The 115343-nt window shown below is 35.6% G+C and carries 62 protein-coding genes (2 of these 62 cut by a window edge); 60 read left to right on the forward strand and 2 right to left on the reverse strand.

The genetic code is table 11. The features are described 5' to 3' along the window. The 29 genes from H6X70_RS04725 to H6X70_RS17000 all read left to right on the forward strand — a co-directional run. On the forward strand, positions 1–535 hold the 3' portion of the coding sequence (locus H6X70_RS04725; RefSeq protein WP_194766520.1) for a conjugal transfer protein TraK. The gene continues 80 nt to the left of window position 1, outside the view; 535 of the gene's 615 nt are visible here — the last part of the coding sequence; the start codon falls outside the window, past its left edge; its stop codon occupies positions 533–535. After that, the gene (gene traM, locus H6X70_RS04730; protein WP_194766521.1) at positions 525–1448 is read left to right on the forward strand and encodes a conjugative transposon protein TraM; all 924 of its coding nucleotides are present in this window, start codon (positions 525–527) and stop codon (positions 1446–1448) included. The genes H6X70_RS04725 and traM overlap by 11 nt, the downstream gene beginning before the upstream one ends. Positions 1449–1451: 3 nt before the next feature. Continuing rightward, positions 1452–2258, forward strand: a complete 807-nt coding sequence (locus H6X70_RS04735; RefSeq protein ID WP_194766522.1) for a DUF4138 domain-containing protein — start codon at positions 1452–1454, stop codon at positions 2256–2258. Between the two features lie 371 nt (positions 2259–2629). Beyond that, a complete protein-coding gene (locus H6X70_RS04740; RefSeq protein WP_194766523.1) occupies positions 2630–3676 on the forward strand; it encodes a GntR family transcriptional regulator in 1047 nt (348 codons plus the stop codon). A 127-nt stretch (positions 3677–3803) separates the two neighbouring features. Beyond that, on the forward strand, positions 3804–7853 hold the full coding sequence (locus tag H6X70_RS04745) for a two-component regulator propeller domain-containing protein (RefSeq protein ID WP_194766524.1): 4050 nt from the start codon (positions 3804–3806) through the stop codon (positions 7851–7853). 508 nt (positions 7854–8361) lie between these two features. After that, entirely contained in the window at positions 8362–11553 is a 3192-nt protein-coding gene (locus tag H6X70_RS04750) for a SusC/RagA family TonB-linked outer membrane protein (RefSeq protein ID WP_194766525.1), read from the forward strand. Positions 11554–11563: 10 nt separating this feature from the next. After that, positions 11564–13120, forward strand: a complete 1557-nt coding sequence (locus H6X70_RS04755) for a RagB/SusD family nutrient uptake outer membrane protein (RefSeq protein WP_194766526.1) — start codon at positions 11564–11566, stop codon at positions 13118–13120. Next, positions 13111–13932, forward strand: coding sequence for a hypothetical protein (locus H6X70_RS04760; protein ID WP_194766527.1), 822 nt, complete (start codon positions 13111–13113; stop codon positions 13930–13932). Before H6X70_RS04755 ends, H6X70_RS04760 begins: the two co-directional genes overlap by 10 nt. A gap of 51 nt (positions 13933–13983) precedes the next feature. Continuing rightward, a complete protein-coding gene (locus tag H6X70_RS04765; protein WP_194766528.1) occupies positions 13984–15042 on the forward strand; it encodes a fasciclin domain-containing protein in 1059 nt (352 codons plus the stop codon). A gap of 451 nt (positions 15043–15493) precedes the next feature. After that, on the forward strand, positions 15494–19018 hold the full coding sequence (locus H6X70_RS04770; RefSeq protein WP_194766529.1) for a sulfatase-like hydrolase/transferase: 3525 nt from the start codon (positions 15494–15496) through the stop codon (positions 19016–19018). Between the two features lie 73 nt (positions 19019–19091). After that, the gene (locus H6X70_RS04775) at positions 19092–20078 is read left to right on the forward strand and encodes a Gfo/Idh/MocA family protein (RefSeq protein ID WP_194766530.1); all 987 of its coding nucleotides are present in this window, start codon (positions 19092–19094) and stop codon (positions 20076–20078) included. Then, complete coding sequence (locus H6X70_RS04780; protein WP_317171446.1) at positions 20075–21427, forward strand: family 43 glycosylhydrolase; 1353 nt, start codon at positions 20075–20077, stop codon at positions 21425–21427. The genes H6X70_RS04775 and H6X70_RS04780 overlap by 4 nt, the downstream gene beginning before the upstream one ends. Positions 21428–21448: 21 nt before the next feature. Further along, a complete protein-coding gene (locus tag H6X70_RS04785) occupies positions 21449–23719 on the forward strand; it encodes a glycoside hydrolase family 3 N-terminal domain-containing protein (protein WP_194766531.1) in 2271 nt (756 codons plus the stop codon). Between the two features lie 4 nt (positions 23720–23723). Next, positions 23724–24857 carry a glycoside hydrolase family 105 protein gene (locus H6X70_RS04790; RefSeq protein WP_228530263.1) on the forward strand — a complete coding sequence of 378 codons (1134 nt, stop codon included), beginning with the start codon at positions 23724–23726 and terminating at the stop codon, positions 24855–24857. 73 nt (positions 24858–24930) lie between these two features. Next, positions 24931–26670, forward strand: a complete 1740-nt coding sequence (locus H6X70_RS04795) for a sulfatase (RefSeq protein ID WP_317171447.1) — start codon at positions 24931–24933, stop codon at positions 26668–26670. A 125-nt stretch (positions 26671–26795) separates the two neighbouring features. After that, a complete protein-coding gene (locus H6X70_RS04800; RefSeq protein ID WP_194766533.1) occupies positions 26796–28256 on the forward strand; it encodes an alpha-1,4-L-rhamnosidase in 1461 nt (486 codons plus the stop codon). 47 nt (positions 28257–28303) lie between these two features. Beyond that, positions 28304–30901 (forward strand): glycoside hydrolase family 2 TIM barrel-domain containing protein, encoded by a 2598-nt coding sequence (locus H6X70_RS04805; RefSeq protein WP_194766534.1) that lies wholly within the window; start codon positions 28304–28306, stop codon positions 30899–30901. Positions 30902–30907: 6 nt separating this feature from the next. Beyond that, complete coding sequence (locus tag H6X70_RS04810; RefSeq protein ID WP_194766535.1) at positions 30908–33655, forward strand: family 78 glycoside hydrolase catalytic domain; 2748 nt, start codon at positions 30908–30910, stop codon at positions 33653–33655. A gap of 53 nt (positions 33656–33708) precedes the next feature. Beyond that, positions 33709–37206, forward strand: coding sequence for a glycosyl hydrolase (locus tag H6X70_RS04815; protein ID WP_228530264.1), 3498 nt, complete (start codon positions 33709–33711; stop codon positions 37204–37206). A gap of 190 nt (positions 37207–37396) precedes the next feature. Further along, positions 37397–39799 carry a BNR-4 repeat-containing protein gene (locus tag H6X70_RS04820; RefSeq protein WP_194766537.1) on the forward strand — a complete coding sequence of 801 codons (2403 nt, stop codon included), beginning with the start codon at positions 37397–37399 and terminating at the stop codon, positions 39797–39799. A gap of 146 nt (positions 39800–39945) precedes the next feature. Continuing rightward, on the forward strand, positions 39946–41505 hold the full coding sequence (locus H6X70_RS04825; RefSeq protein ID WP_194766538.1) for a T9SS type A sorting domain-containing protein: 1560 nt from the start codon (positions 39946–39948) through the stop codon (positions 41503–41505). A gap of 42 nt (positions 41506–41547) precedes the next feature. Further along, complete coding sequence (locus tag H6X70_RS04830; RefSeq protein WP_194766539.1) at positions 41548–43464, forward strand: hypothetical protein; 1917 nt, start codon at positions 41548–41550, stop codon at positions 43462–43464. 459 nt (positions 43465–43923) lie between these two features. Next, on the forward strand, positions 43924–44766 hold the full coding sequence (locus H6X70_RS04835) for a sulfatase-like hydrolase/transferase (protein WP_228530265.1): 843 nt from the start codon (positions 43924–43926) through the stop codon (positions 44764–44766). Continuing rightward, the gene (locus H6X70_RS16865; RefSeq protein WP_228530266.1) at positions 44763–44900 is read left to right on the forward strand and encodes a hypothetical protein; all 138 of its coding nucleotides are present in this window, start codon (positions 44763–44765) and stop codon (positions 44898–44900) included. Before H6X70_RS04835 ends, H6X70_RS16865 begins: the two co-directional genes overlap by 4 nt. 351 nt (positions 44901–45251) lie before the next feature. Continuing rightward, positions 45252–47666, forward strand: coding sequence for an alpha-L-rhamnosidase C-terminal domain-containing protein (locus H6X70_RS04840; RefSeq protein WP_194766540.1), 2415 nt, complete (start codon positions 45252–45254; stop codon positions 47664–47666). Positions 47667–47998: 332 nt separating this feature from the next. Beyond that, complete coding sequence (locus H6X70_RS04845; RefSeq protein ID WP_317171448.1) at positions 47999–51238, forward strand: glycosyl hydrolase; 3240 nt, start codon at positions 47999–48001, stop codon at positions 51236–51238. 22 nt (positions 51239–51260) lie between these two features. After that, positions 51261–53624, forward strand: a complete 2364-nt coding sequence (locus H6X70_RS04850) for an alpha-L-rhamnosidase C-terminal domain-containing protein (RefSeq protein ID WP_194766542.1) — start codon at positions 51261–51263, stop codon at positions 53622–53624. Positions 53625–53679: 55 nt separating this feature from the next. Continuing rightward, positions 53680–54279 (forward strand): L-rhamnose/proton symporter RhaT, encoded by a 600-nt coding sequence (locus tag H6X70_RS16995; protein ID WP_317171449.1) that lies wholly within the window; start codon positions 53680–53682, stop codon positions 54277–54279. A gap of 227 nt (positions 54280–54506) precedes the next feature. Beyond that, positions 54507–54731, forward strand: a complete 225-nt coding sequence (locus H6X70_RS17000) for an L-rhamnose/proton symporter RhaT (protein WP_317171450.1) — start codon at positions 54507–54509, stop codon at positions 54729–54731. A 2-nt stretch (positions 54732–54733) separates the two neighbouring features. On the opposite strand, the gene H6X70_RS04860 is transcribed toward H6X70_RS17000, so the two are convergent. Continuing rightward, on the reverse strand, positions 54734–55615 hold the full coding sequence (locus H6X70_RS04860) for a hypothetical protein (protein WP_194766543.1): 882 nt from the start codon (positions 55613–55615) through the stop codon (positions 54734–54736). A 515-nt stretch (positions 55616–56130) separates the two neighbouring features. Beyond that, the gene (locus tag H6X70_RS04865; protein ID WP_194766544.1) at positions 56131–57066 is read right to left on the reverse strand and encodes a hypothetical protein; all 936 of its coding nucleotides are present in this window, start codon (positions 57064–57066) and stop codon (positions 56131–56133) included. 331 nt (positions 57067–57397) lie between these two features. Here H6X70_RS04865 and H6X70_RS04870 point away from each other — a divergent pair, with 331 nt between their 5' ends. The 31 genes from H6X70_RS04870 to H6X70_RS05020 all read left to right on the forward strand — a co-directional run. Then, the gene (locus tag H6X70_RS04870; RefSeq protein WP_194766545.1) at positions 57398–60232 is read left to right on the forward strand and encodes a DUF1549 domain-containing protein; all 2835 of its coding nucleotides are present in this window, start codon (positions 57398–57400) and stop codon (positions 60230–60232) included. A gap of 14 nt (positions 60233–60246) precedes the next feature. After that, positions 60247–61701: a DUF1501 domain-containing protein gene (locus tag H6X70_RS04875; protein ID WP_194766546.1), complete on the forward strand. Its 1455-nt coding sequence runs from the start codon at positions 60247–60249 to the stop codon at positions 61699–61701. Positions 61702–61710: 9 nt separating this feature from the next. After that, a complete protein-coding gene (locus tag H6X70_RS04880) occupies positions 61711–62793 on the forward strand; it encodes a 6-bladed beta-propeller (protein ID WP_194766547.1) in 1083 nt (360 codons plus the stop codon). Positions 62794–62940: 147 nt separating this feature from the next. After that, a complete protein-coding gene (locus H6X70_RS04885; RefSeq protein WP_194766548.1) occupies positions 62941–64704 on the forward strand; it encodes a T9SS type A sorting domain-containing protein in 1764 nt (587 codons plus the stop codon). A 41-nt stretch (positions 64705–64745) separates the two neighbouring features. Beyond that, on the forward strand, positions 64746–67613 hold the full coding sequence (locus tag H6X70_RS04890; RefSeq protein WP_194766549.1) for an alpha-L-rhamnosidase: 2868 nt from the start codon (positions 64746–64748) through the stop codon (positions 67611–67613). Beyond that, on the forward strand, positions 67603–68559 hold the full coding sequence (locus H6X70_RS04895; RefSeq protein ID WP_194766550.1) for a T9SS type A sorting domain-containing protein: 957 nt from the start codon (positions 67603–67605) through the stop codon (positions 68557–68559). The genes H6X70_RS04890 and H6X70_RS04895 overlap by 11 nt, the downstream gene beginning before the upstream one ends. Before the next feature lie 66 nt (positions 68560–68625). After that, positions 68626–70410: a glycoside hydrolase 43 family protein gene (locus H6X70_RS04900; RefSeq protein ID WP_228530267.1), complete on the forward strand. Its 1785-nt coding sequence runs from the start codon at positions 68626–68628 to the stop codon at positions 70408–70410. Positions 70411–70421: 11 nt separating this feature from the next. Continuing rightward, the gene (locus H6X70_RS04905) at positions 70422–72011 is read left to right on the forward strand and encodes a sulfatase (protein WP_194766551.1); all 1590 of its coding nucleotides are present in this window, start codon (positions 70422–70424) and stop codon (positions 72009–72011) included. 36 nt (positions 72012–72047) lie between these two features. Beyond that, positions 72048–72416 (forward strand): VOC family protein, encoded by a 369-nt coding sequence (locus H6X70_RS04910; protein ID WP_194766552.1) that lies wholly within the window; start codon positions 72048–72050, stop codon positions 72414–72416. A gap of 90 nt (positions 72417–72506) precedes the next feature. After that, positions 72507–73151, forward strand: a complete 645-nt coding sequence (locus H6X70_RS04915; protein WP_194766553.1) for a DUF1501 domain-containing protein — start codon at positions 72507–72509, stop codon at positions 73149–73151. 759 nt (positions 73152–73910) lie between these two features. Then, positions 73911–76946 carry a SusC/RagA family TonB-linked outer membrane protein gene (locus tag H6X70_RS04920; protein WP_228530268.1) on the forward strand — a complete coding sequence of 1012 codons (3036 nt, stop codon included), beginning with the start codon at positions 73911–73913 and terminating at the stop codon, positions 76944–76946. Between the two features lie 12 nt (positions 76947–76958). Next, complete coding sequence (locus tag H6X70_RS04925) at positions 76959–78542, forward strand: RagB/SusD family nutrient uptake outer membrane protein (protein ID WP_194766554.1); 1584 nt, start codon at positions 76959–76961, stop codon at positions 78540–78542. Positions 78543–78681: 139 nt separating this feature from the next. Continuing rightward, positions 78682–80859: a beta-xylosidase gene (locus H6X70_RS04930; protein ID WP_194766555.1), complete on the forward strand. Its 2178-nt coding sequence runs from the start codon at positions 78682–78684 to the stop codon at positions 80857–80859. Positions 80860–80936: 77 nt separating this feature from the next. Then, positions 80937–82109 carry a hypothetical protein gene (locus H6X70_RS04935; protein WP_194766556.1) on the forward strand — a complete coding sequence of 391 codons (1173 nt, stop codon included), beginning with the start codon at positions 80937–80939 and terminating at the stop codon, positions 82107–82109. Between the two features lie 7 nt (positions 82110–82116). Then, positions 82117–82965, forward strand: coding sequence for a hypothetical protein (locus H6X70_RS04940; protein WP_194766557.1), 849 nt, complete (start codon positions 82117–82119; stop codon positions 82963–82965). Between the two features lie 206 nt (positions 82966–83171). After that, positions 83172–83993 (forward strand): T9SS type A sorting domain-containing protein, encoded by an 822-nt coding sequence (locus H6X70_RS04945; protein ID WP_194766558.1) that lies wholly within the window; start codon positions 83172–83174, stop codon positions 83991–83993. A gap of 101 nt (positions 83994–84094) precedes the next feature. After that, on the forward strand, positions 84095–84409 hold the full coding sequence (rhaM, locus tag H6X70_RS04950) for an L-rhamnose mutarotase (protein WP_194766559.1): 315 nt from the start codon (positions 84095–84097) through the stop codon (positions 84407–84409). Between the two features lie 168 nt (positions 84410–84577). After that, positions 84578–86974, forward strand: a complete 2397-nt coding sequence (locus tag H6X70_RS04955) for a BNR-4 repeat-containing protein (protein WP_228530269.1) — start codon at positions 84578–84580, stop codon at positions 86972–86974. A gap of 307 nt (positions 86975–87281) precedes the next feature. Beyond that, entirely contained in the window at positions 87282–90083 is a 2802-nt protein-coding gene (locus H6X70_RS04960; protein ID WP_317171451.1) for a family 78 glycoside hydrolase catalytic domain, read from the forward strand. Between the two features lie 4 nt (positions 90084–90087). Next, on the forward strand, positions 90088–92868 hold the full coding sequence (locus H6X70_RS04965; protein WP_194766561.1) for an alpha-L-rhamnosidase: 2781 nt from the start codon (positions 90088–90090) through the stop codon (positions 92866–92868). Positions 92869–92883: 15 nt separating this feature from the next. Next, positions 92884–94374 (forward strand): sulfatase, encoded by a 1491-nt coding sequence (locus H6X70_RS04970; RefSeq protein WP_194766562.1) that lies wholly within the window; start codon positions 92884–92886, stop codon positions 94372–94374. A gap of 74 nt (positions 94375–94448) precedes the next feature. Further along, complete coding sequence (locus H6X70_RS04975) at positions 94449–95879, forward strand: sulfatase (protein WP_228530270.1); 1431 nt, start codon at positions 94449–94451, stop codon at positions 95877–95879. Positions 95880–95906: 27 nt separating this feature from the next. Then, complete coding sequence (locus H6X70_RS04980; RefSeq protein ID WP_194766564.1) at positions 95907–98870, forward strand: glycoside hydrolase family 2 protein; 2964 nt, start codon at positions 95907–95909, stop codon at positions 98868–98870. Between the two features lie 10 nt (positions 98871–98880). Further along, a complete protein-coding gene (locus H6X70_RS04985) occupies positions 98881–101919 on the forward strand; it encodes a sugar-binding domain-containing protein (protein ID WP_194766565.1) in 3039 nt (1012 codons plus the stop codon). Between the two features lie 107 nt (positions 101920–102026). Further along, a complete protein-coding gene (locus H6X70_RS04990; RefSeq protein ID WP_194766566.1) occupies positions 102027–103130 on the forward strand; it encodes an alginate lyase family protein in 1104 nt (367 codons plus the stop codon). A 16-nt stretch (positions 103131–103146) separates the two neighbouring features. Then, positions 103147–106641, forward strand: coding sequence for a glycosyl hydrolase (locus tag H6X70_RS04995; protein ID WP_228530271.1), 3495 nt, complete (start codon positions 103147–103149; stop codon positions 106639–106641). Between the two features lie 14 nt (positions 106642–106655). Continuing rightward, positions 106656–110138 (forward strand): T9SS type A sorting domain-containing protein, encoded by a 3483-nt coding sequence (locus tag H6X70_RS05000; RefSeq protein WP_194766567.1) that lies wholly within the window; start codon positions 106656–106658, stop codon positions 110136–110138. Between the two features lie 9 nt (positions 110139–110147). Beyond that, complete coding sequence (locus H6X70_RS05005; protein WP_194766568.1) at positions 110148–111569, forward strand: BNR-4 repeat-containing protein; 1422 nt, start codon at positions 110148–110150, stop codon at positions 111567–111569. A 138-nt stretch (positions 111570–111707) separates the two neighbouring features. After that, positions 111708–113042, forward strand: coding sequence for a sulfatase-like hydrolase/transferase (locus tag H6X70_RS05010; protein WP_194766569.1), 1335 nt, complete (start codon positions 111708–111710; stop codon positions 113040–113042). A gap of 12 nt (positions 113043–113054) precedes the next feature. Next, positions 113055–114578 carry a sulfatase gene (locus tag H6X70_RS05015; protein WP_194766570.1) on the forward strand — a complete coding sequence of 508 codons (1524 nt, stop codon included), beginning with the start codon at positions 113055–113057 and terminating at the stop codon, positions 114576–114578. 58 nt (positions 114579–114636) lie between these two features. Continuing rightward, on the forward strand, positions 114637–115343 hold the start of the coding sequence (locus H6X70_RS05020) for a sulfatase (RefSeq protein WP_194766571.1). The gene runs 943 nt beyond the window's last position; 707 of the gene's 1650 nt are visible here — the first part of the coding sequence; the start codon lies at positions 114637–114639; the stop codon falls past the right edge of the window.

Below are 115343 nucleotides of genomic sequence, written 5' to 3' on the forward strand. Positions count from 1 at the left end.
AATAACCTGTGTGGTTTCTGTAGTACTTGTGATTTTACTACATAAAGAAACCGTTAATAATGCCTTTGTCGTCAACACAGAGGGGCAGGTCATTCCATTAAAATTCGTGTCTCATCAAGAGAATCTTGAAGTTGAAGTATTGGCGCATTTAGAAAACTTTCATCGCTACTTTTATAATATTGACGCCAGCAACTATGAGAAAAATTTAGAGAAAGCCTTGTGGTTGGGCAATAGTACGGTAGATGGATTGTACAGACAAAAGAAGGCAGATGGTGTCTATAATCGCTTGTTGCAATACTCTTTATTACAAAAGGTGATTAGCATCCATTCTAAGGTTGATATTCAAGCAGAGCCCTATGCCTTTGAAACCAAAACTGTATTTGAAATCAATCGTGGGTCAATAATTGACACTTATGAAATGACGACTACAGGTAAATTAATTCATGTGGATAGGCACTTTCCAAATAACCCCCACGGCCTTTTGATTACCAATTATTTTGAAAACACCTTAAAACGCATTGATAATGAAAATTGATAAAAAGAAAATCGTTTTTATAACCGTATTAGTCAGTATCATTTTATTTATAGCAGGATACAGTATGACCATTATGGGAGGCGATAATGAAGCCATTATAGACAACAATGACATTGCTATTCCAGACTTGCCAGATGATCAAAAGGAATATGAGACGAAACTAGAAGCCGTTGATGATTTAAAAGAAGTTCGAGAAACCAATGCGCCTAGTATTTATGATGAGCATTTGTTAGACTCAACGGGAGTTTATGATAGCGAATTATTAAGCAAGGAAAAAATGCGGATGGTAGATAGTATCTACAATAAAGGAAGGATAAGCTATTCGGAAAGAAATTATAGGTCATCAGAAAATCAGGAGCAACAAGCAGGAAAAAGTGTAGATACTATACCTGAAAAAATAGTAGTAGATTATGAAACGATGGCAAAGGAGTTGGCTTTGGAGCATCAGTTGTTCTTCGCTTCAAACCCAGTAGTCAATGACAACCAAATTTTAAAAACTACTGATGCCTTTATTTATGCCCAGGTAGATGGAACGCAAACCGTTCGTAATAATTTCAGGCTACGGATGCGTTTAACTCAAGCAGCAAGAATAGATAATCGTGTTTATCCAAAAAACACAAACATTTATGGGTTTGTCAGTTTCAAACCCAACCGAACCATAATAAAAATTCAAAATATAAACCACCATCCTGTAAAACTTAAAGCTTTTGATTTAGAAGACGGCACAGAGGGCGTCTATATCGAAAACAGTTTTCATGCAGAAGCAAGTCAGGAGATTGTAGCTGATATTGTAGAGGATATTAATATAACGGGAGTACCACAAGTAGGAGGTATAAAGAAAATATTCCAAAGAGGAAATAGAGCTGTTAAAGTAACTATTGCTGATAATTATCAACTCATTTTAAAACCATAACTCATGAAAGTATATGTATTTGTAGCCATGATATTACTATCATGCGACCTCATAGGGCAAAAAAGATTAGATACGATTTATGCTAACAATCATAAAAATGTCGCCTTGTTTTTTACTGAGCCCATCCGCCAGGGCGTTACTGGAGCACCTCATTTTGTGTTTACCTATAACCGAGATAAGGAACAATATTTTGGTCTGTTACAAGCAACACCTGGAAAAGAGAGTAATTTAATATCCATAACCAAAAATGGTCAAGTGTATTCCTATATTTTGAAATATAAGGAACACATTACGAAATTGAATTATTTTATTGGTTTAGATGAAAGTATTGGAACAGAATCACCAGTGATTATAGATAAAAAAACAGACGACTCAATATCTTCAACGATCACAAATAAATCTAAAGATTATAAGAATTTCTGTGATTTTTTATTGAGCAGAAACACAACTGCAATCAAAACAAAAAAAAGAAAGGGTGTTAAAGTGCAGTTGCAAGATGTGGCTTATCATAAGGATGAAGTTTATTTAGTCATTGAAATCAAGAACAAATCACATATAGATTTTGAAGTCGATTACCTAAATGTTTACATTACTAGTGGAAATAAGAGAAGGAAAGCATCCTTTCAACGTTTACAGCAGAATATAATGTATCATCAAACCATTCCAAATCAAATTAAAGCAAACGAAGGTAAACGGTTTGTTTGTGTACTTCCAAAATTCGTGCTTGGGGATAATGAAAGACTTATGGTTGAATTAAGTGAATTAAATGGAGGAAGAAAAGTGCTTGTAAAAACCAATAAAAGTTATTGAAATTTGCTCATATTTCTAAAGCTATATGAGTTGTAACGAATTTCCATTAATAATCTCTAAAAACCATTGAGAAATGCTGCAGTAAAAATTCACTCATATTTATTTTTTGAACTTAGTTTTTTTTTTTTGGAAGTTAACTGTATAAGTATGGTTGGTAACAAGAAGTTCAGGAATTTATTATTTTTTCAATTCAGCTTTTCTTAACCATTAAGTATTATAAAATATGTGGTGTAAAACATGGAAACCCCTAAAATAGTTGGTTTCTAAGTACTAATTTAATAGGGTTGGTACTATTAGATACCCTAATCGGTACTTAACAATACTTCAAGCTTAATAAATTGTGAACCTAACTAAATTAAGACTTGAAGCATATGGAAATTTTAAGTTATATCGAAATTAATAAGAATTCGAGATTACCAATGTATCAGCAAATTGTTGATTCTATAATTAAAAATATCTCAAATGGAAATATTAAATTGAATCAAAGATTGCCATCTATAAATATGATTAGCGAGGATTTTTACTTATCTAGAGATACAGTAGAAAAAGCTTATAATGTTTTGAAGGAGCGAAATATTATCCAATCGATACACAGACGTGGTTATTATGTGGTGAAAAATGAAACCAATTGTAAGTTAAATATACTTTTTTTGGTCAATAAATTAAGTACCTATAAAATGCAAATTTATAACTCCTTTATGGATAGGATAGGTTTAAATTCGAAAATGGATTTGGTGGTTTACCATTGCGATGAATTTCTGTTTTTAAATGCATTGAAAAATAATAAAATGGCGTATGACTATTATGTTGTAATGCCTCATTTTAAAAATGAAAACATGCAACATACAAGCTATACAAATGAGGTGCTAGAGGCTATGAATGTTATTCCTAAAAATAAGTTACTAATTCTAGATAACGTCAGAGGGCCCTTTGAAGATGATGTAAGAGCTGTTTATCAAGATTTTGATAAAGATATATATGAAGCTTTAGATAAAGGGAAAAGTAAAATATCAAAATATAAAAAGTTAGTACTTATTTATCCTGAAAAATCGATTTATCCTTATCCTAGACGTATATTAAGAGGCTTTAGAAGATTTTGTCTAGAAAATGATATAGATTTTGAAATTTTAAATGAAGTTTGTGATGAAATGGTTTTTAAGAAAGGTGATTTGTTCATTACCATAGAAGAAGCTGATCTCGTTAATATAATAACTCAAATTAGAGAACAAGAATTGTCCTTAGGCGAAAGCATAGGGGTGATTTCATACAACGATACACCATTAAAAGATTTATTAGGAATAACAGTAATGTCAACAGATTTTAAAGTTATGGGAGAAACTGCCGCTAAAATGATTTTAAATAATGACATGGGACGTATTAAGGTGCCTTTTAATTTTATTGATCGTAAATCAATATAGTTAATCACTGTTTAAATTTTACAATATTGTTTTATAATCGAAAATAAAGATTATTTAGTAAAGATGTGATTTGAAAATAGTTTTGTAGATTTTACTTTATTTTTTTGCAAAATTTGTATTTTGCCACATGCGAAAAATGTGTTTTTTAGTGCTTTTTGTACTATCCTGGTACATTAATGGGCAGAATGAAATATACAAGTTTAGTTCTGTATCTACAGCACATGGTTTATCTCAAAACTCTGCCATGGCTATTACTCAAGATTCGTTGGGGCAAGTTTGGATTGGGACAAGAGATGGTTTAAATAGATACGATGGTACCAATATTACAGTTTATAGGCATAGTGATACATTAAACTCATTGTCAAGTAGTGATATTGTTTGTTTAGAGGTAGATCGAGAAGGTTTAATTTGGATTGGAACGGCATTAGGTCTTAATAAATATAATCCTAAAACAGATAGATTCACGAGATACCTAGCTGATACTAGCCATACATCCATTACAAATAATAGAATTACTTCTATTTGTGATTTTTCTAAAGATAAACTTTGGTTTGGAACATCTTCTGGAATTTCTATTTACAGCAGGAGTACTGATACGTTTACCACTATTTTAAAGGGGTATGTTATATATTCGGTACAAAAACTTTCTCAAAAATTACTAGCTGTTAGCACCAATAAAGGTCTCTTAAAAATTCAGGTTGAAGAAAATAATCATATTAATATTCAACCTATAAAGAATACTGAAAAATATGTAATTCAGGATATGATGTTAGCTGACGATTCAAGTGTTCTATTGGCTACTAAAGAACATCACATTGTAGAATATCATTTGGTTAACGATTCCATTTCTCCTTATTTCCAAGAAAAATCTTTAAAAGGATTAAATAGAAATGTACGAAAACTGCTTTTGGATAGAAGCGGGAATCTTTGGATTGGCACATATAAAGGTTTGCAAATCGCAAACAAAAACAAACAAATAACTACTTTATATACAAATATTAACGATAGTGAGTCAATCAATGATAATTTTATAAAATCAATTTTTAAAGATGCAAAAGGTTCTATTTGGATAGGCACTTATTACGGAGGTGTCAATATTTGGGACGAGTCTAATATTAATTTTCTTAAAATTACTCAAAGACCAGGGAATAGTGGATTGAGTTTTAAATCTATTAGCTCCATAGAGACTTTTAAGAACAGTATTTATTTTGGTACTGAAGGAGGAGGTTTAACCTTATTAGATACGGTTTCTAGAAGTTATAAATATATAAATACTGAAAACACTACTGAACTTCCTAGTGATAATATTAAGGCTTTATTTAAGGATAATGATAGTAAACTTTGGATTGGTACTTTTAATAAAGGAGTGGCTGTTTACGATTTAAAATCAAAACAATTTAATACTACAATTTTACCAAATGAAGTCATTAAATTGTTGGATGATGTGGGGGTAAGTAGCATTGCACAAAGGTCTGATGAAATATTTATTGGTACTTTAGGTAAAGGTGTAATTCGTTATAATTTGATTGATAACACTTTTGAAATTATTGCCGTAAACATGCAAAACAGAGAGAAAGGGCTAACTCATAATATAGTACGGACTATAAAGTTAGATTCTAGTGATAACCTCTGGGTCGGTACTTTCCAAGGATTAAGCAAAATAGACACTCAGAATCGCATTAGTAATTATTTTTTAGAAGAAAAAAAAGAGGCAAAATACACCATAACTTGTGTTTTTAATGATGCTAATAATCAGATTTGGGCTGGCACAGAAGTAGAAGGTTTATTTCGATTAGAAGGTGATACCTTTAAAAAAGTTAATTTAAAAATTGAAGATAATGAACCGGTAAAAGGTGTTAGAAGTATTGTTGAAGATAAACAAGGTCACTTCTGGATATCTACGCCAAATCAAGGTATTTTAAGATTTAATCCTAGAGAAAATATTATAGTAGCTAATTATACGCAAAAGGATGGATTACCTAGCAACCAGTTTAACTATAATGCAAGTTTTAAATATTTTAAAAACTATATATTTTTTGGTGGTTCAGAAGGTGTTGTGTGTTTTAATCCAGATAAATTGATTAAAAACTCTTTTTCACCACAAGTTGTTTTAACAAGTTTTAAAATTAAAAATAAAGTTCTACATGTTGGAGGAGAAGAGGGGTTATTAAATAAAACTATTTCTTATACAAACCAATTAGAATTATCTCATGACCAAGGTAATTTTAATATTTCTTTTGCTATTCCTAATTATTTAAATGCTAAAAATAACCATTATGTTTATAGGTTGCTGGGGTTAGAAGACGAATGGATAGAAACATCTCAAAGTTCAGCGTCCTATACTATTCAAGATCCAGGTACCTATGTTTTTCAGGTAAAAGGGATAAATAATGATGATGTTGAAAATACGGAACCAACATCATTACAAATAAAAGTAAATCCGGCACCTTGGCGTACTTGGTGGGCATTTTTGTTTTATGGTTTAGTTATTTTTTCAATTTTATATTATCTACTCAACCTACTAAAATCTAGACAGAAGCTAGGAAATCAGTTGGTTTTGGAGAAATTGGAAGCGGAGCAAATTAAGAAAAACAATAAATCTAAACTGGAATTTTTTACTAATATTTCTCATGAATTTAGAACACCTTTAACTCTTATTCTTGGGCCTATAAGTCAGATTTTAGAAAACTATAGGGGGAGTAGTGAGATGTATAAAAAGTTAAAAGTGATAGAAAGTAATTCTAATCATTTATTACAACTCATAAATCGATTAATGGATTTTAGAAAGATCGAAAGTGACTTCATAAAATTAGAAACCGCGGAAATAAATATCGTTAAGTTTCTGAAGGAAATTTATTTATCCTTTTCTGAATATGCTAAAGACGGCAATTACCAGTACGAATTTTTTACATCTTCAGATCAAATATTGGTATACATCGATAGATATAAACTAGAGCGGGTTTTTTACAATTTAATTTCGAATGCTTTTAGATACACACCAAAAAACGGAAAAATAGTAATAAGAATTATACAGGAAAAAGATACGGTTATAATTCAAGTAGAAGATTCAGGGGTGGGTATTGCCGAGGAATTTAAAGACAAAATTTTTGAACGTTTTTTTGAATTGAATGCCAATAGGCAGCTAGTTAATGCTTATAACAAGGGTACAGGCATTGGGTTGTCTATAGTTAAAACCATAGTAAATTTACATAAGGGTAAAATTCAAGTTAAAGACAATTTAGAAGAAGGTAAAGGAAGTGTTTTTTCGGTTGAATTAAAACAAGGAAGAGAACATTTAAGCGATGCCGATATTATTCACGATTTTAAATTTAGTGACGACTTAGAGCAATACGTTAACCAGTTATCAGATTCCGAAGTCATATTGGAAGACGATGTTTTAGATAGTTTAAAAGAAGAAGACAAACTAACCGTGTTATTGGTTGAGGATAATAAACCGCTCAGGAAGTTTATGAGAAGTTTATTAAAGCAAAATTATAAGGTGTTGGAAGCCGAAAACGGTAAAGTGGCCTATAAAATAGCCTTACGTGAAGATGTAAATTTAATTGTAAGTGATGTCATTATGCCGGAAATGACAGGAACCGAACTTTGTGCCAAAATTAAAACAGATGTTAGAACGAGTCATATTCCATTAATTTTATTAACATCTAGATCTTCATTAATCTATAAAATAGAAGGTTTAGAAAGTGGTGCAGATGATTATATAAGTAAACCTTTTAATGTTAAGGAGTTTACGCTAAGAGTAAAGAATCTTTTAAATTCTATCTCTCGTGTAAAAGAAAAAATAAATGCTAACGAAGATTTAATGCCTGAGGATTTGGTATTATCATCGATAGATGAAAATTTATATAAAAAGGCACTTCAAATTGTAGAAAAAAATATTTCTAATGAGCAGTTTGATATACCCATGTTTTGTAAAGAATTGGGAGTTAGTAGAACCGTGTTATTTAAAAAAATAAAGGTTTGGACCGATTTTACCCCTAAAGATTTTATTCAGCATATTCGATTAAAAAAAGCAGCCGATCTTTTAGAGCAAGATCAATATAGTATTTCTCAAATAAGCTATATGGTAGGATTTAAAAACCCTAAATATTTTAGCAAATGTTTCCGAAATAAATTTGATAAAACTCCTACCCAATATATTAAGACTTTTTCGTAGACTTTTATTTTTGTTAAGAATTAAGGTGTTTTTTGATTAAATTTTTAAAAAAACACCTTAATTATAAGATAAATTAGTACTTCAGACACCTTATTGCGTACAAAATTACACCTTTGATTTCTTAATTTTGACCTAGTTAACGGTTAAAAAAACAAAATACTTTAGCTTAATAAATTATTATAAAGGTTCTAATGTACTCTAGATACCATGAAAATTAAAAATCAAAAAACTTTAGAGCTTTTTCTAATATTAATGATTGCTCTTATCGTTTTAACAATGATATACTTTTATTAAAGTTGAAATTTAAATCATGTGTATTTAATGGTGTCAAAATGAATTTTAATAATCATAGGAATTTAATAATTAGTTTTTTTTAACAAAATATTAATATAAGTTCTGGTAACCATACAAAACAGGATAGAACCAATTAAGCGAAGTTGTAAAATTGTTATCATAAAACTTTATAAGCTATCCGCTTATATATTAACTAAATTCAAACTAAATATTTATGAATGAACAAAAACCAAAAATTAAACCAAAGATTAAATGGAACTTTTCAGTTCCAGGGTTTACTATTTTACTGGTCATTTTACTTTCCAGTTTTTCCGTAATTAATCTAGATGCACAAAATAAGATTACAGGTACTGTGACAGGTGGTTCAGATAATATGCCTTTGCCTGGGGTAAATGTTGTGGAAAAAGGAACTAGAAATGGTGCCGTTACAGATTTTGATGGAAATTTTTCTCTTCAATTAACTTCAGTATCAAGGACTTTAGTGTTTTCTTATATAGGGTATAAAACACAAGAAGTTGTTATTGGCGATTCTACTAATATTGCAGTTCAATTAGAGGAAGATACAGCTACCCTAGATGAAGTTGTAGTCATTGGTTTCCAGCAAGTAAAGCGAGAAAAAATACTTGGTGCGGTAGACACTGTTAAATCAGAATCTATAAATCAAGCAGCTCCAGTAGACGCTCTTCAAGGTATCCAAGGTAAAGTAGCTGGTGTTCAGATTACTAGTAATAATGGGCCTGGTGAAGGATTTGATATCAAAATTCGTGGGGTGTCTACCTTTACAGCAGGAGCTACAGGACCTTTATATGTTGTTGATGGGCAGCAAACTTTTGATATAGACAATATAGATCCTAACGATATAGAATCGTTAGAGGTTGTTAAGGATGGCGCTACTGCAGCAATTTATGGAGCTCAAGCAGGTAATGGTGTAGTTATTATCACCACAAAAAGAGGTGTTGAAGGTAAAATTAAACTAGATGTTACAACCATAACCGGTATGAATCAACTAGTTGGTGATTTACCAGCTCCAAATGCAGCTCAACGTTTAGAGCAAGAAAGACGACAAGGCATTACATGGGGACCAATTGCTAGAGATTCTTTGAGCTTAGTAACACGTAATTCTCCAGACTTACAGAAAATGGTTACTAGAGTGGGGATAAGACATCAAACCAATGTAGCTTTAAGTGGTGGTAGTGACAAAATGTCTTTCTATTGGAATAATGGATTTTTTAATGAAGAAGGTATTATTTTAAATAGTGATCACAAACGAATTAATACCAGATTAAAGGTTGACGCTACTCCTAACGATAAATTTAAGTTTGGAACATTAATTAATATGTCCTATGAATTTACAAATAGTACGAATCCTGGACCTGTTTTAGGTCACCTTTTAAATAGGGTAGCATATTTACCTATTTATGAGCCAGATGGGAGTTTTACTCCAGGCTCTCCTAATAAGCAAAGTTTGAATCCAATTCAAAATGCTTTATTAAGAAAAAATGATAGAAGACGCTATAGAGCGAATTCATTTAGCTATGCACAATTCCAGATTCTACCTTCCTTATCAATTAGGTCTCAGTTTGGTGTAGATTTCTCATATGAGAAGTTTGAAGGGTTCACTCCAGCCATCCTGGATGCAAGAAACTATGCAAATGGTATCAATTCAGGTAGTGAGAGACACTTATTGAGATATGGTATCCAGCAGGATAATACACTTAACTTTAATCAAAGTTGGGGAAAGCATGATGTTAGTGCCTTTTTAGGAATGCAAATTCAAAGAGACACTTACGAGAATTTAACTTTAAGAGCCAATTTTGCAAACGATTTAATAGAAACGTTTAATAATTCTCTTTTTGCTGATGCTGATGGAAATCCGCTTGATATCGTAGATAGAACCGGAGGAGATAGAACTCAAAATACCCAAACAGGTTTATTTTCTTTATTTACAGGTTTTAATTATGATTATAATAACAAATACTTGGTAGGAGCTACCTTTCGTAGAGATGGATCTTCAAGTTTCGGAGGAAATAACAAATATGGTTATTTCCCATCGGCTACTTTAGGGTGGAGAATAAGTAAAGAAGGATTCCTTAATAATAGTTCTGTAGTTTCAAATCTTTTGGTAAGAGCATCTTATGGTATTGTAGGAAACGATAGAATTGGACCATATGATTTCCTAACGACACTTGCTCCTGGTTATAACTATGAAGGACAAACTGGCTTTGCTCCGTTTTCTCTAGGTAATGAAGATTTAAGATGGGAAGAAACCGAATCAATAAATTTAGGTTTTGATTTAAGCTTATTTAAGGGTAGAAGATTAAACCTTTCTTTAGATTTATGGGAGAAACTTACAGATGGCTTATTAGTAAATACTGAATTACCTGAAGAGTCCGGATTTAGTGTTGTTAGAGAAAATAAAGCTGTTGTAAAAAACAGAGGTATGGATTTTACTCTTAGTGGTACAATAGTTCAGAATAAGGATTTTTCTTGGAGATCTAGTTTTAATCTAGGGTTGCTAGAAAATAAGGTGTTAGAATTAGAAGATGATATATATCAAGGACGATTTGTAACACGCGAAGGAGAGCCTATAGGTAATATTTGGGGATATAAAAATCATGGTGTTTTTCAATACGACGAATCAAATGCATTTACACCAGAAGGTGAGCAGTTGTATCCAAATTATGATGCTAACGGATTTTTTGAAGGTACTTATAATAGAGCCAATGGAGATCAATATCCTTTAGGGGCAGATATTAAGCAACTTACTCACGGATCATCTGGAAATACCTTAAGAGGTGGAGACTATTATTGGGATGATGTAAATGGAGATTTTGTAATAGATAGTGATGATGAGCAGATTTTGGGTAACGGTCTACCAACTGTTTTTGGTGGGTTTTCACACGATATCACCTATAAAAACTGGTCTTTCGAAACTTTGTTCGATTATAGTTTTGGTAACGATATTTATAGAAGGTATGATCATGATAGAAACAGTTTAAGAGCAGCAGTATTATCTGTCTCTCCAGGTAGACTTGATAATGCTTGGCAAAATCAAGGTGATATAGCTACCTATCCAGCTTTAGAAGGCGGTAATACTAGAGTTCAAAATAGATTTGATTTTACAGGAGCAACAGCAAATAGCACTTATGTATCGGACGGAAGTTATATTAAATGGAGATATGTTAGGTTTGGTTATAGCTTTCCTCAAGAAGTTCTGGAAAATCTTAATATTGGTATGACTGGACTTAAGCTTAATTTTTCGGTAAATAACTTGCTCACTTGGACGAACTATCCTGGATATAACCCAGAATTTGGTTCTAGAGGTAACCCGTTGACGCCAAGTGAGGATTCATTAAGATATCCAAATGATAGAGAGATTTTATTAACTCTTAGGGCACAATTTTAAAATTAAAGTTATGAAAAATATGATATTAAATAAATTAAAATATACAATATGCAGTCTAGTTTTATTAGGTGTATTGTATTCTTGTGATGATTTTGTTGATGAGTTACCTATAAGTGAAATTTCTCCAGAGCAATTTTACAAAGATAATGCACAATTAGAAGCGGCATTAATTGGTGCTTATGATGGTGTTCAAGTTGCATACAGTGATTTTTATATAAATACAGGCGAATTTAGGTCGGATGATTTTCAACCAAATGGAGCCAATGCTTCTAGAAATTCATTACATAATAGCACATTAGATCCAGGAGAAGGATACTTAAGATGGAGAAATCATTATGTGGTTATTGATAGGGTAAATAGAATTATTGAAGCAGAAAATAATTTTGAAGGTGCAGACCCAAATATTATAGGGCAAGCTTATGCTATTAGGTCTAAAGTGTATTTTGATTTGGCACGTATGTGGAATGATGTACCTGTTTTTACCAAACCCATTAATACAGTAAGTGAAGCTAAACAACCTCAAACGCCATATGCCGAGATTATGTCAAATTTGGTTATTCCTGACATGTTGAAAGCTGAAGAATACCTATCGACAATACAATCAAACTATAGATTTTCTAAGTCTAGTGTTTTAGCTCATCAAGCTGAAGTTTATATGTGGGAGAAACAAGAACAATTGGCAAAAGAGGCTATAGAGAAGTTAATTACACTAGGTTCTCACAGTTTGGTGCAGACTCCAGAAGATTGGCAAAATCTATTCTTGAATCAACCAGCTACCGATCAATTCCCAGACGGTCCTGGTAAAGTTCAGATGGGACCTGAGTTAATTTTTTCAATTCAATATAATTTTGAAGAGACTTCTTCAGGAGTTGCAAGAGCTTATAATGCTGGGGCAGCTGTAACTACCATTTCTGAAGAAACTGAATTAGAATGGATTAGAAGGTTTCCTATCGATTCATTAGGTTGGGCAACAAAGTATCCTAATACAGATCCAGTTTTCTCACAGGTAGTAGAAGAAGTAGATACAACATACACAGTTCCGTTATATGGCGATTGGAGACATTTTGCTTGTAGAAACGAAAATGCTACCATGGAAGATGGATTAGGATCTGCTGCATTTGGGGAAGCCAGATGCACCAAATTTATTAAGAATAGGGTTGGTCTAGATCCAAATGATGATAATACAGATATTCCTGTTTTTCGTTTTGCTGATATGATTTTGTTGCTCGCAGAGGCCGAACTAAAGCTGGGTAATCCTAATGTATGTTTAGACTTGATTAATCAAGTAAGAACGGCAAGGCAATTACCATTAGCATCACAAACTGATTTTGGAAATTCATTTGAAGCGCAGCTAGACTTCTTATTGATAGAAAGAAAATTAGAATTGTTTGGTGAAGCCAAAAGATGGTGGGATTTGGTTCGAAATGACAAGGCGGTTGAAGTAATGACTCCAATTTTGAACAATAGAGAAGTAATTCCTTTCGGTGAAGACCGTATTGTTTGGCCGATTTTCAGAGAACATTTATTGGAAAATGAATTGTTAAATCAAAATCCAGGATGGGATTAAAAAAAGAAGAAATTATGAAAATTTATATAAAAAGTTTAGTCATTGTCGGGTTGTTATTTGTGCTAAGTGCATGCACTTTAGACGTACAAGACCAGTTTAACTTTAAACCAGAAAACACTTATGCAGATCCTTTCGAGAATTTAACAGCATGGGAGTATATTCAATCTAGAACGACTACAGATATTGCAGATGATTTAAACAGGAAAGTTTTAAATCAAGAAGAGTTAGATTTTATGATTGCAGCTATAAAACATGTTGGTTTTGAAGACCTGTATAGCCAAACAGCAACAAGAAGAACTTACTTCTTGTTAAATAACAATGCTTTTACAGGTGGAAATGCGGATAGAGATATTATTAGAGCAGTTACTGGAACCACGCAAGCACCAACGGCAAGGGTAAATGCCGATTCTTTAATGGCTACCATAACCGAGCCTTATCAAATAAATAGGCTAAAAGCTATATTGAAGTATCATATCGTAGAAGAAGAGGTGCAACAGGTTCCTAAAATCACCATTTTTGATAAAGATTTTATTTTTAATACGCTATTACCTCAAGTTAATATAGATGCTGCAACTGGACAACCTTCAGGATTGTCTTCAGAATTGGCACCTATGGCTTTGAGACGTGACATAGAATGGGAAATGGAAGCGAATAATTTAAGTGCACCGCTTATAGACACTGCCATACAACCTGGATTTAACGAAAAAATCAGGTCTCATAATTATGTGTTTAATAATGGTGTAGGTCATTATCTTAATGATACGGTTAGGTATTACCCTTATCCTTTTTATGATAATTTCACTGTAAATTAAACTAAAATACAGTGATTAAATAAAATATAATTTAATATAAAAAATATTAACATGAACAGTAAACTAAAAATTTTAAAATATACATGTATTGCCTTCATGTCGTTTCTATTAGTGTTTTCTTGTAACATTCCTGAAGATCCAGAATTTTACGAACCATTTGTTCCTTCAGAGGTAGAAAACCCAGAAACAATTTCTCAAATTATTATAGCACGAGAAGATTTCAGTATTATGGAATCTGCGATGAGGCTAATTGAGGAAAGTGGAAGTGTAAAAATAATTTCAGAATTAAATGTACCAGGAAGCAGTACGGTTTTTGTCCCAAACGATGAAGTTTTTCAAGCTTGGTTGGATATGAATGGTATTGATGACTTGGCTTTACTTGATATAGAGCTTATTGAAAGAGTAATTTTAAATCATATTCTTATAGGTGAATTTAACTCTTCAAACCTTGTGTCAGGTTTAACGCATTCTAGAGCTCTAGTTGGAGAGAGAGGTAGTGAAAAGAATGTGTCAATGTATATTGATGTATCAAATGGAGGAGTTACAGTAAACGCAGAAGCAAGTGTCATTACAGCAGATGTAGAAGCTAATAATGGTGTAATACATGTAGTAGACAATGTTATTGAGCTTCCAGTTTTACTTGACTTTTCGGTTATGGTACCCTCTTTAACTACGTTTTACGATGCTGTGCAATATGCCGATACAGCTCGTGATGCAGATGGTAATGGCCCTAATTTAATGGCTAAATTAATAGATTCTGAGGCAGCCTTAACTTTATTAATGCCTAACAATGATGCCTTTACTGATTTGTTAGTGGAACAAGGTGTCTCTAATTTAACAGATTTAGACCCATGGTTCGTGGCAGACGCTATTTCAACACAATTAATTAACATAGCCGCAATTTCTTCTCAAGAGATGGTAGATATCGGAAGGCCTTTTGCTCTTCCTGCCTCTAATAATGAATTGTTGCAGATAGACCCAATTAATTTAACAGTTACAGATCCTAATAACAGAACAGCAAATTTCATTCCCGGTTTAATTGATATTACAGCCGTAAATGGATTTGTTCATGCGATTGATAAAGTATTATTACCTATGCCTACACCATAAATACTAATGATTCATTAAAGTTTTATGTAGTTCATATTTATTATAAAGAACTTTATTGATGATATGTATTGGATATATGCATAGGAGTAGTGGTTAATTAAGGTTAGTTTAGTTGTGAAGCCCTCTGTTTAATAAAATATAGAGGGCTTTCTTTCTAACCTAATTCGTGTATGCCGTAAATCAATAGGTAGTTACATGTAAATAGAAAGTGTGCTGCCTTCGATTATCGATTACTAGCTATTAAAGTAACTCCTACTTTTTACTAGTAAAAAATAATAAATTCTAATAAAAATTCTTGATTCCAAAGTATTAGCAAATTGGTAGTTGGAAAAATATGGATAAAGCCAATTAGGTTATCAGTTAAGGCAAAAAAACAGTTTTATATCGGTACTGTTTACAGATAAAGAGATCTTAAAAAGGATAATAAAAAGAGATAAACTAAATTTTAGATATGTATAAGAACATTTTTTTAATAGCATTAATAACATCATTTACGGGGTTAAAAATCGCTAATGCTCAAAATGATCGTGATGAGAAGCCTAACATTATTTTCATCCTCACAGACGATCAGCGTTTTGACGCTATTGGTTATGCAGGAAATAAATACGTGAGTACGCCAGAGATGGATAAGTTAGCTTCAAGTGGTACTTATTTTAATCATGGCATTGTTTCTACACCCATTTGTGCAGCCAGTCGTGCCTCTTTATGGACAGGGCTTCATGAACGTGCGCATAATTTTAACTTTCAAACGGGAAATGTAAGGGAAGAGTACATGGGGAACGCCTATCCTAAGCTATTAAAGGAAAATGGTTATTATACAGGGTTCTATGGTAAATATGGCGTAAGGTACGATAACTTAGAAAGTCAGTTTGACGAATACGAATCCTACGATAGAAATAACAGATATAAAGATAAAAGAGGATATTATTATAAAACTATCGATAACGATACCGTGCACCTCACACGATATACAGGTCAGCAGGCCATCGATTTTATCGATAAAAATGCAACAAATAAAAAACCATTTATGTTGTCTTTAAGTTTTAGTGCACCACATGCCCATGATGGCGCTCCAGAACAATACTTTTGGCAAAACACTACCGATGGTTTGTTGCAAAATACAACCATTCCAGAACCAGCTTTAGCAGATAAAAAATATTTTGATGCCCAGCCAAAAGCTGTTAGGGAAGGCTTTAATAGACTACGTTGGACTTGGCGTTATGATACTCCTGAAAAATATCAGCATAGTTTAAAAGGCTATTACCGTATGATTGCTGGAGTGGATTTAGAGATCACAAAAATTAGAGAAAAATTAAAAGAGAAAAACTTAGACAAAAACACGGTTATCATTGTAATGGGGGATAATGGTTATTTCCTTGGTGAACGTCAGTTAGCAGGGAAATGGTTAATGTACGATAATTCTATTCGTGTTCCTCTAATAGTTTATGATCCACGAGTTGAAAAACACCAAGACATATCCGATATGGTGTTAAATATCGATGTTACCCAAACTATTGCAGACTTAGCTGGTGTGCAAGCCCCTGCGTCTTGGCAAGGTAAAAGTTTACTGCCTCTTGTAAAACAAGAAACAAACACTATTAATAGAGATACCATTTTAATTGAACATCTGTGGGATTTTGAGAACATACCACCAAGTGAAGGTGTGCGTACCGAAGAGTGGAAATATTTTCGTTATGTAAACGATCACACTATTGAAGAACTCTATAATATAAAAAAGGATCCTTTAGAAACTAAAAACTTAATAGGAAAGAAAAAATATAGAGAAGTAGCTGACAAACTTAAAACGAAACTCGATGAGTTAATTAAGAAAAATAGTAACGAATTTAGAGCAGCTCCAACCGATTTGACGGTTGAGTTAATTAGAGAGCCTGAAAAAGACGTCACTATTTTCGATTTAAAACCTGAATTCGGATGGACGGTCCCATTGGGAGCAAAATTCCAATCGGCTTATCAAATTTTAGTGGCTTCTAGCCAAGATATTATCGATGCCAATAACGGCGATGTTTGGGATAGTGGTCAAGTTCGATCATCAGAATCTACTAATGTAGAACATCAAGGTAAAGCTTTAGAAGTAGGAAAGACTTATTATTGGAAAGTTAGAATTTGGGACGAAGAAAATCGTTTAGTTGATTACTCTAAAGCGCAAAAGTTTACTACAGGAAAGAGTGATAGCTATATCATATCTACAGAAAATAAATTTGAAATTGATAAGATAGAACCAGCCAAATTTGAAAATAGAAATGGCGTTTATTTTATAGATTTTGGTAAAGCCGCATTTGCTACAATGGATTTTACCTACCATGCAAAAACGCCACATACGTTAATCGTAAGAGTGGGTGAAATGCTTGATGCTAACGGAAATGTAAATAGAACTCCACCGGCTAAAAGTAACATTAGATACCAGGAGTTGAAGGTTGCTGTAAAACCAGGCAAATCGGAATATAGAATTCCTGTACAAACTGATGAAAGAAACACTAGGGCAAACAAAGCCATTCCATTACCAGATGGTTTCCCGCCACTGGTACCATTTCGATATGCAGAAATTGAAGGTGCTCAGTCGGAAATTAAAATGAACCAAGTAAAACAACTGGCATTTCACACTTTTTGGGACGAAAAAGCCAGCCATTTTAGAAGTAATAATGATATTCTAAACCAAGTATGGGATTTATGTAAATATTCTATAAAAGCCACAACCTTTAACGGATTATACGTTGATGGCGATCGCGAACGTATTCCTTATGAAGCCGATGCTTATTTAAATCAATTAAGCCATTATACAACCGATAGGGAATACGCTATGGCAAGACGTACCATAGAGTATTTTATGAAGCACCCTACATGGCCAACAGAGTGGCAACAGCATGTACCTCTATTACTTTTCGCAGACTACATGTATACTGGTAATAAAGAGCTTATCGAGCGTTATTATGAAGATTTAAAACACAAATCGCTTTACGAACTTTCAAATGAAGAAGGTCTGATAACTTCAACCAAAGTGAATGCCGAGTTCATGAAAAAATTAGGTTTCCCCGAAGGTTATAAAAAGCCCTTAACAGATATTGTTGACTGGCCATCGGCTAATTTTAATGGTAGTAAAACAAAAGGGGAACGAGATGGTTTTGTTTTTCAACCTTATAATACAGTAATTAACTCTTTCTTCTATGAGAATATGATAATTATGGCTCAATTTGCCAAAATATTGGGTAAAACCGATGAGGTTTTAGACTTCGAACTTAGAGCATCGAAAGCTAAAAAGGCAGTAAACGAGCAAATGTTCGATAAAAAGCGCGGAATTTATGTAGATGGCATTGGTACTGACCATGCATCGCTACATGCCAATATGATGCCTTTAGCATTTGGCTTGGTTCCTGATGAACATGTCGATTCGGTGGTAGAATACGTGAAATCTCGTGGTATGGCTTGTAGTGTATATGGTGCACAATTTTTAATGGATGGCTTATATAACGTAGGAGAAGCAGATTATGCCCTTGATTTATTAGCGAGTACAGCAGAAAGAAGTTGGTATAATATGATTCGTATTGGATCGACCATTACTCTTGAAGCTTGGGATAATAAGTATAAAAACAATCTCGACTGGAATCACGCTTGGGGAGCAGTGCCAGCAAATGCTATTCCTAGAGGATTATGGGGTATTAAACCAAAAACGGCAGGATTTGGTATTGCTAGTATTAAACCACAAATGGGCAAACTTAAATCTAGTGAAATTACAGTGCCAACTGTTCGCGGTGCCATACACGCAAAGTACACACATAATGGACCTAGATTACAGACCTATGAAATTGAAATCCCAGGAAATATGGTGGCCGAGTTTTCTTTAGATGATATAGAAGGGAAGGATTTAATTCATAATGGACAAAAAGTACCAGCTGCTTTTGGCGCCGTACAATTGTCACCAGGAAAGCATACCATCGAACTAAAAATTAATTCATTTTAATAAAGTCAATATAAAGTAGTCTACAATATCATTGTTGAATGATGAGAATACAGCATTAACCTTTTAGAAAATAATGGAAAGCAGGATAAATTGGGGGATTATAGGTTGTGGTGATGTCGCAGAAGTTAAAAGCGGACCGGCTTTTTATAAGACAGAGCGTTCCTCTTTAATTACTGTAATGCGAAGAAATGAAGACAAAGTAATAGATTTTGCTAAGCGTCACGGTGTAGCACATTGGACTACAAGTGCTACGAAGTTAATTGAGAACGAATTGGTAAACAGTGTCTATATAGCGACACCGCCATCATCACACCTTGAATATGCACTTCAAGCTATAAATGCAGGAAAGAATGTGTATGTAGAAAAACCGATGGTACTTAATAGCCAAGAAGCCCAAATACTTTTGGATGCTGTTAATAGTAGTAAGGTGAAAGCTACTATAGCTCATTATAGACGAGAGTTGCCGGTATTTTTAAAAGTTAAAGACCTATTGGAATCTAACAATATTGGGAAAATAATATCAGCAGAAATAAATATACAGCAAACTTCAAATACCAGTTTGATAGCTAAAACAGACGAGAACTGGAGAACAAATCCTGAAATTTCAGGAGGAGGATATTTTCATGATATAGCGCCTCATCAAATCGATTTGATGTGTTACTATTTTGGTGCGGTAGAGCATATAAAAAAAGCAAGCCGTAAAGAAAAGGGGATATCAAATCAAGATGTAAGTGGTGAGGTATTGTTTAAAAATGGAGTGAACTTCTCAGGCAATTGGGATTTCAATGCTTTAGAAGATAAAGACGAATGTAAAATTCAAGGAGAACGAGGCAGTATTTCATTTTCATTTTATGGTAATACAGTAATCTTAGTAAAGGATGGAGAAAGTGAAAGTTATCACTATGAAAACCCTGAGCATGTACAACAACCCATGATAGAGAAAACGGTTGGTTATTTTTTAGGGAACAACCCAAATCCTTGTTCCGTGAAAGAAGCAGCCATTGTAACTCATATTATGGATGTGTTTTGTGGGAATAGCTATAAATATAAAAAAGAGTGAGTAGTAAAGTGTTAAAAATAAGTGTAATAGTGTCGTTTTGCATGTCGGTTTTTCTGCATGCACAAAACCCTATTGTACCTAATAAAGGCTTAAACGATCCGCATATTCATATTTTTAATGATACTGCTTATGTGTACGCCTCTCATGACAAATCTATCGATAATAAAGATTTCGTAATGGAAGATTGGTGGGTGTGGTCTTCGCCAGATTTGGTTAATTGGACCCAGCGAAGTGTGTTAAAACCAACGGAAACCTATATAGGTAAACAGTTTTCTAGCTGTTGGGCTACCGATGTGGCATTTAAGAACAGAAAATACTACTGGTATTTTTCAGAAGCTAATGAACAAACTGGTGTGGTCGTTGGAGATTCACCCGTGGGGCCATGGAGCGACCCTTTAGGAAAACCTTTACTACAAAGCAATTTAACGCCTACCCATGAATATGATATTTGCGTTTTTGAAGAAGATGGAAATCATTATATCATTTTTGGTGTTTGGGATTACTACATCGCTAAATTAAATGCAGACATGATTAGTCTAGCTGAAAAACCTAGAAAAATAAAGGTAAATAATCCTAAAGGTCCGTATAACTTAAACGGAAAAAACCTTGAAAAACCAACAGACGATAAGCCTTTTCTTCATAAACATAACGATAAGTATTATTTGTCTTGGGGCTGTTTTTATGCTATGGCAGATCAGCTTTATGGACCTTATGATTATAAAGATTCGGTAATTAAAAAGGAGAGTTTCGCCGAAGGTTACGAAAAACCTACTTGGCCAACAGGTTTTTTACAAGGCAGACATGGTTCCTTTTTCGAGTGGCATAACCAATGGTATTACGTGTATTGCGATATCAGTCAAACAGGTAATCGATATTTTAGAGATAGTTTTATTAGTTACGTGCATTATAAAGAAAACGGCGAAATGGCAACCATTCGTGTCGATGGTTTGGGTGTTGCAAATTATAAAGCCAGTAAAACTCCCATAGAGGCTGAAGATTACTTTAAAAACCATGGTTTTATAAAAAAAGAAGGCGGAGAAAACTTTGTAATGCAAACTAATGAAGCCCAGGCTTATCTATACTTTCCTCATGTAAAAGGGTTGCAAAATAAATCAGAAATACAATGTAATTTACAGTATCTCCAAGGAGGAACTCTAAACATAGAAGTAAGAAAGAATTCGGCATCAGGCCCTGTTTTAGCCCATAAAACAATAGCATTAAAACCAAAAGTAGGATTTCAAACTATAACATTACAATTTAAGAAAATGGCAAGTGAAGAAAACCTCTTTTTTATGATAGAACAAACACCAGGGAAAAAATTAATGATTGATAATTTTTCCTTCAAATAATAGATAATTAAACCAACATTAATGAAAAAATCACTTTTATTATTTATACTTTCAGCAGGTATTGTATTTAGTTCATGCCAGAATGAAAAGGTTAGCAATAACGATTATAAAGATGCAAGTTTAACGATTGAAGAACGTGTGGAAGCACTTCTTCCTAAACTATCTTTAGAAGAAAAAGTAGCTCAAATGCGAATTTTTCATGCCAATATTGGTGTGGAAGCAGATGCCAATGGGAGTCTAAAATTATCTGATAAAGTTATTAAAAAACTAAAACTTGGTATTGCGGGTATTAAAAACCCTGGAGAGCACATGGATCCTGTTTCTGCGGCAAAATTCAATAACGAGCTTCAAAAATACATCATAGAAAATAACCGCTGGGGCATTCCGGCATTATTTGTTACCGAATCTTATAATGGCGTAGATGCTGCGGGGAGTACTCGTTTTGGACGTCCTTTAACATCGGCAGCGTCCTTTAATCCAGAACTTGTAAACCGTATTTGGGATGTTGTTGGAAATGAGGCGAGATTAAGAGGGATGCATATGTGTCATTCTCCTGAAGCCGATTTGGTACGCGATCCACGTTTTGGTAGAATGAGTGAGGCCTTTGGTGAAGACACTTATTTAACAACCCAAATGGTTGTTAACGCTATAAAAGGTGTTCAAGGAAATTACGAGGGATTAGGAAATGGAACACACATTGGAGCAGTAGCTAAACATTTTGCGGGTTACGGCCAAGTTTTAGGCGGATCTAATTTTGCTGCTATTGAAATTTCTCCGAGAACTTTAATAGATGAAATTTATCCGCCGTTTGAAGCGGCTGTAAAGGAGGCAAAAACCTTAGGAATTATGGCGTCTCATGGCGATATCAATGGCATTGCCAGTCACGGGAATCCGGAATTGTTAACAGGGGTTTTAAGAGATCAATGGGGGTTTGAAGGTTACGTGGTTTCCGACTCTAATGATATAGCGCGCTTGTTCTATTTTATGAATGTAGCCGAATCTCCAGAAGATGCTGCACAAATGGGTCTGGAAGCTGGAATAGATATCGATTTATATGCCGAAGATTCATATGCCTATTTGCCAGAAATGGTTAAGAAAAACCCAGAGTTAGAAAAGTTAATTGACCGCTCGGTAAGACGTGTGCTTAGAACAAAATTCATTTTAGGACTTTTTGACAATCCTTACATTAATATAGAAGACGTTAAAAAAGGTGTGCGAGCTAATTCATCATTAGAATTGGCGAAAGAATCCGATTTAGAATCTATTATTCTTCTTAAAAATGATAATAAGACCTTACCAATAGATAAAAATAAAACCATAAAAATTGCGCTTTTAGGTCCGTTAGTAACTGAGAACACTCAAACTATGTTTGAGTCTGTCGCCGGAGAACAAGTAAAATTTGTGGCTGAAAAAGGTTTTCATTTAACCGATGAAAAAGGCGGTGCACCAAAACTTCTTGAACGTGACGAAAATGCCATTTCTAAAATGGTGAATATGGCTAAAAAGTCAGATGTATCAATATTGTTTTTAGGTGGAGATGAGTTTACTTCTAAAGAAGCCTTTTTCACTAGTGCCTTAGGAGATCGTGCCACTATTGAGCCAGTTGGCGCACAAGATGAGCTTATTGAAAAAATTAGAGCCTTAGAAAAACCTGTAATTGTGGTGCTTAAACACCGTAGGACTTTAGCGATTAATACCATTTCTGAACAAGCTGATGCCATATTAGATACTTGGGATTTAAGTGAGTTTGGGGATGAATCAACAGCTAAAATCATTTTTGGTGAGGTATCGCCATCAGGAAAGTTACCTGTTACAGTGCCTCGTTCTATCGGGCAAATGCCTTTTCATTATAGCATGAAAGAAATCAATTATAAAAAAGGGTATTTGTTTTTAGAAGATGGTCCGCTTTATCCGTTTGGCTTTGGTTTAAGTTATAGCAATTTTGAATATTCTGAGATTAAAATTTCTAATTCAGAAATGACTTCAGATTCAGAAATAGAAGTTAGTGTTACTATTAAAAATACTGGAAAGGTAAAGGCTAAAGAAGTGGTTCAAATGTATATAAAAGATGTAAAAGGATCTGTTACAAGACCAGACAAAGAACTTAAAGGATTCGATAAAATTGAGCTCAATCCTGGTGAGAGCAAAACCGTGTCCTTTAAAATTACGCCAGACATGTTAAAGTTTACAGGACTTAAAATGGAAAAGGTTTTGGAACCTGGAGATTATACCGTGATGATTGGAACCTCTTCTACAGATTATAAACAAACGTCTTTTCAATTAAAAAAATAAACTTATGAAAAACCAAGCATTAAAATTACTGACTTTATGTGTGTTATTTTGTAGCGCCATGTCCTTGAAAACATATGCTCAAAAAGGGCTAAATCATTCAGAAATTGAAGCTAAAATGATTAAAGCTTTAGAGTGGCAGGAGGCACATCCTATTTTCGCTATAGCGCCAACCGATTGGACAGAAGGTGCTTATTATACAGGGGTAGCTAGAGCCCATAAGACGACCAAAGACATGATGTATATGGCAGCTTTAAAAAACCAAGCCTATTGGAATAACTGGCAAACCTACTCCAGATTACATCATGCCGATGATGTGGCTATATCGTATAGCTATATCTATATTGGAATGAACGATAAGCGTCCAGGTTTTGTGAACCTAGACCCAACTAAAAAGTTTTTAGATGCTCATTTATACGAGGATGATGTTTGGAAGGCAGGAACAGACAAAAGTACTTCAGGAAAAAATATTTTATGGTGGTGGTGCGATGCGTTGTTTATGGCACCTCCAGTATTAAATTTATATGCGAAGCATACCAATCAGCCTAAGTATCGAGATGAAATGCATAAGTATTACATGGAAACCTATAATCAATTATACGACAAAGAAGAGCGTTTGTTTGCAAGAGATATGCGTTTTGTTTGGAAGGGTACCGATAAGGATTTAAAGGAACCTAACGGAAAAAAAATATTTTGGTCCAGAGGAAATGGTTGGGTTTTAGGCGGTTTAGCGCTTTTGTTAGATGATATGCCTAAAGATTATAAGCATCGTGCATTTTATGAAAATTTATTTAAGGAAATAGCTTCAAGAATTTTAGAACTGCAACCTAAAGATGGGTTGTGGCGAACCAGTTTATTAAGTCCAGAAACCTACGACCATGGCGAAGTAAGTGGTAGCGGTTTTTACACATTTGCCTTAGCTTGGGGTGTAAATAATGGTTTGCTAGACAGAAATAAATACGAACATGCAGTTATAAAAGCATGGAAAGCATTAGCCGATTGCCAACATAAAGATGGTCGTGTAGGTTGGGTGCAAAATATTGGCGCTTCTCCAGAACCTGCATCGGTAGATAGTTGGCAGAATTTTGGTACGGGAGCCTTTTTAATGGCAGGAAGTGAAGTTTTAAAACTGAAAAAGTAACACCTTATAACGCCTAAAGAAGATGCTTTTTTCAAGATTCAAATTTTTTAATAACACGTTACTCTTAGTACTTGTGATACTTTTTGTAGTGTACACAAGTTGCAAAAGTGAAAACAAAGAAGTTATAATAAAAACGGAAAAAGCAGCAGGCTTAGAGTTACCAAAACGCCCCAATATCTTATGGTTAGTAACTGAAGATATGGGGGCTTATATTCCTCCTTTTGGGGATTCGACTGTAGTAACGCCACATTTGAGTAAGTTAGCAAAGGAAGGCGTTATTTATCCAAATTTATATTCTACATCGGGTGTATGTGCACCAAGTCGAGCCGCGTTAGCCACAGGTATGTATCCTTCGAGTATTGGTGCTAATCATATGCGGACAAATAGTTATACCAAAGAAAGAGGACTTCCAGCTTATGAGGCTGTGCCTCCGTCTAATGTTAGAATGATTAGTGAGTGGTTACGAAAAGCTGGGTACTATTGTACAAATAATTATAAAACCGATTATCAATTTAAAGCCCCAGTAACGGCTTGGGATGAAAGTAGTCCTTATGCGCATTGGAGAAATAGAAATGATGATCAACCGTTCTTCGCTGTTTTTAATTTTACCGATACCCACGAATCTGGTCTTTTTGAACCTTACGGATTTCGAGAAATAGAAACGCGACTATACCACGCAGGCGATACTTCTTATCAATGGAAAAACTATGGTGCTTCCCATGCTAATAACCGTATGTCGGAAGCTGAAACACAGCAATATCTATCTAAGGACACCAAATTTAATATACCTCCGTATTTACCAGAAACAGATCTCGTTAAACGTGATATGTGGAAACTGTACAATAATATTGGCGAAATGGATAATCAAGTAGGAGCCGTGCTTCAGCAATTAGAAGACGATGGCCTATTAGAAAATACCATAATTTTCTTCTATGGCGATCATGGCGGACCATTACCTAGAGAAAAACGATTAATTTATGACTCTGGCTTAAACACACCAATGATTATCCGTTTTCCGAATAAACTTGAAGCAGGCACATCCGATCCTCAGTTAATAAGTTTTGTAGATTTTGCACCCACCTTATTGTCTCTTATAGGTGAGGCACCAAAGGAGTATATGCAAGGTCAGGCATTTTTAGGCAAGTACAAAAGTAAAGAACGCAGTTATATACACGCTGCAGCAGATCGCTTTGATGCCGAAACTGATGTTATTAGGGCCGTAAGAGATAAACGTTACAAGTACATTAGAAACTACAGACCAGAACAAGGGTATTATTTGCCCATTGAATATAGAGAGCGTATACCTACTATGCAGGAATTACTAAGACTTAAGGCAGAAGGAAAACTTAATGAAGATCAGATGCAATGGTTTAGAGAGGTTAAACCAGAAGAAGAATTGTTCGATTGTGAAACAGATCCCTTCGAGCTGAAAAACTTAGCAACTAATCCTGAGTACCAAGATAAATTAGTTGAATTACGAAAAGAAATGGATAGATGGTTAAGGGCTATTGGAGACGACCCTAATTTACCAGAATCGGTATTAATCAATAAGTTATGGAACGGTAGTAACACGCAACCTATTACTTCAGATCCTAAAGTCTCCTTGAATAACGGAAACATTATTATAAGTTGTGACAAAGAAGGTGCTTCCGTAGGATACAAAATCGTAAATGCGGGAAATAAAACGTCGAAAACATGGCAGATTTATAATGGTCCTTTTGAAATGCCTTCAGATGCTACATTAGAAATCAAAGCACACCGTATTGGTTTTAAACCTAGTAAAGCTATACAGGTATCAGCTTCAGATTTGTAAAAACTGTTTGTTGAAGAGCTTATTGATATGGTATTTAAACAAACAAATTCTTAGTGAAATTCACCATTGAGGAACTTTCACTTTTATAAAATTATAAATAGTTAAAGCAATAAAATAGGTCTATTATGAAACATGACATGGTGTTACCTCATATTTTAAAATATATAATAACTTGTTTATTATTTGGGGTAATCTTAATAAATCCTATTCAAGCGCAAATAGTTCTGCAAACCGATTTTACAGATTCTGAGAATGCGAGGCAAAATATTGATTATAATTTCAATGTATTTAACAGAATAACACCATTAAATGGTGTGAAAATTAAAACATCACTTGGTAAACCCCGAGTATGTATCGTTAGACCTCTAGGTGGTATTGTTAAGAATGGAAAACCCGATATATCCAAAGATTCTTATAAATGGGATAAAAATTCTAAAACCTTCTATACCGATTTTACGCTATTAAAAAAACAGATTGATGGCGTTATTAACTCCGGGTATGCCATACACCAAATCGTATTAGACAATCCTTCTTGGGCATTTCAACGAAATAAAAATGGCGAGTTGCTTGCAGATTCTTTAAAAGTGTCTACTTACGGAAATGCAGAGCCACCAAAAGATTACAACGCGTGGAGTAATTATTTAAAGGATGTTATGAAATTTTTAGTGAATACCTATGGCGAGGAATCCATGCTAAAAATTCAGTTTAATATTGGTAGGGAAATCGGTACCCCATCACATTGGTCGGGAACCAAAGAAGCGTTTTTTGAGTTTTATAAAATATCTAGTAATGCCATTAGAGAGGTGCTTCCAACAGCCAAAGTAGGAACCCATATGCTTTGGGGGTCTTCTAAAAATGCCTGGGGCACCGATTTTGTAAAATGGTGTAAGAGTAATAATGTGCATTATGATTTTATAGGGGTGTCATTTTATCCTTTTTACAACAAACCCAATCGCACTCTTTTTAAAGAGGTATATGCCAAAGATTTTGCAGTTATAAAAGAGATACCCGAATGGCATAAAAATGCTAAACTAGAAATGCATGAATATGCGTTGATAAAAAGTTTAAATAAAGCAGGGAACGCTTTTGAAAACGCTCCAAAAGCGCAACAAAATTCATTTATAGTTGGGCTCATGAAAATGTTTTATGAGCATGATATGCAAAATGTTTTTCAGTGGGGGCAAGGCACCAATTTTGAGGCGGCTCAAAAAGCACTTTTTACAATTCAAGGACAGACGTATTATACCTCTACCAAGAACGGAAACCCAACATTAGAAACCAACGATGTGGATGCTGTTTTCACTAAAGATGTTTCTAATAATTCCTATAGTATCATGGCGTATAATTATAATGCCAAACCTGATGCAACAATATATGAACATTTAAATATAATGGCCAAACTAGACGTGCCACCTAGAACAAAAGTTAAAGTCCGTTTCGCAGTTTATAATAAGGAAAAAGATACGATGTCTTGGTCCAAATGGAAAGAGGAAACTACTCAAGGCAACGAAAAATCAAAATCAGTAATTTCTCTTAATACACAGCTACCCGTGTTTTCTTTTTTGAAATATGAAGTTAAACTTTAGTAACTGGCTTATTAAAAATATCACTAACACCTTAAATTAATTAAATAATGAAGCAAATTACGCTATTACTTTTTTTTAGTTTTATTTATAATATACATGCGCAGCAGGTAAGACATATAGAAACCATTAATGAGTCTTGGTCTTTTTATAAAGGCACTTTAGATTTCCCCTTTACTACTAATAATGCTACAAAATGGGAACAGGTAACACTGCCGCATTCATGGAATACTAAGGATATTTTAGATGATGAAGATGGCTATTATCGTGGAGATGGGTGGTACAAAAAAACAATGATAATTCCTCAGGTTTTTGAAGACCAACAAGTGTTTTTATTGTTTGAAGCTGCTAATCAAGTTGCTTCATTGTATGTCAACAATAAAAAAATAGGAGAAGATCATATAGGAGGTTATACGTCCTTTGCTAAAGATGTGACTTCAGCACTTAAAACGGGCGAAAATGAAATTGCTATAAAAGTTAATAATTCTCATAATGATGAAATTGTACCGCAATCGGCAGATTTTTCGTTCTACGGTGGTATTTACAGAGATATTCAACTGATAATTACTAAATCAGTACATTTTGAAGTAGCTAATTTAGGAGCAAATGCCATTTTTGTTAGTACTCCAAAAGTCTCTAAACAAAAAGCAACCGTTAGTGTAAAATCAAAAGTGGTAAGACCTAAAAAGGGTGATTATTTTATAAAACAGTCTTTGTACGATGCTAAAAACAATGTAATTAAAGTAGAAAAAGCCAAAGTACCTTATGGTAAAGATGTTGATCTTGATTTTTCAATTGTAGCCCCAAAATTGTGGTCGCCTGAGCATCCGTATTTATACAAACTAGTTTCTGAAATTGTAGATAAAAATGATCGTGTTTACGATCGTATAGAAAACCCAGTAGGTTTTCGCTGGTTTAATTTTGATCCCCAGAAAGGATTTTTTATTAATGGCAAACCAACAAAGTTAATAGGAACCAACAGACACCAAGATTTTTTAGGAAAAGCCAATGCTGTTAGTGATGAAATTCACCGAAACGATATGAGGATGTTAAAGGACATGGGAATAAATTTTTTAAGAATATCCCATTACCCTCAAGATCCTGCTATTTTAGAAATGTGTAACAAATATGGATTTGTGTCAACTCTAGAAATACCCTTTGTAAACAAAGCTGCAGCTAACGAGAAGGGCAAACAGAATACGGTTAACATGCTTAAAGAGGCAATTCGATTTAACTATAATAATCCCGCAATCGTAGCCTGGAACCTAGGCAATGAAACAACTATGAAAGACCCTGTAAAACTAGGGAAAGACTATGTTAATCATTTTGTAGAGACACATAAAGCCTTGGCAAAAACCATAAAAGAGGAAGATGAAACACGCTATTCCTATTCGGTGTTTTTTAGAGAACCAGCCTATCAGGACAATTTAGGCATACGAGTTACCGATCTAGTAGGCTACAACAAATATTATGGGTGGTATTTAGAAGAACTAGAAGATATCGATAAGAATTTACGAAGTTTGGTAAAGCGTTCTTTAGAACTCGATCCTGATAAGCCATTTATTTTAAGTGAATATGGAGGAGGTGCAGATCCTAGACTACGTTCATACCATCCTACACGTTTTGATTTTAGTGTAGAATATCAATTTCTTTTACATAAAGCTTACCTTAAAACCATTTTGGATATGCCTGAAATAGTGGGTGCTAATGTTTGGAATTATTCCGATTTTCAAGTAGAACACCGAAAAGATGCCGTACCACATATTAATAATAAGGGGCTCGTCTCAGCAGAAAGAAAAAAGAAAGATGCATACTATTTATACCAAGCTGTACTCAATAAAACACCTTTTTTGGCCATCACATCTAAGTCATGGACCAAACGATCAGGTGTTGCAGATAGTAAAGAGGATACGTTTGCCACACAGCCTGTGACAATAGTTGGTAATGGTAAAGACGTTGAAGTTTTTTTAAACGGAACGTCGTTAGGAAAAAAAGCATTTGAGTTTTCAGCAGCAACTTTTGATATCCCTTTTGTACAAGGACACAATTTAATTGAAGCCATTAGTGAAAAGGATGGCAAACTTTTAAAAGATGTCGCATTTATAGATTTTAACCTTATACCTAAAGATCTTAAAATCGTTACCAATAAATTTGAGGAAATCGCTATTAATGTTGGATCATACTGCTATTTTATTGAAACAGATAATATGGACTATTTGTGGATGCCAGATAAAGCGTATGAAAAAGGCGGCTTTGGTTATGTTGGTGGAGAATTCTTAAAACATCCAAGTGAACGAAGAAATGCTATTGGAACAGATGTTAGTGTAAAAGGGACAGAAAACGACCCTATTTATCAAACACAACGCCTAGGCATCGAAGCCTACAAGTTTGATGTGCCCAATGGTACTTATGAATTATCATTACTTCTAGCCGAATTAAAAACGAAGGATGATAATATCATGGATATTTCAGTAAATAGCAGGCCTATTTGGACTAATTTAAACTTGAAGGAAGCATACGGAACGGATCGTGGTGTTACTAAACGCTTTTTAATTACAGTTGAAAATGACCATGGTATAACGGTAGATTTTAAGGCTAAAAAAGGAATAACAAGGTTAAGTGGCATCAAACTTAGAAAAGTAAATTAAATCCAGATGAATAAGGACGTTTTATTTTTTTTGTTTCTTTTAGCCAGTTTTTCTGGTTTTACACAAATTCAACCATATGATTTAAAATTAGAATATAGGGAAAACCCAGAAGGTGTTGATGTTAAAAATCCACGTTTTTTCTGGAAAGTAAAATCTGAGGAAGCTGGTCAGTATCAAAAAAGTTACCAATTAGTTGTAGCTACTTCCAAAGAAAATATTGAAAATGGTGTTGGAGATGTATACAATTCTAAAAAAGTAAAAAGTTCTCAAACCACCCAAATAATATATAAAGGAAAGCCTTTACAACCAGCAGCACAGTATTATTGGAAAGTAAAGGTTTGGGATAAAAATAATATACCAAGTTGGAGTAAAATAGCAACATTTTCTACAGGTTTATTTCAAGAAGAAGATTGGAAAAACGCCCAATGGATTGCATGGAAGCCACAAAGTGCGTGGGAAAAAGAATGGTGGGAAAGAAAAGATATAGAATCTAAAGCGTTACAATTTCAATTACCTAGCCTTTTTGGGGCTAGTATGAGCATGTTTGAACGTTATTATTTTCATTATCAAAATCAATACGATGCTTCACCATTGTTAAGAAAATCATTTAATGTCAATAAAAAAGTAAAACGAGCTAAAGCTTATATCAGTGGACTTGGGTACTATGAGTTGTTTATCAATGGAGAGCGTATTGGAAATCAGGTTTTAGATCCAGGATGGACAGACTATAGAAAAACAATTTTATACGCCACTCATGATATTACTGAGCAAATTCAAAACGGAGAGAATTTAGCAGGAGTGATGTTGGGTAGAGGTAATTATGGGCAATTGGCTTACGACCATTGGGGATTTTATAAAAAAGATGGTTATGTCGGTCAGCCAAAATTGTTATGCTTAATTAAAGTACAATATGAAGATGGTACCGAAGATATTGTGGTAAGTGATTTAAGTTGGAAAATTACAGGTGGACCCATTATTTATGATGGACCACATATGGGAGAAATTTATGATGCAACCAAAGAAATAAAAGATTGGAATATGCCTGAATTGGACGATTCATCATGGCAAAATGTAAACCCTTCTCCACATCCTGGAGGAGAACTTGTAGCGCAAATGTGTCAACCCATTCGTGTAACCAAAACATTTCAACCTGTAAATATTAAAAACAAAGGAAGTTATGGACAGTGGATTGATACAGGAACCAACAGTGCTGGTTGGATACGGTTACGATTAAAAAATCTTAAAAGAGGGCAACAAGTTACCATTTATTATGGCGAACATTTAGATCCTACTTCTAGTGGACAACCAGGAAGGTTACAGCAAATGGCCTATATAGGTAAAGGAGAAAAAGAAGAGTTTGCCGAATGTCGTTTTTCTTACAAAGGTTATCGTTATGTACAAGTAAAAGGATATAAAACAAAGATTTCTAAAGACGATGTGGAGGTAAAGTTTGTACATTCAGACGTGCCACAGGTGGGTACATTTGAATCTTCAGATAAAACGGTAGATGCTGTTCATGATATTTGTCGTAAATCATTAATATTCAATTTACATAGTATTCTTACAGATTGCCCTAATCGTGAAAAAAATGGTTGGTTAGGTGATGCTGTAACTGGTGTAGAGTTTGGGATGGCCAATTACGATTTGGCAGCATTAATGACCAAATTTACTCGCGATATTTTTGACACCCAATCTCCAGAAGGCGGATTAAGTCCTATTGCGCCTTCAAATAACTACAGAAAAGGAAAATCTACACTATGGTCGTCTGCAGGGGTGCACATTCCTTGGTATATGTATCAATATTACGGCGATACGAGATTGTTTGAGAATTATTGGGACAACATGATGCGTTGGGTTGATTATTCATGGGAAAACAACAATTCTAAAGAAAAAGATGGCATGTTTACCGAAATATATAACGATTGGGTGCCGCCTTATGATGCTACCTATAGAGGTGGAGGAAAACCAGGGGGTAATGAAGTTATCGCTTCTATGAACTTTTATTTGGTATTAGAGCGTTTGGCTTATATGGCAGATAAATTAGGGAAAAACAAAGACAAAAAACGTTTAGAAAACCAACGCAAACGCATACATCAAGGCATTCAAAAGTATGCATTTGATGCTGAAAAAGTAGAGTACTCAGGTTTAAAGCCATTCCCAGAATTTCTACCTGTAGTTAATATTCTGGCGCTAGATTATGGTATTGTTCCAGAAAAATATAAGGCACAACTAGAAAAAAGAGTTGTAGAAAATATTGTAGAAGAAAAAGACTATCACCTATGGGGAGGTATATTTTCTATACATTCTGCCTTTGAATATTTACCCAAAAAAGGTTATGCCGATATGATGCATAAGGTAGTGATTAACGATGATTGGCCTTCATTTGGTTGGATGATTAAAGAAGGAGCTACTACACTACCAGAGGGGTATAAGTTTACCTCTTCAGATATGCATCATTTTATGGGCGCAGTAGATAATTTTTGCTATCGGCATATAGTAGGAATTAATGTAGACCAATCTCATCCAGGTTTTCAGAACATCATTTTGGAACCTAATTTTATTAAGTCGATGGAGTTTGCAAAAGCAAGCTACAACTCTATACATGGCGAAATAAAAGCAGAGTGGAAAAAAATAGATAAAAATACTTATGAGTACTATGGGGAAGTTCCATCAAACTGCGAGGCTAAGGTAGTTTTGCCTTCTAAAACTGAAACTATAAAATCGGGAACTTTTAAATATGTGGTACATATCTAAGGCAAAGAAGGCTATAATTTACCATAGTTTTCGGTTTTACCTACAAAAAAATAATGAGTAATAAATTAATAACTAGTACAATGCGATCTATAAATGTTTTTCTATTTCTTTTTATCATGCAAATTACTTTTTTTGCATGTGATTCCAGTAAAACCGATGATAAAAACCTTGAAAATCCATCAATAAGTATTGCAGATTTAAAAAATGGTTTTAAAAATCCCGAGATACAATATCGTCCCGAAACCTGGTTTCACCTTAACGGAAATAATATTTCCAAAGAAGGTTTAACCCTCGATTTAGAGGCAATAAAAGAAGCAGGCTTGCAGGGTATCCACTTATTTAATAAAGCCGGCAGACCATTTCCAAATGTAAAACCTATAGAAATTTTATCGCCAGAATGGGAAGATATGATTCGGCACGCCGCCGATGAATGCAAACGTTTGGGTTTGAAATTTACCATGCAAAACTGCCCAGGTTGGTCTATGACAGGTGGGCCTTGGGTGCCTGTAGAAGAAGCGCAGCGCGAAGTTGTTGAAACCACATACCACATTTCTGGAGGAAAAACTTTCGATGAAATATTAGAAATAGATGCTTTATATCATACCGAAGACTTTAATTATAAAGATATTCAAGTTCTAGCCTTTCCTACTCCAGAAGGGGATAATTTGGAACCCTTAAACCCTTCAAAAATTGAAACCAATAATCCTTTAGTGCCTTGGCAGGATATTTTTAATCCCAATTCAAAAATTATCGTTACACGAACAACCACACGTTTAAATAAACCTTTAGAGGACTATAGGAATGAAGGTATTTCGAAAGTAAATGATAAAGCAGCATGGGTAGAAACTATTTTCAATGAAGCGGTGACATTGCGCAATATCACTTTTCCTCAATCTCGACATATGATTATGGGGACAGAATATCCTAAGATGGATGTTGCTATTAAGGTAGAAGCGCTAATTAATGATAAACTTGTAGAAATAACAACTGTTAACCTGCCTGATGCAAACTGGAACGACAGACGTAAGCATCTAACACTGGCTATCCCTGAAACGACTTCCAAACTGTTTAGATTTACGTTTAAGGGTAAGCATACTATCGCTCCAGAATTTATTCGTTTAAGCGCTAGTCCAAAACTTCATAATCATGAAGCAAAAGCAGCCAAAGTATTGAGAGGACTTGAAAAAGAGGTGCAGTATAATTATAATGAAAATACGTTTATTAAGTCCAATGCAATTATCAACCTTACCGATAAAATGACGTCTAATGGAAAATTAACATGGAATGTGCCAGAAGGCGATTGGACCATTGTTCGTTTTGGGCATATCAATATGCGCTTAACCAATAAACCCGCAGTACCAGAAGCGACAGGTTGGGAGTCGAGTAAATTAGATAAGGTAGCCATAGAAAATCATTTGCGAAACGGTATGATTGGTAATTTAATTAAAGATGGCGGTCCCATAGGAGATGGTAAACTACACGGATTGTTAATTGATAGTTGGGAAAGCCATGTACCCACGTGGACGATGAATTCTGAAGATATGTTTAAGGAGTTTGAGCAACGCCGAGGTTACAGTATGAAAACGTATTTGCCTGCAACCATGGGTTATATTGTAGAAAGTCCAGAAATTACTACTAAATTTTTAAGAGATTTACGTCATACCATGGACGATGTGTTTATCGAGAATTTCTTCAAGCATTTTGCAACCGTAGCACACGAAATGGGAGCCGAGGTTTACACCGAAGGAGCAGGAGGCGAAGTACTGCCTATAGACCCCATGCGTTATTATGGTGTGAGCGATATTCCTATGACCGAGTTTTGGTACCCCAGTGCACCATCAGCACAAAATGAATATGCTAAACCCATTTATAATGCGGCTTCGGCTACGCATCTATACAATAAACCTGTGTTGGCTGCTGAAGCGTGTACCCAGTTAGGGGTTAAGTGGAATGAGCATCCGTTTTCAGTAAAATCTTTAATTGATTATAATTTTGCTAAGGGGATAAATCATTTGGTGTTTCATACGTTTTCTCATACCCCGCAAACGAATGTGTATCCAGGTTCAAGCTTTGGTGGTAATATAGGGTTTCCTTTGGTTAGAGAACAAACGTGGTGGCCATACATGAAGAATTGGACCGATTATTTAGCAAGAAATCAATATGTTTTACAACAAGGCGAATATGTGGCCGATGTGCTTTGGTATTATGGCGATCATTTTGAACGCCCACCTTTCGATTTAGATGCGTTTCCTAAAGGCTACCGTTTCGATTATTTAAATGCTGACATATTAGATAAAAATCTTAGTGTTCAAAATGGTAAAATTCATGTTCAAAATGGAGGGGATTACCGTATTATCAGATTAAGAGATTCTAAAGAAATGTTATTGTCTACAGCTAAAAAAATAAAGGAACTAGTTTTGGATGGAGCTGTAATTCTAGGAGATAAACCACTAGATTCTCCAAGTTTAATGGATGGTGAAGATGAATTAAAAGAATTGGCTCAAATCTCAAATGAATTATGGGATAGCACTAAAAGTGGTGTTAAACAGGTAGGAAAAGGACGTGTGTATTGGGGAAAAACGCTTGATGAGGTTTTAAAAGCAGAAAAAATTGCTCAGGATGTTATGGTGCCCGAAGGCTTGGATATTAATTGGATTCACCGCGAAACCAACGATGCTCACATTTATTTTATAGCTTCAAAGCATGAAAATCCGGTTGATGTGGCATTAAGTTTCAGGGTTACTCATTTAAATCCTCAAATATGGAATGCATTTACAGGAGAACAGCATGATGCCAAAATATGGAGCACTTCAAAGAACCGAACCAATGTCGCCATATCATTACCTTCAAGAGGAAGTGCTGTGGTAGTATTTACAAAAGGAGATAAAAAGTCTGGGGCATCAAAAATAACATGGAACAACCAAGTTGTTTTAAATTCAGAAACCGGTTGGTTCAATAGTCATAAATCAAATGATTTTCCAATATTAACCTGGAAAGGAGATGCATTTATAGCTTCAAAACCGGGCGAATATGTCTTTCATAAAAAGGAAAAAGAGGTCATTGAGTTTATGGATATTGAAAAGGTTCCGCTTCAAACCAATTGGAAATTAAACTTCGAGCAAGGATGGGATACTCCTGAAACTATAGAAATTTCAGAATTGGAATCATTAACAAAACTTGAAAATGATGCCATAAAGCATTATTCGGGTACAACAATCTATTCAAAAACTTTTCAATTAAATGAACTTGGTCAACACACCATTATAGACTTAGGGGAAGTGGCCAATATCGCAGAGGTTTGGTGTAACGGAAAAAAGGTAGGTGTAAAATGGGCACCACCTTTTGAATTTGATATTAGCGATGTTATAGTTAAAGGCGATAATTTATTAGAAATTAAAATAACCAATACATGGAGAAATCAACTCATTTATGATAATTCACGCTCAAAAGAAACTAAAAAAACTTGGACAACAAGTCCTCCGAAAAAAGATGAAACAGAGTTGGATGACTCTGGCATAATAGGGCCTGTAGTTTTAGAAGTTATCAAATAAGACTTCACATTTAAGTCAATAGAATTGATTGTATGAGTTTTTCGTTTTAAAAATGTAAACCCTTATAAATCAGGATAGAGTTGTTTGGTGCTTATTGGATATTTAATCCCAATATACTAACTAAACTTTTTTGGATATGATTAAAAAACTACACTTGAACCTTTTTTTTATAACCTTTCTGTTATTTTCTATGAGCACGAAGGCACAGGTAACCTTAGAATCAGAAGTAAAAATTACAGATTTGGCCATGTATTTTACTGGTGTTCAAAATCAAAATAGTACAAGACAAGCCGAAACAGAGCCTTATGATTATGCTTATGGTTCAGCTTTATCACCACATGGAGATTGTATAAAAACCTATAAACACTATGTGTTTATGACCTGGTATCGCGGAGGAAAACTAGATAGACACGTGATGCTTACACGCTATAATACCCTAACAGGTGCTATGAAAACAATTGAATTTCCGCATCAGCACACAGGATTCAAAGGGAAGTGGTGGATAGGTGAGACCCACAATACCATCGCTATTGGTATTAGTCCAATAAATGGAACCATACACATGGTTTACGATATGCACGCCTACACAAATAGCGGTGTTTTTACAAACGACTATTTTCGGTATACTTACTCTATGCCTAATACTGCAGAACTTTCGGATGCAGAGTTTACTTTAGACAAATTTGTAAAAGACCCTTTAGATGGTGATTACAAACACTGTACAATGGATGGAGTTAGAGATGCGGCTCATTATGATAGATTTACTTATCCGCAATTCTTTTTAAACGATGATGGAGAATTATTTTTAACCGCAAGAGACGGGACGTCACATGATGGTGCACAAGCTTTTATTAAATATGATGCTAATGACTTAAAATGGGGGAGGTTTATACATTTCAATGTTTTAGGGGCAGGTAGTAAAGGAGAAACAAATAATTGGAGTATTTATGGTAGTATCAAGTATGTAGATGGAAAAGTAAGAGCTGGTTTTCAACGAAGATTGAATAATGGCTCAGATAAATATCAGTACCAAAATGGGGTTTACTATGCTTATTCAGATGATCCTACAGGAGCCTCCCAATGGAAAAACCATAAAGGAGAGGCCATGACACTTCCTTTGGTTAAAGCCGAAGAAGTTTTGGTATTTGAGCCTGGTGATTATGTAGCGACAACAGCACAAAATAAGGTGCATATTGTTAGTGGATTTGATTGGACAGTAACAGATAACGGAGATGTGCATATTATAAGTAGAGTTAAAGACAACGAAAACAATGTTACTAAGAACATACACAGCTATAAGCCTAATGGAGTAAGTGATTTTATAATTTCTACTGATTTTACAGGAGCACAAGAATTATACGCATCAGGTGATAATGTATTTGTTATTGGTTTGAATTCTTCAGGTAGACCATTTGTTGATAGAACTGAAGGAGGTACAAATCTTTTTACTAGAGTTTACGAACAAACCTCTGGGAAACGCTTTAGAAAAGGACAAGTGCATATTTCTGATGGTAAGCTATACTATTATCTTTTAGAAAATAATATTTCAGATAATGATGAAACACAACCGACCTATTTGCAAATAATTAATTTAAATGTCACTCAAGGGCCAAAACCTTTCGAGGTGAATTTAGTAACTCCTACCAATAATCAATCTTTCAAAGAAGGAGAAAATGTGCAAATTTATGCTTCAGCAACGGCAGATACCGGGGAAATTACTAAAGTAGAGTTTTTGGTGGATGATGTCCTAGTAAATGTAGATAGTACAAAACCCTATTTATTTGATTGGACACCTAGTGTAATTGGTTCATACAAAATAAAGGCGGTAGCCTATAAAACAGGAGGGGAGAGTATAACATCTTCAGAAATAACTATTGAGGTTACCGAGGTTGATAAAAGTGATTTAACAAATGATGTTTATAGGTTGCGTAACGTAGCTACAGGGAAATTTTTAAATGATTCAGGAGTAAGTGCTATTCCTGTTTCAATGAATGATTCTGGTGAAGAACAAGATAAACATTGGACCTTCGTAAAAAGTGGAGCATACTACAATATTGATAGTGAAACTTTCGGGATACTTCGTGCCACTGGACCTACTTTTTCAGCAGGATCGTATGCAGTAGTAAGCACCGGAAAGTCTGCGCCAGCTGGTGATATAGATAAAGTTTGGACCATACATTATAATGAGATAGATGATACTTTTAGGTTTGAATCTAAAGACAATGGTCGATTTTTATATCACGATGCTAATGGTAATGTAACAAATATTAGTGCGCCTGTAACGGATCTAAGAAGTGTATGGCAGGTAATATCTACAAGTGTTACACTAGGTACTACTAATAATGAACCTTTATTGCCATCAATAAAAATATATCCTAATCCTACAGAGGATAGATTTACCATAGCATTTAAAAATACTAATCGTATTAAAAATGTTGAAATTTATAATATTATTGGAAATCTAGTTTATCAAAAGGCACCAAAAAGTAATGTTTTACAAGTAAAAAACACAGGATTTAAAACGGGTGTTTATTTAGTGAAAGCTTTTACAGAAGATAATCAAACCTTTAATTCTAAATTAATTGTAAAATAAGAAATGTAAAAAAAGCCTTAAATATAATATTGGTTAAATAAAATGTACACTATTTTATTTGAGGTTTGGGCCCTATAATACAGGATAGGTTTCTCTGTTTTATTTATAATATTTAACCCCAATTACCTAAACTAAACTTTTTTAATATGATAAAACAAGTTACACTAAAACATATTGTTTTAACAACAATGCTTTTGTTTTCACTTATTGTGACAGCACAAACAGCTGCACCCGACGAAGACACTGGGGCTTATACCACTTGTAACACTAATGGGCAAAATGCTACTAGAACTTCAGATGATTTACCAAACCCAGTTAATGTAGGAACTATTGATGACCGTACCTGCTATGCAAATTACAGCGAAAGTGATGTTTATGGTAAAACTTGGGGAGTATACAATATAACACATAATTCAAATCAATTTGAAACGACCTTACAGCCTAGAATGGAACGCTCCTTAAGCAGATCTAGTGAAACTGGTGTAGGAAGTTATGCGAAGTTTACGGGCGTGTTTAGAATTCTTGAGGTAGGGGGTACCTCTGGGGTCAATCAGGATGGAACTTATATAGCACAGGCCAAAGGAAAGCATACTGGTGGTGGAGGATCTCCAGATCCAGCCATTTGTTTGTATTTAGCTAAACCTGTGTATGGTACAGGTGCCGATGCCAATAAACAAGTGTCGTTCGATATTTATGCCGAGCGTATTTTATACCGTGGAGGAGAAGGAAGCGGTAGGGAAATTGTATTCCTAAAAAATGTCAATAAAAATGCAGAAATTGACTTTGAATTAGAGGTAGGTTTTAGAGAAGACCCTAGTGATGCGACTAAAAAAGTCCATTATTGTGATGCCGTAATTGGCGGTGAAGCTTTTAACTGGAATATTCCAGAGCCAGAAAAAGGAAGGGAATCTGGTATTAGATATGGTGCCTATAGAGTTAAAGGAGGCAGAGCTCAAATTAGATGGGCAAATACCACATACCAAAAGGAAGAAAAAGTAGGTGTTGTCGATCCAGGTCCAGTTGGAGATGTTTATCGCTTAAGAAATGTGGCTACCGGTCAGTTTCTTGCAGATTCGGGAGTGAGTGCTTCGCCAGTTACTATGAGTGATTCTGGTAATGAATCAAATAAAACTTGGAGTTTTGTAGCCAGTGGGAATTATTTTAACATTGATAGCGAAACTTTTGGAATTTTACGCGCCCCTGCTGCTAATGGTCCTGGTGGAGCTTATGTTGTTGTAAGCACTACAAAAGCGGCGCCAGCAACAGATAGCGATAAAGTATGGACGATACATTATAACCAAGCAGAGGATACCTATAGATTTGAATCTGGTAACAGTGGCAGATATCTGTATCATGAAGTAAATGGAAACGTTACTCATATTTCGGCACCAGCAACTGATGATAGAAGTGTATGGGAAGCAATTCCAACAAGTGTAGTGCTTAGTGTAGATGAAAACAAGCTTTCGACTTCTAAAGTTCGACTTTTCCCAAACCCTGCGAAAGATAGATTTACGATTTCAATAAAAAATCTAAATCATGTAAAAGTTAAGATATTTGATATTTTAGGTAAAATTGTTTTTGAAACTGAAACCTCGAACGATAGTCTTCAAATAAATAATAACGGACAATTTAAGACAGGAATTTATCTGGTTAAAATAACTGATAGTACCAATACAGCTCATCATACAAAACTGGTTGTAAAATAATACAATCAAACTATAGTACGTTTCAAAACGGTTGAATTTATAATGAAAAGACGCAACTTTATACAACTATCAACTTTAGCAGGCTTAGGATGGTCACTTCCTTTTTTTGGAGGACTTCACTCGTGTACAACGCATCCTGAACAATCCTTAGAATTTAAAAATTTAATCTCAGGACTTTTAAAGGATTGGTGCGATGGTATGTTAAAGCAACAAATTCACAATCCATCTAACCTAGAAGAACATGGGGCACTAAATTGTCCTTCATGTGAACATATTCACGGACGTTGTATGGATGCCGTTTATCCATTTTTATACATGGCCGATGTTACAGGAGAAAAAAAGTATGTAGAAGGGGCTAAATTGGTTATGCTTTGGGCTGAAAATAACGTGTCCCAACAAGATGGTAGCTGGACAGTAATTAGGAATCCAAAGTCTTGGAAGGGAATTACCGTATTTGGAGCCATTGCTTTAGCTGAAGGCTTACATTATCACGGACATGTTTTAGATGAAGAAACGAAAGAAGCATGGACCATGCGTTTAGAAAATGCGGGGCAGTACATTTATGATACGTTTACTATAGATTTTACCAATATTAATTATCCAGGAACCGCAATTTATGGCTTAGATTTAATTGGAGATGTTGTTAATAGAAGTGATTTTAAAGCCAAGAGTGAAATATTAGCAGAAGAAGTTAAAAATTATTTTACGCCTCATGAAAATTTGTTGTTTGGTGAGTGTAAAAAGAGTTCGAGTAAGTTAAGTGAAAAAGGTCTTCATGGTGTTGATTTAGGATATAATGTTGAAGAGACTTTAAATAGTTTGGTCATGTATGCGCTTAAAAATGATGACCAAGCCTTATTACAAATTTTAACTAAATCTTTAAATAGCCATTTGGAATTTATGATGCCTGACGGAGGTTGGGATAATAGCTGGGGTAACCGAATGTATAAATGGACTTATTGGGGCAGTAGAACCTGCGATGGGAGTCAACCAGCTTTTGGAATGATGGCAAATATCAATCCTGAATTTGGAACTGCAGCCATTAAAAACACCGAATTGTTACAAAGTTGTACTTCAGATGGATTAATTCATGGTGGACCACATTATGTTTCAGCAGGAATCCCACCTTGCATTCATCATACATTTACGCATGCAAAACCTTTAACAGCGCTATTAGATCATTGGAAACATCTACCTCAAATAAACAAAAATGCGGTATTGCCAAGAGAAACAGCAGATGGTGTTAAGCACTTTAAAGATTTAGATGTGTTTTTATTTGCTAGAGGCCATTGGCGAGGAACAGTTAGCGCTTATGATGCCGAATATCATTATAAAGAAGATTTCAGACAAGCTTCGGGAGGTGCTTTGGGGATGTTGTATCATAATAAAGTGGGGTTAATTTGTACCGCAAGTATGGCAGAGTATCAAATGGTTGAAAAGAATAATCAACAAGAACAACCAGGCCAAGACATCTGTTTAACACCAAGAATTGAAACTTTTAAAGATGAAGTTTGGTATACTAATTTGTACGATTTGCCAGCAACAGTTACTTCAAAAGATGTTGAAGGCGTTATAGATATAGTTGCTCATGTGAAATTGAAAAATGGAAAGCGAAAAACAATTGAGGGTACAGCAAACGATTTTGATATTACCTACAGATGTAATAACAAAGAATTAGCTATTTCAGTAAAAACCAATCAAGAAATTACCTCTCCAACAGCATTTGTATTACCCATTGTTTCCAAAAATAATGAAGTCGTTACAAGGCTAAGCGATACTGAAATTACAGTTCAAAAACCTGAAGGTTTAGTTACTATAAAAGCCAGTACATCTATAAAAATAAAAGCTATTGAAGGTAAAAGGACTTTTAATATGGTTCCAGGTGTAGAGGCGTTGCCTCTAGAGGTTTATTTTGTACCTGATAGTTCAAGCCTAGAACTAAGTCTTTCAGTAAGTTAGTGTATCCTATAATTCTAGGAATTTGAGGGTTCAGCTTTTTTAAGTTGAACCCTTTTTTATTTGGATAAATATAAGTTTAGGATATAATTGGTTTTATCGGTAATGCTCTTTTTTAGTTGCCTTCATTCACAGTTTTGTATTTGGAGAATGCAAGTTCGTTTGGTGTTTAACTCTCAGAATTGATATGTCAGTCTAGATTTCTATTTTTTATAGGCTTTTTCCTTTGTGTTCTTCTTGTTGTGTTTTTTGTCATTTCGATGGTATTTTAACCTTTAAATAGCAAAAAAATCAGGTATAACCATGCGATACAGGATAGATTTAAGTGTTAAGTGGGTTTTATTTACACAAAGCTAATCATAAACTAAACAAATGGAATTAAAAATGAAACAAAAACTAACGCCAGATATCATCCGGGGGGGGAGAGGTGGCAAGAATTGGAATGATAGCACAAAAATTGAAATGCCAAATGCATGGGATAGACATCTTATGCCAGTTGCAGAATGGCAACATCCTCGAGGCATGATGCACGGACTAGCTAATGGAGAGATTCGGGTTACAAGAGGCGGCATGAACGTTTTTCAAACGGTAGAAGGGGGTGATTATATTTATCCAGATGGAGCAATTGCCGATGAAGCTTTAAAGCAATTGCGTGAACTGGCCAGCAATAAAGAAAAACCATTTTTACTTGCCGTTGGAATTATTAAACCACACTTACCCTTCGGTGCGCCTAAAACTTACCATGACAGGTATGAGGGCATTAAATTGCCAGAAATAAAGAACCCTAAAATACCGGAAGGAAAAACCACATGGCATGGCTCTGGTGAGTTTATGGGATACAACCGTTGGGTTAAAAACCCAAATAAGGATGCAGCTTTTGCGGAAGAAGTACGCTTTCATTACGCCGCATGTGTTAGTTATGCAGATGCACAAGTGGGTAAAGTGCTAGCAGAATTGAAAAGCACAGGAGCGGATAAGAATACAATTGTTGTGTTTTGGGGTGACCACGGTTGGCACTTGGGAGAGCACGCCATTTGGGGAAAACACAGTTTGTTCGAAGAGTCGCTGCATGCACCGTTAATCATCCCCTATCCTGGAATGAAGCATAAAGGCGAAAATACAGATGCCATCGTAGAGACACTCGATATCTTTCTAACTTTGTGTGATTTAACAGGTATTGAAAAGCCTAATTATATCCAAGGAGAATCGCTTAAAGGTATCTTGGTTAATCCGAATACTGATGGTCATACAGCTATAGCATACACAAAAAAAGCATCAACCATTAGAACGGCAAACATAGGATGACACTTCATAAAGATGGGTATGTAGAATTATATGACCACACCACCAAAGAAAAGGAAACCAAGAATATAGCTAAAGAACATCCAGAATTAGTTGAGGAGTTAAAGAATGCCTTAAATACTAAATTACAGAAATAACAATGCCAAATAACACTTGGTGAAGGTAAAGGCACCAGATATGATAAATGTCAAAGTTCTTAGTGCGCTTATACCTTTTTTACTTTGAAATTACTCATATATAAAGTGACTATTTTTTTGAGACAAAAAAGAAAACACAAGCACAGCCTGAGCTAGGGTTTTGTTTTCAAGTATCAACGAATAAGAGCAATTTTTAATGTGACAGTTTAAAGTAGAAAAGGTATTAGGTGTTACTCGCAATACCTTGTGAAAAATTGTTAAAAAGGTTGCGTTACCCTATAGGGCAGGACAATAAAAAAAGCCTCTGTAAGTAAATTTAAATCTAATATCCTTTTTGAAGTTAAACAATAGATGAATAATGCTTTTATAAATCAAAACAAATTACGCTTACTTTTAGTAATAACCTTTGTTTTGATAAGTTCATTAGGTCATGCTAATCGTTCTACAAACTGGGCAGACGCTCAATGGATTTGGCAAGAACAAGATGGGCCAACCAATACGTGGGTGGCCTTCAGAAAAACTGTTGATTTAACAAACATACCAAAAAAAGCCCTAGCAAAAATAGCAGTAGATACCAAATACTGGCTTTGGGTTAACGGAAAAATGGTGTTGTTTGAAGGTGGCTTGGCTAGAGGAGCAGCACCAAGCACAAACTATTATGATGAGGTTGATGTAACACCGTTTTTAGAAAAAGGAAAAAACACGATTGCTATTTTGGTTTGGTATTGGGGGAGAACACGTAAAGTTCATGACGATAGTGGTAAAGGAGGGTTGCTGTTTCATGCCAACTTAGGAAATCAGCAATTGGTTTCTAACGCCAGTTGGAAAATGAAACAGCACCCAGCTTATGATTCCAAAAGTGGAGGAGGAGGGAAAAACCCGAACAGGGTAAATGCGTATAACGTAAAGTTTGATGCTAGAAAAGCCATGGGAGATTGGTCTGAAGGCGCTTGGTATACTAATTCATTTGATGATGTTGATTGGGATAAGGCCATTGAAAAAGGAATGGCCAACAGTAATCCTTGGGGTGCTTTAGTAAAAAGAGCCATTCCACAATGGAACGATAGAGGCTTGGCAGATTATATATCACTCAGTTTAGCGTCCAATAAGAAGATTAATCTACCGTTTAAAAATTCATCGGACTCTTTAATTGTAATTAGTGCAAAGTTGCCTTTTAACCAGCAAATTACGCCTTACATTAAATTGAAGAGTGATGCTGGAAAAACAGTTGTTGCCGATATGGATAACCCTTTTAATATGCTAACGGGAACATATATTACTAAAGATGGAATTCAGTCATTTGAAAGCTATTCGTGGATTAATGGTCACAACGTAGAATATACAATTCCGCCAGGTGTAGAAGTATTAGAGCTAAAATACCGCTGGACTGGTGTAGGGGAAATGACTGGTACCTTTGAGAGTAGCGATCCTTTTTTTACACGCCTATGGTGGATGGCTCGTAATACCTTATACGTTTGCGCTAGGGATGGTTATATGGACTGTCCGGACCGTGAGCGTGGTTTGTGGGTCGGTGATGTAGCAGACCAAACAGGAGCCGTTTTTTATACATTAGATGAACCAGGTCGATTGTTGTTAAAAAAGGGAATTGATAATACCATTGCGTACCGGGCTGGCGATACCATTCAAGGTTTGTCACCGGGTTTTGGTGCGTATCGCGGTAAAAGTAGTGAGCTAACAGGGCAAAGTTTACAATATATCGATCAGGGCATTTGGCAATATTATTTCAATACAGGAGATAAAGCCACATTACAAAATGCCTATCCAGCGGTTTTAAAATATTTGAAATTATGGGATATGAAACCCAATGGTTTACCAACACATCGCCAGGGGTATGCCAATTGGGTGGACTGGGGTATAGATCCCGATCCTGTACCTACCAATGTGGTATTGTACTATATGGCTTTAAAAGCTGCAAAAAAAATGGCTATAGCCTTGAATGAAACCAAAGATATGGCTTGGTACGATAACAGTATAAATAGTATTGAGCAAAATTTTGAAAAAGAGTATTGGCAAGGAGGACGCTACGGGTCTAAAAATAAACCAGTCGAGGAGCGTGTAAGTGCCTTAGCTGTTCTTAGCGGTTTAGCCAAAAAGGAACACTACGATATTTTGGTTGATAGCGTTTTGCTACCAGTTCAGAAGTCAAGTCCGCATATGGAATGGATTGCAGAAGAAGCCATAATGCTCACAGGGCAATACGACAAAGGCTTGAAGCGCATGAAGCAGCGTTATAAAGAACAGGTAGATCGTAAATGGTTAACAACACTTTATGAAAAGTACCTGCCAAGATTACGTGGCACATACAACCATGCATGGAATGCTCCCAACTATGTGTTATCAAGATACATTGCAGGTATAAAGGCTACAGATGTGGCGTGGTCAAGCTTTGAAGTGAAGCCAAATTTAGCTCATATGACTTCCGTAAAACAAATCGTGCCATCGGTAAAAGGAGATATTACGGTTGAAGTGAAAAAAACAGAAAGCACTTATCAATTGAAATTAATGTCACCAGAAAAAACAGTAGGGACCATATATATACCGAAAGAAGAAAAAGGAGTAAAATATATTTTAATCAATGGGCAGGAAATCTGGACTAATAGAGAACTAAAAAAAACAATTAAAGGCATAACCCTGGAAGCAGAGAATTTAGAATATATAATATTTAAAGTCGATTCAGGAAACTGGAATATAAAAGCCTTTTCAACTAATCAAATGAAACACCAAATAAAATCTGCGGGTAAATGAATATTTTTCTAAGAGCTTCACTAGTATAAATGAAATGCATAAAGAAATGATAAAAATAAAACTAACACTTTTTTTAAAATTTATATAGTCCTACTTTTAATGGGTTCTTGTGTTAATAGTGATGAACCTGAGATACTTAGTAGTATTCTGCTTTTGCAATTACCAATTTCTATGGACGAGATAAAAGCCTGCTGCCAGCAGGTTTATTAGTTCTCATATATGAAAACAACTCAAAAAAATAATATTGAATGATCTCAACTAAATTTTTAAAATTAGTTAATAAAAAACAAGTTTCTTTCGTTAGAAAAACTTATTACTATCAAACAAAATTAGTGTTACTCTCACTTTTTGTGTCTGTATACTCTTGTAACCTTTCAAGGAGTCAAAAAATAACCAAACAAAATTATGATATCATTAAATCTGGATTTATCGAACCTACAGACGATAATACAATTTGGTGCTATTGGTACTGGATTAATGATGATATCTCTAAAGATGGTATAACCAAAGATTTAGAGGCCATGAAAGAGGCAGGTATTGGTGGTGCATTAATAGGGAATATCAATCCAGCACACAAAGATGGAAAAGTACCTATGCTTAGTGAAGTATGGTGGTCTCACATGGTACATGCGGTAGAAGAAGGAAAACGCATTGGTGTAGATATTGGGGTGTTTAATTGCCCGGGATGGAGCCAAAGTGGAGGGCCTTGGGTAGATTATACAAAAGCTATGCGTTACCTAGCGTATAGTGAAACGAAAGTTTCAGGAGGAAAATTACTTAACATAGCGTTGCCACAACCTAAAAAAGAATTTCAAGACACGCATACTTTTGCTTTTAAATCTTCAGCAATTGAAGAAAACAGTACACAATTTATTCCTACGAAAATAAGTGCCAATTGGGAGGATGTAAATGTTGCTATTTTAAATGATGGTAATAAAGAAGATAATACCAGTTTTGAACCTAAAAAAGGAGAAGTTTTAGAAATAAGTTTTCAACTTTCAGAACCCATTACAGCGCGTTCTATCACCATAATTCCAAGCAGGGCATTTAAATGTAATATGACTTTAATGGCCGTGGTAGATGGTGAAGAAAAAATTGTAAAAGAATTTCATTTTGACCGTTTTCGTATTACGCCAAATGTGGCATCTATTGAAACAGGTGATTTCGCAACGGTTTTGCCAGAAACTAAAGCCCGTAAATTTATTCTAAAATGTACCAATTTTAGAGATAAGAGAGGTGGATATGGTTTTGCTGAAATTAATATCTCTGAAGCACCTGTATTAGATAAATTCATTGAGAAACAACTGGGTAAAATGAATTCTACACCTGGTATTCAATGGGATTCGTACATCTATGGACAACAAGAGGCACTGAAAGATAAAAGTTTATGTGTTAATCCTGATGAGGTGATTGATATTAGTAATAAGCTTGATAAAAATGGAATGCTAAGCTGGGATGCACCTGTAGGTGAATGGGTCATCATGCGTATGGGAATGACGCCAACAGGTACAAAAAATGCACCAGCCGCACCACAAGGTGTTGGTTATGAAATAGATAAAATGAACAGTGAATTGGTGCAGTACCACTTTGATAAATTTGTGGGGGAACTTTTAAAGCGAATTCCAGAAGAAAGCAAGTCAGCGTTCAAATATGTGGTGGCGGATAGTTACGAACAAGGTTCTCAAAATTGGACGGATGGCTATGAAGTGAAATTTAAAGAAAAATACGGGTACGACCCTGTGCCATTTTTACCTGTGCTTTCAGGAAGAATTGTTGGTAGTGTAGAACAATCCGAACGCTTTTTGTGGGATTTACGTCGTTCTATTGCTGATGATGTGGCTTATGAATATGTTGGTGGATTAAGAAAAGCAAGTAATAAGCACAATCTTAAAACTTGGTTAGAAAATTATGGACACTGGGGGTTTCCAGGTGAGTTTATGATGTATGGAGGTCAGTCAGATTTAATTTCTGGAGAATTTTGGAATGAAGGTACATTGGGGAATATTGAATGTAAAGCGTCCTCTTCAACAGCACATACTTATGGGAAACCAGTAACTTCGGCAGAAGCATTTACATCTTCTAGAAGGGCGTATTTAAGACATCCAGCTATGCTGAAAAAGCGAGGAGACTGGGCATTAACAGAAGGTATAAATCATTTTGTGTTGCATTTATACATTCAACAACCAGATGATAATCGTAAACCGGGAATGAACGCTTGGTTTGGTACAGAATTCAATCGTCATAATACGTGGTTTAGTCAAGCAGATAGTTATTTTGACTATTTGCGTCGTTGTCAACATCTTTTACAGCAAGGTAAATATGTTGCCGATGTGTGTTATTATATAGGAGAGGATGCACCAGTAATGACAGGTGTTCGTAATCCAGAAATTCCAAAAGGCTACTCTTATGATTATATCAATGCAGAAGTTATTTTAAATAGATTGTCTGTAAAAGACGGACGATTTGTATTGCCAGATGGCATGTCTTATAAAGTGATGGTATTGCCACCTTTTAAAACCATGCGTCCAGAATTGTTAGCAAAAATTGAACAGTTAGTGCAACAAGGTGGAACTATTTTGGGACCAAAACCAGAAAAATCGCCAAGCTTAGAAAATTATCCAATGGCTGATACTCAAGTAAAGGAATTAGTCGATAAAATGTGGCATGGCGGTTACGCTAATGGTAGAATGAATGTGAATTATGGTGAAGGTAAAATTTGGGATGGTTACGAGCTATCGGAAGTGTTTTCAGATTTGAATTTAGTAAAAGATGTTGACGTTTCAGAAGATGCTCCGGTATTATGGATACACCGAAAAACTGAAGACATGGATATTTATTTCATCTCTAACCAAAGTGATGAAACTATAGAATTATCTCCTGTTTTTCGTGTGAATAAAAAGATGAAACCACAGTTATGGGATGCTGTGAGCGGTGAAATAAGGGCTTTGCCAGATTACGAAGTTACAGACACAGGCATAAAAGTGCCATTAAAAATGCTGGCCGCTCAAAGCTGGTTTGTCGTATTTACGAATGATGATATTAAAGCTGATGTTAAACCTACGTACTCTAAAAATTTTCCTGAATATAAAAAGTTAAAAACCATTGACACACCATACGAAGTCGATTTTGAAAATAAAGATATTGCCCCAAAAAGACCTGTAATATTTAATGAATTAATTGACTGGCGAAATTCTGATGATGAGCAAATACAATATTATTCAGGAACCGCCATTTATAAAACTAATTTCAAAATGGATGAGCTTCCTGAAAATATGGGTATTTATCTTAATTTGGGGGAAGTTTCGGTAATGGCAAAAGTAAAATTAAACGGAAAATATGTTGGTGGCGTTTGGATGGCGCCTTATCGTCTAAATATTTCTGAAGAACTTAAGAAAGGTAAAAATGAACTCGAAATTGAAGTCGTAAATCTATGGAGAAATCAACTGATAAAAGATAAGGAACGTCCTGAAGAGGAAAAATATACTTGGATAGTAATCGATAAAATTACGTCTGAAAGCAAAACACAACCCTCAGGTTTGTTAGGTCCTGTAATCATTGAAACCACTAAGTAATTTTATATATATAATCAGAATTATGAAAACAAAAATTAACAAGCAACAAAGTTTTTTACTTGTAATAACACTTTTAACATCACTGTGTTTTTCTCAAACGCCTAATTGGGATAAAGCCCAATGGATTTGGCAAGAAGAAGACGGACCATCTAACACATGGATGAGCTTCAGAAAAACCATCACAATTAATGAAATTCCAGAAATTGTTCAAGCTAATATTGCTGTTGATAGTAAATTTTGGCTATGGATAAATGGTCAAATAGTACTTTTTGAAGGTGGTTTATCAAGGGGGCCTAGTCAAGCAGGAGAATGGAATAGAAAAGAAAACATTACACCTACTAACTCTTGGTACGAAACAGTAGATATTCAGCCTTATTTAAAAACTGGAGAAAATACTATTGCTATTTTAGCATGGTATTGGGGGCGCGAAACCCATAAAGGAACCCATATAGACAGTGGTAAAGGTGGCCTGTTGTTTTCAGCTGAAATAGGAGAACACCATGTGGTTTCAGATAACTCTTGGAAAGCCATTCAACATCCTGGATATGATAACACTATTGAACCTGCAAGTAAGGCTTTAGTGCAATACCCTATAAAGTATAATGCACAAAACCCTTTAAATGATTGGTCAGAAAACGCTTGGTATACCTCAAAATTTAATGATGAAGAATGGCCTTCAGCTGTAGAAAAAGGAAAAGAAGGAGTAGCACCATGGTATGACTTAAAGAAAAACTTTGTTCCGAAATTATTAAATCATGGTTTGAAAAATTATGCCAATTACGATGCTCTGGAGTTGCCATTTACAAGTAAGGGGCAAACCATTTCGTGTAAATTACCATTCAATAAACAAATAACACCTTATTTGGAAATTGAAACAGAACGTGCAGGCGATACTATTTTTATAACTACAGACAATCGCTTAAATAAAATAACAGCAACCTATATTACCAAAAAAGGAAAACAAGCCTTCGAAGGCTTTTCTTTGATGAATGGGCATGAAATTCTATACACTATTCCTAAAGATATAAAAGTAAACGCTTTAAAATACCGATGGATGAGTGTTGGTGAAATGGCTGGAAGATTTGAGGTAGACGACCCTTTTTACGAGCGTTTGTGGTGGATGGGAAACAATACGCTTTTTGTTTGTGCCCGAGATAATTTTATGGATTGCCCAGATCGAGAAAGAGCCTTATGGATTGGTGATGTAGCCGACCAAGTAGGGTATTTGTTTTATTCAATGGATCATGCGGGACGTCAGTTACTAAAAAAAGCCATTTTACAAACTACGGCATTTAGCGAAAATGGGGTTATAGGTGCTCTCGGCCCCTTAAGAGTTAGGGAGTTGGTTGCACAGAGTTTACAGTTTATCGCACAAGGTATTTGGCCTTATTATTTGAATACAGGAGATCAAGAAACTTTAGAAAAAGCCTACCCTTTTGTATATGATTATTTGGCTTTGTTTCCAATGCAAGAAAACGGTTTGCCAGAATACCGTATAAGAAAAAGTCCAGATTCTTGGGATTGGGTAGATTGGGGCGTTAAAAATACAGCCGATAAAAAACCAATTCAAATGGCATTTTACTATTTAGCCATAAAGGAAGCGAAAAAAATGGCAGAAGTATTGGGTAAGAAAGAAGACGTAAAATGGTATGATGATAGAATGAAAACAATGAAACCTGCTTTTAATAAATTGTATTGGAAAGATGGTTTTTATAGTAGTGACCCTAAAAAGTTTAAAGACGATAGAGCGAATGCTATTGCTATAATTTCAGGAATAGCCAATCCAGAATATTACAATCAAATTGTAGATAATGTGTTAATTCCAAACCACTATTCCAGTCCGCACTTCGAGTGGATGGCTGAAGAGGCGTTATTTATAGTAGGACGTCCTGAAGCTTCACTTAAGCGCATGAAGGAACAATATCAAAGTCAGGTAGAAAAGGAAGGCATGACGACTTTATATGAAATGTTTCCAAATGGAGGAAGTTATAACCATGCATGGAATGGTTCGAATAAGATATTGTCTAAATACGTGGCTGGTGTAGCACCTACCAAAGTAGCATGGAGTGAGTATCAAATCATGCCCACACTATTGCACTTTAAGCATTTGAAGAAAACTATTCCAACAGTAATGGGAGAAATAAATATTGATATGAAAAAGACCGAAAACACCTATTCTCTAAAATTGGAATCTCCAGATAATGGTACTACGGTAGTTGTAGGTATACCGAAAGCAGGAAAGGAAATTAGTACAGTGGCTTTTAATGGTGTTGTGTTTTGGAAAAACGGGAAAAAGTTAGTTGAAAGTTCTGTAGTTGAAAATGAAAACTTTTTAAAATTTAGGCTTAAATCGAAAAATTGGCAAATTACGGCTACTTATAAATAACAATAGTACATTGTAAGGGTTGTTGTGAGAAGATTAAAGTTAAAAAAAGAAAAATATGCAAGCAATATTAGGAGTATTATTTCATTCAATAGGAGGTGTAGCCGCAGGCAGTTTTTATATGCCCTATAACAAAGTAAAAGGTTGGGCATGGGAAAGCTACTGGATGGTTGGTGGCGTTATGTCGTGGTTAATTGTACCGCTCATAGCAGCATATTTAACGGTGCCCAGTTTTGTAGATATTATTTCGACTAGTTCATCTACCATTTTGGGTGTTACCTTTTTAATGGGGTTACTCTGGGGTGTTGGTGGTTTGTCTTACGCTTTAGGTGTTCGATATTTAGGGATGTCTTTAGGTAATTCAGTAGTTCTAGGGTTTTGTGCTGCATTTGGAGCTATCGTGCCTTCAATTTACTACAATTTCAATCCCCAAGTAGGTAAAATATCTTTTACAGAAATGATATTTTCTAAAGGAGGACAAGTTGTGTTGTTAGGCGTTTTGGTATGTCTAATAGGTATTGCGGTTTGTGGAAGAGCTGGTATGCTTAAAGAGAGCGAACTATCTGATGAGGAGAAAAAGAAAAGTGTTGCAGAATTCAATCTTGTAAAAGGGTTAATAGTAGCTGTGCTTTCAGGTATTTTAAGTTCCTTTTTTTAGTTTTGGAATTGAAGCTGGAAAGCCATTGACTGATGCTGCAGTAGCCGCAGGTTATGATCATTTGTTTGCAAATAATGTGACGTTTGTGGTAATCCTATGCGGTGGTTTAGCCACTAATTTTATTTGGATTACCTATTTGAGTTTAAAAAATAAAGCTTATAAAGATTTTACCAATAAAGAAACTCCGATTTCTAAAAACATACTGTTTCTGCTTTAGCTGGAACCATATGGTTTTTACAATTTTTTTTTACGGCATGGGAGAAAGTAAATTGGGTAATAGTGCTAGTTACTGGATACTTCATATGTCAACCATAATTTTAACAGCCAACCTTTGGGGTATGTATAGAAAAGAAAGGCAGGGTGTTGCTAAAAAAACAAAATATACTATTGGAGCAGGAATAGCCATCATTTTATTATCAGTGGTTTTGGTAGGTATTGGTAATTCGGTCTAATACTATTCTTGTGTTCTACATAAATTAACGTCTTTAAATGCAACATGGGCAGTTACATCCCCTGTATCCCCTGTGCCATAAGCTCCATATCTTGTATAAACGCGTTCGGTAGTATGATTATGTGTAAAATAGGTTTCAGTATCTCCTATTTTTATTTTTGAAAATGCCGTGCCTGTAGCATCATATCCAGTTTCATAAGTAAAAGGATAATCTTGGTTGTAATTTAGGGTTATAAAGTTTTTAACATCTCTGCTGCCACCTGTATCTGTGGTATATGGATTAATGGTTACATGAGTTTCTAATTGTATTTTGTTATCGCTAGATTTTTTGGCGTAAAGTAAAAATTGAGCACTTCTGTTTGCTCTGCCTGCTTCTTCTCCTTTAATAATATCGCCGCCTGCATGGGACTGAATAATACAAGTATTTCCATCACTTAAATCTATAATTTTAAGGGTTCCAGTTAGAATTGTTTTTTTATTGGTGCCATGTAAAATCGTTTTAAAAAAACGTTCTACTCTAGTTCTAGTACCTTCATATCGTATTTCGCCACCAGTTATTTTGTAGCTACCCCAGATATTATCTAAATTTTGGTAGCCTCCAAAGGTATTATCTGTTCTACAATCTAGTGTGCCTTTATTGTTTGGGTTAGCAATATCATCACAAGTTTGTGATTGTGAAGCTGAAGGACCTAAGTTTGGGAAATCTGAAACCTCATCACAATCTTGAATAGTAGTAGAATTTGAGTTTTCCTGTTTTTGTTCTTGTTCTTCTACCACAGTCTTTTCTTTATCTGTTTCGTTTTCCGAATGAGTAGAGCATGAAAAGAAAAGCGCTAAGTATAAAATGAGTCCACTTTTAGGTATTATTTGAAGTAGGTTTTGCATTATAAAAACGTATTATTTTTTGTTAATTTCTTGGAAATTCTAGTTTTCCCTGTCCTGTTCTGTCTGGTGTTTTATTAATTGTTTCCTCAAAATAATGATGTCGTTACAAGGCTAGGAGATTTGGAAATAACAATTCAGAAACCTGATGAAGGTTTAGTTACTATAAAAGCCAATACATCAATAAAAATGAAAGCTATGAAAGGGAAAAGAATCTTTCATTAGGGTGCCAGGCGGAGAGGACCATTATCCATTTCAAATTTATATTGAAGAACAAAATGGAGTGGAAATCAGTATTTTAGTGGGGTGGCTATTTCTATTAAAAGGCATTATCAAACTTGATCAGATAATGCCTTATTAGATGTCATGAATAGTACCATTTCTTATTTGAAATTATCAAAATAAAAGCTTCATTCTTCATTTCTACTTCATTTAAAGAAATAAATAATTATTTTCTTTTACATTAATATCAAACCAAAACGGGTATAAGTTTAAAGGTTAGTACTCTGAAATCAAATTTATTCCGGAACTTTATTTACGACCTTATTAACGCCGTCCCATAAAATTTCAGCTTCGCCACCATGACAACGATAGGCGCCAAAGCGAATTTTAGCTTGAATGCCGCGCTCTGGGCTAGGAACATTCCAGTTATAATCGGTACCTCCAATACGTACATTCACATAATGTGTTCTATTAGATCCAGAGCCTGTAAACCCTGTTTGCATTCTAAAAAATTTCCTAGTATTAGCAGGGATATTGGTAAGGAAAACCAATTGTCTGCCATTAACACCAGATCCACCTCTCTCCGTAATTTCTTCTCGGTATAAATCATAAGATACTTGAGTACTTCCCGAAAATCTCGGTTTAGCTACTATCAGGCAGATAGCAGGGTCGGCAGAACCTCCACCACCAGTATGCTTTCCTTTAGCTTGAGCTATATAGGTTCCCGATTTATCTCTCATATCATCACGGTCATAAGAATCACTTAAATGTCCAGCTCTATTTATAGTTACATAACCGGAAAACCGCACGTAACTACCATTTCCTAAATCTCCTGAATTAATTGCCGGTGTGGCACGTTCCATTCGTGGTTGTAAATCATCAATATGGTTGGTGCCGGCTGCAATTTTATAAACACCAAAAGTTTTATTATTATACGTTGTTTGTGAATAATCTGCAAAGCAAGTTCTGTCATCAATTTTTGAGCTAACAGTCTGGTTTACATCGTAGCCATCACTATATTCATATTCCCTTGTAGGGTTTTTATATTGGTCATCACATTTGGAGGTATTCGTGACTTTAGCAGATAAATTATTAGCATCTTCAGGAGTTGATGTTGTGGACGTCTCAAAATCCATAGAATCATCTTGTGGTGTAGAGCAAGAAATTGCGGCACCTACAAAGCAAATTAAACTTAGTTTGGCTAAGCTTCCTTTTAATAGTTTGTTTTTCATTTTAGTTAAATTTTATTGGTAAAAAATATGTAGTTGGTAATAAAAGATATAAATTTTTGTGAATTTCTCACTTGGTGCTGTTTTTTCTATCCTGTTCTATCCTGTATATCTCTTTATTGATTTTTTTAATAATAAAAAATATAGTACGGAAAACAGGAGCTAAAAATCTTATTGTAAACAGTTATTTTAGTCGGTAATATCAGTTTTATCTCACTTATTGCAGGGCAGAGCAGGATAAGGTTTTATACGAAAAAAAATAAATTCGGAGGGTTGTTTCAGTTTGTGATGCAACAAATCAACTTAAACTAAACCATTCAATTTTATTTTATACATGGAGAATACAAACTGGATACTCCAATTATTGGGGCGCTTACACCCTTTATTAGTGCATTTCCCTATTGGCTTATTGGTCGTAGCACTATTTCTTGAAATTTTAACCATTAGAGGAAAAAAACAAGGTTTACGAGACGGCATTAAATGGATGGTGTACTTAGGTGCGCTATTTGCAGGGTTCTCGGCATTATTCGGTTGGTTATTACGTACTCAAGAGGATTATAGTGGCGATTTGGTCGATTATCATCAATATACAGGAATCGCTACTGCGGTTTTGGCGATTGGTACCGCCTTGATGTTGCGAAATACCTTGAATAAACAACAGATAGACTTGCGGCTTTACAGAGGGATGCTAACGATAACCGTAATCGTATTAACTATTGCAGGACATTTAGGAGCGAATTTAACGCACGGAGAAGATTATCTAATCGCTGTTTTACCTTGGAATAAAGAGCCTTACCAAGATGTGAAATCAGATTTACTACTTTCTGAATTACAAAAATCGAAAACCATTACAGAATCACAGCAAGACCGATTAAACTTAGAAGTTAGAGCCATATTTGCCCATAAATGTTACCAGTGCCATAGCGAGAATAAGCAAAAAGGCGCATTAATTTTAGAAACGAAAGCTGGCGTTTTTAAAGGAGGTGAATCGGGAGCCTCTATAGTACCTGGAAAACCCCAGGAAAGCGAATTATATAGAAGAATTACTCTGCCTGCCGGACATAAAGAGGTCATGCCTACCAAAGGAAAGTTATTAACCGAGAGCGAAATTACACTGGTTAAAATGTGGATACAGGAAGGAGCGCATTGGTCCGACCAAGCTGTAAAAGTGTTTCCGGAGGCCGAATTGGCTCTTCAAAAACCAGAATTGCCTCAGGCTGACCATATAGAACATCCCATAGATAAACTAATAGACAACTATTTTAAAGAACATAATTTAAACTGGCCAGAGGATGTAGATGATAGAACTTTTATTAAACGAGCTTATATGGATGTTATAGGCTTACTTCCTGAACCAAAATCTATTCAGAAATTTAAAGAAGATACAAATCCTAATAAAAGGGAAGCATTAATAGATACCTTATTAAATGATCATACAAACTATACGCAGCATTGGCTAAGTTTTTGGAATGATTTGTTACGAAACGATTACTACAGTGTAGGAGGTAAAGCGCCCATTACACATTGGTTGTATACTTCATTAATGAATAATAAATCATATGATCAAATTGTAACAGAGTTAGTAAATCCCGTAAAAGGTTCGGAAGGTTTTATTAAAGGGGTTAAATGGCGTGGTGTGGTTAATGCCAGTCAAAGGACTGAAATGCAAGCAGCTCAAAATATTGGACAGTCGCTTATGGGGGTTAATGTTAAATGTGCGTCGTGTCACAATAGTTTTGTGAGTAACTTAACCTTAGAACAGGCCTATGGTTTTGCAACTGTTTTTTCAGATACTATACTTGAATTAAATAGATGTGATAAACCCATAGGGAAAATGGCGAAGCCCAATTTTTTATATCCAGAACTCGGGAGTGTAGAGGGCAAAACGGTTAGTGATAGGTTACTAAAACTTGCTGAGGTTATGGTTCAACGCGATAACGGAAGGTTATATCGCACCATAAGCAATAGATTTTGGGACCGATTAATGGGACGTGGTATTGTTGAGCCTTTAGATGAAATGGATAACGCGCCTTGGGACGCCCAAGTATTGGATTGGTTAGCTGCAGATTTTGTGGATTCGGGTTCCGACTTAAAACATTTAATTAGGCGTATTATGACTTCTAAAGTCTACCAGTTGCCAATGGTTAATTATAAAAAAGCAGAGGATTTAAAAACAAAGTATGTTTTTAAAGGTCCTGTAACTCGCCGATTAAGTGCTGAACAATTTTCGGATGCGGTAAGCCAAATTATAGCACCACTTTATCCGCAAGTTGCATTTAATCCTAATGGTGATGATATTAAAGCGATTCGAATTTGGCATTTAGAAGAAGAGTTAGGGCGCGTAGTACTACCTGAACCTGGAAAGCGCTATTTCAGAAAATCGTTTCATGTGACTAATGAAGCTATAGATAAAGGAGAAATTTTAATATCGGTAGATAACTCATTTGTGCTTTACATTAATGGTAAAAAATTAAAGGAAAATGAAAATTGGAAAACGGTAGATAAAATTGACATAACAGAAAATTTAAAACCAGGAAAAAATACTATTGCCATTATTGGCGGCAATACTGGTGAAATTGCTAATCCCGCAGGAATATTATTTGCTTTAAAATTAGATTATAAATCGGGTAAATCTGAATTGATAAAATCGGATACGTCGTGGTTAAGCTCACGAGAACTACCACAGGGAAATTGGGTTGCTGTTAATTATGATGATAGCTCATGGAAAAAAGTAAGAAATTATAGTACGGGAAATTTTAAAAATTGGGGACAGCTCCTTGATTTTACATTTAAGCCACACAGCGAAAAATATGCTCGTGCTAGTTTAGTAAAACAACACCCGTTTATGAAAGCTCTGGGGCGACCTAGTAGAGAAATTGTTACCACTTCTAGAGAAGATCAAGCCACATTACTTCAAGCCTTGGAACTTACAAATGGCGTCTTTTTTAATGAGATTTTAGATGAAGGTGCTCAGGCATGGCTAAAAAAATATAAGGACGACTCAAATGTAATCGTGCATAACTTGTATAATAAAGCACTTGGTAGGCAACCTTCTAAACTAGAAAAAACGGCAATGCTTGAAGTTTTAGGTTCTGAACCCAAAAAAGAAGAACTCCAAGATGCATTTTGGGCAGTTTTGATGTCGCCAGAATTTCAGTTCATTAATTAAAAAGCTTATAAAACATGGATAAATATAGTTCACGTAGAGATTTTCTAAAAAAAATGAGCGCTGCAAGTTTATCAGCAGCCGCAACCACCATTCCTGGTTTTAGCTTTTTAAGTTCTTGTTCGCCCGAAGTTCAAAAAAGGGTATCATCCGCAGACACCGTGATATTACTGTGGATGGCTGGTGGTATGGCACATACCGAAACCTTCGACCCCAAAGCTTATGTACCGTTTGAAAAGGGCGTAGAAAGCAAGCGTGTATTAAGTACCTTTCCTAAAAAACCAACTATTGTTGATGATTTATACTTTTCTGAAGGTTTAGAATCTATAGGTAGTGTTATGGATAAAGGTGCCATAATTCGTTCTTATAAATCGGCAGATTTAGGCCATATATTACACACCCGCCATCAATACCATTGGCACACCTGCTACGAACCACCACAATCTGTACAAGCACCTCATATTGGAGCTTGGATAGCTAAAGAATTGGGGCCTGCAAATCCAGTAATTCCACCATTTATTGCCATGGGACAACGTTTTACTATGGGGGAGTCGGAAGAATTAAAAGCTTTTCATTCTGCAGGGTTTTTAGGTACTGAATTTGGTCCGTTTTTAATTCCAGATCCATCTAGCGGTCTTGAAAGTGTACGACCTCCAAAAGGAATGTCTTTAAAACGTTTTGAGGCACGCTATAAATTGTACAAAGAGCTTGCTAATAAAAGTGAGGTGATGCAGCAGGCTAGTGATTATCAACGTGAGTCTTTAATGCGTTCTATGGAGCAATCATACCGTTTGTTGAATTCGCCAGAAGCTAAAGTTTTCGACCTTTCTAAAGAACCAAAAGAAGTTTACGATACTTACAATACAGGCCGTTTCGGTTTAGGGTGTTTATTGGCAAAACGATTGGCTATGAATGGCGGACGCTTTATTAGTGTTTCTACCGAATATGAACCATTTTTAGGTTGGGATACCCATGAAAACGGACACACCAGACTTAAAAAAATGAAAGCGCTTATTGATAGGCCTGTGGCGCAATTAATTAAAGATTTAGATGAAAGTGGACACCTAGATAGAACTTTGGTCATTCTAGCCAGTGAGTTTAGTCGTGATGCCATCATGGAAGGAAGGCCTGGTAAAAAAGTGAAAAACCAAGTGAACCAGCCCGATGTTATCGAACATGAAAAGCATTATGGTATGCATCGTCATTTTACCGATGGTAGCTCTATCCTCATATGGGGTGGTGGCGTAAAGAAAGGATTGGTTTATGGCAAAACGGCCGATGAACGTCCTTGTTCCTCTATTGAAAACCCTGTAGTTATAGATCAAGTCCATCAGTCTATTTATCATGCTTTGGGTATTCCTCCAGAAACCCATTATGAAATAGAAAGTAGACCCTTTTATACAACTCCAGATGGCAAAGGGAAGCCCATATTGGATTTGTTTGGAAATCCCATGACTTCAAAAAAAGCATAATTTAATATCATGAAGCGAAGAACATTCATTAACAACATATCAAAAGCCTCATTAGGTGTGGTAGCTGTACCTCATTTTAATATTCTAAAGTCGAAACCTAAAATGTATGATACGATTATTGGGCATGGCGATTTTAAGTATAAAGTACATAAATCGTGGGGCGATCTAGATAGAACCGTAACCCCCGTAAAAAACTGTCATGAAATGGTTATGGATTCAAAAGGACGACTTATCATGGTTGGGGATGATGTTCATAATAATGTTTTGATTTATGATAAATCGGGAAAGTTATTGGATTCTTGGGGTATTCGTTATAAGGGAGGACACGGTCTTTCGGTTTGGAACGATGGCTCCGATGATTTTCTTTTTATTTGTGATACCAAGGGGAGTGTGATAAAAACGACCACAGACGGTAGGGAGTTGATGTTAATTGGTCATCCATCAGAATATGGCGCCTATGAAAAGGATGCCGTTTTTAAGCCTACAGAATCTGCTGTAGGACCTAATGGCGATATTTATATTGCAGATGGTTATGGCTCAAACTATATATTGCAATTTACAAAAGATGGCGAGTTTATAAGGAAGATTGGTGAAGGCAGAGGCACTGGAGAAAATCAATTTCAAACCGCACATGGGGTTTGTATTGATTACAGGGGTAAAGGCGATCCAACATTATTAATTACCTCTAGAGCTGCCAATTGTTTTAAACGCTTCACTTTAGATGGTAAATTTATTGAGCAAATTAATTTACCTGGGGCGTTTGTTTGTCGCCCAGTGATTCATAATAAAAACTTGTATTCTGGGGTGTGTTGGTCTTCAGAAATAGATTATGTTGAAGGTGATAAGAATACACACCCGTATAATATAAACCCCAAATCTGGTTTTGTCACTATTTTAGATGAAAAAGGAAAAGTCATCTCAAACCCTGGAGGTACCCAACCAAAATATAGAAATGGGAAATTGCAACGCATGGTCCAAGAGCAACCCATTTTTAATCATTGCCACGATGTTTGTGTGGATGATGACGAAAATCTGTATGTATGCCAATGGAACGCGAACAAAGCGTATCCAATTAAGTTAGAGCGGGTTTGATATAGTTACTTTTGGGACGCTTGTTTTTAGTGCTTCTTTTTTGTCAATGGACATATTTAAAATGCCTTTGCAGTCTAACCATGGTAAAACAGGATAGGAATAGAAAGGGATAATTTTAAATTTAAAAAATTTAAAATTTAATTTAAAATGGCCAAAAAAATACCTTTTTCTATTTTAGCATTACTCATTTCAACCATAGTAATTGCGCAAGATTATCCTTTTAATTTGCCATCAAATATGGATGCTACTATAAATATAACTTCTTCTTCAAAAGAAGTTTATAACAATTTATTACTCGGTACAAATACGCATCATTTTTCTACCACTACAGAGAAAAATTTAATAAATAAATTAAAACCTATAACCATAAGGTTTCCTCATGGTTTATGGGCTAATTGGTACGATTGGCGTCGAGATGTTACTAGACTTTTTGGAACAGAAAGTTTTGAGTATGAACAAGGTGAAGATAAAACCATTAGAACAAAAACAGTTGATAAGTTAGCTAATATAAAAATATTTGATACCCATAATATTAAGGTTGGTATAGAAGGTCTTACAAGTTTAAACGCTACTAGAAAATCAAATACGGGTAAGGGATTTGATATGATGTGGACGTTTAACATGAGTGCCGATGGTACCGATTTTAATAATGGATGTCCAGAAACCATTGCAAGGTACGATGATTTGATAGCTAGAGGCTTTGAAGTTAAAGCTGTTGAAATGGGTAACGAGTGTTTTTATCCTGGACAAAGAAGTTCTATTATTCCTAATACTGAAGATTATATTGCTAGAGCAAAAGCCATGTCGGCTGCACTTAAAGCCAAAGATCCTAATATTAAAGTATCTGTACCATTGTTGCGAAGAGATAATTGGGCTAACCCGAATTGGAATGCCGATTTAACTCAAGACCTAAGCTATTTTGATGCTGTTACCGTGCATACTTACGTGGGCTCAGATCCTGATGATGCTTCCAATAGTGATGACGCCTACGGAACGGCACTAACAGCTCGTAAACACTTGGGGAATTCTATTTTCGATTATGCGCATCAAGTGGCACCTAATAAACCTATCTGGTTAACAGAATGGGGGGTGAAATCGGGAGGTCCTAATGCGGTTTCTGCTTTGGGTATGGTAGATTGCTATATTTTTATGAGTGAAAACCAAGATGTTTTTGAGCGTGCTAATTGGTTTAGTGTTAATGGGGTGTTAAATTCGCACTACGTTTGGGAAACCTATATTTCTCCTAGTGGTGTTGAGCGCCCTAGAATTAAATACCCACTAGAAAAAACAGTATTTGGTTCGGCTTATGAAATTATACGATTGGCTCTTGAAAACACCACAATGATTGAAAGTGATATCCAGGTCTCAAATCTAGTAGAAGGTGTAAAAGCTGTTAATGCTAGGGTGGTTACTAAAGAGGGTAAAACCTCTGTTTTTGTGGTTAACCTTAGTAATCTAGAGGTGCCTTTTAAAGTAAATATAGACGGTGCTGCTTATTCAGGTTCCACAGTTCATAAAGCGATGTCGTTTAATAGTATGAACGAAGAACGCGCCATTGGCGTTGATGTAGATCCGTTAACTTTAGTTAGTCAAGGAAGTGGAAGTATTACGTTACCTAAATTCTCCATAAACATTATTGAATTATCAGAAGCTTCTTTATCTACTTCAGAAATTATAAAACAAGCAGAGGTTAGGGTATATCCAAACCCTAATCAGGGTACTTTTAATATTAAATTAAATTCTGGAGAAGTAGCCCAATACAGAATTTTTTCTTTGAATGGTGTCGAAATACAAAGCGGGAATATCGTCTCGAATAAAGAGATTCAATTAGCTAAAAAGCAAGCTGGTATGTATTTGTTGCAAGTAGAAGGAAGTCATGGTACTACAACGCATAAAATAGTAATTCATTAAACACTTATTTTTAAGAACAATTCTTGAAAACACATTATAAAATGAAAAAATATAAACTTTTATTTTCCCTTTTACTAGTAGCCGTTTTTTGTTTCTCTTGTAAGGAGGAACAAACCTTACAGGCATCATTAGATTTTGGCCAGGTTTTACTTAATGCCAAAAGTAACCCAACGGCCATTGAAAGTGAAACACCACTTTTTTCGTGGACTGTAGATGCCGAAGGATTTAATAAATCGCAGTCAGCATATCACATTTTAGTAGCGTCTACTTCAGATAAACTAAACGAATCGGATGCCGATATTTGGAATTCACAAAAAATTGAAAGTAACAAATCCACTTTTGTAAAGTTTGAAGGCAAATCCTTAGAAGCTTTAAAAACCTATTATTGGCAGGTTAAAATTTGGGATGAAAGTGGCAGTGTGTCTGGGTGGTCTGATGTTCAAAAGTTTCAAATGGGACTTATGGATGAATCTAACTGGGGGGCATCAAAATGGATTACACTTCAAACGGATAATCGAACGTCTCCGTATCGTTTTAGAGATTACAAAACCGGTAATATGAAACAAGGGAAGCCGGTAACAGGATTTGCTGCTAGTTATTTTAGAAATAAAATCAACCTTAATAAGGAAATCGATAATGCCCAAGTTTATATTTGTGGTTTAGGCTATTACGAATTGTTTTTAAACGGTGAAAAAGTAGGCGACCATGTATTAGACCCTGCACCATCAAATTATGATAAGCAAGCGTATTATGTAAATTATGACATTACAGAACAGTTGAATTCTGGTGAAAATGCCTTCGGAATTTTATTAGGAAACGGATTTTACGGACAAAATATTTCTTGGAATCGAGATCCAGAATCTAATAAATCAGGTGTGTCTTACGGCCCACCAACCGTACGTTGTTTGGTAAAATTAAACTATAAAGATGGTTCGTCGTCAGATTTCTATACTGATGAAACATGGAAAGAATCAACAGGACCTATTGTTTTTAATAATATTTATGGCGGGGATACTTATGATGCTCGATTTGAATTAGGTAATTGGACTAGTGTTGATTATAATGATAGTTCTTGGGGGCAAGCCAAAGAAGCTACTCCAAATGTCAATAAAATTAGTGCACAACAAATTCCTGCTATCAAAAAGTTAAAGGAATTTGAACCTCAAAATGTATTTAAAGGTGCCGATGATGAGTGGATTGTCGATTTCGGACAAAATATAGCCGGTTGGGTAAAATTAAATGTTAAAGAACAAGAAGGTCAACTTATTGAAGTCATTACTACTGAAGCATTACTAACCAACGGCAAAGATATTTTTCAAGGTTCTACAGGAGGTGGTGCCAATGGAATGGCACAAATTTATCAGTACATCTGCAAAGGAGATGGTCTTGAATCTTGGGAACCAAAATTTAGTTATCACGGATTTAGGTATGCTAAGATCAAAGGCATTTCTACAAAACCAGATGCCGATATGATTAAGGCGGTTTTGGTCGCTACCGATATTCAGGAAACGGGTAGCTTTGAGTGTTCTGATGATTTATTCAACAAGATGCATAGTATTAGTAAATGGACTATTGTTGATAATGTTCATGGTATTCCAGAAGATTGCCCTCATCGCGAAAAATGTGGCTGGTTAGGCGATGCCCACGCTTTTTGTGAGTACGCTTTATATAATTACGATATGTACGATTTCTATAAAAAATATATGGAAGATATCCGTACACAAATGCGTCCTACCAAGGGGCATAATAATCCAGAGCTAAAATTTCAAGTACCTACCATGATTGCGCCAGGAAAACGTACTTCCACCTATGCTAAAATTGATTGGGGAGTAGCCACCATGTATTTACCTTGGTACAACTATTTATATTACGGCGATGATGCGATTGTAAAGGAGTACTACCCCGAAATGAAAGATTTAACCAACTTTTACCTCAATTTTAAAGGTGAAAATGGCATCATGCAAGATGGTATGGGCGATTGGTGTCCGCCACGTTGGGATAGAAGAAAGAACCCAAGCGCTATGGAATGCGATCCAATTATTTCAGCGAACGCTTACTTCTATGATGTTTTAGGCATTATGGAAACCTTCGCAAAAATGAATAACGATTCGGCGTATCAATCAAAAATGACATCAGAAAAAGAAGCCTTAAAAGCAGCCTTTAATAAAGCCTTTTTAGTTGAAATTCCAAATACGGATTATAAGTGGTACCAAAGTCAAACGGCAACGGTTCAAGCCTTACAATTCGGTATGGTTCCCGATGAAGATATCGAAAATGTCGTTAATGGTTTGGCTTATGATATTGTTGAAGTTAAAAGCGGTCATCATTCCACAGGAATTCATGGTAACCGTTACATTTATACTGTGTTGTCTAAATATGGAAAAGCAGATTTAGCTTACCAGATTTTAACGACACCAGAATTTCCTAGTCAAACTTATGTGATGAATTCAGGGTTTACCACATGGCCAGAACGCCAATTTGAATGGGAAACCATGGAAGGTCCAACCAATTCTTTAAACCATCCCATGCACAGTGGGTTTGCGGCTTACTTTTTCGAATCTTTGGGAGGCATTAAATCAAGCACAAAGGAAGCGGGGTACAAGCAGTTTATTGTGAATCCAGAATTTCCAAGTCATATAACCCAAACCAAAGTTAGTGTGCCAACACCTTACGGAGACATTAAAAACCATTGGACTTTTGAAGAAGGTAAATTATCAATGACCTTAGAAATACCTTTTAATACTAAAGCTAATTTGGTTTTAAATCAACCGGAACTAGAATCTTTAATAATCAATGGTACGGCGTTTAATGATTTTCAAGAAGATGATAAATACGGAACCTTAAAGGGTACAAACGTCATTTTAGGTTCTGGTAAGTATAAAATTCTATATACAAAAGATGAAAAATAAAATACTAATTACAGGCCTACTTTCGATAGGATTAATTATAAATTCTTTTTCTCAAACTTGTGATGGTACATTGCCTTTTGAAGAACAAAATGGTATTTTGACCATAGAGATGGAATCTGGAGTAATTAATGATAGTAGATGGAAGATTGGAACAGAAAATGAAACGATAAATGGACAGCTAAGAGTTACTAATTACTTGTATTGGACGGGGGCAGAATCCTTCAGTAACCTTTCTAACGCACCAATTGTTTATAAAATAAAAATTAATAACCCCGGAACCTACAGATTTGCATGGCGCATGCGTGTAGGCATGGGTACAAGTAAAGGGGAGCATAATGATGCTTGGCTAAAAATAGATGGTGAAGACTTTTATGGTATAAAAGATGGGAATAAGGTTTACCCTAAACCATATTGTAACTCTGATGCTTCGTTAACTTGTGCGGCAGGTTCGTCTACCCAAAATTTTATAAAAGCCTTTGGTAACAGATTAGATTGGGGCTTTGTAACAAATACCAACGACCATGTTGCGCATCGCGTATTTGTAACCTTTAATGAAGCCAAGGAATATACCATTACAGTGGATGCAAGATCGACTTATTTATTTATAGATAGAATGGTTCTTAGAAGAAGCGACGTTTCAGATAGCGTGGCTTTTGATTTGGCAAACAGCGAATCGTCGTGTTATAATGTGTTATCCTTAGATAATGATAATCGTTTTGATAGGATTAAGTTGTATCCTAATCCCACAAAAGGACTAGTAAGTATGAAAAATATGCCTATTAATTCTAAGCTTAGGCTATCCAATATTCAAGGTGCTACCATTCGTGAAATTGAGGTGACCACTTCTAGTGAATCTCTGGATATAAGTGATTTGTCTGGAGGTATTTATTTTATATCATGTACTGATAATCAAAGTGCTTTTGTTAAAAAAATAGTCAAATTATAAAATACAATTAATAAAAAATTAAAGTGCCTTTTTGCTTTGTTCTAAACTATTATATTCAGAAATCTAATGAAAATATATCATTCAAAATTCATCAAAATATTTGGTTGTACTTTTACTCTTATGGTTTTAGCCTGCAATTCAAAACCAGAAAAAAAGCAAGCAGTACCTTCAAAAGAAATAGCTAAAGCACACACAGGAAGTTGGGGAGACCAAGGTGATGGCACATACGTAAATCCCATTTTAAATGCCGATTATCCAGATTCAGATATCGAGCAAGTGGGCGATACCTATTATATGATTACATCCAAACAACACATGTCGCCAGGGATGCCCATTTTAGAGTCTAAAGACATGGTAAACTGGACAAATGTAGGTCATGTATTTGAAAGTTTGTCTTGGGCACCAGAGTATAATTGGGATCGAATGAACGGCTATTCCTTTGGTACTTGGGCGGGAGATTTAGCTTATCACGAAGGTACATGGTACTGCTATCAAATAGATTATCAGCATGGTTTAATGGTGGCTACTGCTAAAGATATTAAAGGGCCATGGAGTAAACCTATTATGATGCTTCCAAAGTCGGAAGTGTTAGACGATCCAGCAGTGTTTTGGGATGAAGACACCCATAAGGCCTATGTAATTATTAACACCGCAGGGAAACAAAAGGAATCCAGTAACACTATTGAAGGGAACGAAAATAGAATTTACGAAATGAGCTGGGACGGTACCAAAATTCTCGATGAAGGTAAATTGGTATATACAGGCATGGGAGCCGAAGCCGCTAAAATTTATAAAATTGATGGCACCTGGTATATCTTTTTAGCGCAATGGACTATGGGTGATATGTCGACCAAACCAGGGGTTAAAAATCCTAAAAATGATAGAAAACAAATTGTACTGCGATCAAAAGAAAGTATTTATGGGCCTTATGAGGTAAAAACCGTATTAGAAAAAGGTACCGTTTTTAATAACCGCAGTGCAAGTCAAGGCGGTTTAATGCAAGCTCCAGATAAATCTTGGTGGTATATGCATCAACTCATTCAAAATGATGATATCCCTTTTCAAGGTCGCCCACAATGTTTAGAACCTGTAACCTGGGTAGACGGTTGGCCTATAATTGGTGTAGACGAAGATAACGATGGTATTGGCGAACCTGTAAAACAATATAAAAAACCAATTGATGGTTACCCCGTTACAGCACCAAGTTCAGACGACGATTTTTCTTCAACTAAATTGGGCTTTCAATGGGAGTGGAATCACAACCCTAGAAATTCACATTGGTCACTTACCGAACGTCCAGGATGGTTGCGATTAAAAGCAAGTAAAGTATTGCCAAACGAGAAAGGCTACGGACCAAACATTAATGAGTGGACTAATAACGATGGCTCCGATTCCGACTTTTGGAGAGCCAATAATACGGTAAGTCAGCGTATCATGGGCATCACAACAGGAACTGCCGTGGCTAAGTTTGATGTGTCTGGAATGAAACCACACCAATTAGCTGGTTTTGTTCGTTATGGTGGGGTATTTAATTTATTAGGTGTTGAGGTTGATGGACTAGGAAAAAAACATCTGTTTTACATGGATCCTATGGCCAAAAAAACGTTAGGCCCCGAAATTACAGGAAACGAATTGTATGTGCGTACATCAAACAATAGCAACCAAGCCACCTATGAATATAGCTTTGATGGCGAAAATTTTAAGCGTTTCGGACCTACATTCACCATTGCTTTTGGAAAATGGACAGGTGACCGCTTAGGATTCTTTTCATGGAACGAAAAAGAAGATGCAGGCTATATTGATGTGGATTGGTTTACCTACGATTATGATGGTCCTAAAGGGGCTAAGTAAATTTAAGAAATATGATTAAGAAGTTTTTTTTAGTTTTTTTAGTTTTTGCTTTTTTTAGTTGTAAAAGCAAAGAAACCATAGTGGATACTCCAAAAAAAAAGCCGAATGTTTTATTCATTTTGGTTGACGATTTAGGATATCATGATTTGGGTATCACTGGAAGTAATTTTTACGAAACACCTCATGTAGATAAACTTGCTGTTGAAGGCGTTATGTTTACCAATGGATATGCTGCTAGCAGGGTGTGTAGTCCTTCTCGAGCAAGTATTATGACAGGGAAATTTACGGCGAGACATGGCATAACCGATTGGATTGGTGCCAAAGCAGGAACCGATTGGCGTTTAAGAAACAGACATGATAAGTTGCTGCCTGCCAATTATGTGATGCAGCTGCCACAAGAAGATATTACCATAGCTGAAGCTTTTAAAAATGAAGGGTATAAAACCTTCTTTGCAGGGAAATGGCATTTAGGCGATAAGGGCTCTTATCCAGAAGATCATGGTTTCGATATTAACAAAGGAGGCTTTCATCGTGGAGGGCCATCGGGTGGTTTTTTTGCACCATTTGGCAATCCTAAATTAAAGAATAAACAAAAGGGAGAAAATCTTACCATGCGTTTGGCAAATGAAACAGCCGATTTTATAACCCAGCATAAGGATTCATCGTTTTTCGCTTTTCTGTCCTTTTATGCCGTACATGCTCCTATTCAAACCACCCAAGCAAAATGGGCTAAGTATAGAACAAAGGCAGATAGTATAGGACTCGCTAAAACGGGCTATACCATGGAACGTATCTTACCAATTCGAACCGTTCAAGATAACCCCGTTTACGCTGGTTTGGTAGAAACCATGGACGATGCTGTGGGCGTTGTTTTAAAAGCTTTAAAGGATAACGGCTTAGAAGATCATACCATAGTTGTTTTTACTTCCGACAACGGCGGTGTGGCTTCTGGCGATAATTACGCTACCAGTAACTTACCACTAAGAGGGGGTAAGGGTTACCAATGGGAAGGTGGTATTAAAGAGCCGTTCTTTATTAAAGTGCCCTGGCTAAAAAATAGTATAAAAACATCCGAAGTACCAGTGGTAAGTACCGATTTGTATCCTACACTATTGGATCTTTCAAATTTGCCTTTAATTCCTGAACAACATATGGATGGCATAAGCTTAAAACCATTGCTGGAAGGTAAAAAAATAGATGAGAAAAGGTCCTTGTATTGGCACTACCCGCATTATGGAAATCAAGGTGGCGAGCCTTCATCTATTATTCAAAAAGAAGGGTGGAAACTAATTCATTATTGGGAAGATGGAAGAGAGGAACTTTTTAAACTCCCCTCGGAAGAAAGCGATAATCAAAATGTGATTTCTCAACATACAGAGACTGCCAAAAAATTAAGTAAGGAACTAATGATGTGGCTAGAAGAAGTAAATGCGCTTAGACCAGTTGCAGATACGGAATTCGATGCGGCTAAGCGAGAAAAATATTTGCTAAACATTAAAAATCAAAAACTCCCGAATTTAGAAAAACAGCGATTGGAAGTATTGTCTCCAGATTTTAAACCAAATGAAGATTGGTGGGGAAGTCAGCTAACAGCTGATTAACGAGGCTTATATAATTAATTTTATCAACAAGGTAATATGAAAATAAATTTTCAAAAAATTGACCACGTACAAATATGTATTCCAATTGGGGAAGAAGAAAAAGGCCGTGCATTTTATTGTGATATTTTAGGTTTAAAAGAAATAAAGAGACCTGAATCTATAAAGCATATAGGAGGATTCTGGTTGGAAATGGCCAATATTAACTTGCATATAGGAACTGAAAAAATGGAGGGCAAATCTAAAAGACACCCCGCATTTGAAGTTAAAAATATAAACGAAGTGAAGTCATATCTTATTAATAAAGGTGTTAAAGTTAAAGAGGATGCGGAAATACCAGGAATTAGCAGGTTTTCATTTTATGATTTCTGGGATAACCGTATTGAGTTAATTGAAAAATTATTTTAGATAATGGTAGTGTGGCATCAGGGGCATTTGTATGTTCCTAGAATTTTAAATTTAAAAGGTTTGTAGGCGTCTCCATATTAGAACTGCAATATGCAATCGCCCTATTTTAAAAAAATAATAGAGCAGCAGAACGATGCGCATTTAAATGAGCATAATTTGGGGTATTTGTATAAAACCATGATAGAAGCTAAATCTTCAGCTAAATATATCTATCAGAATTCTAAAACGTATACATCTAAACTAGAGTATCCAGATAATCCCTTTGGTAAACAGCTAAAAATGACAGCACAGTTTATAAATTCTAATTTAGACACAAGTGTTTATTATGCTTCAATGGGAGGCTATGACACGCATGCTGGTCAAGTGAACAAACAAAATAAGCTGCTTAAAATGTATAGTGAATCTATGGAAGTTTTTGTGAAAGATTTAGAGCAGAATGACACTTTTAAAGATACTTTAATTTTAACTTTTTCTGAATTTGGAAGACGTGTTAAGGAGAATACCGCATTAGGAACAGATCATGGTGCCGCAAATAATGTGTTTCTCATTGGTAAAAATTTAAAAACTCCAGGTTTTTATTATGAAGCTCCTAATTTGATGCGTTTAGATAAAAATGGTGATATTACCTATACGGTAGATTTTAGATCTATTTATGCATCCATACTAGATTCTTGGCTTAAGGCAGATGCTTCTGCAATTTTAAAAGCTCCTGTAGGTAAATTGGGCATACTGTAATTGTGGTTTTTTTAATAATATAGAAAGCTGAATTCTATCGTTTTTAAATTTATAATTCCTTTTTAATATTACGCACTCCAACTATTTAATCAGCTTTAAAAATTAAATAGGCTTAAAGTATGCTTGAAAACTTCAGGTGCCAAAAAAAAAATCAACTTTTATAGAGTATAACTAAGCAGTAAGTCATAAAATTTATCTACTTGAACCATAAGTAGTTTTCTTAAATCTTTTAGCATGTATAGCAACAGGTGTTAGAAAAGTTAAGGGAGAGTCTTATTCAATACTTCTAAGTGCTATAATTTTTTATATCTATAAAATGACAATATAGCAGAGTGCAAGTTAATCAATCCCAATAATCCACTTCGTTTTACAGTATAATCAATCATTTTTAGGTTGTCGTGTTGGTAAAATGGTTTTTATACGATTTAACTCATATATCTTTTAATTTATACCTGTTATTTTTAGGTAAATATTATGGAAGACTAAGCTTTTATGTCATTATTTTATAATAATAAATAGCTTATAAATATAGCCGAAAATTGAGGTAGTTTTGTAGTAATTTTAATTTTTTTTCTAGCGTATGAGCGTAAGCTTAATCAAGGTTTGATGCTACTTTTGTAGTAAGTTTTATTTTACAATTAATTTGATAAATCACACATTATATACCAGTTACTATTCGAGTTGAACAGGATAAAACAGGACAATAATCGTTTTGCCCTCTTGTAAATTTAAAAATTACTAACTAAATGTTGAATTAATATGAAATTAAAAATGATCACCTTATTGTGGCTTAATAAGCCATTTTTTTGGATGCTTTTACTCTTTATGAGTTACACTTCAGTACAAGCTCAGGTTGTTAAAGGTACTGTTTCGGCCGATGGCCAACCGCTACCAGGAGCAGCCATAATAATTAAAGGTTCTTCTAAAGGAACGGTTACCGATTTTGATGGGTTTTATACCATTGAAGCGGGGGCAAATGACGTCCTAATGTTTTCGTACGTTGGATATGCTTCTAAAGAAGTCGTAGTAGGAACACAAACAGAAATAGATGTTACTTTAGAAGCTGATAATAGCTTAGATGAAGTTGTTGTTATTGGTTACGGAACTCAAAGAAAATCCGATTTAACAGGATCTGTTTCTAGTGTCAGTTCAGAGGACGTAAATGTCAATCCTGTTTCGCGTGTAGATCAGGCGCTTCAAGGACGGGCTGCCGGGGTTCAGGTTACACAAACCAGTGGTGCGCCTGGTGCGGCATCAGTTATCCGTGTTAGGGGAGGTAACTCCATTACAGGGAGTAACGAACCTTTATGGGTTATTGATGGTATTGTAGTAGGGACAAATTTCAATTTAAATAATATTAATAGTAACGATATTAAGTCAATTGAAATTTTAAAAGATGCCTCATCTATCGCTATTTATGGATCACGAGGAGCCAATGGCGTCATTTTAGTCACTACAAAAACGGGTACTGGAGCACACTTAGGTAAACCAGAAGTAAGTGCTAATGTTTATACGAGTATGCAAATGGTACCCGAGTTGCCTAAAATGTTATCTCAAGAAGAACAAATTGCTTTTACCAACGAAAGTGCCGATTTTAGAGGTGCTGCCATTCCCTTTCCTGGTGATCCTTCCGATTACCCTAATAACGATTGGTTTGATTTATTACTTGGCCCAGCACCAATATTTAATGCCGATGTATCTGTTGTTGGATCTGGTGAAAATGTAAGTTACTATACATCTTTAAACTATTTTAATCAAGAAGGAATTGTAAAAACTAGTGGTATCGAAAAGTATATTTTTAGATCTAATATAGATGTAAGACTTAGCGATAAAGTAAAAACTGGGTTTCGTGTAAATTATTCGTATATCGACCAGAAAAATGGTTTGGTTGGTTATGGAAATGCCATAGCTTCTTTGCCAACACAGCCTATCTATAACGATGATGGGACTTATAATGGTTTTGATGAAGTAACAGGATCGCCATGGTCTAACCCCATAGCTAATATGAACTTAAATACAAATGAAACCTTTAGAAATAACCTTTTAGGTTCATTTTATATCGATTATAGTCCTTCTTCTAAATGGATTATTCGTTCTACATTTAGTCCAGATTTTGATAATTCTAAACAAAACCGATTTACTTCAAGTCAAAGTCCAAATTTACTTTACTTAGGTGAAGGGGGGAATGCGAGCGTAAGAACGGTTTTAACAAAAGGATGGAATAATGAAAACACCGTTCAATATCAATCTGATATAAATGAAAATCACAAAATAACAGCATTGGCTGGGGCCTCGTTTCAAAAAGTGACTACAGAAATTGTAGAATCTGAAGCTTTCGGTATTACCAATGATGCAACAGGGTTTAATAACCTAGAAAATGCAGATCCAAACCGAAATATTATTACGAGTGATTATAGTGGTTTTCAAATTGCTTCATTTTTCGGGAGGCTAAACTATAGTTATAAGGATAGATATTTGTTAACCTTAGTAGGCCGTACCGATGGGAGTTCTGTTTTCGCAGACGATAATAAATATGAATTTTATCCATCTGTAGCAGCTGCTTGGAAGGTATCTGAAGAGCCTTTTATGAAGAATCAAGAAACATTTAACGAACTTAAATTAAGAGCGAGTTACGGAAAGTCTGGTAATCAAGCCATAGATCCTTATAGAACTAAAGGACTATTGGTTGAAGCAAATACTACAATTAACGGAATACAACAAACAGGATTAACCTTGGGTAGGCCGTCTAACCCTAATTTAACATGGGAAACAACCACATCTTTAGATATAGCTTTAGAGGCATCACTGTTTAAAGGTCGTATTTTTACCGAGTTTAATTATTACTACAAAAAAACAAACGATTTATTATTAGATGTTACTATTCCTAAACAGACAGGGTTTACCAGTCAGTTGCAAAACGTAGGAGCTTTAGAAAATAAAGGTTGGGAATTAAGCTTGAATACAAATAATATTAGTACCGCTAATTTTAACTGGTCAACAACTCTAATGTTATCCTCAAATAAAAATAAAATTCTAGATCTTGGTGGTGTTGATTATATAGATGTTGTCGTAGATGAAATTTTAGGTTCTGGTAATACGAGATTAATTGTTGGCGAATCTGTACCTGTTTTTACAGGTGTTAAATATTTGGGAACTTGGAAAAGTCAGGATGAAATCGATGCGTCTGGTTTAAGAGATCCTCAAGTTGTTGGTGGACCTAAATTTCATGATGAAAATGGCGATGGTATAATTTCTAATGATGATGCTGTGGTGCTTGGAAGTCCGTTGCCAGATATAATTTTTGGTTTCGAAAATAAGTTTAGTTATAAAAATTTTGATTTTTCATTCTATTTTCAAGGAACAAAAGGTAACGAAGTTTATAATTTAAGAATGCGTAACCACTATTTTACAAGAGGTGAGTTTACAAAATTTGAAGATATCGCTAACCGTTGGACTCCAACTAATCAAGGTTCAGATATTCTTAGAGCTGGTAGTGATTCGGTTACTGGTATTCCACCAAACTCAGAATATGTAGAAGATGGGTCTCACATCCGACTTAAAAATGTGAGATTAGCTTTTAATATGCCTGTAGAAAAAATGGGTATGCCAGGTATAAAAAATGCGTCTATTTATTTAACAGGGACTAACTTGTTACTTTGGTCAGACTTTAGACTTATAGATCCTGAAGGCAGTAGATTTGGTAGAAATGGTTTAGGGAATATAGCCCAAGGTTATAACGACGGGTCGTATCCTAACCCAAGAACACTAACTTTAGGTTTAAATGTAACATTCTAAAAATCAAATCAGATGAAAACTAAAAATATAATTTTATATACATTATTATTGTTCTCATGCTTTGCATGCGAAGACTTTTTGGAGGAAGATCCAAGAGCTCTTGTAGCTCCCGAAACCTTTTATCGATCAGAGTCCGATGTTAGGCAAGCTGTTGTTGGAATTTATGCTATTCTTAAAAATAATTCTATTTATGGCCAATTAGGTTTAGATTTATTTTATGATAACGGTGCCGATATTTTAGAACCTAATCGTTCTGCTAATATTGTAGAACCTATGGGGAATTATTCTTTAAATGAAGCTATTGCCGATGCGTCTACCCAAAAAATGAGTGTTTCAGATACTTGGAAAGATTTATACAGGGTTATTTATAATGCTAATATTATAATCGATAAAACAACAGGAAATAGTGCTATTTCTGTAGCGGCTCAAACCGATATAATAGCCGAAGTGCGATTTATTCGAGGACTGTGTTATTGGCATATTGCGAACCTTTGGGGTGATGCACCTTTTTATACTGAAGCTCTAACTTTAGATCAAATTCGCGTATTAGGGAGAACAGATGAAGCAACGATCTTAGATAGTGTATTAGCCGATTTACAATTTGCTCAGCTGCATTTAGCATCAGACTATCCAGAAGAACAACGCGGTCGTGCTTCCAAATGGGCGGCAGCTATTATAGAGGCTAAATTGCATATGCAACAAAAAAATTGGCAGGCAGGTTTAAATAAGTCCTTAGAAATTATTAACCAATCTCCACACCGTTTACTAACAAATTATGCAGATGTATTCGATCCTAAAAATGAGTATAATGACGAAATAATTTGGTCTTTAGATTTTGCTAAAGATATCCGTGGTCAATTTGAAGAAGGAACCGTTCGAGCTGATGGTAGTTTTCCTAGTGTTTTTGGAAACGGTAACTGGAGACCAAGTATGTTTTCACCGCGTTTACGTGACGAACCTAAAAACTCTAGTGAAAGAAGTGCTCTAGCAGATGCTTTAGAGGCTAGAGGAGAGGCTTTTAATGGAACAGGTTTACAAGTTGCAGCAAAAGATTTCGCTGAAAAATTTCCTTTAAATGACTTAAGACGTTCTATTAACATCGTGGATAACTATTTAGGTTTCGATTTAAATTTTCCATACATGGCAAAAGTATGGAATTTGGATGTAGATGATTCGCCACGTTTTAATCATAGCGATAACAGACTCGTATTCCGTTTAGCCGATGTATATTTAATGGCTGCCGAGTGCGAAAACGAATTAAATGGACCCGTTAATGCTTATCAATACATACACCCAATAAGACAACGTGCTTTTATTACGCAAGCAGAATGGGAACTTGTAGGGCTTAGTCAGCAAGAATTTAGAGAAGTCATCTATGATGAAAGAAAATGGGAATTGGCAGGTGAATGTAATAGACGTTACGATTTAATAAGATGGGGTATTTTATTCGATGTAGTCGAAAATTTAGAATACCGTTTCTGGACTCCTAATACTAATATAAGACCGTATCACGTAAAATTACCAATTCCTTTACAGGAGTTACAAGTAAATCCAGCATTACTCGAATCCGACCCATCAAATAATGGGTATAGGTAGAAACGATTTTATAATTTAAAAAAAAACCGAAGCACTTGTGTTTCGGTTTTTTTTATGATAATAAACAGACAGAGCAGTATAGAAAATATAATTTGCCTTGATATATTGCGATATTTATGTATAGAAAGACAAAAATCCTATGAAAAAAATATTTTTAGCAGCAGCCTTATTTTTTATGCTGTTTTCGGCCATAGCGCAATCAGGAAAAGAATCATTAAATTCTAAGTCGGAATTAGAAATAGAAAAGAAAGTAAGTGCTTTATTGAATAAAATGACCTTAGAAGAGAAAATTGCAGAGATGACGCAAGACGCACCTGCAAATGATAGACTAGGTATTCCTGTTATGAAATACGGAGAAGCATTACATGGATTATGGCTCGTTCTCGATTATTACGGTAACACAACAGTTTACCCACAAGCCGTAGCGTGTGCCTCAACTTGGGAGCCAGAACTTATTAAGAAAATGGCATCGCAAACAGCGAAAGAGGCTCGTGCTTTAGGGGTTACTCATTGTTACTCTCCAAATTTAGATGTTTATGCAGGAGATGCACGCTATGGTCGTGTTGAAGAATCTTATGGTGAAGATCCATATTTGGTTTCACGAATGGGAGTTGCGTTTATTGAAGGTTTACAAGGTACAGGTGACGAACAATTTGATGAAAACCATGTTATTGCAACGGCAAAACATTTTGTGGGATACCCAGAAAACAGACGTGGTATAAATGGTGGTTTTAGCGACATGTCTGAACGTCGTTTGCGTGAGGTTTATCTTTCGTCGTTCGAGGCGGCAGTAAAAGAGGCAGGGGTAGGCTCTGTTATGCCAGGGCATCAAGATTTTAATGGTGTACCATGTCATATGAATACGTGGTTGTTAAAGGATATTTTAAGAGATGAATTAGGTTTTGATGGTTTTATTGTGTCCGATAATAATGATGTAGGAAGATTGGAAACCATGCATTTTATTGCTGAAAACAGAACTGAAGCAGCTATCTTAGGATTAAAGGCAGGCGTTGATATGGACTTGGTCATAGGGAAGAACGTTGAATTGGCAACCTATCATAGCAATATTTTGAAGGATACCGTAATTAAGAATCCTTCATTGGAGAAATATATAAACCAAGCCACATCACGTATTTTAACCGCAAAATATAAATTAGGTTTGTTTGATGCAGAACCAAAAGCGATTGACACAGAAACAGTAGAAGCAGGCACCGATGAACATCGCGAGTTTGCATTGGAAATTGCAGAAAAATCTATTATCATGCTTAAAAATGATAATAATCTCTTACCACTAGATGTTTCAAAAATTAAATCTTTAGCTGTTATTGGTCCTAACGCTCACGAAGAACGTCCTAAAAAAGGAACTTATAAACTTTTGGGTGGTTATTCTGGGTTACCCCCATATTATGTTTCGGTTTTAGATGGTTTAAAGAAAAAAGTGGGAAAAAATGTAAAAATAAACTACGCAGAGGGTTGCGATATAGATAGTTTTTCTAAGGAGGGATTTCCTGAAGCTATTGCTGCAGCAAAAAAATCGGATGCTGTTGTATTAGTTGTAGGGAGCTCTCATAAAACCTGTGGTGAAGGTGGCGATCGCGCCGATCTTGATTTGTATGGTGTGCAAAAAGAATTAGTAGAAGCTATTCATAAAACAGGAAAGCCGGTGATTGTAGTACTCATTAATGGCCGTCCATTGAGTATAAATTATATAGCAGAAAATATACCGTCTGTGCTAGAAACGTGGTATGGGGGTATGCGTGCTGGTGATGCTGTAGCCAATGTTATTTTCGGAGATGTAAACCCAGGAGGGAAACTTACCATGTCTTTTCCTCGATCGGTAGGACAAACTCCTGTAACATATTTAGAGCGTCCAGACTTTATAGGGTCTGGAAAAGGAAAGTATCGATTTAGTGATAAATCACCTCTGTTTCCATTTGGTTATGGCCTAAGCTACACCACTTTTCAATACGGCGAACCAAAGCTTAAAAATGCGGTTATAAATGCTGATGGAACAACAACGGTTTCAATTGAAGTGACCAATACAGGAAAAGTAAAAGGTGATGAGATTGTGCAAATGTACGTACGTGACGACTTTGCTTCTGTAGGGCGCTATCTCAAACTATTAAAAGGCTTTGAGCGTATTACATTAAAGCCCGGTGAGACTAAAACCGTTAGTTTTAAATTAGGTTTTGATGAATTGAACATCTTAAATCAAGATATGAAAAAGGTTGTAGAACCAGGTACTTTTACTATTTCAGTTGGGGCATCTTCTCAAGAAAAAGATCTAAAAACAGTTACTTTAAAGGTGAATAATTAATGCGGATTCAAATTAAAATTTTTGTTGTTTTTCTAACCTTAATAACAAGCTATACTTGTATTGCGCAAACCTTTAATTTGCAACAGCCTTTAGTGAATCAGGATGTAGTTTTTAAAGAAAAAGGAGGATTGGTTGCTGTAGAAGCCGAATATTTTAATAAACAAACGCATTCAGAAATTAGACAATGGTACCGTACAACAAAAGACAGCGCTGCTATTGTTGGGCGTGATGAAGACGCTAATCATTATTTAAACGCGAGTAATTATAGTTATATCGAAGTGTTGCCAGATACCAGAGTAACCCATGATGATGTCATTGTTAGAGGAGAAAATTTTTCTAATAAGCCAGGGCAATTGGCTGTAGTGAGCTATAAGGTTAATTTTAGTTCTCCAGGCCGCTATTATGTATGGGTGCGCGCCATGAGTACCGGTAGTGAAGACAATGGCCTTCATGTGGGATTAAATGGTAATTGGCCTGAACATGGACAACGTATGCAGTGGTGTGCAGGAAGAACATATTGGATGTGGGAAAGTAAGCAACGAACTAAAGAGGAACACTGTGGTGTACCACATAAGATATATTTAGAAGTGCCTAATGCTGGAATTCATGACGTTCAATTTAGTATGCGTGAAGATGGGTTTGAGTTTGATAAGTTTGTGCTATCTAACGATATTAATTATGTGCCCATCGATATAGGTCCTACTGTGTTATTAGCAGCAGGTAATTTGCCTAAGTCTGATAATTCTAAACCCGAATTGTCCTATTTTCAAACTATAGCAAGAAGTCTTCCTGGCAATAAGTATATCGCCGCTCAAGAATTTCCTGTTGAAGGAACACATTTTTATAAAAATGGTAAAAATTGGATGGCTATAAATCCTAAAAAACATAAAAAAGCACAAACATCAAAAACCTTCAATTTTGAGAGTGGTCGCTACGATGTTATTTTTGTCGGAGTAGGCGAAAATGATGGCCGTTCAACATTTCGTATAAAACTTAATGAGACAGAACTAGGCGTATACCAACCCCCAATAACACCAGTGCTTTGGGAAGAAGGAAAACGGTTTAATGGATTTTGGAAGAATGTTAAACTTAAAAAAGGTGATAAAATAACCATTGAAGCCCAAGTAGCTACAGATGGAACGGAATGGACTCGCGCACGTTGGGCAGGTCTTGTTTTTACGCCGGTAGGACAAGGAGAGATTGTGCAAGAGTCACCATCAACTTACACGTTTTACAAAAAGAATAAATAGAAATCATATGAATAAATTAGCTTTATTACTGTTAACCATTTTAATTTCTACCAGTTTAACAGCTCAGCCAACAATAAAACCTCCAAAGGGCCGAATCGCCATAGTGGCAGATGGTAATTCTCCAGACCCAGACGATTTAGGTGGTACAGCAGTTTCATTGGCATTATTACGTGCTACAGGTTTAGAAAATAAATTAGTGCATTATTCCCATAGCTGTGATTTGGTTCGCGTAGCTCGTATTTCGGAAGCGGCTGAATACGAAAGGCATGCCATGATGCAAACCGCTTGCGATGGAACAGCAAGGCGCTGGGGTGGTTTTGAAAAGCTAACCTTTTTTGATGCCAAATGGCAGCTAGATGATACTATAAAAGATTTGAGTAAAGCTATAAATAACTCGTCTGAAGCCGATCCACTTTGGATTATTGAAGCTGGTGAACCTGATATTATTGGATTTGCTTTAGCAGCTTCAAAAAAAGAGAAACATCCATTTGTTAAGGTGGTAACACATCACCCCGCTAACGATGATGCTGGCGATTTTTATACTTGGCAAAGTATTCTAGATTTTGGAGTGGATGAAGTGCGTATCCCAGATCAAAATATGAATTTAAAAGTAGATGAATCACATTTGGATTGGGCAAAAAACCATAAAGATGATAGAGTAAAATTTGTTTGGCTTATGGGAAAGTTAGCTGAAGTTGATGATGTGGTGAAGTTTCAAAAAGGTAAATGGGACTGCTCCGACGCAGGAATGGTTTTATACTGGATAACAGGTGCGACCAATAACGGAATAAAATTAGGGACAGTAGAGCACGTAAGATCTTTATTAGAAAATTTTATTGTTAAAAATTCAAAGTAAAATCAACTCAGTTTATAATTTGAATATAGTGTTTTATTCTATGTAATAAAATGCATTTTATTGAAAAAAATAAAGAAAAAATGAGTTTTTAAGGGTCGAGCAGGGTAAAGCAGGATAAGAATAGTTTTAAACCATATTAACTTTATAGTCGGACACTTAGGTGTTTAGAACTAAATTTTATTAATAACCAATTAAAACTATTTATTATGAGAAAAATTACTTTAAAATTTATTGCTGCATTATTCTTTTGTGCATTTGCTTTACAGGTGCAAGCTCAAGGTAATGCTTTTGATCATATGGAAGCAACCTATATGATTAAAGTAGATGGTGAAGATTTGTATTTAACTTTACCAGACCAAACCCCACCAATATTTGGAACTTGGGAACAAAAACTGACATATCAACCTCTAAATACCGCTAAACCAGAATTGCAACAGTTTAAGACGGTTAAAGTTCCAGATGGTGCAATAGGATCAGGGTTTTATTATTTAGAATCTGTTATTGCAGGAAGAGGATTGGTTGAAATTTTACAATCTGATGTCGATTCACCTGTAATAGGTGTTAAAGGAAATACGACTGCAGCTCCTAGTCCTGATGGTTTAGATGTGTGGAATCCAACGAGAAATTCTGGAACTCAAATATTTAGTGAGAATACATGTGCAACTTGTAGTTGGGCTGGAAAAGCTAAGCGAAGAATTCAAACTGCTGGTGATGGTCTTGAAGTAAAATTAAACGGTGGTGCAGGTGTTACGTTTTCTTGGGAAGCCACTACTTTAAGTAATTCGAAGTTTGATACAAGCTCGGTGTTTGTTTCAAACCCAGTAAAAGAAGTACTTTCTATTGGTGGTTTGACCTCTAATTTTGAGCAAGTTTCAGTTTATTCTTTACTAGGTAAAGAGGTGATAACAAGAAAATTAAATGGCAATTCGTCAATGGAATTAGATGTTAATGCACTGGTTGCTGGAATCTACATTGTAGAATTTCAAGGTAAAGGTGTTGGCTTCTCAAAAAAGATTATTAAGCAGTAGTCGTAGACGAAATCATCTGTAATTAAAATTTTAAAAATCATTCTATTTTTTAGTAGAATGATTTTTTTATACCATAAAAACTAAAGAAAATAATAAAGAATATGCAAAGAATAGCTTTTAAGATGAAATTGAATAAAGGTCAAAAACAAGCCTATAAATCACGTCATGATAAGTTGTGGCCAGAGCTAAAACAGTTACTTAAAGAAGCAGGGGTTAGCGAATACTCGATATTTTTAGATGAAGATACCGACACGCTTTTTGCCTTTCAAAAAGTTTCAGGGAATAATAACTCTCAAGATTTGGCTAATAACGACATTGTTAAAAAGTGGTGGGATTTTATGGCGGATATTATGGAAGTAAACCCAGATAATTCGCCAGTTACCATGCCTTTGGAAGAGTTGTTTTACTTGGACTAAAAAGTTGATTACAAATGTGCTACATTTCTACCCCTGTAAAGCAGTACAGCCATTATTACGAAAGATTATAACTTTAGCTGTTAAACAAACTAAACAGCTAAAAATATGATAAATAGAAAATTAAAGAGATGTAAGAGGTTTAAAACCATATGGTTATTAGGGTTTTTAATGTTTTCTTGCTTTTTGCATGCTCAGGTTGTATTGGAAAATGAGATTAATATAACCGATTTAGGTTTACACTTTGATGGTAATCAAGTTCCAAGCGGTACTGCAAATACAGGAGATAATGCGCCTTACGATTATTATTTTGGAAAAAACATTTCTGCACATGGTGATTGTATAAAAACCTACGGTGATTATGTTTTTATGACTTGGTATAAAGGTGGAAAGGCAGAGCGCCATGTCATGCTAACGCGGTACAATACCAAAACGGGAACTAAGGCAACGATTGAGTTTCCGCACAGACATACTGGCTTTCAAAATCAATATTGGATTGGTGAATCCCACAACACGATTGCTGTAGGAATAAGTCCTTTAAATGGATCGATTCATTTGCTTTACGATATGCATGCCTATAGTGCAACTAAACCATCTAATGGTAGTTTGGCTAATGATTATTTTAGGTATTCGTATTCCTTAGCAAACGTTGCTTCCTTACCAGATGCCGATTTTACTTTAGATAAATTTGTTCAAAGTAGTAGTGGAAACTATAAGCATTTAAGAATGCCTGGAGCTGCACCGCAATCTGAATTTGTTGCATTAACCTATCCTAAATTCTTTTTAAATGATGGTGGCGAACTATTTATGCTAATGCGTGAAGGCGGCAACAATAACGGGATGTATAAATTTATAAAATACGATGCTAGTACAGGAAACTGGGGTAATTTCACAGATTTCAATGCCTTAAATGCAAAAAATCAACCTGGTATAACTTATAATTGGGGTCTTTATGGAGAAATGAAATACCTTAACGGAAAGTTACGTATTGGTTTTCAAAGAAGATCTGCTAATAATAATGATAAATACGAATACCAAAATGGGGTGTATTATGCCTATTCCGATGACCAAAGTGGCGCAACAGGTTGGAAAAATTATAAAGGAGAACCTTTTTCTGTGCCTTTATATGATGCTGATTTGATTAAAGTAATGGAACCAGGCGATTATGTGCAAGGAACCGATAAAAACGCGCTTCGTATTGTAGATGGTTTCGATTGGACCGTAACAGAAAATGGTGATGTGCATATTATTAGTAAAGTAAAGGATAATCAGTTTAATGTTACTAAATATTTGCATACGTATAAACCTTCAGGCGCAACAAGTTTTACGACATCTGATAATTTTTCTGGAGGAGGTTCAGAATTATATACATCCGGTGATAGTGTTTTTTTAATTGGACTTAGTAATGGACGTGTTTTTATAGAAAGTGCTCAAGGAGGGACCAATAATTTCACAAGAATTTATGAGGCTACTTCTGGTAGAACTTTTGATCATGGAGTGGTGCATATTAATGAAGGTAAAGTTTATTATTACTTGATGGAAAATAAATCGGGTAATGCTCAGCCATTATATTTACAAATAATAGATCTAGATATTATAAAAGAACCGTTTAGGGTATCGCTAACTTCCCCTATGGATGGTACTACTTATGATGTTGGCGAGACAGTACAAATAGCTGCAGAAGCTACCGATGAAAATGGTAGTATTTCTAAAGTAGAATTTCTGGTTAATGGTACTTATTTTAGCGAAGATAATACCGCTCCTTATACGGTTGACTGGACGCCAAGCACAGACGGTACTTATACCGTACAAGCTGTGGCTTACAATGCTTCAAGTCAAACGGTGAACTCTTCTGAAATTACTGTAAATTTTAAGATTTTCGATCCAAATGATTTAACTGGAGACATATACAGATTAAAAAACTATGTTACTGGAAAATATATCCACTCTGTAGGGGCTGATGTTGTCGAAAGTGATACCGGCACAAATGAAGTTCCTGGTGATAAGGAATGGGAGTTTGTAAAAGCTGGTAATTATTACAATATAGAAAGCAAAAGAACGGATAAAGGTATTTTGAGAGCAGCTGGAAATCCTGCAAATGATTTAATAAATACGGGTTTTGGTGCTCCAAGAGAAGATAGCGATAAACAGTTTTCTGTGGTTTATAACAGTGCAGACCAAACCTACCAATTTGTAACTAGAAATAACTCTCATTACATTTACCATAATCCTAATGGTATCATAGAACATGTTGGGAGTTCGGATGCGAGATCTAAATGGATTGTCGAATCTAATACGCTTAGTACACCAGATATAGACTCCAACGCTTTTGGAGTGAAAATTTATCCGAATCCAGCGAATAATCAATTTACCATTAGTTTGAATAATTTGGAGGGCTTGGCTTATGTAGACATATATGATATGCTTGGTAAATCTGTTTTTAAAACTAAAATGACTTCAGGTAAACTAAAGATTGATAGCCAAATGAAATTTAATTCAGGTCTTTACATGATTAAAATTTCTAATGGAAATAACGCTACGGTATATAAAAAGCTACTTGTAAATTAGAAAAGTTTGTCTTCAATGGAAGAAGCTGTCTAAAAAGTTAAAACAATTGTCATTCTGTGCTTGACACTGAATCTCATTATATTGAAATTCAATAATTTTAAGGATCTGAAATAAATTCAGATTGAGGTAAAAACAACTTTTTAGGCAGCCTCTTTACCGAAATAAGTAAAAAGCGCTATGCTGTAAGTCACGGCTAAAGGAACAAAAGTGTAACCATGCTTTTTAACAATATTCAATCCATATAAAACAGTTCTATTCACAGTATCATAATATTAGTCTCATAAAAGTTCAATTTAAATTTTGATTCGTGTATAAATTTTTAGCCTATAAGCTTTGTTTCTTTTTAATGGTAAGTTTCACCTTTTTAGGTGTTTTGCTGGCTTGTACAGAAAAGTTTTTAGTTAAAGGACCAGAACATTTAACGGTTTCAGAAGGTTTTAAAAATCCTATAGGGTTTTACAATGATACGCCTTCATTCTCTTGGAAACTACCCGTTTCAGAAGCTGTGAAATCACAATCGGCCTATCAAGTTATTGCGGCGACTTCAACAGAATTTTTACCGAATAACCCAGATTTATGGGATTCTAAGAAACAAGAAAGTTCACAATCTACTTTTGTGAAATATCAAGGAGAACAATTAAAATCAAGACAAAACGTATTTTGGCAAGTACGCTTTTGGAATCAAGATGGAAAAGTTTCAGAATGGAGTGCGATTAATTCTTTTGAATTAGGCTTGTTAAAAAATGCCGATTGGAAAGCGAAATGGATAGGATTAAACACGGCAAAAGATAGCATAAAAGGTGTTCGAAATTTTTTAATGCACAGGCCTCAATATTTAAGAAAGGGTTTTGAGTTGTCTTCGGATGTCACTTCTGCTAGACTATACATTACTGCAAAAGGTGTTTTTGATGTGCACTTAAATGGGAAAGATGTGAGTGATGACGTCATGACGCCTGGTTGGACACCATACAATCATCGCATAGAAACACTTACTTACGATGTTACTAGCCTGTTACAAACTGGTGTAAACGCCCTAGCTGTTGAGCTAGCATCTGGGTGGCATTCAGGAAGAATTAGTAGAGGTAGAGCGTTGTATGAAAATTTTGCATCACCTAAAATTCTATGTCAATTAGAAGTTGTCATGAAAGATGGTTCAAAACATACCATTATTTCCGACGAATCTTGGAAAGGTACTACAAATGGCCCCATACGTTTAGCGGGGATTTACGATGGCGAAATTTACGATGCCAATTTCGAAATACCAGATTGGAACACTGCTACTTTTGATGACCGTAGTTGGGAATTGGTTGAAGTTGAGACTATTTCTAGGGATGTTAAATTAGCACCAAAAAGACATCATACCGTTAAGAATCAACAGGTTTTAAAAGATACAGAAATTGTTTCGGTTGATGAAAATTCGGCAGTTTTTAATCTAAAACAAAATATGGTAGGCGTACCAAAAGTAAAAGTACCGATGAAAAAAGGTGATACTTTAAAAATCCGTTTTTCGGAAATGTTGCTAAAAGACCATACTTTTTATACTAAAAACTATCGTTCTGCAAAGTCAACCGATTATTATATAGCTGCTAAAGATGGTGTTGTAGAGTATGTTCCGAAATTTACATTTCACGGATTTCAATTTGTAGAACTAAGTGGTTATGATAAAAATGCGAAACCAGAATCTTCTTGGGTACAAGGTATAGTACAACATTCAGATTTTGAGAAAAACGGAACCTTTACATCCTCTCATGACAAACTAAATCAGCTGCAAAGTAATATTACTTGGGGTTTACGTGATAATTTTTTCGATATTCCAACAGATTGTCCGCAACGAGATGAGCGATTGGGGTGGACAGGTGATGCTCAGGTTATTGCGCCTACATCACTATTTAACTATGATACCCATGCGTTTTGGACAGCTTGGCTGCAAAGCCTTAGAGAAAATCAGTCAGAACACGAAAGCGGATTAGTCCCTTGGATTGTGCCAGACGTCCTTCAAATTAACAGAGCAAGTCCTGGTTGGGGAGATGCTGTAGTGCTTATTCCTTGGAATATTTATAACATTACAGGTGATAAAAGGGTTTTAAAAGAAAATTTTGAAGCTGCAAAAAAATGGATTGGTTTTTATAAATCGAAAATAGAAGACAAAGAATTTATCCCCAAAATGCGTTCTTTTGGAGATTGGTTACAACCCTATCCAACCAAAACAGGAAAAGGTGGAAATAGTGGAGATACCTCGAAAGAGCTAATCATTACCGCATATTTTGCCCACTCGTCTCTTTTAGTTTCTAAAATGGCAGGAATCTTAGGACATAGTAAAGATGAAAAAGAATATTACGATTTACATAAAAACATAGCTGGAGTTTTTAGAGATACTTTTTTTGATAAAAACGGAAAAGTAAAGAATGTTAAAGAAACCCAAACCAGTTATTTATTGGCAATTTATTTTGATTTGTTAAAACCTGAAACCAAAATAAAAGCACAAAAGCACTTACTTGAAGAAATTAAAAAAGCCGATTACCATTTAGGAACAGGTTTTATTGGGACGCCCATTTTACCGAAAGTCCTGGATGATATGGGAGAGATAGATTTGATGTATAAAATCTTATTTAAAGAAACCTATCCTTCTTGGTTTTACTCTATCAATCAAGGAGCGACAACGATGTGGGAACGTTGGAACAGTTATAGCCAAGCTGAAGGGTATAATCCGCAGAGCATGAATAGCCTTAATCATTATGCTTACGGAGCCATTGGGCAATGGATGTACGAACGCATTGCAGGGATTGCTCCATTAGCTCCTGGATACAAGAAAATTAAAATAGCACCACTACCAAACGACAGATTAACATCGGCAGCAGCAAGTATTAATACCCCTTATGGGCTAGCATCAACTTCGTGGAAAAAAGATAAAGAAACTTTTATACTGGATGTTGTTATTCCGCCAAATACAACTGCAGAAATTACCGTGCCAAATGCATCTATAGAAAGTGTAACAGTAAATGGTCATATAATTAACGAAAAATCAAATATAAAACTCATAGATTCAGATCAAGGATTAATTAACATTTTAGCCGAACCAGGTACTTATAAAATTCAAACTAAACTTTAATGACATGCTAAATAAATTCACAATAAAACCTCTCTTGCAGTTATTAGTCTGTTTTATTCTACTACTTCAACTTTCTTGTGCAGATAAAACATCACTAAAGACTGTAGATAATTTAACCATTTCCGAAGGCTTTAAAAATCCGCTAGGTTTTTACGATGCTAAACCTACATTTTCGTGGGAATTACCCGTTGTGGAAGGAGTAATTAGTCAGTCGGCTTACCAGATTGTGGTAGCTAGTAGTCCAGAACTATTGCCAAGCAATCCCGATTTATGGGATTCTAATAAGCAATCTTCTTCGCAATCTGTATGGATAAACTACGAGGGTAAACCGCTTGAGTCACGTCAAAAAGTATTTTGGCAAGTAAAATATTGGAATCAGGATGATAAGGCTTCAAATTGGAGTCCGGTTCAGAATTTTGAATTAGGCTTATTAAATAACAGCGATTGGAAAGCTCAATGGATTGGGTTGCCTACCAAAGAAGAAGGCGTTTTAGGAAGTCAGGATAACATTATTCATAGACCACAATATTTAAGAAAAGGCTTCGAGTTGGCTAACGATGTGGCTACAGCCAGATTATATATTACGGCAAAAGGTGTGTTTGATGTGGCTATCAATGGAGAAGATGTGAGTGATGACGTGATGCCTCCAGGGTATACGCCTTATAAAAAGCGAATTGAAACCATCACTTATGATGTTACCGATTTAATAGAATCTGGACAAAATACTATTGGTGTTGAAGTTGCTGCAGGATGGCATTCTGGCCGTTTAGGTTGGATGAAATCCTACTGGAGCGATACCGAATCACCTAAAATATTATGTCAGCTAGAAGTAACCATGAAAGATGGTTCCAAAGCATCCATCATTTCAGATGATACTTGGAAAGCCACATTCCAAGGCCCAATACGAATCTCAGAAATTTATGATGGTGAAACCTATGATGCTCATTTAGAAATGCCACAATGGACTACAAATAATTTTGATGATAAAAACTGGAAAGCAGTACAAGCGTTCCCAGTAACATCAGCCATTAAATTAGAACCAAAACGTCATACTACCGTTAAATCTAAAATGGTATTAGAATCTAAAGAGATTATATTAAAAGAAGATGCATCTATTTTTGATTTGCAACAGAATATGGTTGGGGTACCTGTGTTAAAAGTTCCTATGAAAAAGGGGGATACTTTAAAAATTCGTTTTTCTGAAATGTTATCGCCAGACGGGACTTTTTATACAGACAATTACAGAAGTGCGCAATCTACAGATTACTATATAGCCGCAAAAGATGGTACCATAGAATGGATGCCAAAGTTTACATTCCACGGATTTAGGTATGTAGAGTTAAGTGGGTTTGATGCTTCAAAAACACCTTCTAAAGATTGGGTTAAGGGTGCAGTGCAGTATTCTAATTTTGATGAAAATGGCACGTTCACAACGTCTCACGAGAAGCTAAATCAGTTGCAAAACAACATCGTTTGGGGCTTAAGAGGCAACTTTTTCGATATCCCTACTGATTGTCCGCAACGCGACGAACGTATGGGCTGGACGGGCGATGCCCAAGTTTTCGGACCAACATCGATGTTTAATGCCGATGTTTATAAGTTTTGGGCCAGTTGGATGCAAAGTGTACGCGAATCGCAATATGATAATGGTGGTATTCCATTTGTAGTTCCAGATGTGTTACACAATGGAAAAGTAAGTTCTGGTTGGGGCGATGTTTGTACTATAATTCCATGGAAAATATATTACCGAACGGGCGATGTTAGCATTTTAGAAGAAAATTACGATATGATGAAAAAATGGGTAGCGCATCATCAAGCGTCTTCAACAGATTTCATCTCGCATATGAATTCTTTTGCCGATTGGTTACAGCCTTATCCTGAAAATGGAAATAATAAAGGAGATACTTCACATAGTTTAATCGGTACCGCTTTCTTTGCGCATTCGGCAAGATTAACAGCAAAAACGGCCGAGGTTCTTGGAAAGAGTGAGGAACAAGCTACATATGAAGCTTTATACAAATCGGTAGCAAAAGCCTTCGAAAATGCGTTTTTTATAAATGGTAAAGTAAAAGATATTACCGCAACCCAAACCTCTTATTTGTTAGCCTTGGCTTTCGATTTAATTTCTGAAGTAAATAAAGAAAACGCAAAAGTACAGTTATTAGAAAAAATTAGCGAAGCCGATAATCATTTGCGTACAGGCTTTTTAGGAACCCCATTGCTATCGGAGGTATTAGATGAAACGGGAGAAATAGACTTAATGTACAAACTCTTATTTAATGAAACCTATCCGTCTTGGTTTTATTCAATAAACCAAGGAGCAACAACCATTTGGGAGCGTTGGAATAGCTATAGCAAAACAGAAGGTTATAACCCGATGAGTATGAATAGTTTAAATCATTATGCTTATGGAGCAATAGGCGAGTGGATGTATGAGCGCATTGCAGGAATTGCACCTTTACAAGCGGGTTATAAAATCATCAGAATCGCACCAATACCAAAGGCACCGTTAACATCGGCATCAGCAACTTTAAATACGCCTTATGGAGAAGTAGCATCTTCTTGGGAAATAAAAAATGAAACCTTGTTTTTAGAAGTTGTTGTGCCTCCAAACACGACTGCCGAGATTGAAATTCCAGCAGATGATTCAGAGTCATTAAAAATGGATAATGAGGTTTTTAAAGAGAGTAAGAGTGTGTTGCTCATATCATCAAAAGAAAAAAATATAATTAAGGTTTTAACCCAACCGGGCACCTATAAATTTCAAACAAAATATAGTTTATAAAAAATGGCCATTTCTATGAAAATAACAGCGATACTTCAATTAGCATTGGTAACAAGTTTTACGCTGGTTAGCTGTAAGAACGAAGTGAAAACGGTTGAACAGCAAGAAGAACCAACAAAACCAAATATAGTATATATCCTTACAGACCAATGGCGCGGTTCGGCACTTGGTTATGCGGGAGACCCTAATGTGAAAACGCCACATTTAGATGCTTTGGCAAAAGAAGCCGTTAATTTTACTAATGCGGTTTCGGTAACCCCTGTTTGTACACCACATCGCGCGGCTTTGCTTACAGGTAGGTTTCCAACAACTACGGGCATGTTTTTAAACGATTTGTATTTGCCGTCAGAAGAATTATGTATGGCTGAGATTTTTAAAGCCGAAGGATATCATACAGCTTATTGGGGGAAATGGCATCTTGACGGACACGGACGTTCTGCCTTTACACCAAAAGAAAGACGCCAAGGATTCGACTATTGGAAAGCTTTGGAGTGTTCTCACGATTATAATAAAATGCCTTATTATGATAATGATAATCCTGAAATTAAATATTGGGATAAGTATTCGCCTTTCGCAATTGTAGAGGATGCGAATTCATATTTAGAAAAACATGCAAAAGATGATGTTCCATTTTTGGCTGTTGTGTCCATAGCAACACCGCATTTTCCACATGTCTCTGCGCCTCAGAAGTATAAAGATATGTATCCCCCAGAATCACTGATACTTAATCCTAATGTAAGTCCGAAATTTGAGGCCCGTAGTCGAGAAGAGTTACAAGGGTATTATGCTCATGCCACGGCAACAGACGAGGCCATAGGTTTATTGTTAAAACAGATGGATGCTTTAGGTTTAAATGAAAATACGATAGTGGTGTTTTCTTCAGATCATGGTGAAATGATGGGCGCACATGATGTTAGACCCTTTCAAAAACAAGTCGCTTGGGATGAATCTATACGCGTTCCTTTTTTAATAAAATATCCAGGAATAGATAAACAAAAAGGTACTACAGTAAATGCTCCTATAAATACACCTGATATATTACCGTCTCTTTTAGGTTTATCTGATATCAAAATTCCAGACGGTATAGAAGGCGAAGATTTGTCTGAATTAATTAAAAATCCAGACCCTGAAGCAGACCGTGAAGCTTTGGTAATGAATGTGGCGCCTTTTGCTGGCGGATATCCAAATTTGCCATACAGAGCGATAAGGACGAAGCAATATACTTATGCAAAAACCACAGAGGGACCAAGTATGTTTTTTGATAATGTAGCCGATCCATATCAACAGAATAATTTATTGGGTAACCCTGAGTTTGAAACTCTTCAGAATGAATTAGACGCCAAGCTTAATAAGAAATTGGCTCAATTGGGAGATGAGTTTAAATCTAGAGACTATTATTTAAAGAAATACAATTATGTATTTGGTAAAAATAAACCTGCCATTCCGTTTTGGGAATTCAACAAAGGTAAAGGCGTAGTGCAGTCGCCAACCTCTGTTACTAAATAAGAGCAGTATAATATTCAACAAATCAAACTTATTACTAAATGACTAATATGAATTTGAGACATAAAATTTTTATAATGTTATTGCTAGCGTTCTGTTCTAGTAAGATTATAGCACAGCAATCACAGCCTAATGTACTGGTATTTTATGTAGACGACTTAAGAGCAGAGTTAGGTTGTTATGGTAGTAAAACCGCCATGACTCCAAATATTGATAAGTTGGCAACTGAGGGGGTTCAGTTTAATAAAGCTTATGTGCAGCAAGCTATTTGTGCCCCTTCGCGAATGAGTACTTTAACAGGTTTACGACCAGAAAAATTGGGTATTTATAGCATTTTTACGCCACTGCGGTCGGTTCATAAAGATGTAGTGTCGGTACCACAATTGTTTAAAGAAAACGGTTATAAAACGGTAAGTATAGGAAAGGTGTATCACCACGGAACCGATGATAAAAAACAATGGACCAACTATTTTTCAAAAGAACCAAATACCTATAATAAACCAGAAAATATTGCGCTTTTAGAACAATTTAAAAGGGAGGGTAAAAAATCTAATGGTCCTGCATTTGAAAATGCCGATGTAGCCGATGAAGCTTATAAAGATGGGCGTGCGGCTAATTATGCCGTGGAAACTTTGCAGAAATTGAAGGATGATAAATTTATCATGTTTGTAGGGTTTAGTAAACCCCATTTGCCTTTTAACGCTCCTAAAAAGTATTGGGATTTATACGATAAAAATAATTTTGAAATTCCAGATCGTAAAAAGCCTGAAAACATGTACCGTTTGGCACTTACCAATTGGGGAGAACTTAAAGGATATCATGGTATTCCGAATGATGTAGAATATTTAGATGACAATCTAACTAGAGATTTAATACATGGTTATCACGCCAGTATTAGCTATGTCGATGCTCAAGTTGGAAAAGTTATGGAGGCGCTGGAAGCTTTAGATTTAAGAAAAAACACCACCGTTATTTTTATGAGTGATCATGGTTATAAAATTGGAGAGTATGGTGCGTGGTGTAAACATTCTAATGAAGAAATAGATGTTAGAGTACCGCTTATTGTAAGTAGAGAAACTAGTTATAAAGGTAGAGTAGTAGGTAAAACATCTGATGCTTTAGTAGAGAATGTCGATATCTTCCCAACCTTAGTTGAATTGTGTGGATTAGAAGGTCCAAAAACCGACGGTAAAAGTATTTTGCAAGTTATAGACCGTCCCAATACAACATGGGATCAAGTGGCTACTGCAGTTTATGCTCGCGGTAAAAACATTATGGGATGCACTGCTACAGATGGCGAATGGCGCTATACCGAATGGCGAGATGCCAAAACGCAAGACATTTTGGGGGCAGAATTATATGAGCATAAAAATAGTCTGTTATCCTTTAAAAATCTATCAGGAAACTCGAAATATAAAAAGGTAGAAGCACGGATGAAAGGTTTATTAGAAACCCAATTTCCTAGAAATCAAGGTCCTTTTTTACAAAACGATACACCTAGAAATTAAAACCGATACTTAAATCAGTATAACAAAATGAAAAAGTTGATCACACTATGTTTTATTGCTATTTTATGTTCTTGTGCAGAAAACCAACAGGTTGCAGAAGCCCTTACAAATAGTAATCGAACAAAATATAACTTTAATGTCGATTGGAAATTTATAAAATCCAATCCAGAGCAAGCACAAGATATAAATTATGATGATGCAACTTGGGAAACGATAAGTTGCCCGCATACCTTTAATGATATCGATACTTTCGACGATTTAAGTCACGGTCATCATGATGGCGAAGATAACCAATGGCGTGGTACGGTTTGGTATAGAAAGCATTTTAAATTACCCAAAGAAGATGACGGTAAAAAGGTATTCATTGAATTTGAATCGGTGCGTCAAATAGCTGATGTGTACATCAATGGCGTTCATTTGGGCCAAAACCAAACTGGGTTTATTCCTTTTGGTTTCGATTTAACCTCACATCTTAAATTTGGAGAAGATAATATCATCGCTGTAAAGGTAAATAATGATCGTGGTGATCATTTTAGAGAAAATTTCCCATTAGTTTGGAATCACGAACACTGGCATCCAACCCACGGTGGAATCTACCGAAATGTTTTTCTGCATACCATGGATCCGCTTCATATTACATTACCGCTTTACGATAATCTAGAAACGGTTGGAACCTATGTTTATGCCGAAAATATTAGCGAAAAAAGTGCCGATATTACTGTTGAAGCCGAAATTCAAAACGAGCACTCCCAAAAAAAGAACATCACATTGGTAACACAGATTATCGATAATGATGGTGCTGTGGTTGCACATTCTATTAAAGATGTGGCAATTCCAAGCGGACAAAAAATGAAGGTTACATCGGTAACCAATATTCAAAATCCGCAGCTTTGGTATACGCGTTACCCTTATATGTACAAAGTGGTATCGGCTATTAAAGAAAGTGATAAAGTGATTGATACTTACGAATCGCCTTTAGGTATTCGCAATTTTGATTTTAATAAAGATTCTGGTTTTTGGATTAATGGTGAACAAATTAAGTTACACGGTTGGGGGCAAAAACCAACCAATGCTTGGGCTGGATTAGGAGCTGCTTTACCAGATTGGTTACGCGACCTTACTTTTAAGTTAATGGATGAAGCTGGCGGAAATTTTATTCGTTGGGGACATTGTGCTGCTTCGCCCGCCGAAGTAGATATGGGCGATAAATACGGATTTGTTACCCTTATGCCAGGTGTGAGCGGCGAATCGGAAGACGAAGGTGAAACCTGGGACATCCGCTATAAAGCTTTTAAAGATTTAATCGTGTACTACCGTAACCACCCATCTATATTTATTTGGGAAGGTGGAAACTGGGCAGAATCTGAAGCCCATTACAAAGAAATTCTAGAGGCTATTAATACCTTCGATCCTAAAGGAAAACGCTTGATGGGAAACCGTCGTGCAGATGTTAAAAACGATTCAGAAGGTTATGTGTCTATCGAAATTGGCACAGAGGGTTGGGAACGAGAATACCCCGATTTACCGCTAATCGAAAGCGAATATAATCGCGAGGAAGCTCCGAGACGTATTTGGGATAAAAATTCGCCAGACGATAATTTTTATAACCATCCTAACATTAGTAAAAATACATACAAATTAAGTTCGGAAGAATTTGCGGTGCGCCAAGCCGACCACTGGTGGAATAAAATGGGTAAAAAAGCGTACCATTCTGGAGGTGCAAATTGGATATTTTCAGATGGCCCACATGGCGGTCGCTGTCCTACAGAAGTCACCCGTGCTAGTGGCGAAGTGGATGCCGTACGCTTACCAAAAGAAGCTTTTTACGCTTTAAAGGCTATGTGGCGCCCAGAGCCGCAAGTGCATATTGTAGGGCATTGGAATTATGAAGAAAGCACTAAAAAAACAATGTATGTTATGTCTAACTGTGCTTCGGTTAAGTTATATGTGAATGATAAATTGGTAGGAACGAATTCAAATCCTGAAAATGGCTATGTCTTTAAATTCGATAATGTCGCTTGGGAATCTGGTAAAATAAAAGCAGAAGGCTTTATAGATGACGCCTTAAAAACCACTCAAACAAAAGAAACGACAGGAGAACCTGCGGCTTTAAAATTAACATCTATTACGGGGCCAGAAGGTTGGTTGGCAGATGGTTCGGATGTTGCTTTAATTGATGTTGTAGTTGTAGACGCCCATGGCAGACGATGCCCATTAGCAAAAGGACGTGTAGACTTTACTATAAGTGGTCCAGCAATCTGGCGCGGTGGATACAATAGCGGAAAACCAAATAGTACCAACAATCTATATTTAGATATTGAGGCGGGTATTAATCGTGTGGCTGTGCGTTCTGTTTTAGAGTCTGGAACGGTAACCATTACTGCTAAAAAACCTGGATTTAAGGATGCTAACGTCACGCTTAAAAGCTTACCAATCGATTTTAAAAATGGATTAACAACAACGCTTCCACAAGTTTATACCAATGTATTAGCCAAAGAGCCTTTACCAGCACACACGCCAGAAATGCCAGAATATGTTCCGGGAGTAAAGAATAGAAGTGAATTATTTAAAAAATTCAGCTATACCGGCGATGGTAAGGCCATGTTAAGAACTAACATGCACTGGGGTAAAAAAGCATATACCGATTTAGAATATAATTATACAGTATTACCGAGGTATTTAAATGAATCGGAATATGTTAGAACGCCTAATTCCGATAATCGTTATTGGGCGCGTGATCAGTTACAATTTATTGCTGGTAAAAAAATGCACATTTATGTATTACATGACGATACCGTACCACGCCCAGAATTTTTATTGAGAGATTATAAAGATACAGGAGATAATGTAAATGTGGTTGGGGCAAGTATGTCTGTGTTTCATCGTGTAGCCGAGGAGGGTGAAAGTATTATTATGGCAGGAAACAGCGATGGTGATGCACCAGAAAATTGTAGAATGTATACCGTTATGGTCAAGGAATTTAAAAAGTAATTTAAAGAAAATGAGAAGTAAAGGGGTAGCTTGTTTGTTAATAATACTGTGTTCAATTATTTATAGAACAGAGGCACAACGTATAGAAACCAATTTCAATAATAATTGGCATTTTATATTAAAAGATAGCCCTGACTTTTCTAAGGAAAATGTAGATGATTCCTCATGGGAGTTGCTTAATGTTCCACACGATTGGTCTTTCGAAAAAGGTGTTCGAAAAGGTGGCGATCAAGGCCAAGGTGGCGGGTACCATGATGGCGGAATTGGTTGGTACCGAAAAACATTTTCGGTTAACAAAGCGAGTCTGTCTAAAACTACCTATATCAATTTTGATGGCGTTTATATGAACAGCGAAGTATGGATAAATGGAAACAGATTGGGTAAAAGACCTTACGGCTACATCAGTTTTAGATATGATATTTCTAAATATTTAAAAGCAGGAAAAAATACGATTGCTGTACGTGTAGATAATAGTTTAGAGCCTTCGGCAAGGTGGTATCACCCATGTGGTATTTATGCTCCTGTAAAGCTGGTTGAAGTCAATCCAACACATTTTAAGCCTAACACCATTTTTATAAAAACGCCTTCTATAGGAAAACAACAAGGCGTTGTTTCTATCGACGCAGAAATTAAAGGCGCTACTAAAGGTTTAAAATACAAAGTGGAGTTATTAACTGCAAACGGCAAAGTAATAGCAACATATAGTGAAAGGTTAGCCTCAGCACAACCAAGTGTTCAATTGGAGGTGAAAACACCTAAACTTTGGAGTCCAGAATCGCCAAATCTTTATAAAGCCATAACGAAAATTCTGGATGGTAAAAAGGTTATTGATGAAAAAACAACCACCTTCGGATTTAGAACCGTTGCATGGAAAACCGAAACCGGCTTTTGGTTGAATGGTGAAAACGTAAAACTTAAAGGTGTTTGCGAACATTGGGAAGGTGGTCCAGTTGGAGGGGCTTGGACAAAGCCCATGTTGCGCTGGAAATTACAATCTTTAAAAGATATGGGAATCAATGCTATTAGACCATCGCACAATCCTACACCGCCAATGTTTTATGATATCTGTGATGAAATTGGCTTGTTGGTAATGGATGAAATTTTTGATGGCTGGCATAAAAAAGCACCCGAAGATTATGGCAAACAAGCCTTTGATGCATGGTGGCAAGCCGACGTAAAAGAGTGGATTACTAGAGACCGCAACCATCCAAGTATTTTTGTTTGGAGTTTGGGGAATGAAACCCATAGTGATGTAGCCCCAGAAATGGTTGCATTTGGTAAAAATCTAGACCCAACGCGATTGTTTACATCTGGTGCAGGAAATCCCGAAGATATGGACATTCAAGGTGTTAATGGTGGGTCTGAAACAAAGTCTTTTATAGAGAATAACAAATTAACAAAACCTTTTATTTCTACCGAAGCACCACACACTTGGCAAACAAGAGGGTATTACAGAACCCAAACTTGGTGGCGCGATAATGAATTACCAGGAACTTATGAGCTTCCTAATTTAACCGAAAAGGAGATTTTCTTTTACGAAGGCATTAATCCAAAAGATTGGAAAAATAGGAAACAACGTTTCAACTCTTCTTATGATAATGCTACGGTACGCGTTTCGGCCAGAAAATATTGGGAAGTGATGCGCGATAATCCGTGGCACAGTGGGCATTTCCGCTGGACAGGTTTCGATTATTATGGAGAAGCTGGTTTAGTACACGGGGGCTTGCCTTTTAACTTGTTTATGGGAGGCGCTTTGGATGTTGCAGGGTTCAAAAAAGACTTGTATTATTTCTACCAGAGTCAATGGACAGAAAAACCAATGATTCATATGTTGCCACATTGGACGCATCCAAGAATGGAAAAAGGTACGGGCATTCCGGTTTGGGTTTACGCTAATACAGATGAAGTAGAATTGTTTCTTAACGGAAAATCTTTAGGAAAAGATAAACCAGGAACCGTTTGGAACGAAATGCAATGCGAGTGGCTAGTGCCATACGAAGCGGGAAGGCTTGAAGCAGTTGGATATATTGATGGAAAGGAAGTTAATAGAACGTCATTTTCAACGGCGCAGCAACCATCAAAATTAAAAACTAGTATTCTAAAATTAGACGCCGAAGCAAGTTTTACAGACAGTTTTATAGTTACTTCAGAAAGTTTAGATACTGATGGCCATTTATACCCTTACGGAGAAAGCAAAGTGTATTACCATATTCAGGGTGATGTCAAGAAAATTTCCATGGAAAATGGAAATCCAATAGACCCTACAAGCAGAACTAAATCTGATTTTAGAGCCTTGTTTTTTGGGAAAACGAGACTGTTTTTAAGAGCCTTGCCTAAGGCTAAAGAAGCCTCGGTGGTAACCGCATTTATCTTAGGTGATAAGGCATTATATACTTCAAATTTAATTACAATTGATGCGCAGCACATTCAACTTTTAGGAAAATCGAAAACTTCAGATTTAGAAATCCGTTACACCACCAATGACGAAAATCCGGAAACGCATGGCAAGCTTTATAAGGATCCTTTTAAGGTTGAAGATGGCACGACTGTGAAAGCCATTGTAAAACAAAATGGTAAAACGGTTTTAACTATGGAAGAAACTTTCGGTAAAAATGAAGGTCTGTTTTGGGGCGATGAACATTCTGCCGATATGTGGATAGGTAGAGGTGTAAATATTTCTGCCGAAGAAGGTATTTTAACAGGAGCCGCCAAACCGAGTAGAGAAGCGCATCGTTTTAAAGGTTCTGGTTTTGTCGATTTTAAAGGAGGTGAAGGCGCTATCACTTGGTATCAAGAAAACGATGGCGAACCTGGCGATTATAGTATTCGCTTTAGGTATATGCATAACAACGAAGGGAAGTTACACCCAATGAAGCTGTATGTAAATGATGAATATGTAAGAACTATTGAATTTAAACCAACCGGTGGTTGGGAAAAGGAATGGAAGTTTGCACCTACCATTATTGTACTGCAATCTGGAGCTAATAATATCAAATTAGAAACCACAGGAGAGAGTGGGCCTTATATAGACGAGTTGTTTATTGATTAATACTTTAAAAGATGATTATAGTATATATAATAAGTGGCTTATTATTAGTTAATGCTTTGTTATTAAAATTTAGTAGAAATAGAGACAGTAAATAGAAATAAAAAAACATGAGAAATAAACAAGTATTATTTTTTTTGGGATTATGTTTCTTTTTTTGGGGAAGTACATTCAGTCAAAATCTAGATGATAGGTCTAATGAATTAATAAATAAAGCAAAAAACTTATTAACGACTAAAGTATATTCTGTAGTGCATAAAGTTGGAGTGCCTCCAAGTGGTAATAAACATGACTATATGAGTATTGGTCCGTATTGGTGGCCAAATCCTGAATCCGAAAATGGCTTGCCATATATTAGAAAAGATGGAAAAGTAAATCCGGAATCTCGAAACAATTACACAGATTTTTCTACACTAGATAACTTTATTTCTGCTGTTAAAACACTTAACAGCGCATACTACTTAACCAAGGAAGAGAAATACGCCAATAAGTGTTTGGAGTTGATAAATACTTGGTTTTTAGATGAAACTACTAAAATGAATCCTAATGTTAATTATGGACAGTATGTTCCGGGAGAGTCAGAAGGAAGGTGTTTTGGTATCATTGAGTTTAGCGGGATTACAGAAGTAATCGAATTTTTAGAACTCGCTAAAGATAGAAACACATTGGATAAAAAAACCGAGAGCGGTATGCTTAAATGGTTTAAGGAATATAGCGATTGGTTAATGCATAGTAAATTAGGGAAACAAGAATCTACTAGAACAAATAATCACGGAACACACTATGATGTACAATTGTTAAATATTCTACTGTATCTAAATAAAAAAGAAGCAGTTAAAAAGTACCTCTCCACAATAACAAAAGATCGCATATTTAGCCAAATAGAACCTGATGGGAGTCAGCCATTAGAATTAGCACGAACTAAATCATTTTCCTATTCGGTAATGAATTTACATGGGTTTTTAGAATTGGCCATAATGGGGCAGCAAGTGGGGGTGAATCTTTGGGATACAGTTTCTGAAGATGGAAGGAGTATAAAAGCAGGCTACCAATACTTACTACCATATTTAACTGGTGAAAAAGATTGGGAGTATCAACAAATTGAGGATAAAAAACATTCCAAATCGAAACTGCTATCGGATTTGAATTTGGCTAAAGAAGTGTTTAATGATAACACTTTTGATAAAGCACTTAATACCTTAAATAAAAAATAAACTTGGATTTTAGATCATGCAAAAGATAGTTTCATTAATCATATTATTACTAGTTTTTGGAGTTTGTCAATCTCAAGAAGCTATGGACGAAGCTTTAAAGAATGGCTTTAAAAATCCGCCAAACCAAGCCAAAGCTCGTACTTGGTGGCATTGGATTAGCGGTAACGTCTCAAAATCTGGAATTACCAAAGACTTGGAGGCTATGAAAGCGGTAGGGATTCAGGAAGCTCAATTGTTTAATGTAGATTTAGGTTTTCCTGCTGGTCCTGTAGATTATTTAAGTGAAGACTGGTTGGATTTATTTCATTTTTCGGCTCTTGAAGCAAAACGATTAGATTTAGAACTCACTTTTCATAACACCGCCGGCTGGTCCTCTTCTGGTGGGCCATGGATAAGTCCGGAATATGCCATGCAAACCGTGGTATTTAGCGAAATTATAGTTGAAGGCGGTAAAGCCATTAAAAAGCAGTTACCACAACCTGAAACCAAATTAAATTTTTATAAAGATATTGCTGTTCTGGCCTTTCCTAAACCTAAGCAAACAGTAAAAATTGACGATTTAGATTTTAAAAGTTTATCGGGACGAATTCGCAATCATTTGTTGCCAGATACAAAATATATACCTTCTGAAGCTGTCATTCAAAAACAAGACATTATTGACCTCACAGCACATCTCAATGAAGCAGGTATTTTAGAATGGAAAGCCCCTAAAGGCGAATGGGTGATTCTAAGATTAGGACATACGCCTACAGGTAAAAAAAATCATCCTGCACCAAAGGGCGGCCATGGATTGGAGGTTGATAAAATGAGTACAAAGGCGGTAGATGTGTATTGGGAAGGAGGCATTCAACCAATTCTCAATAAGTTGGGCGATTTAGTAGGTACAACAGTTAATAATTGTTTAATAGATAGTTATGAGGTTGGAACCGCTAATTGGACTGCTGAATTTGATGCTGAATTTGAAACATTAAGAGGCTACAGTTTGGTCTCTTATTTACCAACTTTAGCAGGCTATTATGTGGAAAGTGGCGAAGTTACCGAGCGTTTTCTTTGGGATTTCCGTAGAACCATTGGGGATTTAATGGCAAAAAATTATTATGCTCATTTTCGGGATTTATGCCATAAAAACGGCTTGAAATTTTCGGTAGAACCCTATTGGGGACCTTTCGATAATATGCAAGTGGGCGCCACGGGCGATATCGTCATGTGTGAATTTTGGAGTGGTGGTTATCCGTTTTTCGATTCGCCTAAATTTGTGTCTTCCATTGCACATTTAAACGGAAGTTCTATTGTAGGCGCCGAATCCTTTACGGGTATTGGCGGCTGGGACGAGCATCCTGCGCAACTCAAATCCATTGGAGATAGAGCATGGGCCGAAGGTATTACCCGATTTATTTTTCACACCTATGTACACCAACCTTGGGATGTGGCTCCAGGTTTAGCTTTAAGTTATCACGGTACCGATTTTAATCGCCTTAATACCTGGTGGCGTCAAGGTAAAGCATTTATGGATTACATCACTCGTTCGCAGTTCATGCTTCAACAAGGTAAAAATGTTGCCGATGTGCTTGTGTTTACAGGGGAATCTTCACCAAATACAGCTTTTTTATTACCAGAAATAAAGCATTTAGGATATGATTACGATTTAATTGGGTCGAATAAATTGTCAGATTTATTTGTTAAAAACGGAAAAATTTGCACCCCTGTGGGGGGACAATACCAAGTGTTAATGCTACCAGAATCAGATTGGATAAAACCAGAAACGCTTCATAAAATTGAAGATTTAGTAAAAGATGGTGCCAAAGTAATTGGCAGTAAACCCAAAAAATCGCCAAGCTTAGAACAATATTCAACTTGTGATGCGGAGGTAAAAAGACTGAGTGATTTCCTTTGGGGGAAGGGTTTGGTGAAGGAGATTTCGATAGTCGATTTCTTAAAGGGTAATAATATGTTGGCTGATTTTATGATTGAAAGTGATGACGTCTCCGATATCAGTTTTATCCACCGAAAAACAGAAGAAGCCGATATTTATTTCATCGCCAATACCCGAAAGGAAAGTCGGGAAATTAAAGTCCGTTTTAGAGTATCCAATAAGCAACCTGAAATATGGCAGGCAGAATCGGGTGCCAGTAAAAAGCCTGCTGTTTGGCAAAATCATGCAGATGGCACCACGAGTTTACCACTGCAATTGGGTATGGAAGAGGCCGTGTTTGTAGTTTTTAGGAATGCTTCAAAAGAAAAGTCACAGTTGGTATCGGCTAAAATGGAACTTGAAAACCTAAAGCCAGAGCCGCTTTCAAATTTACAAATTATTAAAGCCGAGTATGGCACGTTTCTTCAAGAAGGCTTAGTAGATATTACAGATAAAGTTGCAGCCGAGGTAAAAGATAATCAACTGCATATTCAAGCCAGTCGACATTTTTGCGATTGCGATCCAGCCATGGGGTATATAAAGGAGTTTAGAATGGAATACCAAATTGGTGAAGACATTAAAACGATATCTGCACAAGAAAAAGAGTTTGTAAATATTAATGCGGGCGACAAAAAGTTAACCGTGTTAAAAGCGGTTTTCGGAAAATTTAAACCAGAAACAAAAGGAGTACCCAAACATTATCCAGTTCATGATGTTACCAAAAAAATCAAGCAAGAAATAGCATCAGGTAATTTGGTAATTCCTGTAAACAATCAATTGATAGGAGGAAAGACTCCTGAAGGTGATAACACTACGATAAAAATAACATTTACCACCAATGGTGAAGTGCAAACACTTTTTGTTCCAAAAGGGAGACCATTAAATCTTTCAAAAGATAGGAGCAAACCAGAAATTGTTTTAAACGATGGTGAAGCACAATGGGTAACCCCATATCCTGGAGCGCTTACTTATAAAAATGCATCTGGAAAAGTGATGACTAAAATAGTCAAATCAGTGCCACAACCTATTTTGCTTTCGGGAGCTTGGGATTTAGAATTTCCGAAAGATTTAGTTGAACAAAATAAAGTAAGTTTTGATAAATTAAAATCGTGGTCAGCTGTTGAAAATGAAGGTATTCAACATTTTTCAGGAACAGCGAGTTATCATAAAACCTTTCAGCTATCCAAAAAACTATTGAAGTCTGGTCACAAATTAGAACTCGATTTAGGAAGCGTTGCTGTAATCGCAGAAGTGATTATAAATGGAAAACCAGTAAGGACACTTTGGAAAGCACCTTTTAGATTGGATATCACTAATTACGTGAAATCTGGTAAAAACACACTTGAAGTCCAGGTCACCAACTTATGGCCAAACCGATTAATTGGTGATGAAAAATTGCCATTGGATTTTGAGCGTAAAGGTGCTAAAATAGAAAGCGTACCAGATTGGTTGCTAAATAACACCAAACGTCCGAGTGAAAGAACCACGTTCCCAGCTTGGAAACATTGGGATAAGGAGGACGAATTATTAAGCTCTGGATTGTTGGGGCCCGTAAAGATCAATATATCAGAAATAAGAAAACTAAAATTAAATAACTAATTAAGACTAAAAAAATGAAAAAAATAATAATAGGATTATTCCTTTTAAAGGTGGTGTTTTTGTCAGCACAATCTTTACAGCACCCTGTCATTTGGACAACACCTGCAGAAAAATCGGAGGTTTTGTCAAAAATTAACAATTACACTTGGGCAAGTACTATTGTGTCTCAAGTAAAGGGGCATGTAGATTCCAAAGTAAATGCACATGTTACCAATCCGGCAGCTTTTTTAAATACTATTTCGGCATTAGCTACAGATGATAATGTATCAGAAGCGCAAGCTGGTTCAGCTATTTCAGCACACTCCTCAACTTTACAACACGCTTCGTATGCTGCGATGATGTATTATATTTCTGGAGAAGAAAAGTATGCGCAATTCGCTGCAGATGTTTTGTGGTATTATATAGAAGAACTTGCTCCTAGAACGCCAGATAAGACTGCAATGAGCGGCAATTATTTTGCAGACCCTCGTACTGGGTATTTACAATTTGCTATCGCTTATGATTTTATGGTAAACTATTTAAAAGAACCTGAAACTAGGGTGTATCAAAAATCTTCAGGAAATAAAATTCCTTTCGATAATGTTAAGGCGCAAGAAGCAGTGCACAATATAGCAATGAACGCATTAGGAGAATTTACGGGTGTAGATAATAGATATGGAAGAACAGTAAGTAACCATCCTATTTTAACAGCTCCAGGTTCTTTATTTACTATACTTTGTGTAGAAGATGATGCAGAAAGGGAAAGAATGTTTAATATTTTCTGGAACATTGGAACGAGGCGACAAAACTCTTTTACCAGAACCATCTTACCCATATTTGGAGAACAAGGTATTTGGCCTGAGCCTGTGAGCTATAGTTTTATGCCCAATGTAACTATGGTACTTAATATAGTGGATCGTCTTAAACCAGAATTAAATGTAATGGATAATTACACGAATATATTAGATGGAAACTTTCTATTTGATAATTTAAGGCACCCTAATAGAAGTTTTGTGCGTTTTGGCGATTCTAAGAGATACAGTGATCAAACAAGAAAAATTTATAGATATACGCATAATTTGGCATCTAGAAAGGGATTAACTGATTATGTGAAAAAAGCAGAAATAGCATTAAGACAGGGTTATGATGCCGTTGGCGGTTACACTCCAAACATCGGAATAAGTACTTATGAAAACGTAGATGCTTTTGAACAATTGTTTTGGGCTGCAGACATACCAAATACTATTGATGGCGAAATAGATTTTCAAAAGCCAACAGTAATTATTAAACATGCAGGTGTAGCTCTACAACGCAATTATGTAGAACAGAATAATGAAGATTATGGACTTTGTGGTATTATAGGTGGGGCACATTATGTACATTCTCATGTTACAGGAATAACTATGGAATTGTATGGAGCCAACCATATTATGGCTCCTGGAGCTGGATTACCACAAACAGTTGCAGAAAGAAAATTACCAGAGCATACAAATTATTTTTGGAGACACGCAGGGAATAATACTATGATTGTAAATGGTACTACACATGGTATTCAACCTGGTTCTTGGAACTCAGATTCTTATTTATGGATGAACACAACTGTTAATGAAGCTGCAGAACCAAAACATTTAGAAGATCCTATTAATCCTAATTTTAGTTTTGCAACTCAATTTTTGGATGATACTGTAAATAATGACCAACAGAAAAGAACACTAAGTACTATTAGAACAAGTGAAACTACAGGTTATTATTTTGATATGTTCCGTTCTAAATCTTTAGGTACGAACAATTTTCATGACTACATATATCATAATATAGGAGATGTAACAAATATTACGACGATGGATGGAACAGAATTAGCGGTTTCTCCAACAACAAGGTATCAAAATGATATAGGGGATTTACAAAAATCACCAGGGTGGCGTTTCTTTGAAAACACTAATGTTACACAAGCTACAAATGATGCTGTAAAAGTTCGATTTGATTTAGAGGAAACTAATACATATATGAACATGTTTGCACCATCAGGTGTTAATAGAGAGTATACCAAAGCACTTGGGCCAGCCACTAGGGAGGCAAAAGGAGGTTATATTAACAAGAAAACACAAATTGTAGCCATTAGACAACAAGGGGAAGCTTGGGATAAACCGTATGTACATATTTTCGAACCTTCTAAATCTGCAAACACAAGTGTTAAATCCGTAGAGCATTTGTATAGAGGAGGAGTTATTGTAGGAGCCATAGTAAAAAGTCAGATTGGAGATAAGGTTATTAAAGATTATGTTATTTGTCAAGAAGATGCTTCCAAAGTATTGAGTCTTCCAAGTATAGGAGTTGAATTTACAGGACATTTTGCAATTATTCGACGTGAGCAAGATTTGGAAAAGGCTTTTGTTACTTTATATATTGGCGAAGGAAAAAGCCTTTCCTTTGGCGAACATTCATTACAGGTAGGAGCTAATGATAAAGGCCAAAAAATTATTGAAGTGGCAGTTGATGATAGCCGAACTCTTGGTTTTAAGGATTTAGTGAATAATCAAGAATTTATGAAAGGTTCAGATGTGACTGTAGAGGCATTGGTTGGTTCAGGTTTTACTGAAGCGACATTATATGTTAATAATATCAATGTTGGTAAAAAAACCGCTGCTCCATTTGTTTGGTCATCAATACCTGAATTAACAAACTTAACAGAACTTAGTTATGTACTAAAAATTGAGGCCAAGGATGTTCAAGGTAATCTTGAAGAAAGATCATTAACCATTGTAACACCTAATCAATGGCCTTATACATCGGATAATAAACCACATCCAGTTCCTGGAAAAATAGAATTTGAACATTATGATAACGGAGGAATCGATATTGCGTACTGGGATAAAGCAAATCAAAATAGTTCATCCTTTAGACCAGATGAAATGGTAGATATTAGTAGTAATGGGCAAGTTGTGAGAGATATAAAAAATCTAGAGTGGTTAGAATATACAATTGACGTTGCCCAAACAGGAAATTATGAATTAGAAGTAACCCATCAAACAAGACGAAGTCCAGCATTTAGACAATTTACGGTTTCTTTTCCAGATGAAAATATGACCTTTTTAAGTGATGTCATATTAACCAATACAGGTTCTGGTGCATATTTAACAGAATCTGTTGGGGATTTTGATTTGGAAGCGGGAGAGCATGTATTAAGATTTAGTTTATTTAATTATGGTTTTGACTTAGACTCCTTTGAATTAAAACTAAACAGTCTTTCGGTATCAGATATTCAAAATGAAAGTAAACTCAAAATAGATGTATTTCCCAATCCAGCGAGTCATTCATTTACGGTAAAAGTGGATAAATCTAATTGGGAGAACATTAGTATTTATAGTGTTCTAGGTAAAAAGGTTTATACCAATAACAGCGTTCAAAACAAGTTAATTATAAATACACAAGAACAAAAAATGACCAGTGGATTGTATTTTATAGTAATTCGAGACCAAAAAGGAAATCAACATACACAAAAGCTAATCTTAAAATAATTTGTGTAAATGACAAAAAAGCAATGTATAATCAAAATTTTCCTTTGTTTAATCATATTTGGCTGTAAGACCAATAAAAAGGACTTAAAAAGTATTGACTCGGAAGTACAGATGGTAGATTATTTTGCCGACAACGGATTTGGAAATGCCGTTGCGGTGGTACAACACCCTGCAGGAATTTATTATAAAGGAGTCACTTACGTTTGTTACCAAGGACCGCTTGAAGATCCCTACGTAGCCTCGTATAACCATAAAACGAAAGTGTGGAAAGGACCGTATAAAGCAGGAATAAGTGCTATGGGGAAAGACCCTAATCGCAAAAAAAAGATTGATAATCACGGTAAACCATCCATGATTATTGATGATCTGGGATACATCCACATTACTTTTGGAGGTCACGGTGGTATGCGCCAGCATGGCGAAAATACTTTGGGAAATCATCACTATGGTAAAAATACACACGTGGTTTCCAAAAAGCCTTTGGACATATCTAATTGGGAAGTATTAGATAATATTCCACCGTTTGGTACCTACAACCAATTTATAAAAATGGACAATGGCGATATCTATTTGTTTTATCGCCATGGTGCTCATCGTAGTAATTGGGTGTATCAAAAATCCACAGATAACGGTCGAACATTTAGCGATCCTGTTTCCTTTTTAAAACATAAGCGTAGAACCGATATGGCAGCAGTAGACTCTTGGTATCCTTGGATAACTCGTGGTAATGGCGATGATCTAATTGTGGTATTCGATTATCATTTGTGTAGTGATGCAAACAAAACTGGTACTGAGCTAGGTCATATTGCAAAACGCTATAATGTGTATTATACAATCTTTAATACAGTTACAGGTAAGTGGAAAAATATCAATGGTGAATCTGTTGAAATTCCAATTACAAGAGAAGTAGCCGATGAAAAAATGAGGGTTACAACCACACCTGGTAATTGGACTTTTCAAGGTGTTGTAGATTTAGATACTAACGGAAACCCACATATTGGAATGACCATTGGAGCCGAAAATGAGCAAGGTAACAAGAGTGTGCCTAAGCACATGCATCATTATCGATGGGATGGTACCAGTTGGAGACATTCTGAAAATTCAGGTTTACCAATTGGTAACGGCGATATCAAAGTATTGAATAACCAAGATGTTCAGATGTATTTAGATGAAAAAGATAATCAGGGCTTTGGAGAAATATCCAGGTGGGATAGCAACAATGCCGGGGAAACCTTCACAAAATCGAAAACTTTTTTAAGAAAACCCAAAGCAAGTTTTGCCATTTCGGCACTTATTGAAAATGCACATCCCGATGCCCAAATAATTGTAGCTGAAAGAAAAAAAGGTACAGCTTTCAGGAAAATGTATGTTTTAGGAGAGCAGGGGCCAATAAAGCGCCTTAAAAATGACGCGAAAGTATTAGAAAAATAAAATAAATTTTTCAAGAAAATATTTTTCTCTTTTTTTAACAATAATATACAGCAGGGTAAGCCATGATAGAATTGGTTTAACTTCTTTATAGATTTGAGTTTAAGTGTAAAATTGATAAATACTAATAAATTAATTATAATGTGTCGATTAAAAAAAATATGTTTTGTAGTACTAATGCTCGGTTTATACTACTCTTGTGCTAATAAGTCTGGTGAAAAAAAACAGAATACCCCTGCAGAACCTGAGCCAGAACAGCAACAACCTAATATTGTCTTTATTTTGTCCGACGACCAATCTTGGACAGATTATGGTTTTATGGGTGATGAAAATATAGAAACACCACGCTTAGATCAGTTTGCGGCTGAGAGTTTAACTTTTCAAAAAAGTTATGTTCCAACACCTCTATGTTCACCATCCTTGGCAACTATTATTACAGGTTTATACCCTAAAGATCATGGTATTTTAGGCAATGATAAGGTGTATGATCGTTCTGGAAATAGAAAAAAGAACAGAGCTGAAGCGTACAAACCTGTAATTTCTGCTTTTGAAAAGCAAACAACTCTTCCAGACTTGCTAAAAGAAAAAGATTATTTGTCATTTCAAACTGGTAAATGGTGGCATGGCAACCACAAAATTGGCGGTTTTGATTATGGTATGACCCATGGTAATCCTAATGAAGGTGGTCGTCATGGCGATTTTGGTTTGCAAATAGGACGAAAAGGTTTAGACACGATTAATAGTTATTTAAATTTAGCTGCTAAAGAGAAAAAACCATTCTTTTTATGGTATGCGCCATTTTTACCACATCAACCGCATACACCTCCACAACGCTTATTGGATAAGTATTTAAAGAAAACCGATTCAGAATTCGTAGCTAAATATTGGGCCATGTGTGAGTGGTTTGATGAAACTTGTGGCGAGTTATTCGATATGTTCGATGAAAAAGGACTAACTGAGAACACACTTTTTGTTTATGTATGTGATAACGGTTGGGTACAAGAACCTAATAAAAATACTTATGTGAAAACATCAAAAAGAGCACCTTACGATTTAGGGATTAGAACACCAATTATGTACAAGTGGAAAGGGAAAATAACACCTAAAATGGATAATGAAACTATAACAAGTAGTATCGATATGGTACCTACCGTTTTAGATATTCTAGGTATAGATAAACCTAAAAATTTGCCTGGAGTTAGCGTTTTGAATGAAAAGGCTTTAAAAAAACGTAAAGGTATTTTTGGCGAAGTGTACGCACATGATTTTGATACCATTGAAAATAGCATGCTTTACAATATGGCCATTTTTCCTCCTTATAAAATTATAGTTCCAGACCCCGTAAGAAAGAAAGATGAGGTAGTGCAATTATTTAATATAGAAGAAGACCCATTTGAGAAAAATAACATTGCAGAAGCAAATCCTGATATTGTTAAAGATTTGAAAGAAAAAATCAAAGTGTTTAGAACGGAGTAATTAAATAGAATTATGAAAAACACCCTTCTCATAGTATTGGTACTACTTGTTTTATCATGTAAAAATGAAAATAAGATGGTGTTAGATGAAGGCGATTCTAAGCCAAATGTATTGTTTATTGCCATAGACGATTTAAACAATATGATTAGCCCTATAGCTAATTTTTCTAATATTAAAACACCAAACTTTGATAGGTTAGCGGCTATGGGCGTTACTTTTACAGATGCCCATTGTCCAGCGCCATTATGCGGACCTTCAAGAGCGGCTATAATGACGGGCTTGCGACCTTCAACAACTGGGATTTATGGCATGACGCCCGATAATAAAATCCGTAGAGATGATAATGAGGCTACTAAAGATATTATTTTCCTTCCTGAATATTTTAAGAAGAATGGTTATCATACCATGGGAATAGGCAAACTGTTTCATAATTATGCACCTGATGGTATGTTTGATGAAGCAGGTGGTCGTGTAAAAGGTTTTGGCCCATTTCCTGAAAAACGATTTGTTTGGGATGGTTTTGGAACTTCTAAATCAAGAAAAGGGAGGTATGGCAGAACCAATACAGATTGGGGCGCATTTCCCGAAAGCGATACGCTAATGCCAGACCATCAAGCGGTGAATTGGGTTTTAGAACGCTTCAATAAAAATTACAAACAGCCTTTCTTTCTGGCCTTGGGGTTTCAAAGACCACATGTCCCATTATATGTCCCTCAAAAATGGTTCGATCTGTATCCGCTTGAGAGCATACAAACACCACCATATCAATCAGATGATTTAAATGATATTCCATCTGTAGGACTAAAAATTAACGATTTACCTATGATGCCTTCAACAGAATGGGCTATAAATAGCGGGGAATGGAAAAAAATAATACAAGCGTATTTGGCTTGTGTCAGTTTTGTGGATTACGAATTGGGGCGTGTTTTAGATGCTTTAGAAAATAGCCAATATGCCGAAAATACCATCATTGTATTATGGTCCGATCATGGATACCGTTTAGGAGAAAAAGGAACCTTTGCAAAACATGCCCTATGGGAAACGGCTACCAAAGCACCTTTAATGATTGCAGGGCCAAATTTACCAAAAGGGAAAAAGATAGATGCCCCAGTAGAAATGTTATCGATTTATCCAACACTTTTGGGGTTAAGTGGTTTGCCTGCTTACTCGCGAAATGAAGGTAAAAGTCTGGTGGGCATGATGCAAAAGAATGAAGGTTTAAAAGAAGCCTATGCCATTACTACCTATGGAAAGAACAACCATGCCGTTAAAGTTGATGGTTACCGATACATTCAATATGAAGATGGGACAGAAGAATTTTACGACCATGCTTCAGATCCGAATGAATGGATTAATGCAACCAATAATTTTAAATTCAAAAGTAAAATTGAAGGCTTAAAAGCCTTGTTGCCGAAAACAAATGCGACGTGGGATGCGGAGTCCAACTATACTTTTCAACCTTATTTTGTAGAACAAAAAGCACGTGGAAATGTAGATGCTGTTAAGGCCATTAAAGTTTTTGGCGCAGAAAGGTGACATAGCAATAAAATTATTTCTTAGAAGCTGTGTGTATGAAATTTAAATGAAATCAGAAATGAAGAAACTTTCAAAAATCATAATATTTGGTTTGCTAATTAGTCCTTTGTTAGCTAGCTCTCAGACCAAAAAAGACGTAAACCAAAAACCCAATATCATTTTTATTATGGCCGACGATTTAGGTTGGACAGATTTAAGTTCGCCTAACACCAGTTTAGGACATGGGTCTAAGTATTACGAAAGTCCGAATATAGACCGATTAGCTCAGCAAGGGAAGTCTTTTGCCTATGCCTATACGCAGCAAAACTGTCAACCTACTCGAGCAGCACTGCTTAGCGGCCAATATGCTACAGGGGCTCAAAATGGCGTGTATAATGTGGGAAGTCTCAAAAGAGCTTCAAAAGGTGTTGTGACACCCATCACGCCACATAATCAAAATAATTATTTACAGGAAGACTGTGTTTCTATGTTCGAAACCTTAAAAACAGCGGGCTACCATACGGCATGGTTTGGGAAGTTTCATGCTATCAAACTAGGAAAGCAAGCGGAAAGCTATATGGGTGTAGATTATAATGTGGCTTTACATAAAGAAACTAGTGCTACCGTAAATGGCGTAAAAGTGAAAAATGAGTTTTTTGCACAAAACGATGATGCAAAAGGTTGGATGTTTGAAATCGAAAATTTAAAACCCTATGCACAGCCTTACGATGCTGCTTACATTCAGAAGGTTTTAGAACCTATAAAGAACGGAAATAATCCTTGGCT

The organism is Tamlana sp. I1 (assembly GCF_015355625.1).
In the GTDB taxonomy this organism is placed as follows: Bacteria; Bacteroidota; Bacteroidia; order Flavobacteriales; family Flavobacteriaceae; genus Pseudotamlana.

What these genes read in the sequence shown, in the direction of transcription:
- traM (WP_194766521.1), top strand. Translation starts at nt 525, where the DNA reads ATGAAAATTGATAAAAAGAAAATCGTTTTTATAACCGTATTAGTCAGT.
- H6X70_RS04735 (WP_194766522.1), top strand. Translation starts at nt 1,452, where the DNA reads ATGAAAGTATATGTATTTGTAGCCATGATATTACTATCATGCGACCTC.
- H6X70_RS04740 (WP_194766523.1), top strand. Translation starts at nt 2,630, where the DNA reads ATGGAAATTTTAAGTTATATCGAAATTAATAAGAATTCGAGATTACCA.
- H6X70_RS04745 (WP_194766524.1), top strand. Translation starts at nt 3,804, where the DNA reads ATGCGAAAAATGTGTTTTTTAGTGCTTTTTGTACTATCCTGGTACATT.
- H6X70_RS04750 (WP_194766525.1), top strand. Translation starts at nt 8,362, where the DNA reads ATGAATGAACAAAAACCAAAAATTAAACCAAAGATTAAATGGAACTTT.
- H6X70_RS04755 (WP_194766526.1), top strand. Translation starts at nt 11,564, where the DNA reads ATGAAAAATATGATATTAAATAAATTAAAATATACAATATGCAGTCTA.
- H6X70_RS04760 (WP_194766527.1), top strand. Translation starts at nt 13,111, where the DNA reads ATGGGATTAAAAAAAGAAGAAATTATGAAAATTTATATAAAAAGTTTA.
- H6X70_RS04765 (WP_194766528.1), top strand. Translation starts at nt 13,984, where the DNA reads ATGAACAGTAAACTAAAAATTTTAAAATATACATGTATTGCCTTCATG.
- H6X70_RS04770 (WP_194766529.1), top strand. Translation starts at nt 15,494, where the DNA reads ATGTATAAGAACATTTTTTTAATAGCATTAATAACATCATTTACGGGG.
- H6X70_RS04775 (WP_194766530.1), top strand. Translation starts at nt 19,092, where the DNA reads ATGGAAAGCAGGATAAATTGGGGGATTATAGGTTGTGGTGATGTCGCA.
- H6X70_RS04785 (WP_194766531.1), top strand. Translation starts at nt 21,449, where the DNA reads ATGAAAAAATCACTTTTATTATTTATACTTTCAGCAGGTATTGTATTT.
- H6X70_RS04790 (WP_228530263.1), top strand. Translation starts at nt 23,724, where the DNA reads ATGAAAAACCAAGCATTAAAATTACTGACTTTATGTGTGTTATTTTGT.
- H6X70_RS04800 (WP_194766533.1), top strand. Translation starts at nt 26,796, where the DNA reads ATGAAACATGACATGGTGTTACCTCATATTTTAAAATATATAATAACT.
- H6X70_RS04805 (WP_194766534.1), top strand. Translation starts at nt 28,304, where the DNA reads ATGAAGCAAATTACGCTATTACTTTTTTTTAGTTTTATTTATAATATA.
- H6X70_RS04810 (WP_194766535.1), top strand. Translation starts at nt 30,908, where the DNA reads ATGAATAAGGACGTTTTATTTTTTTTGTTTCTTTTAGCCAGTTTTTCT.
- H6X70_RS04815 (WP_228530264.1), top strand. Translation starts at nt 33,709, where the DNA reads ATGAGTAATAAATTAATAACTAGTACAATGCGATCTATAAATGTTTTT.
- H6X70_RS04820 (WP_194766537.1), top strand. Translation starts at nt 37,397, where the DNA reads ATGAGCACGAAGGCACAGGTAACCTTAGAATCAGAAGTAAAAATTACA.
- H6X70_RS04825 (WP_194766538.1), top strand. Translation starts at nt 39,946, where the DNA reads ATGATAAAACAAGTTACACTAAAACATATTGTTTTAACAACAATGCTT.
- H6X70_RS04830 (WP_194766539.1), top strand. Translation starts at nt 41,548, where the DNA reads ATGAAAAGACGCAACTTTATACAACTATCAACTTTAGCAGGCTTAGGA.
- H6X70_RS04835 (WP_228530265.1), top strand. Translation starts at nt 43,924, where the DNA reads ATGCCAAATGCATGGGATAGACATCTTATGCCAGTTGCAGAATGGCAA.
- H6X70_RS16865 (WP_228530266.1), top strand. Translation starts at nt 44,763, where the DNA reads ATGACACTTCATAAAGATGGGTATGTAGAATTATATGACCACACCACC.
- H6X70_RS04840 (WP_194766540.1), top strand. Translation starts at nt 45,252, where the DNA reads ATGAATAATGCTTTTATAAATCAAAACAAATTACGCTTACTTTTAGTA.
- H6X70_RS04850 (WP_194766542.1), top strand. Translation starts at nt 51,261, where the DNA reads ATGAAAACAAAAATTAACAAGCAACAAAGTTTTTTACTTGTAATAACA.
- H6X70_RS16995 (WP_317171449.1), top strand. Translation starts at nt 53,680, where the DNA reads ATGCAAGCAATATTAGGAGTATTATTTCATTCAATAGGAGGTGTAGCC.
- H6X70_RS17000 (WP_317171450.1), top strand. Translation starts at nt 54,507, where the DNA reads ATGGTTTTTACAATTTTTTTTTACGGCATGGGAGAAAGTAAATTGGGT.
- H6X70_RS04860 (WP_194766543.1), bottom strand. Translation starts at nt 55,615, where the DNA reads ATGCAAAACCTACTTCAAATAATACCTAAAAGTGGACTCATTTTATAC.
- H6X70_RS04865 (WP_194766544.1), bottom strand. Translation starts at nt 57,066, where the DNA reads ATGAAAAACAAACTATTAAAAGGAAGCTTAGCCAAACTAAGTTTAATT.
- H6X70_RS04870 (WP_194766545.1), top strand. Translation starts at nt 57,398, where the DNA reads ATGGAGAATACAAACTGGATACTCCAATTATTGGGGCGCTTACACCCT.
- H6X70_RS04875 (WP_194766546.1), top strand. Translation starts at nt 60,247, where the DNA reads ATGGATAAATATAGTTCACGTAGAGATTTTCTAAAAAAAATGAGCGCT.
- H6X70_RS04880 (WP_194766547.1), top strand. Translation starts at nt 61,711, where the DNA reads ATGAAGCGAAGAACATTCATTAACAACATATCAAAAGCCTCATTAGGT.
- H6X70_RS04885 (WP_194766548.1), top strand. Translation starts at nt 62,941, where the DNA reads ATGGCCAAAAAAATACCTTTTTCTATTTTAGCATTACTCATTTCAACC.
- H6X70_RS04890 (WP_194766549.1), top strand. Translation starts at nt 64,746, where the DNA reads ATGAAAAAATATAAACTTTTATTTTCCCTTTTACTAGTAGCCGTTTTT.
- H6X70_RS04895 (WP_194766550.1), top strand. Translation starts at nt 67,603, where the DNA reads ATGAAAAATAAAATACTAATTACAGGCCTACTTTCGATAGGATTAATT.
- H6X70_RS04900 (WP_228530267.1), top strand. Translation starts at nt 68,626, where the DNA reads ATGAAAATATATCATTCAAAATTCATCAAAATATTTGGTTGTACTTTT.
- H6X70_RS04905 (WP_194766551.1), top strand. Translation starts at nt 70,422, where the DNA reads ATGATTAAGAAGTTTTTTTTAGTTTTTTTAGTTTTTGCTTTTTTTAGT.
- H6X70_RS04910 (WP_194766552.1), top strand. Translation starts at nt 72,048, where the DNA reads ATGAAAATAAATTTTCAAAAAATTGACCACGTACAAATATGTATTCCA.
- H6X70_RS04915 (WP_194766553.1), top strand. Translation starts at nt 72,507, where the DNA reads ATGCAATCGCCCTATTTTAAAAAAATAATAGAGCAGCAGAACGATGCG.
- H6X70_RS04920 (WP_228530268.1), top strand. Translation starts at nt 73,911, where the DNA reads ATGAAATTAAAAATGATCACCTTATTGTGGCTTAATAAGCCATTTTTT.
- H6X70_RS04925 (WP_194766554.1), top strand. Translation starts at nt 76,959, where the DNA reads ATGAAAACTAAAAATATAATTTTATATACATTATTATTGTTCTCATGC.
- H6X70_RS04930 (WP_194766555.1), top strand. Translation starts at nt 78,682, where the DNA reads ATGAAAAAAATATTTTTAGCAGCAGCCTTATTTTTTATGCTGTTTTCG.
- H6X70_RS04940 (WP_194766557.1), top strand. Translation starts at nt 82,117, where the DNA reads ATGAATAAATTAGCTTTATTACTGTTAACCATTTTAATTTCTACCAGT.
- H6X70_RS04945 (WP_194766558.1), top strand. Translation starts at nt 83,172, where the DNA reads ATGAGAAAAATTACTTTAAAATTTATTGCTGCATTATTCTTTTGTGCA.
- rhaM (WP_194766559.1), top strand. Translation starts at nt 84,095, where the DNA reads ATGCAAAGAATAGCTTTTAAGATGAAATTGAATAAAGGTCAAAAACAA.
- H6X70_RS04955 (WP_228530269.1), top strand. Translation starts at nt 84,578, where the DNA reads ATGTTTTCTTGCTTTTTGCATGCTCAGGTTGTATTGGAAAATGAGATT.
- H6X70_RS04965 (WP_194766561.1), top strand. Translation starts at nt 90,088, where the DNA reads ATGCTAAATAAATTCACAATAAAACCTCTCTTGCAGTTATTAGTCTGT.
- H6X70_RS04970 (WP_194766562.1), top strand. Translation starts at nt 92,884, where the DNA reads ATGAAAATAACAGCGATACTTCAATTAGCATTGGTAACAAGTTTTACG.
- H6X70_RS04975 (WP_228530270.1), top strand. Translation starts at nt 94,449, where the DNA reads ATGTTATTGCTAGCGTTCTGTTCTAGTAAGATTATAGCACAGCAATCA.
- H6X70_RS04980 (WP_194766564.1), top strand. Translation starts at nt 95,907, where the DNA reads ATGAAAAAGTTGATCACACTATGTTTTATTGCTATTTTATGTTCTTGT.
- H6X70_RS04985 (WP_194766565.1), top strand. Translation starts at nt 98,881, where the DNA reads ATGAGAAGTAAAGGGGTAGCTTGTTTGTTAATAATACTGTGTTCAATT.
- H6X70_RS04990 (WP_194766566.1), top strand. Translation starts at nt 102,027, where the DNA reads ATGAGAAATAAACAAGTATTATTTTTTTTGGGATTATGTTTCTTTTTT.
- H6X70_RS04995 (WP_228530271.1), top strand. Translation starts at nt 103,147, where the DNA reads ATGCAAAAGATAGTTTCATTAATCATATTATTACTAGTTTTTGGAGTT.
- H6X70_RS05000 (WP_194766567.1), top strand. Translation starts at nt 106,656, where the DNA reads ATGAAAAAAATAATAATAGGATTATTCCTTTTAAAGGTGGTGTTTTTG.
- H6X70_RS05005 (WP_194766568.1), top strand. Translation starts at nt 110,148, where the DNA reads ATGACAAAAAAGCAATGTATAATCAAAATTTTCCTTTGTTTAATCATA.
- H6X70_RS05010 (WP_194766569.1), top strand. Translation starts at nt 111,708, where the DNA reads ATGTGTCGATTAAAAAAAATATGTTTTGTAGTACTAATGCTCGGTTTA.
- H6X70_RS05015 (WP_194766570.1), top strand. Translation starts at nt 113,055, where the DNA reads ATGAAAAACACCCTTCTCATAGTATTGGTACTACTTGTTTTATCATGT.